This is a genomic window from Desulfobulbus elongatus DSM 2908, assembly GCF_000621145.1.
In the GTDB taxonomy this organism is placed as follows: domain Bacteria; phylum Desulfobacterota; class Desulfobulbia; order Desulfobulbales; family Desulfobulbaceae; genus Desulfobulbus; species Desulfobulbus elongatus.
Map to the genome: position 1 here is coordinate 57,672 of NZ_JHZB01000004.1, position 112,818 is coordinate 170,489.

Here is a 112,818-nt window from a genome sequence, read left to right on the forward strand (position 1 = left end):
AGGTGAGGGCGCCGCGGTACCGCTGTTGCCACATCACATACCCCGTGAACAGGACCAGCGGCATGGAAATCAGGACAAACACCAGGCTGAACAGGGCGGCGGTTTCGAAAAGCGGCAGAGCGAACCAGGTTGTGATCAGCATGAAGATCAGCGCCATCGGCACGATCCCGTTGGGGGTGTGGACCATGATCGGGTGGAGATGGTGTTTGACAATGAGCGCCGAGGCCAGCGTATAGATTTTAACGAGCAGGGATGGCGGGGATGCGGGTTGCGGTGGAATTGGTTCCTCCTGCTCCACAGCTGCCGTCTCGGTCGTCCCGGTGGCTGGAGTCTCCTCAATCACCTCGACGAATTGGCTCTTATCGGCCGCACACACCGGACATTCGTCGGGTGGCTCATCACCGATATGGATATAACCGCAGACCGTGCATTCCCATTTTTTCATGACTGGACCTCCATGGAAGTTTCCTGGGTTCGGCTCGCTCACCGCGCTGACAGCACCTCACCCGCTTTTGTTCACCGAACTCGCTGCCCCCTCCTGCACCATGCGGCCAACCGTCACCGGCACACCATATCGGCTTCCCGTTTCAGATCCCGCTGAAACAGTTCGACCACCGCATCCTGGCACCGTTTGTCGTGATAGAGGATCTGGTGCATCTGTTCGAGGATGGGCATTTCCACCCGCAGATCCGCGGCCAGCTTGTAACAGGATTTCGTGGTCTTGACCCCTTCGGCCACCATCTTCATCTCGCTCAGGGCCTGCTCCAGACTTTTCCCGGAGCCCAGTTTCAAGCCCACGGTCCGGTTCCGGCTGAGATTGCCGGTGCAGGTCAGCACCAGATCGCCCAGGCCACCCAAACCGGCAAAGGTCTGGGGCTCGCCTCCCATGGCCACCCCCAGGCGGGTGATTTCCGCCAGACCGCGGGTGATGAGCGCGGCGCGGGTGTTGAGGCCGTAGTTGAGACCGTCGCAGATGCCGGCCGCGATGGCGATCACGTTTTTCATGGCCGCGCTGATCTCCAGGCCGATGACGTCGCAGGAGGTGTAGGCCCGGAAATACTCCGTGGAGAACAACCGCTGCACCGTTGCCGCCGCCTGCGTGTCGGCAAAGGCCACGGTGATCGCCGTGGGCTGCCGCTCGGCGACCTCGGCAGCGAAGCTGGGGCCGCTCAATACCCCGAAATGCAGGTGTTTCGTCTCTCCGCTCTCGGCTTGCATGATCTGGGTCATGGTCATGCCGGAATCGATCTCGATACCCTTGACCGCGGACACCATCAGGGCGCCCTCGGGCAACAGAGGAAAGACCTCGCGGTACACCGCCCGGAAACCGTGGGAGGGTACCACCATCACCACGCATTCGGCATCCTCGACCGCCTCGGCCAGGGAAGCGGTGACTCGCAGGTTGTCGGGAAAGGGGTGACCGGGCTGGTAGCGCCTGTTTTCCCGGTCCGTGGCCAGGCGGGCGACATGATCCGCATCCCGGTCCCAGAGCGCAACCGGAATCCCCTTGCGGGTGAGCAGCAGCGCCAGGGCGGTGCCCCAGCTGCCGGCGCCGATCATCGCGATTTTATTCATCGTCTTCCTCCTCGACAAAGCCGTCGTCGTCGCCATCGACACCTTCTTCCCTGGCCAGCATGGACATGTCGACCACAAACTCACCCTCCTCCAGGTTGATCATGCGGACGCCCTGGGTATTACGGCCGATGATCCGGACCGTGTCCATGGGCGTGCGGATGATCTTGCCGGAATTGGCGACCAGCATCACCTGATCGTCGTCGTCCACGGCGAGAACGCCGACCACGTTGCCATTGCGCTCGCTGGTCTTGATGGTGAACACGCCCTTGCCGCCCCGGCTCTGGAGCGGATATTCAGCCACGGCCGTGCGCTTGCCGTAGCCGTTTTCCGTGATCGTGAGGATGGAATCGTCGTTCTGCAGAACAGCAACTCCCACCACCTCGTCGCCTTCACCCAGGCTGATCCCCTTGACCCCGGCCGCCAGCCGTCCCATGGTGCGCACCTGGTTTTCATGAAAATGAATCGACAAGCCCTTTTTGGTGACCAGAATGATCTCGTCGTTGCCGCTGGTGATGGCGGCGGAAAGAATTTCATCGTCGTCGCGGATGGTCAGGCCAAACTTGCCCTTGCGAATCGGCCGTTTGTACTCGGAAATGAAGGTCTTTTTCACCCGGCCCAGCTTAGTGACCGTGAGCACCGAGACGCTATCGTCCATGTTGACCAGATCGGCGACCGGCAGGATGGCCGCCACCTTTTCCCCTTCGCCCAACTCCAGCAGGTTGATGATGGCCTTGCCCCGGGCGGTGCGGCCGGCCAGCGGCAGCTCGTAGACCTTGCGCCAGAACACCCGGCCCCTGTTGGTGAAAAACAGGAAGGTGTCGAGGGAGGAGGCGGTGTAGAGGCTGGTGACGAAATCATCATCCAGGGTGACCATGCCCTTGATGCCCTTGCCGCCGCGCCGCTGGGCCCGGTACAGATTGATCGGATTGCGCTTGATGTAGCCCGAATGGGAGACGGTCACCACCATCTCCTCGGGCGCGATCAGGTCCTCAGGCAGGATTTCGTCCGGCGCGTCGATGATTTCCGTGCGGCGGCCGTCGCCGTATTCCTCGCGGATTTTCTCGAATTCCTCCCGGATGATCTGCACCACTAGGTTGTCGTCGCTGAGCACCTGCTTGAGCCAAGCGATCTTTTCGATGATCTCGTTGTAATCGCTGACGATCTTGTCGCGCTCCAGGCCGGTGAGCCGTTGCAGGCGCATGTCGAGGATGGTCTGGGCCTGGATCTCGGAGAGTTCGAAGCGCCGGATCAATCCTTCCTTGGCCACGCCGGGGTTGGCCGATCCCTTGATCAGCTCGACCACCTCGTCCAGGTGGGTGATGGCGATCTTCAGCCCGAGAAGGATGTGGGCGCGTTCCTCGGCCTTGCGCAACTCAAAGGCGGTGCGCCGGTACACCACGGTTTTGCGGTGGGCGAGAAAATGCTGGAGGATCTGCTTGAGATTGAGGATCTCCGGCCTGTTGTTGACGATGCACAGCAGAATGATGCCGAAACTTTTTTGCAGCGGCGTCATCTTGTACAACTGGTTGATGACCACCTCCGGGATCTCGTTGGTGCGCAGATCGAGCACCACCCGCACGCCGTGGCGGTCCGACTCGTCGCGGATGTCGGCAATCGCAGTGATCCGTTTCTCCTTGATCAAGAGAGCGATCTTTTCCACCAGGGCCGCCTTGTTCTGCTGGAAGGGGATCTCGGTGATGATGATCGACTCGCCGTGGGCGCCGCGCTGCTCGACATGAGTCTTGGAACGGATGACGATCACGCCGCGGCCGGTCTCGTAGGCCTCGCGGATTCCGGCCCGGCCGCAGATGAAACCGCCGGTGGGAAAATCCGGGCCGGTGACGATCTCCATCAGCTGATGCACCGTGATCTCGGGATTGTCCACCAGGGTGATCAGGCCGTCGATCACCTCGGTCAGGTTATGCGGCGGGATCTTGGTGGCCATGCCCACGGCGATGCCTTCCGAACCGTTGATCAGGATATTGGGGATCCTGGAGGGCAGAACCGAGGGTTCCTGCAGGGAATTGTCGTAGTTGGGGACGAAATCGACCGTTTCCTTGTCGAGATCGGCCACCAGCTCCTGGTCGAGCCGGGTCATGCGCGCTTCGGTATAGCGCATGGCCGCGGCCGAGTCGCCGTCCATGGAACCGAAGTTGCCCTGGCCGTCCACCAGGGGGTAGCGCATGGAGAAATCCTGGGCCATGCGCACCAGGGTGTCGTAGGCGGCGGTGTCGCCGTGGGGATGGTACTTACCGATGACATCGCCGACGATGCGGGCCGATTTGATGTAGGGCCGGTTGTAGGTGTTGCCCAGCTCGCGCATGGCGAAGAGGGTACGGCGATGGACCGGCTTCAGGCCATCGCGGACATCGGGCAGGGCCCGGCCGATGATGACCGACATGGCATAGTCCAGGTACGATTTCCGCAGTTCCCTGGAGATGGCGATGGCCGGTTGCTGGTCGCTTTCCGTTGAATGTTCCGTCATTGTTACTTCCTGAGCAATTCTTTCAGAGGGGGAGAGACGACGAACTACGGTCAGATATCGAGGTCGGCGACCTCAAGGGCGTGATTCTGGATAAAATCGCGCCGAGGTTCGACCTTGTCGCCCATGAGGGTGGTGAACAGATCGTCGGTCTGTTCCAGATCGTCGATCCTGACCTGGATCAGGGTCCGGTTGGCGGGATTCATGGTCGTATCCCACAGCTGTTCCGGATTCATCTCGCCCAATCCCTTGTATCGTTGCAGATGGCTACCCTTGAAGGTCTCCTCGCGCACCAGCTCGATCAGCCGCCGCCAGTCGTCCGCGGTCAGGGTGGTTTCCTGACCGGCGGCCGCGGTCCTTGTCACCGTGAAAACGGCGGTCAGGTACGGTCTGATGCTCTTGTACAACTCCAGGGCGTGCCGGTATTCGTTGATCAGGGGGATGTTCGGCCCGAGGGTCGTGGTCATGTGCCCCTGTCCCTGCATGACCACTTCGCATTCCATGCAGGCCGGACGCCACGGGCAGGAGCGAAGGGCTCCGACCTTGACACCGCGGCCGGACAACTGGGAGGCCAGGTGTTCGACAAAGGCCCGCTCCTCGAACTGCCGGGCGGAATGGACATCGTGTTCGAGCAGCAGCAGCACCAGTTGTTCGGGGATATTCAGCCGTTCCAGATAAAGCAGAACCTTGTCGAAGGCGGAAAGTCTGCGCAGCACCTGCACCATGTCGGCTTCGGCGATCATCATGCCCTGATCCGTCTGAATGCGCATCAATTGGCTCGCCTGGGAATAAAGGTAGGTGTTCAGGGCCTCGTCGTTGAGAAAATACTGCTCTTTTTTTCCCTTGCCCAGCCGGTAGAGTGGCGGCTGTCCGATGTAGACATGCCCGTTTTCGATGAGCGGCAGCATCTGCCGATAGAAAAAGGTGAGCAACAGTGTGCGGATATGGGCGCCGTCGACATCGGCATCGGTCATGATGATGATCTTGTGGTACCGGAGCTTCTCGAGGTCGAATTCCTCGTTGCCGATACCGGTTCCCAGTGAGGCCACCAACTGTTTGATTTCTTCGGAACTGAGAATTTTGTCGAACCGCGCCTTTTCCACGTTCATGATTTTGCCGCGCAGGGGCAAAATGGCCTGAATCGAGCGGTCGCGGCCCTGCTTGGCCGAGCCGCCTGCCGAATCGCCCTCGACGATGAACAGTTCGCGTTCGGCGGGAACCTTGCTTTGGCACTCGGCGAGCTTGCCCGCCATCAGCACCGACAGGCTACCTTTCTTGCGCGACAGATCGCGGGCCTTGCGGGCGGCTTCCCGGGCACGTGCCGCCTCCACCGCCTTGCTGAGAATGCCGCGGGCTACTGCCGGATTCTGCTCCAGGTAGGCCCCTAATCTTTCGTTGCAGATCGATTCGACGATGGACTTGACTTCCGAATTGCCCAGTTTGGTCTTGGTCTGGCCCTCGAACTGGGGATTGGGCACCCGGACCGAGATGACGCAGGTCAGGCCCTCGCGGACGTCGTCGCCCCCCATCTTCTCCTTGAGATGTTTGGGCACCACATCGTCGCTGGCATAGCGATTGATGCATTTGGTCAGGGCGGCTCTGAAACCGGCTACATGGGACCCGCCTTCTTTTGTGTTGATATTGTTGACAAAAGAAAAAAGACGTTCGGAATAACCGTCGAAATACTGAAAGCAGATGTCGACCTGCACACTGTCCCGTTCTCCGGAAATCAGAATGGGCGCGGGATGGATGCAGGTACGGTTGCGGTTCAAGTATTCGACATAGGAGACGATGCCGCCGTCAAAGTAAAAATCGTCCTCGGCGCCGTCCCGTTCATCCTTGAGGGTGATGCGGATGTTTTTGTTAAGAAAGGCCAGCTCCCGCATCCGGTTTTTGACGATTTCATACTGAAATTCTGTTGTTTCTGCAAATATTCCCGGATCGGGCTTGAAGAAGATGGTCGTACCGGTCTGGCTGCTTTCACCGATGACTTCCAAATCGCTGACCCGGATGCCGTATTCATAGCTTTGCCGGTAGATCTTGCCGTTGCGCTTCACTTCGGCCACGGTGCGGACGCTCAGGGCGTTGACCACCGAAACGCCGACGCCGTGCAGACCGCCGGAGACCTTGTAGGTGGAATGATCGAACTTGCCACCTGCGTGCAGCGTCGTCATCACCAATTCCAGGGCCGACATCTGTTCGGTGGGATGCATATCCACCGGAATACCCCGGCCGTTGTCCTCCACGGTCACGGAATTGTCTTCGTGGATGACGATACTGATTGTCGAACAGAAGCCGGCCAAGGCCTCGTCGATGGAATTGTCGACCACCTCGTAGATGAGATGGTGCAATCCTTCCGAGGCGGTATTGCCGATGTACATGGAGGGTCTTTTGCGGACGGCCTCCAGACCGTCCAGAACCTTTATCTGTTCCGCTCCGTAGGAGTTTTTTGCTTGGTCCTTCACTTTGTTCCTTCTTGCGATTGTAAAAACAAAAGAAATCAGATTTTCATCGGCATGATCACGCTGAGAAAACCGACATCCTCCTCAGAGGTGATCATGCATGGACTTTCCTGATTATTGATACTTGCGGTGATGGTTGTTCCTTCCATGGCTTGGAGACTTTCTATAAAATATCGACAGTTGAATCCCAGGGAAAGAGGACTTCCGGAATAGTCGACGTCAAATTCATCCTTGGCTGAACCAAAATCCGCGTTTTGCGAAGTAAGGATCATCTTGTTTTCCTGAATATCAATTTTTATGGCATGAAAGAGATCTTCGGTAAACAGATTGATGCGTTTCAATCCCTCAAGAAAACGCAGTCGATCGATATAGATGGAATTATCTTTTGACAACACGTTCAGTAATCCCTGAAAGTCAGGAAAATCTCCTTCCAGCAGACGAACAATGAGCAGGGAATCGTCGCTTTTCAAAACCGCCTGTTTTTCCTCGATGCCAAAGGAAAATGTTGTCTTATTGTCGCAAAACTTCCGTATTTCCTGCACGCCCCTTCGCGGAATGAGCGTAAGGGGATTCAGGTGCAGGCCATCGAGGTTATTGTCAATTTCCTTGGTCATGATGGTCAGGCGATGTCCGTCCGAGGTGATCATTTTCAGGAACAACTGATCGTCCTTCTTCACCTTCTGCAACAGGGCCGCGGTGAGGGTGAACATGTTTTCCTTATCCTGGGCGATGGAAAAAATTGTTTTATCGATAAGATCGGCCAGAATTTCGCTCTCGATGCGAATCATGTTCCCTTCATCGTAGGCTGGAAACTGTGGAAACTCATCAGCCACCATGCCGGCCAATCGGTACAGACTGGAACCGGCGCTTATTTCAACCCAATGATTGTCCAGCTCCTTGAAGCTGATTGACGTGGTTCCGGATTCGCGAGCCAGTTCGAATAGCTTTTTCGCCGGCAGGGTCAATATTCCGGTTTCGAAAACCTCGGCCGGTATGGTTTGCTTGAGTCCGATTTCCAGATCAGTGCCGGTCAGGACGACATGATCGGGCCTGACATCAAGGAGAACGTTGGCTAAAATAGCCAATGTCCCTTTTTTGCTTGTTATATTTTGTTGAGCGCTGATGGCTCGAAGAAGATCGTCTCTGCTCACATTGAATTGGAAGGCCATAAGACTATTCCTTTTATAGATATTTTGTTGTTGGTGTTATGGGTGTGGGATTGTTGAATAACAAAATAACTATTCGTTTTTTTATATATTTTATTGTTGGTACTCGTGTGGTTTCTCAACTCGTTCGTTGCTGAGAAGCGGTCGGGAAGGACGAATCGAATTTTTCAACTCGATCCTGAACATATTTTTAACAATTTTATTAACACGTTGAGCAGCCAATCTACTCGAAAACACCCCAAATATCAAACAAATAATAGCGAATCACGTCTGATGAAACGATGAAAAATCAATTAAATATTGCCCTCAAGGCAGCCTCTGAACGAGGATTGGCGGAGGGGGTCTGTTCCGGGATCTCGGCTGCGGTCAGCGTGGTGAAAAAGAAGGTAAGATATCGAGGTTTTTTCGGTGGCGGGATAACCAGATCCGATCATGCCATCAGGAAGGTAAACGAAACCACCTTGTTCGATCTGGCGTCGCTGACCAAGCCGCTTTGCACCACACTCAGCATTCTTGCACTCATTGATGCCGGGCGCCTGGCCTGGAGCGATCCCTGTCTTTCCCTGTTCGACCCCGCTCTTCCCGCTGAGAAGGCCGGGATAACCATCCGAGATATCCTTCGGCATGCGTCAGGGCTGCCGGCCTATCATCCTTATTTTCTAGAGTTTGCGCCGCACGCCACCCGGAACAATATTCCCGGTCTTCTGGACAAAATCCTTGCCGAACCGCTGGCGTATCCGCCAGGGTCCACCAGCCTGTACAGCGATCTCGGCTTCATTCTTTTGGGACGGCTCGTTGAACTGAAAACCGGGCACTCGCTCGACCGGTTTTTCTGTCGGAATATAACCGAACCATTGGCATTGGACCGGCGGCTCCTCTTTTTGCCGGTTGGCACGGTAGGAGAGCATGAACGGGAGGCGATGGCCGCCACAGAAGCGTGCCCGTGGCGGCACAAACTGCTGCAAGGCGAGGTGCACGACGAGCATTGCTGGCTCATGGGCGGCGTGGCCGGCCATGCCGGCCTGTTCGGCACGGCGGCAAGCGTGTTGCGCGTGTGCGAGAGTTTGCTGGATTGCTGGCTGGAGAAGGGACGCCATCCTGCCTTTTCCAACGATCTTCTGCGGTTTGCCTTCGAGTGGCGCAGCAACTCGGGCCAGTGGTCGCTTGGCTTTGATCGACCAACGCCTGGTCAATCAAGCAGCGGCCGGTATTTTTCACCCCGCAGCGTGGGTCATTTGGGCTTCACCGGCACCTCGTTTTGGATGGATCCGGAACGGGAATTGATCGTGGTGCTCCTGACCAACAGGGTTCATCCGTCGAGGGAGAATGTAAAGATTCGGCAATTCCGGCCCTTCTTTCACGACTATCTTCTGGAAAAAAGCGGAATTGCATAGCCACAACAAGCGGCGCAAAAAAACCCCTGCCATTCATGCAATGGCAGGGGTACGATCCTTAGCGGCGGTTTTTGATATCACCACCAGCAAACGGTTTTGTCGTTGGCAAAAATTTTCTGGACCAGAATGTCGTAGTTCGGCTCACCGATATACAACTTGAATTCGTCGGCATCACGATCGCGATTGAGAATCTCAACCAATTTTTTGACATCCTCGGTGGGTTCGGATTTGTAGACTTGCAATATTTTCATGGCGTCATCACTCCAGAGTGTTCGCTGTTATTCGCTACAAGCCGCCGGCGGCTCATGGGATTGCTTGGGAAGACCATACGGAATGATGAAATCGGCCTCTCGCATTTGCTCGCCCAATTCTTCCAGGGAGATGTTGGCGATTTCTGTTCCCTCGGGCAGATCGGTGGGCGCTTCGGCGCCGCAGCTGAACACTTGGCCCTCCATATCGGCAATCCAGGCGATGTTTTCCGACATGTAGTTGGAAAAACGAGGAAACTCGCCATTCATGATCACGGGATAGGCGTAGTGATTTTCCACGGCAAGACCCAGGCCCGAACGAATACCGTCATTGTAAACACGGTTGGCGATCAGGATGTACACTTTCAATGATTCCATTTCCGCATCTCCTTACATGACGATATATTTGGCACATTCGTCGAGAATGGCGCCATGGAAAGCCTGGGTCCGCATCTGCTTGTCGATCAGACCGCGGGGAACATCGTTGACGTTGTCAAATCCTTCACAGATGTAACTGTCGGCGCAAATGGCGATGTCTTCGACGGCGCACAGTTGGGTCAATTCGTAGAATTGAGGATTTTTCGTCAGATGGATGGACTTGAAGGTAAAGAAAACCATAACCTTCTTGCCGGCGCGCACCGCAGCCTTGGCGATGCCCAGGATGTGGCGCATGTGTTGCGGAGAGGTAACGAAAATCCCAAGTTTATTCGGATCGGCAGCCATTGGCTTTTTCCTCCTTCAAAAGGATTGTGGAGATGGAACCATCATCCTTTTTTGATAAAAAAGCTCATGTAGCCAGCCTCTTCCTTCTCGCCAAGATACTCGTGGCCGGCGCGATCGCACCAGCCGGGGATATCGTTGCGGGAGCCCGGATCGGTTCCCTGGATGTGCAGAATCTCACCGGACTTGATTTTACCGATCTCCTTCTTGGTCCGCAGCAGCGGCATGGGGCAGCTCAATCCCCGTGCGTCCAAAACCAAAGCGACAGCCAGACCTTCAGGTGCTACTTTTACGTCACTCATCGTGTTCTCCTTAAGAAAATACTTTTTGGCAAGACCGTTTTTACATGAAAAAAGACGATTTAGATTATAGATAAAAAATTAGGTTGTCAAGATAGAAACACCGGGCGGAAGGGCTGTTTCCGGACAAAAGGAAAAAGGGACGAACAGAGCGAAAGAGCAGGGAAAGGGAAGCTTGTCCATTCCAGGAGGCCTTGTGTTGACAAATGCAAAGGGCAACGGTATTTTTGCCGATTTGAAGCAAAGTTAGTCTGTTTGACCGTTATGTGCATGGGCGCTGTTATCATTTCAGGGAAAAGGAGGCTGTTGAGAAGAGATGGAAGATCTTAAGGTTTTATGGCAAAAAATTAAACACTTATACAAAGTGCTCTGTCAGGAGGAATGGAATGCGACACTGACCGGCATTATCGTCGCCCTGCTCAGCATTCTGATTATGGCGTGGTGGCGGCCCTGGGGCGCGGTCGGGGCGATCCGCAACTGGGGCGACTGGATGCTGTGGTCCGCCGGCATCTTCAACGGCGATCTGGCGGAGTTGGTCGGTTTTGTCAATGAGGACGGCGACGCGATCCTGACCAAGTCGATGCTGTTCAATACCGGCTCGGTCATCGGTTTGGGATTCATTGGCGGCGCTTTCATTTCCGCCTGTCTCGGCGGCCAGTTCGCCTTCCGTTTTCCCCCGATCCGGGAGTATGTCAAGGCCATTATCGCCGGTATCCTGATGGGAGTCGGCTCGGCCCTGGCCGGTGGCTGCAATGTCGGCGGCATGTACAACGCCATCGGCAATCTCGCCGCCAACGGGTTCGCCATGTGGGTTGGTCTGGTCCCGGGCGTTTTGTTCGGTTTGTGGCTGCTGTACAAGGAGATGGAGCATATCAGCTGGGGCAGCGGCGGTTCCTGGACCCTGGAAATCCCCTACCCCATTCAATTGATTTTTGGTTTCGCCGGCGTGGTCGCTGTTTTCTGGTGCGCCAATTATTATGCCAATTTCGATGGAGATAATTTCGTCGAATACATCACCTCGCTGTCCGGTATCCTGCTGATCGCCGTCGGCCTCGGCTACACCATGCAGCGGGGCCGCTGGTGCATGATCCAGGGCTTTCGCGAACCGCACATGACCGGTGACTGCAAGATGGCCAAATCGGTGGCGCTGTCGATCGTCATCGTCGCCGTCGGCGCTGCGGTGCTCAAATACGGAGTGGCGACCCGGTTGGGCGGCGACCCGGTTCTCGACCCTATGAACTATGTCCGCGGTACCTTCGGCTGGGGCGGCCTGGTCGGCGGTTTCATCTTCGGTCTTGGCGCCATGCTGGCCGGCGGTTGCGGTTCGGGTGCCCTTTGGCGCGTCGGCGAGGGCCAGATCAAGCTCTGGGTGACCGTGCCCTTTTTCTCCCTCAGCAACTCGCTGATGGTGGCCTGGTTTTCAGCCTACGACTTCGAAGGAAAAGGCTATCTGGGCAAATATGTCTATCTGCCCGATGTCATGGGCTACGGCTACACCATGGCCCTGATCGTCGGATTCTGCACCCTCTGGTACTTGGTGGTGACCTGGAACGAAGACACCAACAAGTTGTTGTTGCCGATGTGATCGCCGGTTCGGTCACATGCAAGGGCGGCATTCGCAAGATGCCGCCCTTTTTTATTCCCCTTGGGCGCCGGAGCCAGCCATGATCGACGGTTCTTTCCGTGAACGCAGCCGGCTGCGCCAAGCGATGGTGGCGCAGCGCGATCGCCTGTCCGCAGAGGAACGCTTGGCCAAAAGTGAACGGATTGCCGCTGTCCTGATGACCCACCCGCTGTTTTCGCAAAAAAAACTGGTGTTCATTTACTGCCATTTCCGGAGCGAGGTGCAGACCGCCCGTGTGATCGACGAGTGTCTCGAGCGGGGAAAAACAGTCTGCGTTCCCATGAGCTTGCCGGAACAGGCGCAGATGGCGGCCGTGGCCATCATCGATCCGCTCTGCGATCTCGCGCCGGGCTACATGGGCATTCCGGAGCCCCTGCCCCTCTTGACCCAGACCCGGCGGGTGGAGCCGGCGGCGATCGAGGTGGCGGTGATTCCCGGCACGGTCTTCGACCGCAGCGGTCATCGTCTCGGTTACGGCCTGGGGTTCTATGACCGGTTTCTTGTCCGTGCCCCCACGGCCATCCGGATCGGATTGTCCTTTGCCTGCCAGATGGTGGAGCGCCTGCCGGCGCAACCACACGATATTCCCATGGACATGATCGTCACCGAGGAGGAGGTGATGGTGTGGCCGGGAAGGCTGCGCGCACGGGTCCTCGGTTTATAGGTATCCGTTTTTTGGGGCCCATTGCACCGGCAAGGACCACCCTGAACCAGGATTCTGGTGGAGCTGGCAATTGGAGTTGTGCGTCGGACCGGTGTCAGCCGACATCCCCTTTGGCTGCCGCCACCGGCGGAGCGGCGATTCCGGGCGGTTTCGGCCCCAGCCGCCGATATCGACCCGGTGGTGTCATGGATGCGTATCGAATCGGGAAGGCGGGCGGAATAATGCTTTTTTTTACAGCCCGTTTGTGGGAAACTAGACGCCGGGAAAAGAACCAGCGTGTTAGAATCATCAACGGCCACAAGGTGGGGATATGGGTTCGAGAATTCTCATTGCGGACGATGACACCCTGGTTCGATCGGCGATCCAGAAGATCCTGCACATGTTTCATCACGATGTCGTGGCCGTGGAATCGGGCCGGCAGGTGCTGGAACAGGTATCGGATGAATTCGATGTCATTGTGCTCGATATCAACATGCCGGACATGGACGGGTTTGAAACCCTGGAGCGGTTGAATCAGCAGCGGATCGATATTCCGGTGCTCTTTCTCACTGGTGCGGGATCCATGGATTACGCGGTCAAGGCCATTCATCTCGGCGCCTACGATTTCCTCACCAAACCCATCGTCGACATCGAGCTGTTTCATATCAAGGTGAAGCAGGCCGCTGAAAAGCGCCACTTTCTCCTCCAGGAAAAGGCCTATAAACGGCAATTGGAAATCGAGGTCCAGGCAAAAACCCACGAACTGGCCGAAAAAAACCTGTTGCTTGAGCGGTACAGCAACCATCTGGAAAATGCGACCGTGCAGATCATGACCAGTCTGCAGATCGCCATGGAGGAAAAGGACGAATACACCGCCGGCCACACCCACCGGGTGACGGAACTGGCCCTGCTGCTCGGCCAGGCCGCCCGTCTGGGCACCGACGACATCACGATCCTCAGGCGGGCCTCTCAATTCCACGACATCGGCAAACTGGTGATCGACCTGTCCTGCATCCAGAAGGCCGGGGAATTGACTCCGGAGGAGTGGGAGCTGATCAAGAAACACCCAGGCATCGGCGCGAGCATCATCGAACCCCTGACCTTCATGGATCGGGAACGGGACATCATCCGCCATCACCACGAAAAGCTCGACGGCACCGGTTATCCGGACGGTATCGGCGGCAACGAGTTGGACATACTGACCCGTATCATCACCATTGCCGACAGCTACGACGCCATGACCTCGCGCCGCAATTACCGGAGCAATCTCAGCTCCGCCGAGGCGGTGGGCGAGCTGCGCCGATGCGCCGGCACCCAATTCGATCCCGAACTGGTTGAAATTTTTGCAGGGGTTGTTCTTTCCGCCCGTTCGCTGTATAAACAGTAGCTCTTTGTCTGCGGACCACCGCATCTGTTCAACGTTCTTTTTCGCGCATAATCCATGAAGATAACCAGAGACGAAGTGCGGCATGTCGCCAACCTGGCCCGCCTTGACTTAAGCGAGGCCGAAGTGGACCGGATGACCGGCCAACTCGACGCCATCCTCACCTACGTGGCCAAGCTCGACGAACTGGACACGGCCGGAGTGGCCGTCACCACCCACACCCAGCAGGTGGTCAACGCCTTCCGTGAAGATGAGGTGCGCCCCTCGCTGCCCCGGGAACAAGCCCTGGCCAACGGACCCGAACAGAACGGCGAGTCCTTCGTGGTTCCGCGAGTCATCGGCTGATTCCACTCTTCATCATCCCCAACCGACCCCATCCCATGGAATACTATTCGTTGACCCTCCAGGAAGCGCTGCGGCGGCTCGAGGCCGGCGAGGTCAGCTCGGTGGCCCTCACCGAATCGGTGCTCGCCCGGATCGACTCCGTCGAGCCCGCGGTGCAGGCCTATCTGGCCCTGGACCGCGAAGGGGCGCTGCGCCAGGCCGAGCAAGCCGACATCGCGCGAAAAAAGGGCCAGGCCGGTCCGCTCTGCGGCATTCCCCTGGCGATCAAGGATGTGCTCTGCACCACCTCGATGCCCACCACCTGCGGCTCCCGCATGCTCGAGCATTTCGTCGCCCCCTATGACGCCACCGTGGTAACCAGACTGGCGCAGGCCGGCTCGGTGCTCTTGGGCAAGCTGGCCATGGACGAGTTCGCCATGGGCTCCACCAGCGAGAACTGCGCCTTCAAGGTGCCGCGTAACCCCTGGAAGCCGGGCTATGTGGCCGGCGGTTCCAGCGGCGGTTCGGCCGCGGCCGTGGCCGCCGACGAATGCTTCGCCTCGCTGGGTTCCGATACCGGCGGCTCGATCCGCCAGCCCGCCTCGCTCTGCGGCACGGTCGGTATGAAGCCCACCTATGGCCGGGTGTCGCGCTACGGCCTGGTGGCCTTTGCCTCCTCGCTCGACCAGATCGGTCCCTTGACCAAGGATGTGCGCGACTGCGCCCTGATGATGAACGTCATCTGCGGCCACGATCCGCTGGATTCGACCTCGCTCGACCGGACGGTGCCCGATTACACCGAAGCACTCCAAGATGGCCTCAAGGGAATACGAATCGGCATTCCCCGGGAATACTTCGGCCAGGGACTCGATCCCGAGGTGGATGCGGCGGTTCGCCAGGGCATGGCCATGCTCAAGGATGCCGGCGCCGAACTCGTCGAGGTCACCCTGCCGCACACCGACTACTGCGTGGCCGTCTACTACCTGATCGCCCCGGCCGAGGCCAGCTCCAACCTGGCCCGCTTCGACGGGGTCCGCTACGGCTTTCGCGACCGCTCGGCCGATTCCCTGATCGAGATGTACAACAAGAGCCGTTCCCGCGGCTTCGGCGACGAGGTCAAGCGCCGCATTCTGATCGGCACCTACGCCCTTTCTTCCGGTTACTACGACGCTTTTTACAAGAAAGCCTCGCAGGTGCGCACCCTGATCAAGGAGGATTTCGCCCGGGCCTTCGCCGCCTGCGACCTGATGGTCTCGCCGGTGGCTCCGACGCCGGCCTGGAAGATCGGCGACAAGGCCGACGATCCCCTGGCGCTCTACCTCTCCGATATCCTCACCCTTTCGGCCAACCTCGCCGGCATACCCGGCATGTCGGTGCCCTGCGGGTTCAGCGGCGCAGGGCTGCCGATCGGCATGCAGCTGCAGGCCGCCCATTTCAACGAGGCCGTGCTGCTGCGTGCGGCCTACAATCTCGAACAACGTGCCGGCGTTGTCGGCAAAAAACCGGTGCTCGCCTGACCATGCAACTCCCCGTGCCCCAACATATCGCGGCCATCGTCCCCTACCCGCCCGGCAAACCCATGGATGAGCTGGAGCGGGAATACGGCATCACCAACGCCATCAAACTGGCCTCCAACGAAAATCCCTGGGGCCCGTCGCCCAAGGCGGTGGCGGCCATCGGCGCCATGCTGCACAACCTGCACCGGTATCCCGACGGTTCGAGCTACTATCTCACCGAGGCCGTGGCCCGCTGGATCGGTTCGGCCCCGGCGGAGATCGTGCTCGGCAACGGTTCCAACGAGGTGATCGAGTTTCTGGTCAAGGCCTTTGTCGGCACCGGCGACACGGTGATCACCAGTCATCCGTCCTTTTTGATGTACCAGAAATTCGTCCAGGTGCGCGGCGGCGACAACGTGGTCATCCCCTTGAAGGAGATGCACCACGACCTGGAGGCGATCACCGCGGCGGTGACCGATCGCACCCGATTGATCTTCCTCGACAATCCCAACAATCCCACCGGAACCCTGATCAGTCGGGAACGGTTCGACCGGTTTCTCGCCGGCCTGCCCGAGACGGTGATCGTGGTGGTCGACGAGGCCTATATCGATTTCGTCGATCCGGACAAGCGCATCGACATTCTGGGATACATCCGCCAGCCGGACCGGATTCCGGCGGTGGTCAGCCTGCGCACCTTTTCCAAGGCCTTTGGCCTGGCCGGTCTCCGGGTCGGGTTCGGGGTCATGCACCGGGAAATAGCCGGTCTGCTTCATCGGGTGCGCCAGCCCTTCAACATCAACCTGCCGGCCCAGGCCGGCGCGCTGGCCGCCCTGGGCGACGAGGAGCACTACCGCGCCACCCTGCGCGGCACGGCGGAAGGCCTGGCCTGGCTGAGCGGGGAGGTGGCCGGACTGGGCTGCCGCCCGTACCCGTCGTATACCAATTTTTTCCTGATCGATGTCGGCGGCGACGCCACCCGCCTGTACGAGGCCATGCTGTACAAGGGCGTGATCGTGCGGTCGATGAAGGCCTACGGCTATCCGGACTTCATCCGGATCACCGTGGGGACGGCTGCGGAAAACCAGCGGTTCGTGGCCGCCTTGGGCGAGTGTTTGCGGGATCTGGGGTATGGCCGAGGATAAACAGCGGATCGTCACCATCGACGGTCCGTCCGGCGGCGGCAAGTCCACCGTGTCGCGGGTCCTGGCCGCCAAGCTCCACTTCACCTACCTCGACACCGGGGCGATGTACCGGGCCGTGGCCTTTCAGTGCCGGGAAAAGGGGATCGATCCCGCCGACAGCCAAGGACTGGAGGCCTTGTTGGCCGCCATCCGCATTGAACTGCTGCCGCCGGCTGAAGGCGAGGACGATGTCCGGGTGCTGGTGGACGGCCGGGAGGTGGGCAGCCAGCTTCGCACCCCAGAGATGGGCATGCTGGCGTCCAAGGTCTCGGCCCTGCCGCAGGTGCGGCAGACGCTGACTCGCCTGCAACAGCAAATTGGTGCCGGCGGGCGCATTGTGGCGGAAGGCCGGGATACCGGCACCGTGGTCTTTCCCCGCGCTGCCTGGAAGTTTTTCCTCGACGCCAGCCCCGAGGTGCGGGCCCGGCGACGGGCCGCCCAACTACGGAGCAAAGGGGAGGAGGTGGATGAAGCGCACCTGCTTGCCCAGATTGTCAAGCGGGACAGGGATGACCGGGAACGGTCCCTCGCCCCGCTGACCGCCGCACCCGATGCCCTGATCATCGATTCCACCGGCCTGCTGGTGGAGGAGGTGGTGCGGCGGATGTACGAAAAAATTCTTACCACCCCCTGCTGCGGGAAAAAATAAACCCGGCCCGCCAAGAGGAATGCCGGGCAGGTATCACCCCGCATAGCAGTGCGCCGATTCGCACCTGATGGTCCGGCCGCGTCTTTCTCCCCCACAGTCTTTCCCGTTTCGAAAAAAAGTAAAATTTGCCGGCCGATACTGATCTTCCCGTCGGTCCGGTCTCCGTCTTCGCCCGGATGAGGTGCGCGGGGAGAAATCGATCTCCCCCACGGCAAGCGGATCAAAAGGTGAGGACGAGGTACCCCTGTTCGATGAAATCCGCCATGGCGGGATGACCGGACATCTCGCCGATCAGCGGGATACCCTCCTGCGCCATGGCCTCGGTCATGTGCAGTTTTGCGGAGCAGGCGCGGCAGGCGCCTAAGATCAGGCCGCGCGCTTTCGCCTTGCTGTAGAGGGGGTAGAGAAAATGACCGGGATCGGCCATGACCGGCACTAGGGTGACCGATTCACCCTCGAGCACAATTTTGCCTTCCATGCCTTTTTCGGCAAGGTCGAGGGCGTTGAGCAGGACGTGGATAAAGCAGAGGGGATGATCGCGGAAAGCGAAGAAAACGGTTTTCGTCATCAGGATACGCTCGTTTGTCAGGGGAAAGGTGTTGTCGTCGCGGCAACGGCGGGACTGATGAAACGCGGACGGGCGGCACAACCGGGTCCGGCGTACCGGGCCGGAGCGGGACCCCTCACCCCGAGAGGGTGAGGGGTCGAACGGTCATGCCTCTTCGAACTGGTCCTTGCCGGCGCCGCAGAGCGGGCAGGTCCAGTCATCGGGAATGTCCTCGAAGGCGGTACCGGGAGCAACGCCGTTCTCGGGGTCTCCCTTGGCCGGATCATACTCGTAACCACAGACGACGCAGGTGTATTTCTTCATTTCACTTCCTCTTTTGGTTGGGTTTGACTCAGGCCTTCCACAGGCCGTGGAGATTGCAGTACTCGCGGGCGGACACCTGGTCCGCCTTGATACAGAAGATGGCCTCGGGGGTCCCGCCCGGGGAGAGATTCTGGCGATAGACCTTGCCGTCGGCAATCAATTCGATGAACTCGATCCAGTGTTTTTCTTCCATGGGATGGGGAACGGCACCGACCGATACCTTGTACCCTTCGTCAACCTTGGTGATCACCGGCACGTGTTTTTCCTTGGCGGCATCGACGGTGTTTTCGGTCATCAGGGTCATGGCCTGACCGCAGCAGACCAGCTCACCGGCCCCGGCATGAAGAATTTCGACAATATTGCCGCAGAGGGCGCACTTGTACACTTCGTTTTTTTGGGTCATGGCTCTTCCTCCTTATGGATTGAGGGAATCGTGCGGGCAACGGGGGTGCTTGGATCCCCCACCCAGAGACCGGCATGAACACGCCAAACAATAAACGATCTTGTTCGACCGGGAAAGGGCCATTTGACCCTTTCCCGACTTTCTGCCTGAAAATTGGCGGCGGATCAGCCGTTGTGCTTGCTCAGATATTCGGAGACGCCGGCGGCGGTGGGTTTCATGGCCTCCTTGCCCTCCACCCAGTTCGCCGGGCACACATCGCCGTGTTCTTCGTGGAACTGGAGGGCGTCGACCATGCGCAGGGCCTCGTCGGTATTGCGGCCCAGGGGCAGATCGTTCACCACCGCATGGCGGACAATGCCGTCGCGGTCGATCAGGAAGGTGCCGCGCAGGGCGATGCCCTCGTCGAGCAGGACGCCGTACTGGCGGGAAATGTTCTTGTCGAGATCGGCAACCAGCGGAAACTGGATATTACCGATGCCGCCCTGGTTGACCGGCGTGTTTTTCCAGGCCCAATGGGAGAATTGCGAGTCGATGGAAACGCCGATAATTTCGCAGTTCTTGGCCTTGAAGGCGGACAGGGCCTTGTCAAAGGCCAGGATTTCCGAGGGGCAGACAAAGGTGAAATCCAGGGGATAGAAAAACAGGATCACGTATTTGCCCCGGTAATCGGACAGTTTGAAGTCCGGTTTCATGGAATTGTCGGGCAGGACGGCGGTGGCGGTGAAATCCGGCGCCTTGTGGGTCACTAAAAAGCTCATGAACAAACCTCCTTTTCTCGAATCGTGAATTGGGATGATGTGAAATGATGCGGGATGATGCCGGCTGGGTTAGCCGAGTACGTTCTTGCCCTGTTCGGTTATTTCGTACTTGCACCGGGCAGGGCTGGCGACGTAGCCCTTGTTTTTCAGGGCTGTGATCTGGCAGCTGATCTGCTTGGCCTCCAGGCCGGTGGCGGCGGCAAGTTCCTTGCTGCCGCAGGCCTCGGGGCTATTGGCGAGGGCCTCAAGCACTTGCCGTTGGGTATCGCTGACTTTGCTGGTGGTACAGGATGCACAAGCCATGGCACGTTCTCCTTTGGTTTTTTTCGTTTCTTGTTGACGTAAACATTTGGGGCACAGACCGGAAAACTCGATCCGGCGCCCGGTGATCCGGTATCCTTGCTGCCGCATCGGCTCGACCTCGGGCGCCGGTGCGGCAAGGGTGATATTGTCGACCCTCTGGCAATGGATGCAATAGACGTGGTCATGCTCGCCCGGATCCCAGTCGAACCGTTTCTGGCGGCCGCTGATCTCCAATTTTTTGATCAGACCGGCTTCGGAAAGAATCTCCAGGTTCCGGTAGACCGTCGCCAAACTCACCCTCGGCAGTTTTTTTTTGATCCGTTCATACAACTCGTCGGCCGTCGGATGGGTCTTGCTTCGCCGCAACTCATCGAGGATGACCTCGCGTTGATGCGTCATGCGCAGGTATCGATCCATGCTCACCCTTGTGGAAAATTTTCCTAAATGTATTTGATAATCATTCGCAAGTCAAGGGGAAAAGAAAAGTGGAATCAGGGAAGAGAAGGTTCGGTTAGGGCGGTAAAAAAAGGGAAAAAGAGGGGAAAACGGCTGGAAAACCGCCGGGCCGGGCCTGGAGCCGACCCGGCGGTTTGAAAGGTTGGGTTATTCGAGGATGAAGTCGTCGCGCCGGTTGTGGGCGTAATCGTCCTCGCTGGAACCGGTGAACAAGGGCCGTTCCTCGCCATAGCTGACGGTGCGGATGCGGCTTTCCTCGATGCCGAATTCAGTGAGGTATCGTTTGGCGGCTACGGCGCGCCGCTCACCCAGGGCGATGTTGTATTCGTTGGTGCCACGATTGTCAGTGTTGCCTTCGATCAGCACATGCGCGGAAGGATTGTTTCTCAGGTAGCTGCCGTTGTGTTCCATGGCCGGAATCTGGTCACCCTTGATGCTGGACTGATCGTAATCAAAATAAATCGGCTTGAATTCGGGCGAACAGCGGCCGTGTTCGCGTTTGTAGGCGTCGCTCTGCGAATCGGCGTCACCGGCTAAACTGCCGGCACCGCCACGGCCCATGGAATCGAGCCCTTCGGTTCCCGGTCCCATTTCCTCGGTGATGTTGCCCATCCGATTGCCGTTCATGCTGTCGGAGGCGGTGCCTGAACCCCCGGCATAGGGAGAAACCGGTTTAGGACCGCAGCCGCCCAGAAAAAGAAGGGTGCCGGTGAGGGTGGCGGCAAGGAAAAAACGGGAGAATGTGTTCATGGTCAGCCTCGAAAAAAGAGTGAAGGGCAAGGAAACGACGGTTGTCGATGTATACCTGCAACAAGACGATAACGTCAAGAAAAACCTGGCATTCCCAGGGTATCGGCACTCACGGCCCCGGTGGTGAAAGCGAGTGGAGCACCTTTTTCTTGCGGGTCATGGGGGAGAATGATAGAAACCACCTGTCTTCCTCATTCTTCCCCGGAGCATCCATGCCCACGACGCCCTCGATCCGTCCATCCGCTGAGGCCATAGACCGTGAACTTCTGGAGATGGGGGAACATGACGGCGAAGGATACCGGCCCTTGGTCGATTTCGGCGGGTGGCGGGTGGCGATGCTCAATTATAGCGCCGATCTCCTGCCGGAACACCTCACCCGGATGCAGCGCCACGACGAAACCGACGAGGTCTTCGTCCTGCTGGCCGGCCGCTGCATTCTTTTTGTCGGCGAGGGGCGGGATGCGGTCACCCGGATCCATGCCGAGGAGCTCCGGCCGGGACGGGTGTATAATGTCAAGAGGGCGGTCTGGCACACCCACACCCTGAGCCCGGACGCCAAGGTCCTGGTGGTGGAGAATCGAGAAACCACCTACGACAACTCGCCCTTCACTTCCCTGACTCCTGCCCAGCACCGGCGACTGATCGATCTGACCTGCTCCCTGTGGCACGGAGCGGCGCGGTGAGAATCCTGGGCGAGGATGCGTTTTGTTTTTGTTTTTACAAATAAAACAAGAGTGTTATCTTGATGGGTTTCGACGCGGCCCGACTTGTAAAGAGGAGGGGGATCGTGTATAGTTTTCTGCCAATCCATGTACGGCGGCCGGGCCGCCTCCCTCGCTGTTTCCCTGCGCCTGAAAGGTATACGGTATGCAAGCTTCCCTGAGTAAGAAAACCAAGTTCATTTTTATTACCGGTGGCGTTCTTTCCTCCCTCGGCAAGGGTTTGTCGGCGGCCTCCATCGGCGCGCTGCTCGAATCCCGAGGCCTCACGGTTACCTTTCAAAAGCTCGACCCTTACATCAACGTCGATCCCGGCACCATGAACCCCTTTCAGCACGGCGAGGTCTACGTCACCAACGACGGCGCCGAGACCGACCTCGACATGGGGCACTACGAGCGCTACACCAGCGCGGTCATGGGCAAGAAGAACAACTACACCTCGGGCCGGATCTACTATTCGGTGATCATGAAGGAACGGCGCGGCGAATACCTGGGCGGCACGGTCCAGGTCATTCCCCACATCACCGACGAGATCAAGGAAGCCATCGTCCAGTTGGACGGCTGCGCCGACGTGGCCATCATCGAGATCGGCGGCACAGTGGGCGATATCGAGGGCCTGCCCTTTATCGAGGCGATCCGCCAGCTGCGTACCGACCTGGGCCGTGAATTCACCCTGTTCATCCACCTAACGCTGGTGCCCTACATCAGGACCGCCGGCGAGGTGAAAACCAAGCCGACCCAGCACTCGGTCAAGGAACTGCTCGCCTCGGGCATTCAGCCCGACATCCTCATGTGCCGGACCGAGGCGCCGCTCACCGACGAGTTGAAGAAAAAGATCGCCCTGTTCTGCAACGTCGACGCCAACGCGGTCATCTCGGCGGTGGACGTCGACAGCATCTACGAGCTGCCGCTGCGGCTCAGGCAGGAAGGGGCCGACGACCGCATCCTCGAGAAACTGGGCATCTGGACAGGGGCTCCCAACATCGAGCCCTGGGAGCGGCTGGTGCGCCGGATCAAGAATCCCAAAACCACGGTGACCATCGGCATCACCGGCAAGTATGTCGATCTGAAGGAATCCTACAAGAGTCTGCACGAGGCCCTGATCCACGGCGGCATCGCCAACGACACCAAGGTGGCCCTGCAGTACATCAGCGCCGACGGCCTGGAAGAGGGCGCCGATCTGGACAAGCTCGAGGGCTGCGACGGCATCCTCGTGCCCGGTGGCTTCGGCAGCCGGGGCATGGAGGGCAAGATCAGGGCCGTAACCTACGCCCGCGAGCGCAAGATCCCGTTTTTCGGCATCTGCCTGGGCATGCAGTTGGCAGTGGTCGAGTTTTCGCGCAATATCGCAAAAATCGATGGGGCGCATTCGGTGGAGTTCAACCTGACCACCCCGCATCCGGTGATCTACCTGATGACCGAGTGGTTCGATTTCCGCACCGGCAAGATCGAGAAGCGCGACCAGAATTCCGATATGGGCGGTACCCTGCGTCTCGGCGCCTATCCCTGCATCCTCAAACCCGGCACCTTTGCCGCCGCCGCTTACGGCAAGGAAGAGATCAGCGAGCGCCACCGCCACCGCTACGAATTCAACAACGCCTACCGGGCGCAACTGGAGGAGGCCGGCCTGACCGTCAGCGGCACCTCGCCGGACGGCACCCTGGTGGAGATCGTCGAGCTGGCCGACCATCCCTGGTTCCTCGGCTGCCAGTTCCACCCAGAATTCCAGTCCAAACCGATGCAGCCGCATCCCCTGTTCCGCGACTTCATCAAGGCGGCGATCGCCTACGGCAAAGGCGGTCGTACCTGATATGGTCGCCACCGTTCAACTCACCTCCACGCCCGCCGGAACCATCACCATCGGCCCAGGCGCGCCTCTGCTTTTGATCGCGGGTCCCTGCGTGCTCGAAAGCGCCGATCTCGCCAGGGAGATCGCCCTGGAAATGCGGGCCATCGCCGCCCGGCTGGGAGTGTCCTACGTGTTCAAGGCCTCGTTCGACAAGGCCAACCGGACTTCGCTCTCCTCCTTCCGCGGACCCGGTCCGGAGAAAGGGCTGCGCATTCTCGGCCGGCTGCGCGAAGAGGTGGGAGTGCCGGTGGTCTCCGACATCCACGAGCCGGCCCAGGCGGAACTGGCCGCAGATGTTCTCGATATTCTTCAGATTCCCGCCTTTCTCTGCCGCCAGACCGATCTGCTGGTGGCCGCCGCCCGCACGGGCAAGGTGGTCAACATCAAAAAGGGCCAGTTCGTCTCACCCTGGGACATGGCCCACGCGGTCGACAAGGTGCGCGGCGCCGGCAGCGAGCGGATTCTGCTCACCGAGCGCGGCGCCAGCTTCGGTTACAACAACCTGGTGGTGGACATGCGATCACTGCCGGTGATGCGCTCCCTCGGCTTTCCGGTGGTGTACGACGCCACCCATTCGGTGCAGTTGCCCGGCGGCGCCGGGTCCAGTTCCGGCGGCCAGCGCGAGTTCATTCCCGCCCTGGCGCGGGCGGCGATGGCGGTGGGCATCGACGGCCTGTTTTTCGAGGTGCATCCCGATCCGGACAAAGCCCTGTGCGACGGACCCAACTCCCTGCCCCTGGCCGAGGTGGAGGGGCTGCTCAAACAGGTGCTGGCGGTGCGCCAGGCGGTGGCCGGGGTGATCGATGGCTGAGCAGGAATGCGGTGTAGCCGGTGGGACCTATCCCACCGACTGCGAACTGACCGAGGCCCTGCGCAACCGGGCCATGACGCGCAACCGGCCGCCGGAACGCAGTGCAGCCTGGCTGGCCGCCCTGCCAAGGGCCCGGCAGGTGCAATTGCTGCTGCTCGATGTCGACGGCGTGCTCACCGACGGGGCCATCGTCTACGTGTCCGGCGGCGGCGAGGCCAAGAGCTTCAACACCCAGGACGGTCTGGGGATCAGGCTCCTCCAGGACAGCGGCGTGGCGGTGGGCATCATCACCGCCCGCAGTTCCGAGGCGGTGGAGCGCCGCGCCCGCGACCTGAACCTGGCCCACGTGCTGCAAGGCCAACAGGACAAGCTGACCGCCTATGAGTCCATCCTCAAGGCCACCGGCCTGCGGCCGCCGCAGACCGCCTACATGGGCGACGACCTCATGGATCTGCCGCTGCTCAACCGGGTGGGGTTCGCCGCCGCGCCTGCTAATGCGGTGGCCGAGATCCGGCAGCGGGTCCATTACACCACCGAACGCGCCGGCGGCCGGGGCGCGGTGCGCGAGGTCTGCGACCTCATCCTCGAGGCCCAGGGCAACCTGGCCCGGATGCAGGCCAGGTTCGACCGATGATCAGAAATCCCCGCAATCTCCTCTGGCTGGTGCCGCTGCTGCTCTTCGTCACCAGCCCGCTGTGGCAGCCGCCGCTGGCCGCCTTTCTCACCCCACGGGGCGGATACAATCCCAAGTTGGCGCAGCCGCAGGAGGAGACGACTCCCATCCAGAATTTCATCCTCGATACGGTGGCCATCACCATGACCACCAACGGCAAGGAGGAGTGGCAGATCGATGCCGACCGCGCCTACACCCTGGGGAACGACCACGAAATCGAGATGGAGGAGGTCAGCGCCATGTACATCGGCACCGAAAAGGAGCCGATCAATATCGAGAGCCGCAAGGGGCTCTATCTCGTCAACAAGCGGCATCTGGTTCTCACCGACCACGTCAAGGTGGTCAAGCCGACCAAGAATCAGGTGATGCTTTCGGAACGGCTCGAATACGACGATGCCGACAAGATGCTGGTCAGTCCGGGGAAGGTGACCATCCTGTCGCCGGGCATGAAGCTGAACGCCGGCCGGATGGACTACGATTTCTCCACCGAAGGATTCGAGTTCAGCGACCGGGTCAAGGTCAACCTCTAACCGCCGCCATCCGGGCGGACTGCATAACGAAGGAATCGGTCATGTTGAGAATAAACGAGCACTATCTGAAACTGCAGGCCTCCTACCTCTTTTCCGACATCGCCAAGCGGGTGACCGCCTTCCAGGCCGCCCATCCCGAGCGCGAGGTGATCAAGCTGGGCATCGGCGACGTGACCCAGCCCCTGCCGCCCGCCTGCATCGCGGCCTTTCACCAGGCGGTCGACGAGATGGCCACGGCCGGCGGTTTTCGCGGCTACGGCCCGGAGCAGGGCTACGATTTTCTGCGCCAGGCGATCGCAGAACACGATTTTCAGGCGCGCGGCGCCGACATCCAGGCCGACGAGGTCTTCGTCTCCGACGGCGCCAAGTGCGACACCGGCAACATCCAGGAACTGTTCGCCACCGATGCCAAGATCGCCATACCCGACCCGGTCTATCCGGTTTACCTCGACACCAACGTCATGGCCGGCCGCACCGGTGCGTTCAGGGACGGTCGCTACGAGGGCATCGTTTATCTGGAGTCGACCAGGGCCAACAACTATGTGCCCGACCTGCCCAGGGAACCGGTGGACCTGATCTACCTCTGCTTCCCCAACAACCCCACCGGCTCGACCATCACCAAAGAGCAGTTGCAGGTCTGGGTGGATTTCGCCCGCGACGCCAAGGCGCTCATCCTCTTCGACGCCGCCTACGAGGCCTTTATCCGCAATCCCGAACTGCCGCATTCGATTTACGAGATCAAGGGCGCCCGCGAAGTGGCGATCGAGTTCCGCAGCTATTCCAAGAGCGCCGGCTTCACCGGCACCCGTTGCGCCTATACCGTGGTGCCCAAGGAATGCACGGCCTACGATGCGGCCGGCAGCAGGCAGGCCATCCACCCGCTCTGGAACCGGCGGCACTGCACCAAGTTCAACGGGGTTTCCTACCCGGTGCAGCGCGCGGCCGAGGCGGTCCATTCGCCCGAGGGCAAAGCCCAGTGCACGGCCCTGATCGACGGCTACCTGGCCAACGCCAAGATCATCCGCCAGGCCATGGCCGAACTGGGCTACCACACCATCGGCGGCGACAATGCCCCCTACGTGTGGATCGAGGCCAAGGGCGATTCCTGGGCGTTTTTCGATCTGCTGTTGAACAAGGCCGGGGTGGTGTGCACGCCGGGCGCCGGCTTCGGCAGGTGCGGCCAGGGATATATCCGCCTGTCGGCGTTCAACTCCGAGGCCAATGTGGTCAAGGCGATGGGACGGATCAGGGAGGCGTTGGGGTGAGGCCGGCAGCCCCTTGTGTAGCGGTTGCTGAACGAGGTCGGTTCATTTCGGGCGATGCGGGCAATCTCACCCGCGCGGTGAGTTCCCGTCGCTCTTTCGACGGTTTGCGCTTCCTGCCTCGACCAGGAAGCGCAAATTAGTCCGAATTCCTGTTTTTTTCTTCCGGGCGGCCCACCCGCACCCTCATTCCACCCAGATTTCCCGTTGCACGCAGGCCTGATCCTCGGGGCGCATCACCCGGCAGGCGAGCACGCCCTCCGGGAAGGAACCGTAGACGGCATGGCGCGGAACGCGGAGCGTGCCGTCGTCGTCCAGTTCGACCATGACGATCACATCGCCGCCGTTGCCGAGGGTCAGCTCACAGGGAATCTTTCGCATTGGGATCGGCCGTGGTCTGTTGCCCGGTTTGCACGTATTTGACGGCCCTGTCGATTCTGACCTGCTGATTGGCCGCCTGCCCGTTTCTGATTTCCAGAGGGATGGCCGACTCCAGCCGCGAAGGCGGTGCGTTGAGCGCGGCGAGAACGCCCTCATCGCGGCTGTAGAGGTCGGGCTTGAACATCACCTTGCCGTCGCGGACGTTGGTGGTCAGGTACATCAGATAGATCGGCAGCGGCTGTTTGAGGATCACCGTGGTGGTCTTGCCCGAGGCCAGAATCTGATCCATCTTTTCGACGGTGGTCGGATTGCCCGCATCGTGGGCGAGAATCAATCGCCCCAACTCCAGGGGATTCTGCACCCGGATGCAGCCGTGGCTGAAGGCGCGCTGCGTTCGACCGAACAGGAATTTGCTTGGTGTGTCATGCAGATAGACATGATAGGGATTGGGGAAGAGAAACTTGATCAAGCCCAGTGAGTTGTCCGTGCCCGGGTCCTGCCGCAGGGTGTAGGGAAGATATCTCCCCTGATACTGTTGCCAGCGGATGGTGCGGGGATCGATCTCGGTCCCGCTGCTGTCGAAGACGCGCATCCGCTGTTTGGCGAGGTAATCCGGATCTTTGACAATGCTGGGCACGGTCTCGTTTTTGACGATGTCCGGGGTGGGGGTCCAGGTCGGATTGAGCACGATATAGGTGATCGCCGAACGGAAGACGGGCGTCTGGTGATAGGGTTGGCCGACCATGACCTTGGAGTTCCAGACCTGCTGATTGTCGTGGTAATATTGAAGGGCGAAGCCGGCGATATCGACGATGAGGCTGGAGCTGGGCATGTCGTGGATCACCCATCGCGTCCGTTCGAGGTTCACCCGGATCTGGCCGATCCGTTCGGTCACGGTGACGTTCATGGCGTTCGCCGTGGCTTTGCCGACCACGCTATCCGGCTCGACATGATGCCGGGCCTGGAAGACCCTGACCGCCGCCGCCAGTTGATCGTCGAACAGATTCGTTTCGGCGCCTCCCCTGGGGCGATATTCGCCGGTCGCGGCCAGCCGGTTGCGGAGGGCCGTAACCCGCTGGTCGGCCATGCCCGGTTTGAGGCTCGGCCCTGCCGGCACGGAGTTCCAGCCGCCCTTGGCGGCGAACTTTTTGTATTGGCTCAGGGCCTCCTTGAGGTTGAGATAGGAGGGATGGTGCGGGGACAGCTTGTCCAGGGTGGCCCGGACGGTCCCGGTACGGATGGCGGTCAGATAGGTGTCGATGGGTGAGAGGCGGGGCGTGGTGGCGGCGAGATTCTGTTTTTCCTCGACCTTGGCCGGATCGACCTTGCCGTACCGCTTATGCTGCCCCAGCAGGACCATGGCATCGGAAAGCAGTACATCGTACTCCACTCGCTTGGCCAGGGTGCTCTCCTGCTCATTCAACTCGTTGGCGTAATGCGTCAAGGCGTTGAGGTGGTAATCGTCGGGGGTCAGGCCTTCTTCGGCGCTCGCCACGATGGCGCCCATCAACTGGGCGATGTTGTCCTGGTCGCCCCAGAGGGGGTTGAACTGATTTTTCCTGTATAAATCAAGAAGATATGCGGATGCGTAGACCGGCTCCCTGCCGATGCTGTCCGCCACCTCGAAATACAGTTGCTCCAGCAACTGCTGCAGCAACTGCTGTCGTTCCTGCTCGTGGTTGGCCGGATCCTGCTGCACATTCGCTCGGTGCGCCGGGGGCGGGGAGAGGACGGCGGAGCCGTTGTCGGCAACCGCTTGCGGCACGGGGAGCAGGGACAAGAGGGCCAGAACTCCGGACATCATGAAGCCGGAGGGGTGTATTCGACGATGATCGGGCATGAAAGAGTATCCTGAACGCGGGCTGACTTCTTCGGATGGAATCAGGTAGAGGTTGATCGGGGACACCACGGGACGTTCATCGCACAGACCACAAGAATAGTCTATTCTTAAGGAAAAATGTCGTTGTTGACAAGCTGTTCAGCCCGTTGGCCGGAAAAAAACGACAGAAAGGCATAACTCGCATGACTCGCCCACGACGTGGCTTCTCTTCCGCCTGTTCCGGTCGTCATTCCGCACCGCCTGGCCGATTGAGGCGCCATGGGCGCCGCTTCTTGTTTGACCGGTCCGGCGCGCCTGTGCTATCCTCCGGAAAAGAATACACCCATGGAGTCCGCTCATGTCCCTGTCCGCCCTCTCGCCGGTCCTGCTCTGGTTCCTTGCCGGCATCGTCTTCCTGGCTCTCGAATTGGTGCTGCCCGGCCTGGTGGTCTTCTTTTTCGGCCTCGGCGCCTGGTGCGCCGCCCTTGCCCTCTATCTGGTCCCCATGCCGCTTGCCGCTCAATTCCTGGTGTTTCTGGCGGCCAGCCTCCTGTCGCTCCTGTTGCTGCGTTCCGCCCTCAAAAAGGTCTTTCTCGGCCGGACCTTGGATACGGATGCCATGGACAAGGGAGTGCCGGCGGGCGCCACCGGCGAGGTGATCGCCGATATCCTGCCGCCGGCGGCAGGGACCGTCAAATACGGCGGTTCGTTCTGGCAGGCCACGGCCGATGTACCGCTGACCAAGGGCACGGTGGTGCGGATTGTGGCGAAATCAAACCTGACCGTCACGGTCAGCCCGGTTGCACCGGAAGGAGAATCCTGATGGACAATGTACTTATCGGCGTTGTGGTCCTCGTTGCCTTCGCCATTGTCATTCTGATCAAAACCGCGGTGGTGGTCGACCAGCAGTATGAATACGTGATCGAACGGCTGGGCAAGTACCGCACCACGCTGGAGGCCGGGTTTCACATCCTCATCCCCTTTTTCGACAAGGTGGCCTATAAGCGGAGCCTCAAGGAGGAATCCATCGACATCCCTGCCCAGACCTGCATCACCGCCGACAACGTCACCATGGAAATCGACGGCTGCCTCTATCTTCAGGTGATCAATTCCCGGCTTTCCGCCTACGGCATCGACAACTACCATTTCGCCGTGGCCCAGTTGGCCCAGACCAGCCTGCGTTCGGCCATCGGCAAGATCACCCTCGACAACACCTTCGAGGCCCGCGAGATTCTCAACCGGCAGGTGGTGGAGGCCCTGGACGAGGCCTCGCAGAACTGGGGGGTCAAGGTGCTACGCTACGAGATCAAGGACATCCAGCCGCCGCGTAGCGTCCTGGAAGCCATGGAAAAACAGATGAAGGCCGAGCGGGAAAAGCGGGCCGAAATCGCCAAGTCGGAAGGCGAGCGACAGTCGACGATCAACCGGGCCGAAGGCGAACGGGCCGAGGCCATCGCCCGCTCCGAGGGCGAGAAAATGCGACGGATCAACGAGGCCGAGGGCCAGGCCCAGGAGATTCTCAAGGTGGCGGAGGCGACCGCCGAGGGCATCCGGCAGGTGGCCGCAGCCCTGAGCGCGCCGGGCGGCCAGGATGCGGCCAACCTTGAGGTGGCGAAAAAGTACCTCGATCAGTTCGGCAAGCTGGCCAAGGAAAGCAACACCATGATCCTGCCCGCCAATCTGACCGACGTGTCCTCGATGGTGGCCACGGTGATGACCACCTTGGAGCACACCAGAAAAATCGAGAAAACGGCTGGTTGAACCGGTGCGGCCATCCGGGAACGAGGGCGGTGGCAGGAAGACGGGGCGGTCGGTCGGGCAAGGGCGGCTCGGGGAGGAAATCGACCGCCTAAAGAATGTTCGCCCGGTTTCAGGCGAAGAGCACCAGGGACCAGACGACCACGGCGTGGACAATGGCCATGAACACGGCCGCCGAGCCGAGATCCTTGGCCAGGCCCGACAGCTCGTGCCGTTCGGCGCTGATCCGGTTGACCACCACCTCGACGGCGGTGTTGAGCAATTCGGCGATCAGCAGCACGATGAGGCTGCCGGCCAGCAGGGCGCGTTCGACGTTGCTGTGGCCGAGCCAGCAGGCCACCGGCAGGAGCACCAGGCAGAGGAGCAGTTCCTGGCGAAAGGCCTCTTCGGTGCGATAGGCGACGGTCAGCCCCACGTACGAGCAGCGGATCGCCCGTTTGAGCCGGGCCATGCCGGTACCGTTCACTTTCTCCTGTTCGGTCATTCTCGTCGTCTTCTCTCCGGTGGTTGACGGCCGCGATCCGGGCCGAGGCCTGAGCCCCCACCCGATTCTTCCCCCCTTGCCTGTCCGGCGAAACTACACTATTTACCCGTGCTTTTCCAGAATCAATTCCGTCGCCGCCGGTCCGTTCCCTCCACGGTTGCGGGGCCACCGGTGAAATCGATTGCCGGTTTTCCCGCTATGTGGTATTTTTTTCGAAAAAATTGTCACTTGAGCAGCGAGGGCTAGAGTATGAGCCGTGAAATATTTGTAAAATTACGAGCGAAGCTGGGAAAAACCCAAAAAGCGCTTGCCGAGCTGCTGGGGGTTTCGCTCAAGGCCGTCCAAAGTTACGAACAGGGCTGGCGCTCCATTCCCCTTCATGTCGAGCGGCACCTCTATTTTCTGGCCGTGAACCAGCGGAGCAATAACCAATCCAAGCGCAAGGATTGCTGGGCGATGAAAAAATGCGATCACAAGAAGGAGTGTCCGGCCTGGGAATTTCAGGCCGGGCATCTGTGCTGGTTCCTCGGCGGTACCCGGTGCGAATGCGCCACCGCCAAGGGGTGGAAGGAAAAAATGGCGGTGTGCCGCAACTGCGAGGTCCTGACCTCGTTGCTCTGATTCCGTTGCGGATGCGGTTATGTTGTGTCAGTCCCCCGGTTGTTTCCTTGCCGTCCATCCTTGCCCGCCGATTCCCAGCCGTCGTCCATGGTCCCGCTGAAGATCGGCGTCGCCATGAGCGGCGGCGTCGATTCGACCATGGCTGCCTCGCTCCTGTGCGAACAGGGGCATGAGGTCCACGGTTTTTTCATGCTGCTGCCGCTTCCTGACCTGGAGAGCCAACTGCGGCGCGTCCGCCAGGTGGCCGACCGATTGGCCGTCCCTTTGACCCTGGTCGATCTGCGCGACCGCTTCGCCGCCGAGGTCATCGGCTATTTCACCGCCACCTATCGCACCGGCTTGACCCCCAATCCCTGCATCCGCTGCAATCACGCCATCAAATTCGGCCTGCTGGCCGAGGCCATGCGCAGCCACGGCATGGAACGGATCGCCACCGGCCACTATGTCCGCCTCGAACAGCAGGATGGCCGGCCGTTCGTGGCCCGCGGCGGCGACCGCGCCAAGGACCAGTCCTATTTTCTTGCCCGCCTGACCGCAGGGCAGTTGCAGCAGGCCCTCTTTCCCCTGGGCGGCTGCACCAAGGAGCAGATGTATGCGCGGGCCGCCGGCATGGGACTCAGCTTCGACGGCCAGGAGAGCCAGGATGTCTGCTTTCTGGCCGACGGCTTACCCGCCTTTCTGGCCGAACAGGGCATCGGCGACCAGGCAGGTCCGGTGGTCACCCGCGATGGTCGGCGGCTCGGCGCGCACCGCGGTGTCTGGCACTACACCATCGGCCAGCGGCGCGGATTGGGGCTGCCCGACGCCACGCCCTGGTATGTGGTGGCGCTGGACGGCGCCGCCAACCGGGTGATCGTCGGCAAGCACGACGAGCTGTTCGCCAACCGCTGCCTCGTGCATGACCTGCGTTGGACCCACGAGCCGCCGCCTCTGCCCTGGCGCGGCCTGGTGCAGCTGCGTTCCCGCCATGTGCCGGCTGCGGCCGAGTTGACGCCCGTCGATGCCGGTACCTGGCAGCTGACCTTCGCCGCTCCCCAGCGCGCCATCACCCCCGGCCAGTTCGCCGTGTTCTACCAGGACGACCGGGTGCTGGGCAGCGCCGTGATCGTCCCTGAAATCGCTGCGGAGCACGAGCCGTGAAGCGGATCGCCATCGCCACCCTGGGCTGCAAGGTCAACCAGTTCGAGTCCGCTGCCTTTGCCAGCGGCTTCGAGGCCCGCGGCTGCGTGCTGGTGCCGTTTCAGGCCGAGGCCGACGTCTATGTGATCAACACCTGCACGGTTACCGCCAGGGCCGGCCAGCAGTCGCGGCAACTGATCCGGCGGGTCCTCCATGCCCATCCCTCGGCCCGGATCGTCGTCACCGGCTGCTATGCCCAGATGGACCCGGAAACCGTGCTCGACCTGGCCGAGCAGCCGGTGGCCATCGTCGGCAACGGCAACAAGCACCGCCTGGTGGACGCGGCCCTGGAGGAGCGCCCGCCCGACCTGGTCCTGCTCATGGGCAGGATCCGCGGCAAAAAAGAAATCTGCCCCCTGCCGGTCAGCCGCTTTCCCGACCGCACCCGCGCCTATCTCCGCATCCAGGACGGCTGCGACAACTTCTGCTCCTACTGCATCGTCCCCTACACCCGCGGCCCCAGCCGCAGCCTGGATGTGGCCGGCGTGCTCGACCAGGCCGGGGTCTTCGTGGATCAGGGCTACCGCGAGGTGGTGATCACCGGCATCAATGTCGGCAAGTACGGCCTCGACCTGGCCGAGGGCGAGACCATCTACAGCCTGCTGGACCGGTTGTGCCGCGGCTTTCCCGCCTGCCGCTTCCGCCTCAGTTCCATCGAGCCCACCGAGGTGAACGAGGCGCTGCTGGAGCTGCTGGCCGGGCATACCAACCTGATGCCCCATCTGCACATCCCCCTGCAAAGCGGCGACGACGCGGTCCTGACCCGGATGAACCGGCGGTATTCCCGCGCCGAATTCGCCGCCGTCATCCGCCGGGTGCACGAGGCATTTCCTGCCGTCACCATCGGCTGCGACGTGCTGGGCGGCTTTCCCGGCGAAACCGAGGCAGAGGCCGCCAATACCTACAGCCTGCTCGACGAGCTGCCGATAGGCTATCTCCACGTTTTTCCGTATTCCCTCCGGCCCGGAACCCTGGCCGCCTCGTTCGGCGGGCAGTTGCCCGGACCGGTGAAGGAGGAGCGGGTGCGGCTGCTGCGCGCCCTGGATGCGGCCAAGCGCCAAGCCCTCTACCGGGCCAATATCGGCCGGGTCCTCCAGGTGCTGGTGGAGCGGCGGCAGGCGAAAAGCGGCCTGCTCCAGGGGTTTTCCGAGAACTATCTGCCGGTGCTGGCTGCCGGTGGCTCCCGCCTGGTCCGGCAGGTGGTGCCGGTGCGGCTCGCCGCGGTCGATGACGGCCAACCGATGGGGATCATTGCCGAAGACCTGCTTGAGGAAAGTCGACAAACCAGGTAAGCTGCGACACTCCTCTTTCCGGGGAGAGCGGCGGATCGGCTGCCGCACCGCAACCCAACAACCGAAAAGTCACGCAGCGCAGGAAAACAGGATGGCCCGGAGCGCGGACCCCCGTTCTCGCGGCTTGTGACGAGAACGCAATGATCGGAGAAATTATCGCCATCGGCGACGAGCTGACCTCGGGCCGGATCGTCAACACCACCAGCGCGCTGGCGGCCCGTGAACTGTTTCTGCTGGGCCACGAGATCCGGGCCATGCACACCGTTGGCGACGCGCCCGAGCTGATCGGGGCCACCCTCACCGCGGCCATCGGCCGCTGCGACTTCGTCCTCGTCACCGGCGGCCTGGGCGCCACTACCGACGATCTGACCAACGAGGCCGTGATCGAAGCGCTGGGCGTGGACGGCATGGTCCATCCCGGCGTGCAGGCCAATATCGCCTCGCGCCTGGCCAAGGGCGACGGGACCGCTGCCGCGCTGGCCAAGCTGGCCCGGCTTCCCGAGGGGGCGGAGGTGCTGGACCCGGAATGCCGCATGGCCGGCTACCTGCTCCGCCACCAGGGCAAGCCCCTCTGGTTTCTCCCCGGCGTGCCGCCGCAGATGGAGATCCTGCTGCGCGACAAGGTGCTGCCCGCCCTGCAGGCCTTCGATACAGCCCGCGCCCGGCCAGTCACTCAGGCGGTCTACCGCACCTGCGGCCTGTACGAAATCGAGATCAACCGGCGTCTGCGCCCGCTCGAGGAACAAGGTTTGGAGATTGGCTACTACCCCATGGGCAGCGAGGTCCATGTCAGCCTGACCGTCCGCCGCGCAGAAGGCGGCCCGGACGATTCCCGCTTCCGGGCGGCCGACGCCTTCATCCGCGAGGCCCTGGGGGACAACCTCTACGGCCTGGGCACGGAAACCCTGGCCGCTGCCACCGGCCACCTCCTTCAGGAGCGGGGCCTGCTGCTCGGTGCGGCCGAATCGTGCACCGGCGGGCTGATCGGCGCCACCCTCACCGAAACGGCGGGCAGTTCCCGCTGGTTCAGGGGCGGGGTGATCGCCTACGCCAACGAAGTCAAGGAACGGCTGTTGGGCGTCGATCCGGACCTGTTGGCCCGCTTTGGTGCGGTGAGCGGCGAGACGGCCCAAGCCATGGCCGCCGGCGCCCGCCGGCATCTTGGCTGCGACATCGCCGTGGCCGCCACCGGCATCGCCGGACCCGACGGCGGCAGCCCGGACAAACCGGTGGGCACGGTCTACCTCGGCCTGGCCACCGGAGACACCGTCATCGACCGGCTCTGCCGCTTCACCGGCTCCCGCCGCCAGATTCAGGAGAAGACCGCCCAGACCGCCGTGGATATGGTGCGCCGGGCTCTTCTTGCCCGTTAACTGCTAGTTGCAAAGGAGACTTTCATGACAAGCGCCACCGAGAACAGCGAAGGCCGCCTGAAAAGCGTGGACAACGCCATCACCCAGATCCACCGGCAGTTCGGCAAGGGCGCGATCATGCGCCTGGGCTCGACCGAGCGGGAGAACATCCCGGTCATCCCCACCGGCATCCTCTCGGTGGACCTGGCCCTGGGGGTCGGCGGCCTGCCGCGCGGCCGGGTCACGGAGATCTACGGGCCGGAGGCCTCGGGCAAGACCACCCTGGCCCTGCACGTGATCGCCGAGGCCCAGCGCCGGGGCGGCAACGCCGCCTTCATCGACGCCGAGCACGCCCTCGACACGGCCTACGCCGAGCGGTTGGGCGTGGATGTCGACAACCTGCTCATCTCCCAGCCCGACTTCGGCGAGCAGGCGCTGGAAATCGCCGAGATCCTGATCCGCAGCGGCGGCATCGACGTGGTGGTCATCGACTCGGTGGCGGCGCTGGTGCCGCGGGCGGAGATCGACGGCAACGTCGGCGACCAGCATGTCGGCCTCCAGGCCCGGCTGATGAGCCACGCCATGCGCAAGTTCACCGGCGTGCTGTCGCGCACCAACACCGTGCTCATCTTCATCAACCAGATCCGGATGAAGATCGGGGTCATGTTCGGCAACCCCGAGACCACCACCGGCGGCAACGCGCTCAAGTTCTACAGCTCGATCCGCATCGACATTCGCAAGACCACCCAGATCAAGGACGGCCAGGACGCCATCGGCAACCAGGTCAAGGTCAAGGTGGTCAAGAACAAGGTGGCGCCGCCGTTCAAGGCAGCCGAGTTCGACATCGTTTACGGCGAGGGCATCTCCAGGACCGGCGACCTGCTCGATCTCGGCGTGGCCCAGGGGATGGTCGACAAGAGCGGCGCTTGGTACAGCTATCAGGACGAGCGCATCGGTCAGGGCCGGGAGAACGCCAAGAAGTTCCTCAAGGAGCACCCGGAAACCATGGCCGACCTGGAACGCAAGCTGCGGCTGGCCTTCGGCATGCCGGTGGACGGCGAGCCCGCCGCCGGCTGATCGGCCCCGGTGGCACCTCGGCCCGCAATTGACGACTGGCGCGGATAAGGAGTAAATATGCGCATTCATGCCCTGCAGCATGTGGAGTTCGAGGGACTGGGCCATATCGGCCAGTGGATCGCCGACCGGGGCCACGGCCTGGCCCTGACCCGGCTGTACGCAGGCGATCCTCTGCCTCGCCCGGAGGCGTTCGACCGGCTGGTGATCATGGGCGGACCGATGAACATCTACGAGGATGACAAATTCCCCTGGCTGCCGGCCGAGCGGGCCCTGATTGGCGAGGCGGTCGCTGCGGGCAAGTCGGCGGTCGGCGTCTGCCTGGGGGCGCAGTTGCTGGCCGATGCCCTGGGTTCACCGGTGTTCGCCGGCGCCAACAAGGAGATCGGCTGGTGGCCGATCCAACTGACCGAGGCCGGCAAACAGAGCAGCCTGCTGGCCGGCGTGGCCGAAGCGCCCACGGTCTTCCACTGGCACGGCGACACCTTCGACATCCCGGCCGGCGCCGTCCATCTGGCCACAAGCGAAGGCTGCCCGAGCCAGGCCTTTCTCTACGACGACCGCATCCTCGGCCTCCAGTTCCATCTCGAATCGACCCCGGAGACGGTGGCGGCCATCCTCGCCCATTGCGGCGACGAGTTGGTGCCGGGCCGCTACATCCAGAGCGAGGCCCAGATCAGCGCCGCCGGGCCGGCCCATTTCCCGGCCATCAACCGGCTGCTGGCAACGCTGCTGGATCGGTTGGGGTAAACGGGGCAGGGCGGGCTCAGGTGGTCTGCCGTACCTGCTGCTCCTTGAAGCGGACCAGGGCGGCCAGGATTTCGCAGCAGGGAGTGGGGACGCCGTATTTGCGGCCCTGGGCCGCGACATAGCCGACCATGGCTTCGACCTCGGTGGGCTTGTTGTTGTCCAGGTCCTGGAGCATGGAGGGCCGGTGATGATAGGTCGCGGGCAGCAGTTGACCGTAGAAGACCTTGCGGTAGGCCGCGGCATCGCGCCAGGGCGTGGTGCCGCCCATGGTGGTGATGACGGCGAAGGTTTCGTCGATCACCTGGTCCATGAGCGCCCGGCTCTCGATGTTGTCGCCGAGCGCGCCGTAATGGACGCCGAGGATCGCGCCCAGCGGGTTGAGGGCGCAGTTGTAGAGGAGCTTGGCAAAGAGCGGCTCAGAGATGTCGGGCACGGCGATGCTGGGCAGGCCGGCGTGGCTCAGCGCCTCGGCCAGCCGCCTGGCCGCCGCCGGAATGACCCCGCGCACGCAGCCGCCCACGTGGACGGCGTCCGCCGACACCGTGATCCGCACCAGGCCGGGCCGCTCGATCTCGAAGCCGGTGATCACCCTGGCGGCCAGGCTGCGCTCGCGGCCGAGCCGCTCCTCCAGCTTTTCCAGGTTGCCGCAGCCGTTCTGCATCGACACCACCGGGCAGTAGCAGCGGCTCAGCCCGGCGATATCGCTGAGGGCGGCATCGGTGTCGTAGGTCTTGGTGGTGAGGAGGATGATGTCGTAGTCCTCGCCGCTACGGGCCTTGAGATGGGGGAGCAGGTTGAGCCGCTCGGGGGCGAGGTGGTGATCGCCGTAGATGCCGGTCACCGCCAGTCCCGTACGCCGCAGCGCCTCGATGAACCGCGGCCGCAGCACCAGATCCACCCTGTGGCCGTCCGCGGCCAGCAGGCAGCCGAGCGCCTGGCCCAGCGCTCCCGCCCCATAGATGAGAATATGCATTGTCGCCTCCTTTCTGCCCACAGCTCGACACGGACGGCACTCCGCCGCCGGCGGCCGGTATGGAACTGATCGTCATCGCCGCCATGGCCGCCAATCGGGTCATCGGCTGCCATAATACCATTCCCTGGCGGATACCGGAAGAGATGGCCCATTTTAAAGCGGTCACCATGGGCCATCCGGTGATCATGGGCCGGAAAACCTATCAGTCCATCGGCGGACCGCTCCCCGGTCGCCGTGTGATCGTACTCAGCCGGAATCCGGCGTTCCGGCCCGATCCCGGCTGCACGGTGGCGGGTTCCCTGGCCGAGGCCCTTGCCGGTTGTGCCGGTGCGGCCAAGGTGTTCATCGCCGGCGGCGAACAGCTCTACCGCGAGGCCCTGCCCCTGGCCGATACCCTGATCCTCACCGTGATCGGACGGGACTATGCGGGCGACGCCTTTTTTCCCGATTTCTCTGCCCTGTCCTATGTCTGTACCGACCGCGCCATCCTGCCGGCCTCGGTGCCCCTGACCGTCACAACCTACCGGCGGCGAGACGCGGGAGCCCGCTGATCGCCGTGTCCCGGCCCGGATGATTGTTTCCCTCTCGTTCCGGGCAAGTGGATGCATTTGCCCCGGATTTGTGCTACAGAGAGCCATGCGACGCTTTTTCCTGCCTCCCCAGGCCCTGAGCGGCGGCCGGGTGGTCCTCACCGGACCCGAGGCGCATCACATGGCCGCCGTGCTCCGGCTCAAACCCGGCCAGACCGTGGAACTGTTCGACGGCCAGGGCGCGGTCCATACCGCTGTCCTTCAGTCCGTGGATCGCAACCGGATCGTTGCCGAGATCACCGTCACCCGGCGCGAGGCGACCGCGGCCGCCTCGCCGCTGACGCTCGCCCAGTGCGTGCTCAAAGGCAAGAAGATGGACCTGGTGGTGCAGAAGGCCACCGAGCTGGGGGTACACGCCCTGGTGCCGGTACTGTCCCGCTACTGCGAAAACCACGGTGAGCAGGGCCGGCAGCAGGAGCGCTGGCAGCGGATCATGCTTGAGGCCTGCAAGCAGTGCCACCGGGCCACGCCGATGACCATCCTGCCCATCAGGCCCCTGGACCAACTCGATCTGGCGCCGTATGTTCACCGCCTCGCCGCCTGGGAGGAGGAGCGCCATACGCCCCTGCCCACGGATTTCGTCGACCGGCCGGGGCCGATCTGCCTGCTGCTGGGGCCGGAGGGCGGCCTGCATGCCGACGATCTCCAGGTGCTGCGCCAGGGGCAGTTCACCGCCTTTTCCCTGGGCCCCCTGATTTTGCGCGGCGAGACCGCCGCCCTGGCGGCAACGGCGATCGTGCAGTTTCTCGCCGGCTCCTTGCAGCCAGCCAAGGCGGAGGGCGGTTCATGAGGGCCGTTGTCCAGCGGGTCAGCCAGGCGCGGGTCGAGGTCGACGGGCAGATCGCCGGCGCCATCGGCCCCGGTCTGGCGGTGCTTGTCGGCCTCCATCGCAGCGACACCGAGAATGACCTGGCTTGGATGGTCGACAAGATCCTCCATTTGCGCATCTTCGACGACGAGCAGGGGGTGATGAACCGCTCGCTCGCCGACGTCGGTGGCGAGTTGCTGGTGGTTTCCCAGTTCACCCTCCACGGCGATTGCCGCAAGGGCCGCCGTCCTTCCTGGAACGGGGCCGCACCGCCCGAACTGGCCCGGCCCCTCTACGACCGATTCCTCGCCCTGTGCCGCGCCCGGACCGTTGCCGTCCAGGAGGGCGTGTTTCAGGCGGACATGGCCCTCACCTTGACAAATTCCGGCCCGGTCACCATCTTGTTGGACTCTCACAAAACTTTCTGAAAACGGAGCGTTATGACCACTGCATTTGCCATCGGCTCGACCTATCACGGTTTTCTGCTGGAGCAGAAGGAATACATCGCCGAGATCCATTCCACCGTCTTCCTGTTCACCCACACGGTGCTGGGCTGCCAGGCCCTGGCGATCAAGAACCAGGATGCCAACAAGACCTTCTGCGCCTCTTTCATGACCGTGCCCGAGGATTCCACCGGCGTGGCCCACATCCTCGAACACTCGGTGCTCATGGGGTCGCGGAAGTACCCGGTCAGGGACGTGTTCGGCGAGATCCACAAGGGTGGGCTGATGACCTTCCTCAACGCCATGACCGGCTCGGATACCACCTGGTATCCCTTCGCCACCCGCAATCTCAAGGAATATTTCAACATCATGGACGTGTACTGCGATGTGGTCTTTAACCCGCTCCTGCTTCGCTCGACCTTCGAGCAGGAGGGGTGGCACTACCACCTAGAAAACGCGGACGATCCCCTGCAGTTCATGGGCGTGGTGCTCAACGAGATGAAGGGCGCCTATTCCGACCCGATCCGGGCCCTGTTCCACCACACCTACCAGGGCCTGATGCCGGCATCCACCTATGCCCACGAGTCGGGCGGCGACCCGCGCCGCATCCCCGACCTCAGCTACGAGCAGTTCGTCGAGTTCCACCGCCTGCATTACCATCCCTCGAACTGCACTCTGTTCTTTTACGGCGACGCCTCGCTCGACGAGGAGCTGGCCTTTGTCCAGGACCGTTTCTTCAGCCGGTTCGACCAGCCGGTGGCCAAGGCCGCGATCAAGGAAGGCCCCGGCATCACCGCGCCGCTGGTGATTGAGGACACCTACCCGGTGCAGCCGGGCAGTGCCACCGGCCAGAAGACCTTCCTCGCCATCAGTTCGGCGGTGGGCACGGTCCGGGACCGCAAGCTGAACGCCGCCTTTCAGATCATCGCCAATATCCTGTTCAACTCCGACGGCTCGCCGCTGAAAAAGGCGATTTTCAACGCATCATTATGTAAGGATTTCGGTGGGTTGTTTCTGACGAACGCCAGTTTCAAAACCCTGATGATCACCTACCTGGTCGGCACCGACCCGGAAAAGCGTGACCATTTCCTCGCCCTGTACAAGGCCACCCTGACCCGGATGGTCGAGCAGGGCCTGGACCGGGACCTGATGCTCTCGGAACTGAACAAATACGAATTCACGGTGCGCGAGGAGATGAACAAGGCCCAGCGCGGCCTCGACCTGGTCAACAAGGCCATGCCGGCGCTCAAGCATGGCGGCATGGAGCCGTTCGACGCGCTGCAGATCGACGCTCTCCTGGCCGAGATTCGTAGAGAGGCCACCGAAAACGGCTATTTCGAGGCGCTGATCCGTACCTATCTGCTTGATAATCCGGCCACGGTCACCGTCACCCTGGCGCCCGATCCCGAGCAGATGGCCCGGAATCTGCGCGACGAGCAGGAGCGGCTGACCGCCTTTTCCCAATCGCTCGACCAGGACGGCCGCATCCGGCTGGTGGAGCGCACCCGCGAACTGATGGCCCTGCAGGCGACCCCCAATTCGGTCGAGGAACTGCGGCGCCTGCCCCGGCTTTCCCTGGAGGATCTCGATCCCCGGCCGCCATTTCACGCGGTGCAGCCTGCCCAACTCGCCGGCGCCGAACTGCTGGTCAGCGATCTGGACACCAACGGCATCTGTTATCTCGACTTCGGCCTCGACTGCTCCGCCGTGCCGGCGGACCTGCTGCCCTATCTCGACCTGTTCGGTACCATCGTCACCGAGATCGGCACCGCCAAAAAGGATTACATGCAGTTCGCCAAGGCGATCAATCTGTGCACCGGCGACTTTGCCCATTCCTTCCAGGTCTATGTCCGCGCCGACGACCGCGACCGGGTCAGGCCGGTCCTTTGGCTGCACGTCAAGGCCCTGTCCGCCTATCTGGAGCAGGCCCTGTCCCTGCTGACCGAGGTGCTGACCGAGGTCGATTTTTCCGACGAACACCATATCGAGGAGATCGTCCACCGCGAATTCGCCTGGGCCGAACACTCGGCTCAGAGCGATGGCTATTCCCTGGCCTCGTCCAGGGCCTTTTCCCATCTGAGCCGCGCCGGCCAGTACAACGACTCCGTGCACGGCGTCCGCGCCTACCTGCATCTGCGCCACCTGGCCGGCCAGTATCTGGACAACGAGGCCAAGCTGCACGAGGCCCTGCGCCGGCTCCGCGACCTGCTGTTCCGCCGCCAGGGGCTGATAGTGGCCATCACCGCCCAGGACGAGGATATCCGCCGGTTTAAGCAGCTCGGCCAGGGCGTGGTCAACGCCTTGGCGGATACGCCGCTTGCGCCGGTTCAGCCGCACTTTGACCCGACTCCGGCCACCCAGGCCTTCACCACCTCGGCCGAGGTGGTCTACAATGTCCAGGCCTGCACGCTGTTTGCCGATCCCGGCCAGTACAACGGCTCCTTCGAGGTGCTGCGCACCTGGCTGTCGCGGGATTATCTCTGGAACACGGTGCGGCAGATGGGCGGGGCCTACGGCTGCTTCATCCAGTTCAATCACCTCACCGGCAATTTCGGCATGGTGAGCTACCGCGACCCGCAGGTGCGGAAGACCTTCGAGGCCTACGAGGCCCTGCCGGCGGCGATCAACGGCCTGGATGGCCTGTCGGCCGAATCGTTGCAGCAGTTGGTGATCGGCGCCTACGGTTCGGCCAATCCCCATCAGGGGCCGGCCAGTAGGGGAGCCGCCGCCCGCAACGATTATCTGGCCGGAATCACGCCGGCCTTTCGCCAGCAGCGGATCGAGGAGATCGTGCGCACCACGGCCCAGGACCTGCGGGCGTTCGCACCGCTGTTCCAGCAGTTGCAGGCAACCCGCTACCGGGTCACCATCGGCAGCCGCGAGAAGATCGAGCAGGACAGGGACTTGTTCAGCGAAACGACCGAGCTGTGATCGCCGGCCGGCGGTCAGCCCTTTTTGGGAGCGGCCAGCCGGTCGACCACCCGGTCGTAGTAGGGAGTGTCTTCGCCCAGTTCCATGGGGCGGCCCAGGCGGTTTTCCAGCTTGGTCCTGAGGCAGCTGATTCTTCGCAGCTGCCTTATTTTTTCCCGCTCATCCGCGCAGTTGACCAGCAGCTGCTCCAGCCGGTTGATCTCCTTCTGCATCGCCACCTCCTCCGGCACATAGCCGCCGTTTTTCAGCAGCCGGTAGGCCATGCGCAGGTCCTCGGGGACATGGGCCATGTCGTCGGGCGGCAGCGGTTTGTTTTTCCAATGGGAGAGATCGGGAATGGTCCCGTCGGCCATGGCCTGCTGGATTTTGCGCTCGGCGATGGTCTGGATGATCGACAGCATGCAACCTCGTTGTTTTGCTTGTGCCCTCCGACAGAGCAACCTACAATAAATGGATGATCCGGAACCCCTTGCAGCCGCACTGCGGCCCACCACGAATGAAGGAGAGATGCGTATGAACAAAAAAAGCCTGTTGTGGCTGACCCCGATGATCCTGCTGTTGTTTGTTACCGGTCGCGCCTGGAGCGAGGAACTGCCCTGGGACATGAAGCTCCCTTTCCAGGAGGCCACCATTCACTACGAGTTGTCCGGCTCTGAAAAGGGTAAGGAAACCCTGTACGTGAAAGAGTACGGCAAGCGCCAGGCCAGGCATCGTTCGTCCGTCATGACGATCATGGGGATGACCAAAAAGACGGAAACTCTTGAGATCGTCGATCCGGATTGGATCTACTCGTATGATCTCGTTGAAAAGAAGGGAAGCAAGACCACCAACCCCAACAAACTGTACCGGGAAGAATATAACAAATTGTCCGCTGGAGAGAAAAAAAATTTCGAGAAAAACGCCAAGGAGATGGGCAGCGGCATGATGGGGCAATTCGGCGGCTCGGTCACGCAGAAGGGCGGCAAGGTTCTGGGCCATGATTGCGACGTCGTTACGGTGGGCGGCATGTCCACGGTGCACGTCCTTCATGGCAGCAATATTTCCTTGCGGAGCGAAACCTCGGCCATGGGGATGAACAATGTGCAGGCCGCGACCAAGATTGACACCAGCACCGCCATTCCCGACAATGCCTTCGTTCCGCCCGCCGGTATAACCGCCGTGCGCGACGAGGAGGCTGAATTGATGATGGCTGGCATGATCAAAAACACTGTCGACACCCTGAAGAAGCCGGATGGGGCCAAGTTGATGCAGCAGGCCGGTCCCATGGGAATGATGGGTGCAGGCGATATGCAACAGGAAGAGATGGAGGACGCGGGCATGAACCAGGAGGAACAGCAGGAAGCGATGCAGCAGATGCGCGAAGCCCTGGAGCGAATGCAGAAAAAATGAGGCAACCGGCACATTGAGCCCCAAAAAAGCCCTGAAAGCGCGCTTTCAGGGCTTTTTTTGTCTCTTCTTTTATCGTTGCAGAATGGTGTCCCGAAGAAATTCGCGGTCGTTTTTTTCCGGATAGTCGAGGATGTAATGGAGGCCGCGCGATTCCTTGCGCCGGCTGGCGCTCTGGACGATCAGATCGGCGATCACCGCTAGGTTGCGCAGCTCGACCAAGTCGGGAGTGAGCAGGTAGTCGTAGAAGTGCTCCTTGATCTCCGCCAGCATGAAACTCAGCCGAGTCTGGATCAGATTCAGCCGTTTTTGCCGCCGGACGATGCCCACGTAATCCCACATCAATTGCCGGACCTGATCCCAGTTGTGCTTGATCAGGATCGATTCGTCAAGGACCGCCGCGCCGCCGGTTCGCCATGGTTCTACCTCGATGCGGTCCAGCTTGGCGATGGCCTCGATGGCCCCTTCCAGCCAGTGGGCCGCCCGATGAGCAAAGACCACCGCTTCGAGCAGGGAATTGGAGGCCAGGCGATTGGCCCCGTGCAGCCCGGTGCAGGCGGTTTCCCCCAGGGCGAGCAGGTTGGTGATCGAGCTGCGGCCCCATTCGTCCACCAGCACGCCGCCGCACATGTAATGGGCCGCCGGGACCACCGGGATCGGCTTTTTGGTCAGGTCCACGCCGTATTGCTTGCAGGTGGCGTAGATGTTGGGAAACCGCTGCATGAGAAAGGGGGCCGGTTTGTGGGTGATGTCGAGGAAGACGCAGTCCGCGCCGGTGGCCTTCATCTCGGCGTCGATGCCGCGCGCCACGGCATCGCGGGTGGCCAGGTCGCCGCGTTCGTCATATTTCTTCATGAACGGTTCACCCTGCTGGTTGATCAGGATGCCGCCTTCGCCCCGCACCGCCTCGGAGATGAGAAAATTTTTGGCCTCGCGATTGAAGAAGCAGGTGGGGTGGAACTGGATGAACTCCATGTTGGCCACCTTGGCCCCGGCCCGGTAGGCCATGGCCACGCCGTCGCCGGTGGCGATGTCTGGGTTGGTGGTGTAGAGATACACCTTGCCGCACCCACCGGTACAGAGCACGGTCGCACCAGCCGGATAGGCCTCGACCTCGCCGGTGGTCCGGTCGAGAACATAGGCGCCGAGGCAGCGGTCGCCGTTGCACCGTTCCCGGCCGCGCGCCTTCGATTCGATCAGCAGGTCGATGGCGAGATGGTTTTCCAGGACCCTGATATTGGCATTGGCCGCGATCTGCTCCAGGAGCGCTCGCTCGATTTCCTTGCCGGTAAGGTCGGAGGCATGGGCGACCCGCCGGGCCGAATGCCCCCCCTCCATGCCCAGGTCAAACCCCTTGCCGTTCTTGCCCTTCTGGAAACGGACACCCAGATCGACCAGCTCGCGCACCCGGTCCGGTCCTTCGGTGGCGACGATGCGGACTATGGCCTCGTTGCACAGGCCGTCGCCCGACACCAGGGTGTCGTCGATGTGCGCCTCGATGGAATCTTCCACCGAAAGCACCGCGGCCACGCCACCCTGGGCCAGATTGGTCGCCGTGTCGGCCTTGTTTTTCTTGGTGATCAGCGTCACCCTGGCAAAGTGTGCCACCTTGAGCGCAAAGGAGAGTCCCGACACGCCGCTGCCGATGATCAAAACATCACTGTATTCCGCCATAGCACGTGATCCTGATTCCATGTTTCACGTGAAACATGGGTAAATGTGATGGGATGAAAAGAGAACTGTTCTCTAGGGAGCGAGAGTATAGTATACTCCTCGAATGTTTCATCAACAAAGCATCATCGGAGTGCATTTCTAGTGGATACGCGAATCATTGCTCTGGCGAATCAGAAGGGTGGGGTCGGCAAAACCACCACTACCTTGAATCTGGCTGCCGTCCTCGCCGCAAGAGGCAAAAAGGTGCTGCTGGTCGATTCCGATCCCCAGGGCAATGCCTCCAGTGGTGTGGGTGTGCGCGCGACCAGTGGGGATCAGAATATCTACAATTGCTACATCGGCGCCAAAGAAACCGCTGATTGCATTCTGCCCACCCGCCAGAAGAATCTTTCTGTCCTGGCCGCTTCCATCGACCTGGTGGGGGTCGAGGTTGAGCTGGTCAATCAGGAAGGCCGTGAGAAGCGGCTGAAGACCGTCCTGCGGCCGATCAAGGATCGATTTCACTACATCCTCGTCGATTGCCCGCCGTCACTGGGACTGCTCACCATCAACAGCCTGACCGCCGCCGACTCGGTGCTGATTCCGCTGCAATGCGAATATTTCGCCCTGGAAGGTCTGGCGCTGCTGGTCCAGACCATCCGCAAGGTGAAAAAGAATCTGAACCGGGAACTGTATATCGAAGGTTTGCTTCTGACCATGTACGACCGCCGCAACCGGCTGACCCATTCCGTGGCCAGCGAGGTGCAGAAACATTTCGGCGATCAGGTCTACCGGACAGTGATTCCCCGCAATGTGCGGTTGAGCGAAAGCCCGAGTCATGGCCAGACCATTCTCGAATACGATGGCGCCAGCAGCGGTGCCAAGGCCTACCAGCAACTGGGCACGGAATTTCTCAAGCGAGCCAATAAGGCAAGGGGATGAGCATGGCGAAAAATGTCCTGGGGCGCGGAGTGGGTGCCCTGCTGCCGGAAGACAACCTGGAAGGGGATGATCGTTTTTTTATGTGTGATATCGAGAAGATATCAGCAAATCCCCAGCAGCCGCGCAGCCATTTCGATGCCGAAAAATTGCAGCAATTGGCCGATTCCATCCGCGAAAAAGGGGTGATTCAGCCGCTGCTGGTGAGCCGCAGCAACGACCGCTACATGCTGATCGCCGGCGAGCGGCGGTTGCGGGCCGCCAAGCTGGCGGGCCGCGACGAGGTGCCGGTGGTGGTGATGGATCAGGGCGGCGACAGGGAAAACCTGGAGTTGGCCCTGATCGAAAACATCCAGCGCCACGATCTCAACCCCATCGAGGAGGCCGTGGCCTACAGCCGTCTGATGGAGGAATTTCACCTCACCCAGGAAGAGGTGGCGAAAAAGGTGGGCCGGCAGCGGTCGACCATCACCAACGTCCTGCGACTCCTCCAGTTGCCGGAGCCGGTGCAGCAGGATGTCGTTTTGGGGGCGATCAGCGAGGGGCATGCCCGGGTGCTGCTGCGGCTTAAGGATCAGCCGGAGCGGTTGCGAGAGGTGCGCGACCGGATCGTCAGCCAGGGGCTGTCGGTGCGGGCCGCGGAGCGGTTGTGCGCGGCGCCGCCCGCGACACCGGTGGCGAAGAACGCCGACTCCGGGCAAGCGGAAGGGGAACTGCCCCCATCGTATTGCACCGCCCTGATCAACCAGTTGACCAACCAGTTGCACACCAAGGTGCGAATCGTCCAGCAGGGGAGTCGAGGCAAACTGGAGATTGAATACTTCTCCAGCGACGATCTCGACCGGCTGATCAGCCTGCTGGCCCGGTAAGCGCAATGACGTCTGCACCGACGACCATGCGCACCAAAAAACGAACGTTCGTCCCCCGCCGGACACCGCTCGTCCTTCTGCTGGTCTTTCTCCTGCTGCTGCTGGCCGGGATCGCCGTGAACGAACCGGCGCGGGTGCTGGAGCAGGCCCGCTCCGTCTGCCTGCCCTGCATCGGCATCGGCTGAGCATGGAACGGCTGCGCCTCTGGATTCAGGCCCTCTGGTTCTTTCTCAGCAACGGTTATTGGGCCTTTCCGGTGAGCGGCACCCTCTACCAGGGTCCGCTGAAAGTGCTCTGCTCGCCCGGCCTCAACTGTTATTCCTGCCCGGCCGCCACCACCTTCTGCCCGGTGGGCAGCCTGCAGCAACTGCTGTTGGGGGTGCGGCTTTCGCTCCAGAACGGGCAGGCGTATGTGGGCAGCTATGTCGTCGGCTGCATGGGGCTGCTCGGCACGGTCTTCGGCCGCCTGATCTGCGGCTGGGCCTGCCCCTTCGGTCTGGTCCAGGAGCTGCTCCACAGGATTCCCTCGCCAAAGGTGCCCATACCCAAAGGACTTGCCTGGGGCAAGCACCTAGTGCTGCTTTTTCTTGTCGTGCTGCTGCCGCTGACCGTGCTCGACGATTTCGGCCTGGGGCTACCCTGGTTCTGCAAATTCCTCTGCCCGGCCGGCACCTTGGAGGCCGGCCTGCCCATGCTGCTGCTGATGCCGGACCTGCGCCCGGCCGCGGGCATTCTCTATCTGTACAAGCTCAGTGTGCTGGCGCTGGTGCTCCTGTGGTCCGTCGCCTCTTTCCGTCCATTTTGCCGCACTCTCTGTCCCCTGGGCGCTTTTTACGGGCTGTTCAACCGGGTCAGCCTGATTCGGTTGAAATTTGATGCGGATAACTGTACAAAGTGTGGTGCCTGTCGCCGGATCTGTCCCGTGGACATCCGGGTTGACCGGTCGCCGAACAGCGGAGAATGCATCCGTTGTCTGCGCTGCTGCACCGAGGCCTGTCAATTCGATGCGCTTGCCGTGGAGATCGCGGGGCATGTCTGGCAGGCTAGGCCTGTCCCGCCCGAACAACCCGTGCGCTGAACGGCTCTCATGAACACGCGACCCATCCTGTGGGCACCCCTCGTCGCCCTGCTGCTGGTCCGGACCACCATGGCCGCAGAAATGGTGGCCATTGCCGGCGATGACATCAACATGCGCTCCGGTCCGGGCACCGGTCACGAGATTGTGTGGAAGCTCGACGCCGGCTTTCCTCTGGAGGTGGTCGGCACCAAGGGGGAATGGCTCCAGGTCAGGGATTTCGAGGGCAGCAGCGGCTGGATACACAAAAAAACGACGCAGAAGAACGCGTTTGCGATCGTCAAGGTCAACAAGGGACGGGACGAGCAGATCAATGTCCGCAAGGAACCGAACCTGACCGCCGCCGATATTGTCGCCAAGGCCGGTTATGGAGTGGTGTTCAAGGTGCTGGAGAAAAAAGACGGCTGGGTCAGGGTCGAGCATGGCCGGGACGTGACCGGGTGGGTGGATGGCCGCCTGCTCTGGGGATTGTAACGAGAACAGGGGGCACAGGAGCCTCATTTTTCCGCACACGACGGACGAACGCCTTTTCATTGACCGCGTTCGTCCTTTTTCGCTCCGCGCCGTTGCCGCTCTGTCGGGTTGCGAGGCTTTGCACATATGTACGACGTAACCCGATCATTGCCCATGATTCCCGATAAACGGCTCATCCGGCTCAGATTCGAGCAGGCCGCGGCCACGTATGAGCAGGAAGCCACGGTGCAGGCACGGGTGGCGACCCGGCTGCTCAATCTGCTCCGGGAGGCCGTCCCCGATCTTCGGCCGGCCGATGTCCTGGAAATCGGCTGCTGCACCGGGCTGCTGACCGAGAAGACGCTCTCCCGCTTTCCGGGGATCGATCATTTCACCCTCTGCGATCTGGTCGCCTCCTTCGAGCAACGGGTCTGCCGCCGCATCGGGATTCACGCCGACAAAATCACCTTCCTGGCCGGCGACATCGAAACCCTGCCGCTTCCCGACCGGTACGACCTGGTGATCTCTTCTTCGACCCTGCATTGGGTTCATGACCTGCCCGCCCTGTGCGGCAAGTTCCATCGGCATCTCTACCCCGAAGGCGTGCTCGCCTTCTCGCTGTACGGCAAGGAAAACCTGCACGAGATCCGGGAGGTCACCGGCATGGGACTGGCCTACCGCACCCTGGCGCAGTTGCGGACCGTGCTCGGGGAACGGTTCCATATCCTGGCCGCCGAGGAGGCGCGGGAAACCCTGTGGTATCCGACGCCGCTCGCGGTGCTCCAGCATCTCCGGGCTACCGGTGTCAACTCGATCGGCCAGCAGGCCTGGACCCGGCGCCAGGTTATGGACTTTGCCGCCAGCTATCAGGAGCGGTTTGCCGGCGACCAGGGCGTCCGCCTCACCTACCATCCCATGTTCATCGTGGCGCGGCCCCGGTGAATCCTCCGGGCCCCGTGCCGTCTGAATTGCTGGAGGACATGACCATGACACCGCATCGCGCTATCGCCGTGGCCGGCATCGACACCGATGTCGGCAAGTCCTATGCCACCGGGCTGCTGGCCCGCTATCTCGCCCAGCAGGGTCACGCGGTCACCACCCTGAAACTGGTCCAGACGGGTTGTCAGGAGATCTCGGACGACATCAAGCTGCATCGCCGCCTGATGGGGCAGCCGCTCTCCGAATTCGACCGCAACGGCACCACCTGTCCCTATCTCTTTCCGTTTCCGGCCTCGCCACGGCTGGCGGCGCGCATGGCTGGCACCACCATCGAAACATCGGTGCTGGACCAGGCCATGGCCACCCTGCTGCTCCATTTCGACTGGCTTCTGGTGGAAGGGGCGGGCGGGCTGCTGGTGCCGCTCAACGCGCAATGGCGGCTGCTCGATTACTATGCCGCCCGCCGGCTGCCTCTGGTGCTGGTCACCTCGCCGCGCCTGGGCTCGATCAACCACACCCGCCTCAGCCTGGAGGCAATCAAGGCCCGGGGCATCCCGCTGCTCGGCATGGTCTACAACCTCTTCGGCGAGCATCCTTGGGAAATCGTCCAGGATACTCTCCAGGAATGTCGGCAGGCCCTGGCCGATTACGGTTATGCCGAGACGATCGTGCTCGTTTCCGACACCAGGGAAAGCATGACCGCCGCCTGGGCACCGTTGCTGGCGGCCATGGCGCAATTCCCCGCACCGCTCGTCTGAGCTGCCGCCCGCCGGGCGCTTTTTGCGCCCAACTTCCTGCAACCGCAGCCATAGTCCTTGTGTACCGGCGCAATACGCCCGTGCCGGACTTCCCGTCTTTTTCTTCCTGTTGCTGATGGCATCGCACCTCGCCCGGACGGCCTTGCTGGCCCCCTTGCCCGCCTGATCTCTCGCTACGCCAACCGGAAAGAAGTCGGCATGGGGCGTTGATCGGGCTGGGGCCGTTTATGTATTGTGCAAACTGTTCAATTGACAAGGACGTTTTGCGCGGTTCGACAGAGGCTCCTGACTCGGACCAGCGCTGCCATTGCCGAGGCGTTTCCATGTTTTTGGCAAGGTTGCCCAAGGGATAGGGAACGAAACGGCCGGTAGTCTCCTGTTCTTGCACCAGAAACGGTCCAGGTGCGGCTCGTTCTGTCAAATTGTGCAATTTGTGCAAAATAAGAAAAAAGTTGCGCAGGTTGTGTTTCTCCTCTACAGAAAGCCATGCTATCCGGTTGCGAGCAAGTTGGTCAGTAAAAGAGAGAGATAGGATCTAAACAAGGAACCCCGCCCGGCGTGGCCGCGGGAGGACAGCGCTTGGCCGGCTTGTGCAACCTTCGGGAGATTCAACACTCTGAACAAGGAGGACTGTATGGCGAAGGTCGGTGTGTATGTCTGTCACTGCGGTTCAAACATTGCCGGCGTCATCGACGTGGCTGCGGTCCGCGACTTCGCGGAGACGCTGCCGGATGTGGTGGTCGCCCGCAAGGATCTGTTCATGTGCTCGGATTCGGGCCAGGAGATGGTCAAGCAGGACATCCGCGATGGCCTGGTCGACCGGGTGGTGGTGGCGGCCTGCACGCCGCGCACCCACGAGCCCATTTTCCGGGCCGCCATCGAGAAGGCGGGGCTGAACAAGTACCTGTTCGAGATGGCCAACATCCGCGACCAGGACAGTTGGGTCCATGCCCATGACCACGAGGGCGCCACCGAAAAAGCGAAGAAGATCGTGGCCTCGGCGGTGGCCAAGGCCCGCAACCTCGAACCCCTGGAAGACAAGTTCGTGCCGGTCACCGATGCGGCCCTGGTCATCGGCGGCGGTATCGGCGGCATCAGCGCCGCCCTGGAACTGGCCAACATGGGCCACAAGACCTATCTGGTGGAGAAGCGTCCTTCCATCGGTGGGGTCATGGCCCAACTGGACAAGACCTTCCCCACCAACGACTGCTCGGCCTGCATCCTCACCCCGATGATGGTCGAGGCCTACAACCATCCCAATATCGAGACCCTGACCTACTCGGAAGTGGACGACGTCAGCGGCTACATCGGCAATTTCACGGTCAAGATCAGGCAGAAACAGACCTATGTCGACTGGTCCCGCTGCACCGGCTGCGGCGATTGCGCCAGCAAGTGCCCCTCCAAGACCCCCGACGAGTTCAACATGGGCCTGTCCGACCGGCGCGCCGCCTACATCATGTTTCCCCAGGCCGTGCCCAAGAAGGCGGTGGTCGACATCGAGCACTGCCTGCACTGCGCCGGCCGGGAAATCGGCACCCTGCCCAAGATCAACGAAAAGACGGGCCGTCCCATCCTCGCCCCCTGCGAGCGGGCCTGTCCGGCCGAGGCCATCAACCGATCCGTGGCCTACGACCCGGCCGGCGCGATCAAGGAAGTGGAAGTCGGCTCGATCATCGTGGCCACCGGCTACCAGGTCATGGACAAGGGCTGGTTCAAGGAGATGGCCCCGGATTCGCCCAACGTGATCACCGCCCTGCAACTGGAGCGGATCATCTCGGCCACCGGCCCCACCGAAGGCAAGCTGCTGCGGCCCTCGGACAAGGAAAAGCCCCACACCATCACCTTCGTCTCCTGCATGGGCTCGCGGGACGAACATTTCCACACCTACTGTTCGCGTTTCTGCTGCATGTACATGATCAAGCAGGCCCGGCTGATCAAGGAGAAGTATCCGGACATCACTATCAACATGCACTTCATCGACGTCCGTTCGGCCGGCAAGGGCTACGACGAGTACTACACCGGCGCCCGTAAGATGGGGATCAACATCTTCAAGGGCAAGGTGGGCGGTCTGGAAATGCTGCCGGACGACCGGCTGCGAGTGCTGGCCTACGACATGGAAGCTGCCACCGGCATCGAATACGAGTCGGACTTGGTGGTCCTGGCCACCGCGGTCGAACTGCCGCAGGACGCCACCGCGCTCGCTCAGAAGTTGGGTTTGCAATTCTGCGGCTCCAACTTCTTCCGCGAACTGCATCCGAAACTGGGACCGGTGGAGACAGCCACCGAGGGCCTGTTCCTGGCCGGCTGCTGTCAGGGACCCAAGGACATCCCGGACACCGTGGCCCAGGCCAAGGGCGCCGCGGCCGCGGCCGCCGTGCCGCTGGCCCAGGGCAAGGTCAGGATCGAGCCGATCATCTCCGAGGTCCACGCCGAGACGTGCAGCGGCTGCGGCATCTGCATCCCGCTCTGTCCGTACCACGCCATCAGCATAACCACCTATGCCGACCGGCCCAGGGCGCAGATCGAGATGTCGGCCTGCAAGGGCTGCGGTGTCTGCACCTCGGCCTGTCCGTCGGGGGCCATTGTCCTCCACGGTTACGATGAATCGCAGATCTTCGCCCAGATCGAGGCGCTGACAGCCTAAGGAGAAGCCACCATGCGCATCATTCAAGACAAAATCAATGAAGCCGTCTCCACCATCATGGCCTACGGTGGCCACGGCATCCGCAATTGTGTCCAGTGCGGCGCCTGTTCGGCGGTCTGTCCCGGCGTCCGTGCCGGTTTTCCGCTGCTCTGCCGCAACCTGATCCGCCACCTGCTCAACGGGGAACTGGAGGAAATCATCGAAGATGCGTCGAGTTGGGGCTGCCAGGCCTGCAACCGCTGCACCGAGGTCTGTCCGCAGGGCGTGCGGCCGCAGGAGGTGGTGTTCGCCTTCCGCCGCTACCAGGCCAACCAGCTGGCCTTCTCCACCTCGTCGGTCACCAGCCAGATGAACCTGTTCGAGACCGGCCATGCCGTCTACACCGACCCCACGGAGGCGAGGAAAAAGGTCGGGCTGCCGGAGAAAACGCCGACCTCGGCCTTCGACGACCAGGCCAAGCAGGAAATCCAGACCCTGATCAACAACAGCCCCATGGGCGAGTTGGGACTTTTTTAAGGTGAGGTGCCATTCATGGAAAAAATAGGTTTATATCTCGGATGCAACATTCCGCTCAAGGCTCCGGACATCGAACAGTCGTTCCGCAAGGTCTTTCCGGCCCTGGGCATCGAACCGGTGGACCTGCAGGGTGCGTCCTGCTGTCCGGCCTGGGGCACGGCCCCGTCGTTCGACCTCAACACCTGGTGCGCCCTGTCCAGCCGCAACCTCACCATCGCCGAGGCGCAGGGCGTGGACATCATGACCGGCTGCAACTCCTGCTTCGGCGTCCTGTCCGAGGCCAAACACTTCATGGAGGACAAGGACCGGCGCAAGGCGGTCAACCAGAGCCTCGCGGCAATCAACCGTGAATACAGGGGAACGGCGGACGTCTACCATGTCGCCCATGTCCTCCATCGCAAGGTGGGTGCCGAAAAGATCCGGGAAAAACTGAAATATTCCCTCGACGCCCTCAAGATCGCGGTGCAGACCGGCTGCCACGCCCTCTGGCCCACCGACGTCTACAAGGTCACCGAGAACAACCCGTACTATCCCACCATGCTCCGCGAGCTGTGCGAGGCCACCGGGGCGACGGTGCCCCATTACTCCCGCCTGGAAGGCTGTTGCGGCATGGGCGGCATGCGCTCCACCGACGCGGAGAAATCGCTCAAGCTGTTCCGGGAGAAACTGCTCTCGATCAAGGAGGAGACCGATGCCGACATGATCGTCACCACCTGCTCCTCCTGCTTCCTCCAGTTCGACATGTCCCAGCCGATCCTCAAGGAGCGCGGCCTGATCGATTTCGACCCGATCCCGGCCTTCTACTATACCCAGCTGCTCGCCCTGGCCATGGGCTTCAATCCTGGCCAGGTGGCCGCAATCTCGCAGATCGACCGCGGGCCGATCATCGGCGAAATCCAAAGCGAAAAACGTCTGATCAAGGAGGTGGCCTGATGTCCTTCACACCCAATATCGTCGGCTTTGCCTGTCAGTGGTGCACCTATGCCGGCGCCGATCTCGCCGGCAACCTGCGCGCCAAATACCCGCCCTCGATCAAGCTGATCAAGGTGCCCTGCTCCGGCCGGGTCGAGCCGGAATACATCATGGAGGCCTTTGCCAACGGCGCCGACGGCGTCCTGGTCGGCGGCTGCCATTTCGGCGATTGCCACTACAAGAGCGGCAACTACAAGACCGCCAACCGGATGAAAATCCTGTCGCAACTGCTGGAGGATTCCGGCTTCGACCGCAACCGCTTCCGCCTGGAATGGATCTCCGGCGCCGAGGGCTACCGGTTCGCCGAGGTGGTCGATGCCTTCACCAAAGAGTTGCAGGAACTGGGTCCCAACCCGCTCAAAGGAGGAAACGGTCATGGCAGATAAACTGAAAACCGCCTTCCTGCTCGCCGGCGGCTGCGCCGGTTGCGAGATGAGCGTCGTCGACCTCTCCGAGGCCCTGGTCGACGCCCTGGGTTCGCTGGAAATCGTCTTTTGGGCTCCGACCGTGGCCGACGTCAAGTACAAGGACCTGGAGGACATGCCCGACAAGTTCATCGACCTGGCCTTTGTCGACGGCATGATCCGCAACAGCGAGAACCTGCACACGGTCAAGGTGCTGCGCCAGAAGTCGAAGGTGCTGGTGGCCTTCGGCGCCTGCGCCTCCCTGGGCGGCATCGCCGCCATGGGCGACCTGCACACCAAGGAGGAACTGTTCCGGCAGGCCTACAAGACCTCGTTTTCCACCGACAATCCCGACGGTGTCTATCCCACCCCGGAATACCTGCTCGACGGCAAGTACAACCTGACCATCCCCACCTTCCTCGACAACTGCTCGACCATCGACCAGGTGGTGGGCGTGGATTACTACGTCGGCGGCTGTCCGCCCCATCCCTCCTTTGTCGGCCATCTGGTCGGCGCCATCCTCTCCGGCAAGCTGCCGCCGGCGGGGTCCTGGCTGACCGGCGGCAAGGCGGTGTGCGACGCCTGCAAGCGCAATCCGGCGATAACCGGCCAGGAACGGCTGCCGGTGGGCGAGATCAAGCGGACCGTCGACGACCGGCCCGATCCGGACAAGTGCCTGCTCCAGCAGGGCTACATGTGCTTCGGCCCGGTGACCCAGGGCGACTGCGGCGGCTCCTGCCTCAACGTCAACATCCCCTGCCGCGGCTGCGGCGGCCCGATCCCCGGCATCAAGGATTTCGGCGCCCGCTGCGTCTCCATGCTCGCCTCGAGCATGGCGGACGAGGAGGTGGCGGCCCAGTTCATCGAGAAATACAACAACATGGCCAAGCTGGTCTACCGCTACAGCCACACGGTCTCGAAGCTCAACCACCGCATCGCCGAACACAAGGAGGCTGGAGCACGTCAGGATGTCTGAACGAACAACCGGGGAGGTCTGTTCATGGGTATCTTTGAAGCGCTGAAGAACACATTCGGCTTTGGCCCCGCGCCAAGCGCGCCGGTTACGACTGCAAGGAGCAGCTCTATGAAAAAAATCGAAATCAATCCGATCACCCGTCTCGAGGGGCATGGCAAAATCGCCATCTTCCTCGACGACAACGGCAATGTCGACGACGCCTTTTTCCAGACCGTCGAATTCCGGGGCTTTGAAAAATTTCTCCAGGGCATGCCCATGGAGGAGGTGCCCCGCACCGTGTCCACGGTCTGCGGCGTCTGCCGCGGCGTCCATTTCACCGCCTCGATGAAGGCCTCGGACGGCGTCTTCGGTGTGACGCCGCCGCCGGCCGGGCGCAAGCTGCGCGAACTCTTTTTCAACGCCCATTACGTCGAGGACCATTCGGTCATCCTCTATGCCCTGGGCTTTCCCGATTTCGTGGTCGGGCCCGAGGCCAATCCGGCCGAGCGCAACGTGGTCGGCCTGATCAACGCGGTGGGCGCCGCGACCGGCAAAGAGGTCCTGCGCCGCCGCAGCCTGGCGGTCAAGATCTTCGAGATGCTGGGCGGCAAGCCCAACCATCCGGTGGCGGCCATCCCCGGCGGCTGGTCCAAGCAGCTGACCGAGGAAGAGCGCAAACAGATCGAGGCCTGGTCCGAGGAACTGGTGGGCCTGGGCGAACTGACCCTCAAGGTCTTCGACGACGTGGTGCTGCAAAACGACACGTACATGCAGCTGGTCACCGGCGATATGTACAAGGTCGAGGTCGGTTACATGGGCACGGTGGATGACCAGGACCGGATCACCTACTACGACGGCACCCAGAAGGTGATCGACAGCCAGGGCGCGGTGGTCGGCACCTTCAAGGGCAAGGAGTATCTCGATTTCATTTCCGAGCGGGTCCAGCCCTGGACGTACCTCAAGTTCCCCTACCAGAAGAAGCTCGGCGCCTGGAAGGGCATCGTCGAGGGACCGGGCACCAACATCTACTCCGTCGGTCCGCTGGCCAGGATGAACGTGGTCAAGTCCATGGACACGCCCAAGGCCCAGGAGCATTTCGAGAAGTTCCACGCCACCTTCGGCGCCCGGCCGGTGCACCATATCCTCGCCTATCACTGGGCCCGGGCCATCGAATTGCTCAACGCCGCCGAAAAGTGCCTGGAACTCTCCCGCGACCCGGAGATCACCAGCAAGGAAACCTGGAACAAACCGACCTCCTGTCCGGGCGAGGGCGTGGGCATCATCGAGGCGCCGCGCGGCACCCTGATCCACCACTATCTCACCGATGGCAAGGGTATCGTCACCGACGCCAACCTGATCGTGGCCACCACCCACAACAACGCCCCGATCAACCTGGCGGTGAAAAAGGCGGCCAAGCATTTCATCAAGAACGGCAACGTGTCCCAGGGCATGCTCAACTACGTGGAAATGGCCTTTCGACCCTACGATCTCTGCCTGGCCTGCGCCACCCACACGGTGACCGGCGGCCAGTCGCCGCTGGAGGTCGAGATCTTCGACAGCAATGGCGGCCTGTACAAGACCCTGAAAAATTTTTAAGGTAGTGAACGGAGAGTTTGGCGGTCGGTGGTCCGTGGTCGATCCCGGCGGGCTTTCGGTCGCCCGACCTCATCCCCCTCTGTTTCACTTCCCCGGGCCGGGAGGGGCGTTGGCCTCTTCCGGCCTTTTCCTTCGATGATGGGACTGACATGAAAAAATGCGTGGTGATCGGCATTGGCAACCCTTATCTCCAGGACGACCGCGCCGGCGTGGTGGTGGTCGAGCAACTCGAGCAGGGCGGCCTGGCCTGCCAGACCGAGGTGGTCTACACGGTGGGGTTCGAGGTGATGGACAAGGTCCGGGGCTACGAGCGGGCGATCATCGTCGATGCCTGCAAGCTGGGCAACGAGCCGGGTTCCATTCTCGACGTGAGCGTGGACGATATCTTCACCACCCACGCCCTGGTCAACTCGCATGCCATCACCTTGGGCACGACCCTGAAAACGGGCTATGTCTGCTTTCCCGAGGAGATGCCCGCCGAGATCCGCATCTTGCTGATCGAGGTCAAGGAAATCAAGGAGTTCACCCAGCAGATGTCGTCCGAGGTCGAGCGGGCCGTGGCCGAGGTGGTGGCGCGGATCAGGGGCATGGTGGCGGCCATGACCTGAATGGATTCATGCCATCAGGGTGTTAGTTGTGTGAATAGGGGTTGACGCAACAAAAAAAAATTCCTCGTCATTTCTTGGCCCATTGGTAGCGTTTTGGGTCCAAAGAGAGCAGATGTCCGCGCATCGCGTCTTGCTTGTCTGAATCAAGCCGTCGGAAAATGCTTTTTAACTCATTGTCAACCTGTGATTCCTCGAAACCCCGCTCTACGGCCCTGCCATACCACGTTTTGCCCTGCTCGCAGTTGCCTTGCTCGTAATACACGGCCCCCAGAAGCGTACACGGACGAAAGTCGCGAGGCGTCAATTCGTGCGCCCGATGGCCAAGTTCAAGTGCTGTATCGAATGCACGTAAATCGCGTTTTGCGCCACCGCGCGTTGTATAAAGTGCCGATTGCAATTTTGTACCCTTGAGCCTCGAAATCTCAATTTTGCCAAGAAGTTGTTCTGCCTGTTGGGGTTTGTCACATTTGCGGAAATGTGAACTCGCATTGACTGCTTGCCATGGATCACCTGTTCGCTTGAACTCTGCGGCCAAATATTTTGCTTCGATAAGATGATAGCGTTTTGCTAACTCTTCTGTCAGATAACAATCATAGGTATCGTCGTCTTGAGTTGACAGCCAGAGGAACTCCTCTGCTGAAATCCGAGATCCCTTGTCGAGGTTGCGCAACAAGCCCATAAGCTTGGGGTAGTTTTTAGGATCGATAAATGCATCCAGCCCGTATTGCCGCCGTAATTCGCGCTCACGGATTTTAGCCTGATAACGTGGGCCTTCCATCCGCGCCCGCTGCTCTTCCATCCGCGCGCGTTGCTCCGCCTCGTATCGCTCATGTCGCGCACGATCTTGACGTTCCCGTTCCGCTTCCTCAGCCTCGGCGAGGAATTTGATCCGGCATGCCTCTTTCTCCGCCGCTGCCCGCCTTTCGTCCTGTTCTTCGCGAGCCAGCGGAAGATAGTCCACAAAAGCGAGCTCTCCAGCCGCCAAGCGATGGAGCGCATGAAAACCTCTGTGATGCAAAAACTTCAGAAGCACGGTGGAAAGTTTTCCATTGGTTTCGAGTTTCTCGAGAATAATTGCGAACCGTCCGCCAGGATGAACAGCGTTTTCAATATCATCCATGAGATATTTGTTCGCCGTATTCAGTAAAATATCTCTGCTCATTTTCGATCTTAGAAGAAGTCTCCAGATTAGGTGTTCCGCTTATTCCTCAAAATAAACATCTCTTCTCCCCCGCTGAGAGCAGAGTGGCAGACAATATTTTTAATTATGGCAGGTTTCAGGCTTTCAGCCCAGCAGAATTGGGGTCGAGAAAAATCATGCTCCAGAACGATTACGACTTTGCCCGCTGACGCATCGCCGGTGATGACAAACGGACGCGGTTGCGCTACGCTGGCCCGGTTTGCTTCACACAGGAGGAATGCCGTGGCCAACGCACCAGCACCGTACCGGATTGCCGATTTGCAGGATCTCGCTCTGGAATTGCGCCGTTTTGCCGGCGAGCGCGACTGGGATGCCGCCCATACCCCGAAAAATCTGGCCTCGGCCCTGATCGTCGAGGCGGCTGAGCTGCTGGAGCACTTCCAGTGGCTGAGCCAGGAGGAGAGCCGCAACCTGCCGTCGGCCACCAGGGCCGAAGTGGCCCACGAAATCGCCGACGTCCTCATTTATCTGACCCGCCTGGCCGATCAGCTGGGCATCGACATGCTGGCCGCGGCGGCGGAGAAGATGGCGCTCAATGCGCAGAAATATCCCGCCATTTCGCCGCGCTGAGTCCACCCGCCCATGGATGCCCGCGCCGCGCTGGCGTTTTTCCTGCCGGACCAGCCCGTCGTTTCTATTGAGCCGCTGGGCCAGGGCAACGTCAACGACACCTGGCGGGTGACGCTGGCCGGCGGCGGGCGCCTGGTCCTGCAACGGCTCCATCCCCATGTGTTCCCAGATGTGGCGGCGGTGATGGCCAATGTCCGGCTGGTGACCGCCCATCTTGCCCGCGCCGCCGCGTCCGGCCTCGCCTTTTTCCGGCTGGTGGCCGCCCCCGACGGCCGGGATCACTGCATCGATGCCGCCGGCTGCTGCTGGCGGCTGCTGACCCACATCGATGGCACCCGCACCCTGGCCAGCCTAGTGACTCCGGCCCAGGCCGAGGCGGTCGGCGATCTGCTGGGTGCCTTTCATCTCCTGACCGCCGATCTCGATCCCGATCTCCTGGCCGACCCGCTGCCCGACTTCCACGTCACGCCCCGCTATCTGGCGCACTACGATGCGATTTGCCGGAAACACTCCCGGACCAACGACAAACGGGAAACCTTTTGCCGCGAGATCGTCGCAACCCTGCGACCGACGGCGACGTTCCTCGAAAATGCACGGGGCCAACTCAGCCGGCGGGTGATCCACGGCGATCCCAAGGCAGCTAATTTCCTTTTTGCCGCCGAGACAGACCGGGCGGTGAGCCTGATCGACTTCGACACCGTCAAGCCGGGCCTGGTGCTCCACGACCTGGGCGACTGCCTCCGCTCCTGCTGCAACCGTGTGGGCGAGCATGGGGCCGACCCGGAGGCTATCGTCTTCGACCCGGACATGTTCCAGGCCCTGATGAGCGGCTATCTGCGCCGGGCCGCCCATCTGCTGGTACCGGCGGACCGGGAGCTGCTGGTGGTGGCAGCCGCTCTGATCAGCTTCGAACTCGGCCTGCGCTTTTTCACCGACCACCTGGAGGGCGACCGCTATTTCAAGGTCAGCCGGCACGGGGACAACCTGCACCGGGCCCTGGTCCAGTTCCATCTCAATCGTTCGATCTGCTGGCAGCGGGGCGATCTCGAGCGGCGGCTGGCCGGTCTGCTGCCCTGATCGGTACCGATTCCGTCGGTGAATGGACCGGAACCGCGGTCCAGACCGGTCTTGCAATTGTCCACCGGGCAGGCTATAGCTGTGCGCACGCTGTCACCGCCTTGCAGGCGGACCACGGCCGCCGGTCCGGAACGTCCCGGCCGGTTACTTTTTCGCGAGGACACCATGATCATCAGTCAAGGCAGCACCGTGGCCATTACCTACACCCTGACCCTGGACGGCGGCGAAACCGTGGAATCCAACGTGGGCACTGAACCGCTCACCTTCGTTCAGGGCGAGGAGCAGCTCATTTTCGGCCTGGAGCAGGCCCTGGAAGGGAAAAAGGCCGGGGACTCGTTCAAGGTGAGCGTCGCGCCCGAGGACGGCTACGGCGCGGTCATCGAGGAGGCGCTGATCGAGGTGCCGCTGACGCAACTGCCCGAGGAAGCGCGGCAACCGGGCGCGGCGCTCACCGCCGTCGGCCCGCAGGGACAGGAGTTGCAGGGTGTGGTGACCGAGGTCGGCGCGACCACCGCCACCATCGACTTCAACCATCCCCTGGCCGGCGAGGTCCTCCATTTCGAGATCACCATCCTCAGTGTCGAGTAAGTTCAACGCGTCGCTTCTGCCATGACCGCTGCCTCTCCCTTTACCCTGCTGGGCCGCTCCAGCGAGTGCAAGGCCCGGTACGGCGAGCTGGCCACCCTTCATGGCACCGTGGCCACGCCGGTGTTCATGCCGGTGGGCACCCAGGCCACGGTCAAGGCAATGACCCCGCAGAGCCTGGTCGATATCGGCGCCCAGATCATCCTCGGCAACACCTACCACCTCTACATCCGGCCCGGCCACGAGCTGATCCGCACCTTCGGCGGCCTGCACCGGTTCATGCACTGGGACCGGCCCATTCTCACCGATTCCGGCGGGTTCCAGATCTTCAGCCTCCAGGAACTGGCCAAGATCACCGAGGAGGGGGCGGCCTTCCGCTCCCATCTCGACGGTTCCCGGCTGTTCCTCAGCCCCGAGGATGCGGTCCGCGTCCAGGAGGCGCTCGGCGCGGACATCATGATGGCGCTGGACACCTGTATCCCCTATCCGGCGAGCCGCGACGAGGCGGCCAGGGCCACCGACCTGACCGCCCGCTGGGCCAGGCGATGCCGGGCCGTGCAGAGCGAAACCGGCCAGCACCTGTTCGGCATCGTCCAGGGCGGCATGTACCCGGATCTGCGCCTGGAGGCGATCGAGCAACTGGTGGAGATCGGTTTCGATGGCTATGCCCTGGGCGGGCTGTCGGTGGGCGAGCCCAAGGAACTGATGCACGAACTGCTGGCCGTCACCGCCGATCGACTGCCGGCTGGCCATGCCCGCTATCTCATGGGCGTGGGCACGCCGGAGGACCTGGTCGAAGGGGTGTACCACGGCATCGACATGTTTGACTGCGTCATGCCCACGCGCAACGCCCGCAATGGAATGCTCTTTACTTCGCAGGGCAGACTTGTTATAAAAAACGCCTGTTTTCAGCAGGACCAGCGACCGGTGGACGAAACCTGCGGCTGCTACACCTGCCGCCACTTCTCGCGCGCCTATCTGCGCCACCTGTTCCAGAGCCGCGAGATCCTGGCCTATCAACTGAACAGCATCCACAACCTGCACTACTACTGCACGTTGATGGCCGAGATGCGGGAGGCGATCCGGGCGGACCGGTTTCTTGCCTTCCGCCATGCCTTTTATCAGCAACGGGCCGAACCGTCGGCCGAACATCAAGTTGAACCGGAGGAACGTACATGAGTGGAGTTGCCTGGGCCGCCGACGCGGCGGCACCTGCGGGAATGGCGAGCATTGCCCAATTCGTGCCGCTGATTCTCATTTTTATCGTTTTTTATTTTCTGCTCATCCGGCCGCAGCAGAAAAAGGCCAAGGAGCACCAGAACTACCTGGCCAACCTGAAAAAGGGCGACCGGGTAATCACGGGCGGCGGCATCCACGGGGTGATCGCCGGCCTGACCGACACGGTCGTCACCCTGGAAGTCGCCGAGAACGTGCGGATCAAGGTGAGCCGCAGCGCCATCGCCGGTTCGGCCGCCGAGGCCGAAAAGCAGGCCCCGGCCAAGAGCGGTGGCTGAAGGCTCGGTGGTTGCAACTGATTTTCATCGTGCATGAAAACGACCTGACATTGTGCGCTGCCTCCGGCTGGTGATCGCGTCCCGGCGGATCGCTCCGGGCAGGTGGAATCCAATAGGGCTGTTTGATGGCCGCAGAACCGAACTTTCGGTTGTGCGGCCTTTTTTGTCGGGGGATATCCGATGCGTCAGCTGGTGTACAGCGGTTCGACCGGCGATCACCCGGTGCTGATCACCGACGAGGACGGTGTCCGCAGCCTGCGTTTCGGCACCGAGGAGCGCCAGACCAGCATCGACCTGCGTCGGCCCTGGGAACTGCAGCTTGCCTATACCCAGTGGATGGCGGCCGCGCTGCTGCTCCATCCCCGGCCGGAATCCTTTCTCGTCGTCGGTCTGGGAGGCGGCGCCCTGCCGCATTTCCTGCTTCACCATCACCCCGGGGCCCGGATTGATGTCGTGGAAAAAGAGCGGCTGGTGATCGAACTGGCCCACCGCGCCTTCCGGCTGCCGCAGGAGGCAGCAGGGCTTCGGGTCGTCCATCGGGATGCGCTGTCGTTCCTCCGGGCCGATGCCCCCGCCAGCTATCATATCGCCTTTCTCGACATCTTCGGACCGGGGTGCATGGCGCCGGTTTTGTTCGATCCTGCCCTGTATCGACAGCTCCTGGCCCGTTTGCATCCCGGAGGCGTGCTGGCGGTGAATCTGTGGAGCGGCGAGCGGCCGCTGTACGAGCAGGCCGTGCGCGCGGCCTGGGAAGGATGCGCCGGCCGGCTGCTGCGGATGCAGGTCAGCAAGCGGAGCAACGCCGTCCTGCTGGGCTTTGCCGGCGATATTCCCTGGGCGGCGATCAAGAAGGCGCGGAAACGCGGCGCCGAGTTCCGCCAGCGCTACGGCATCGATTTCGTGCCCTTCCTCAAGCGGTTGCGCCGGACCAACCGCTCGTCATCCCTGCTGGCGCGTCTCTTCGGTTGACCCGGCCCGGCCGTCCACCGCCTGTCCCTGCCGAATTCCCCGCTCCTCCATCATCTGCGCAAGTTGCCGGCTGAGTTCTGCGGCCAGGCAGTGCCATTGCGGCGCCACCAGCAGGTCGGGATGGGCCGTGGCCCAGAGTCGATGCAGGGTGATGCGGGACGGAATGCGGGGGAGCAGGCCGAGGAGCAGTTCGAGGTAGTCGTCCCGGTCGAACACCGAAACCTGTCCCTGCCGGTAGAGATCGTGGAGCGGCGTGCCGGCGATGACCTGGAGATGGTGCAGTTTCAGGGCCTGGATGGGCAGGGCGCCGACGGTCCGGATGGTGGCCAGCATGTCCGCTTCGGTCTCCCCCGGAATGCCCAGCATGAGGTGGGCGCCGATCTCCAGGTTGGCCACGGCGCGCAGTTTGGCCACGGCGGCGAGGAAATCGGCGAAACTGTGGTTGCGGTTGAGCAGGGCAAGGCTCTGGGCATGGATGGATTGCAGGCCCAGTTCGACCAGGCAGGTCTTGCCGCAGTCCCGCACCAGGCGCGCCAGGGCGGCGGGCAGATCGGCGGCGATGGCGTCGGGGCGGGTGGACAGGATCAGTCCCAGACAGTCCGGGTCGGCGAGGACCTGGGCCAGTTTGGGACTGAGTTGGCTGGTGGCCAGGGTCGTGGGGGTTTCCTGCTGGAAATAGGCGAGGTAGTGGCGAAACCGGCCCTTGAGCAGAAGCCGTTTGCCTCGGCGGATCTGCTGGTCGAGGCTGTCGGAGGGGCGCAGGGAAAGGGGCGTGAAGCTGGCCGGCCGGCAGAAGAGGCAGCCGCCCCGGCTCCGGTTGGGGCAGGGACGGCCCAGGTCGAGCGGGATCTTGCCGATGGCCTGGCCGTACCGTTCGCGGCAGTCGATGCTGAAGGTGCGGATGCGCGGCCGGTCCGCGATCAAGGGGGTGGAACGGTCCTTGACCTCCACGGCGGCGGCCGGCATCGCTCAGGAGGAGGGAGCCACCAGCGGGTCCGGCCGGTCGATCACCCGATAATAGCGCTCGCCGGCGCAGGCCCGGCAGAGCGTGCGACCGTTGTGTTCCTGCTCGCGGCAATCCTGGACCCAGTCGCCGCACCGGTCGCACTGGACCCGGCGCAGCGGGCGGCCCGGCAGGGCGCATGCCGGAATCTCCACCTCGACCTCCTGAAAGGTGAACAGCTCGTCCAGGGGCATGACCTTGTAGGCCTGCAATTGGCGTTGGTATTTGTCCGCCACGTCCGGACAATAGCTTTCGGCCAAGGCTCTGGCCTCCTCGCGGGCCACGGCCCGGACGGCGCGGCGGCTGTCCAGGTTGACGAAGGTGGCCGCCATGACGCCGAAATCGAGCCAGCGCAGCGAGCGTTTACCCAGGCTGCACCCGGTGACCGACTGGATAGCGTCGGTGGCGCAACGGTCGATTTCGACCAGGACGTAGAGTTTTTTCCGGTCCGCGCCCTTGGGATCGGCAATGCCGATCCGCTCCAGGGCGGCCATGGTCATGCGCACGCCGATCACCTGGCCGGCGCAGATATGGCCGTGAATGCGCGCCGATTCAGCCAACAACTGTTCAAATGATTCCATTTCTCGCCGTCACAAAAGGTCAGGGGGGCCGATGCCGTGAGCCCTTCGCCCGCCGGTCCGCATGAAGCTGGAAGGGCCGGGCGGACGAGACCGCACCTTACCCGTGGCGGTTCCCCCTGTCAATCGGCAGTCGCGCGCAGGTCCTTGATCAGCAGGGGCAGGGGATGGGCAATGGCATCGAACAATTCCCGGCAAAAACCGCAGCGGTCGCACCGGCTGTCGCATTGGGAGAGCATGTTGGCAAAGTCGAACGACAGCAGGCTGTTGTCGACATGGAGACGATCGGCCAGCCAGGCCATGGCATCCAGCAGGTCGAGCAGGTTGCCGTCGTACCGCCGGCGGCGGTAGGCGGTGATGGCGTTGATCAGGAAATCGGGTCCCAGGGTGCGGCCGCAGAGTTTGATGGTGTCCACGTGGTAGAGGTAGAGATCGATGTCCTCCGGCCGGATGAAGGGCGATTGCAGCAACCGGTACGGTTGTTCGTCCAGAAGCCGCATGCAGCCGATGTCGCAGTTGAGGTGGCGGGTCTGGTCCCGGCCCTCCATGTTGGCCAGGGCGATGTAGGCATCGTGGGAGAGCTTGAAGGGGCAATAGGGCAGGCAGCCCTCGTTGGCCAGCACCTCGAGCTTGAGGCCGGGGACACTCCGGCGGATGGTCAGGCAGATCCGGGCCAGCTCGTCCAGGTCGCGGTTGAGGGAGCGGTCGAGGATGACCTTGCCGGGGAGCCTGAAGCCGGTTTCGCCGATATAGGCCAGTTGCGCCTCGATCTTGCGCACGGAGTCCAGCATGGTGTTGACGCTGGGCACCGCTTCCAGTTGGGTGGCGATTTCCGGGGCATGGTCGGCGATGACCTGGAGCAGGTAATGATCGCAGTAGACGATGCCGTCGATCACTCCACGGTCCAGACAGTGGTCCAGACTGCGAAGGAGCGGTTCGATGACGCCGTGGTCGGTCAGTAGATCGGGGGCATAGAAGCGGCTGTTGAGCAGGGCGTATTTCCTCGGTCCGCGCAGCCGCTCGAGCCCGGCAATGATGGCCGCCTGGACGATGACCGGTTCGATCCGGATACGGCTGTCGAGGGCCCGGCTGTGCAGCAGGCTGAAGTGGACGCTGTCCAGGTCGGCGACGCAGTGACCGAGGAAATCGATGTATCTGCCCTCCGGGAGAAAGGGGACATTGAGAAAAGGTTTCATGCGGACTCTATCTGTTTGCGTAGCAGGGCGTGCGGCTCAATGGTTGCCAGGGGCGGTTCGGTCTGCAGGAGCACCCGCCTGCCCGGATTCGCCCGCTGCGCCGGCGTGCCGTCTTCCAGGCGGATGGCGCTGACTGTCGCCGTTTCCGGCTCAATGGTCCGGCCCAGATATTCCACCCGGTCGCCAACGGCAATCGCATGCCGCGTCTCGATCAGGAAGGGTGTGGCGGCGCGGATGATGCCGACCGGCACAAACCTCTGTTCGAATCTCATTCTATCATACAACATGTCGCCGGATGAAGGGCTGGCGGCGAAAAAGTTTTCTGTTCGGCCCCGGGTGCCGATCTTGCTCAATTCCTTGTGAAAAGCTTCGGGGAGCACGAGGCTAACTGGCGATTGGCCGGAAAAAAGTTGTTCCCGGATCCAGTCGAGGGCCAACCGGTACAGCCGCACCACCGCCCCCACGTAGCCCGCCGATTTCATCCGTCCTTCGATCTTGACCGCGTCGACGCCGGCATCGATCAGGAGCGGGAGCCGGTCCAGCAGGCACAGGTCGCGGGAATTGAAAATATAGGTGCCGTGCTGGTCTTCCTCAACCGGAAAATATTGGCCCGGCCGTTTTTCCTCGACCACAGCGTAGGCATAGCGGCAGGGATGGGCGCAATCGCCCTGGTTGGCGTTGCGGCCGGTGAGGTACTGGCTGAGCAGGCAGCGTCCCGAATAGGAAATGCACAGCGCGCCGTGGACGAACACTTCCAGCTCGATGGGGGTCGCGGCCCGTATGGCCCGGATCTCGGCCAGACCGAGCTCGCGGGCGAGATTGAGGCGTCGCACCCCCTGTTCGGCCCAGAAACGGGCGCTGGCGGTGTTGGTCACGTTGGCCTGGGTGGACAGGTGCAGCGACAGCTCGGGGACAAGCCGCCGCGCGGTGGCGAGGATGCCGGGGTCGCCGACGATGCAGCCGTCGATGCCGATGTGCCGCAGCAGCAGCAAATAGGGCTCCAGGTGTTCCAGGTCGCGGTTGTGGGCAAAGATGTTCACCGTGACATAGACCTTGACGCCGCGCTCATGGGCGTAGGCCACCGCCCACCGCAGGCCGTCCTCGTCGAAATTGGCGGCGCGGGCGCGGAGGCTGAACGCCTTGCCGCCCAGATACACGGCGTCGGCGCCGTAATGGACGGCGGTGATCAGTTTTTCGGCATTGCCGGCCGGGGCCAGCAGTTCGGGCAGGCGTGGGCCGGACTGGCCGGCGGGGAAAGTGGTCATGGCCATGGGTGCGCAACAAGATGGGAAAGAAGAGAGGGGGGGCGGGGCAATGGGCCGCCCGCCGGGAAAGCGGGAAGAACACGCACAAGGGGAACGGTGTCCCCGGCGGCGGGGCGGCGTGAAGGCCGCGTATTTGCCGCGCCGGGAGTTTTCTGCGGATGTTCGAGGATTGCCGCAGGTGGAGATAGTGCTTGCCCCGGGTTGTTCACTGATATATTATTGACGGAATACCGCCGCGTTGCTCCACGATTCGAGTCAAGCGCCCTTGACGGGCAAGGAGATCCCATGCTGAAAAAAAGTTATTCCAGAACCGGAGCTGTCTGCCGTGTCACCTTCAAGTACGAAAACGAAGAACTGGCGGAAACCGCCGTGGTGGCGGGCGAGTTCAACGGCTGGTCGTTGCGGGAGACGCCCATGAAGAAGCTCAAGGACGGCAGCTTTTCCGCCACGCTCTCCCTGCCGACCGGCCGGTCCTACTGCTTTCGCTATGTGCTCGACGGTGGTGTCTGGGTCAACGACAGCGAGGCGGACGGGTACTCCCCCAACGAATACGGCGAAGCCAACTCGGTGCTGGTCCTCTAAGGCCGTTCGGCGGCGGCATGCCGGTAGGCCGCCTTAAAAACAGTCGCCCAGCCCGGTCTTGTGGTATTCGTTTTTCAGCGCCACATAGCGCCGCCACGAGGCCTGCATCTCCAGAAGCTGGGCGTCGCTGACCTCCCTGACCACCTTTGCCGGCGTCCCCATGATCAGGGAACGGGGAGGAAAGCGCTTGCCCGGCGTCACCACCGAACCGGCTCCGACGATCGACTCGTTGCCGATGACCGCGCCGTCGAGGATGATCGCGCCCATGCCGATCAGGCAGAGGTCGCCCACCGTGCAGCCGTGGAGAATGGCCCGGTGGCCGACGGTGACATCGCAGCCGATGATGGTCGGATGGCCGTCGCGGTCGTCCCGGTCCGCCCCTTCGTGCTGGGTGATATGGAGCAGGGAGAGGTCCTGGATGTTGGTCCGGGCGCCGATGCGGATGCGGTGGACATCGCCCCGGCAGATGACCCCGAACCAGAGCGATACATCCTCGCCCAGAATCACGTCGCCGATCAGGGTGGCGTTGGGGGCGACCCAGCCGCCCTTGCCGACCTGGGGCTGATACTCTCGGTATGGCACTATCATGGTTTCTCCTCTCTGAAGGGCGCATGCCGCCGGGCAGCCGGCCGGGCACTCCACCCGATCACATCTGTTGTTTCGTCCTCATTTCCTCGCCGGACCGAATACCGGGTCCGGCCTTCCGTCCCGCCCGGCCCGGAGGAAGGGCGACGCCAGCGTCCTTAATACAACTCCACGGCGTGGCGGTGTCAAGAGGGAATTCATTTCCACGCGTGTGCCGTCAGCCGGGACTTTGGCGGGAAAATCCCGTTCAAGCGAACCGGACATGCCGCCGGAAGAACTCCCGGTACTCGTCGGGACGGTGACTGACGTAGACGATGGTGGTCAGTCGCCTGTCGGCAATGCCGGCAAGGAAATCGAGCAGGGCCTTGCGGTTGGGCTCGTCGAGCCCCTGGGTCGGCTCGTCGAGGAGGAGCAGTTGCGGCGACTTGATCAGGGCCCGGGCAAGCAGCAGCAGCCGTTGTTCGCCATACTTCATCCGACGGAAGGGCTGCTGCGCCTTGTGGGCCAGGCCGAGCCGCTGCAGCCAGCGCCGGCCGAGCTGGAGCTGCGCCTCGCTGGGACGGGTGTAGAGTCCGATCGAGTCGAACAGCCCGGAGACCACGGTGGCCAGCCCGCTGCCGGCGACGTGGTGGTTGCGGTGGAGGTCCGGGCTGAGGATGCCCATCCGCCGTTTCAGCTCCCAGATCGATTCGCCGCTGCCGCGCCGCCGGCCGAACAGGGTCAGGTCGTTGGCGTAACAGAGCGGATGGTCGCCGCTGATGAGCTGGAGCAGGGTCGATTTGCCGCAGCCGTTGGGACCGGTGATCAGGGTGTGATCGTCCCGGTCGATGGTGAGATCGAGGCCGGCGAACACCTCGACCTCGCCGTAGCGGGCAAAACCGTGGCGCAGGGTGACCAGGTTGGCGCCGGTGGTTTCTTCCGGCTGCCGGTCCTGGCCGAAGTCCTCCACCGTCACCTGGAAGAGCGGCGGCTGGTGCGCCAGCCAGCCGGTCACCTCCGCCAGCACCTCGGCCCGCGGCCCCTGGACCGCGATGGTGCCGTCCCGGAAGGCGGCGAGGTGGGTGCACCAGTCGGGAATATCGGCGCTGTTGTTGACCAGGGCGAGCAGGCCCAGGTCCTGGTCCCGCAGCCCGGCCAGCACCCGGTCCAGTTCGGCGCAACTGGCCCGGTCGAGCCCCTCATACGGATTTTCCAGGACCAGCTGGCCGATGCCCCTGGTGATCAACTGCAGGAGACAGAGCTTGCGCGCCTGGCCGGAACTCAACTGGCGGTAGCCCCGGTCGAGCAGGCCGGCGAAGGCGAACAGCTCGATCAGGTGGCGGTGGCGGTCGATGTCGGTGAGAAAGGCGCGGGCCGGGGTGCCGGGATCGAGCCGGTCCAGGAAATCGGTATCGTCCTTGCGCAGTTCGGCCTCGAAGATCGACTGCTGCCGCTTGAACGACAGCACGCCGAGATCCGGCGGCAGGCTCAGCCGCTTGGCGCGGCAGCCGACCGCCTCCCCGGCGACGACTTCGCAGAACTGCTCGATGCCCGAGCCGTTGCCGCCGACCAGGCACCAGGCTTCGCCCGGTCCGGCGGCGAAGCGCCCGATCCGCAGTCCATCGGCGGTAAGCTGTTCGATCACCAGCATGGCAAATGGGCCTGCATCACTCGTCCCAGATGGTGGCCAGGGTGTAAGGCGATCCCGGTCCGGTGAAGAAGGAGCCGTCGACAAAGCGGAAACCCCGGTCGAGCGCGGCGATCGTCGCCCTATCCCGGTCGTCGAGCTGCACGCCGGTGGCGGCGAGGTTCTGCCGCATCCGGTCCGGATGGACCGATTTGGGAATGACCACGGTCCGGCGGCCGAGTCCCCAGGCAAGCAGCACCTGCGCCGGCGTGGCCCCATGTTTGGCCGCCAGTTGCACAATCACCGGATTGTCGAGCAGGGTCGGCTCGTCGCTCTTTTTCATGGCGGCCGGCCGGTCGCCGGAGCCGAGCGGCGAGAAGGCGGTGACCAGGATATCGTTTTCCTTGCAAAAATCGAGCATGGTCCGCTGCTGCAGGTAGGGGTGGAGTTCGATCTGGTTCATCTCCGGCCGAATGGTGGCGGCCTGGCGGCACAGGGCGTCCAGCTTGGCGAGGCTGAAATTGCAGACGCCGATATGGCGGACCAGTCCCGCAGCCACGCAGGCCTCCATCGCTTTCCAGGTCTCGATGATCGGCTGGTCGGGCAGGGGAACGAACTCCTCGCTCTTGCGGGCAAAAAGCACGCCCGGTTTGAAGGCCACCGGCCAGTGGATGAGGTAGAGGTCGAGAGAATCGGTGCGCAGGTCGGCGAGCGTTTTTTCCAGGGCCGGCCGGACCTGTTCCGGGGCGTGGGCGTTGTTCCACAGTTTCGAGGTCAGCCAGAGGTCGCCACGGGCCACCATGCCGGCCTCGATGGCCTCGGCGATGGCCCGGCCGACCTCCGGTTCGTTCTGGTAGATGGGGGCGCAATCGATGTGGCGATAGCCCATGGCCAGGGCCTCCTTGACCGCCGCGTACACCGCGCCGGGCGCTGATTTCCAGGTGCCGAGCCCAAGGGCGGGGAGACGGTCGCCGTTGCGGAAGGAAAACGAGAGCATGGTGATTCTCCTTGTGGTGCCGGCCAGGCGCGGAACGGCCCGGCAGGGGCGCGGGTTGCGCCGGGTTGACGAAAAGATGGTGCGGCGCACGGGAACGAAGGCGGGTGCGCTGTAAAGATAAAAAGCCGTCGCCCATCCGTCAAATGGAGATTGCGGCCTGGGACGTATCCGTTTCCGGCGTTCCGGCACCAATTCCGGCCGGGATGGCACGACTTTTCCTTTTGTAGAACGATTCTTTTTGCATAAAATATCCGAATAACCGTGCAGACGAATCGAGCGCACATCGCAGCGGGGCGGATAGGATGCGACCATGAAGGGACAACCGGGGCCGGGACGAGGAAAGCAGCAGAAGGACACGACAGGACCGCAAACCGTGGTCGTGGTGGACGACAGTTCCACCATGCGGACCGTGATTCAGAAGGAGCTGGAAGCGGCGGGATTTGACGTCGTCGCCTTCAACGACGGCCTGGAAGCCCTGTCGTCGCTCCGCTGGATGCAGCGGTTGCCCGATCTGATCCTCCTGGACATCGACATGCCCAGGATGGACGGGTTCGCCTGCTGCGAGCAGCTACGAGCAATGGAGGCGCAGGGGTTGTTCGAGGAAGCGGAGGAAGCCCGGATCCCGGTGCTCTTCGTCTCCGCCAACGACACCTTCGACAACCGCAGCCGTGGTTTTCACCTCGGCAGCCTGGAGTTCATCTCCAAGCCCTTTGCTCGCGGTGACATTGCGGCGGCAGTCAGCAAAGTACTGCGGCCGCAAACCACTTTTGCCGGCATGGTTGCCCTCGTCATCGACGACGAGCGCTCCCTTCGGCGGATGGTCCGTACCTGCCTGGAGCAGATCGGCCTCCGGGTGCTCGAGGCGGAAGATGGCCGCCAGGCCTTTGAGCTCATCAAGGAGGGGCGTGCCGAGGTGGATTTGGCCATCGTCGATTTCGACATGCCGGTCATGCGCGGCGACGAATTCATCCACCTGACCCGGCAATGCCCCGAAACCGGACATCTGCCCATGATTTCCCTCAGCGCTGCCGGTGCACCCCAGACGATTTTGCGGATGTTCCGGGCAGGCGCCACCGATTATCTGGTCAAGCCGTTCATCGCCGAGGAATTGCTGGCACGGGTCCAGGTGCATCTCAACCTGCGCCGCTACATGTGCCATCTGGAGGAGATGAACCGGAACCTGTACGACAAGGCGGTCAACGATGCCTTGACCGGCCTGCGCAACAAGCGTTATTTTCAGGAAGCCTTCGAGGAACTGTTTGCCCGGGCGCAGCGCTCCCAGGGCGATCTCAGTTGCCTTTTCTTTGATCTCGATCATTTCAAGAGGGTCAACGATACCTGCGGCCACGGTTTTGGCGACTATGTGCTGAAAACCATCGGCGCGCTGGTGAAGGCGAATGTTCGCCGGGGCGATCTGGCCGCCCGGTTTGGCGGCGAGGAATTTGTCATCGCCCTTCCCAACACGGGATTGGCGCCGGCCCGGTTCGTCGCCGAAAAAATACGGACCCTGGTCGAAACGCACCGGTTCCGCGACCAGGGGCGGCAATGGGCGGTCACCGTGAGCGTTGGGGTGGCCTCCCTGCACGGTCACCGGCCCGCTTCGGCAACGACCTTGTTGCAGTTGGCCGATCAGGCGCTCTATCTTGCCAAGGGCGCCGGCCGCAACCGGGTGGTCTGCTGCCCGGATTGAACGGACAACGCCCCGGCCCAAGGGTTGTGGCCGCCGGCCGCCTTGTTCTGCGACCGACCCGGCATCGAATCAGCGTCTCTTTCCTGCGGCGGGCTGTCGTCCCGCCGCCCCGCTCTTGAACACGGAGGTGTCCAATGACAGAACAGAAAAAACGATCATGGGGATTTGCCACCCGGCAGCTCCACTCCGGCCAACCCGTCGATCCGGTGACCGGCAGCAGGGCGCTGCCCTTGTACCAGACCACCTCCTACTGCTTTCACAACGCCGCCCACGCCGCCAACCTGTTCGCGCTCAAGGAGACGGGCAATATCTATACCCGGATCATGAATCCGACCACCGATGTGCTGGAGCAGCGGGTGGCGGACCTGGAGGGCGGCATCGGCGGGCTGGCCGCCGGCAGCGGCCATGGCGCCCAGGCCCTGGCCTTTTTCACCCTCTGTCAGGCCGGCGATCACATCGTCTCCAGCAGCAGCCTCTACGGCGGCACCTACAACCAGTTGCGCTACACCCTGCCCAAGCTGGGCATCGAGGTCACCTTCGCCGATCCCGCCGAACCGGATTCCTTTCTCCGCGCCATCCGCCCCACCACCCGGCTGATCTACGGCGAGACCCTGGGCAATCCGGGCCTGATCGTCTTTCCCTTCGAGGAGGTCGGCGCCATCGCCCGGGCGCACGGGCTGCCGCTGATGATCGACAACACCCTGGCCACGCCCTACCTGTGCCGGCCGATCGAATGGGGCGCCACCATCGTCAGCCACAGCACCACCAAATTCCTCAACGGCCACGGTACCTGCATCGGCGGCCTCCTGGTGGATGCGGGCACCTTTGCCTGGGATTCCGGCCGGTTCGCCGGCTTCACCGAACCGGACCCCTCCTACCACGGCCTGATCTACAGCAGTCTCGGGCCGCCCGCCTTTCTCGTCAAGGCCCGGGTGCAGATGCTGCGCGACCTGGGCATCTCCGCCTCGCCCTTCAACAGTTGGCTGACCGTGCAGGGAATCGAGACCCTGAGCCTGCGCATGCAGCGGCATGTAGCCAACGCCCAGGCCGTGGCCCAATTTCTTAGGGAGCATCGCCAGGTGGCCTGGGTTTCCTATCCCGGCCTGGCCGATCATCCCAGCCACCAGCGGGCGCTGCGGTATCTGCCCGAGGGCGCGGGCGCGATCCTCACCTTCGGCATCAAGGGAGGCCGGGAGGCCGGGCAGCGGTTCATCGACAGCCTCAGGTTGTTCAGCCATGTGGCCAATGTCGGCGACGCCAAGAGTCTGGCCATCCATCCGGCCAGCACCACCCACAGCCAGTTGAGCGAGGACGAACTGCAGCGGGCCGGGGTGACGCCGGATATGGTGCGGTTGAGCGTGGGGCTGGAGGATGCCGAGGATCTGTTCTGGGATCTGGATCAGGCCCTCGGCACGGCGGGATGAATCGTCAGTGGGCCGGCGGTTGGCCGGGTGTGGTGCAGTCGGGTGAGGAAACCTGGCAGCCGTCGCTGTTGTCCAGGCCCGGAATCGCGAGGGGAGCGGCGGAGGCGGGAGGCATTGCCGGTATGGCGGCTGCTGCCGACTGCCCACCGGTTTCGGTTGGCGGGGGCAGGTCGAGGGCCGCGAGCACGGCGGTTTCCCCTCGGCGGACGATCCAGCCGTCCGGCGTTCTGGTCATGAGCACCGGAATCTCGCTGATGCCCAGGGCGGCCAACAGGGCCTTGTTGGAGGCCGGAGCGTAAGCGGCGTTAATGGTGGCGTTGGCCAGGTCGAGGGTGCGGACCTGGTCGATGGGATTGAAATGCACGGTGACCCGGCCGTTGGTCTTCAGGAAGGCGATCACCTTTTCGCAGTGGGCGCAGGTCGAGGCGTAGAACAGATAGTGCTCGGGGTACTTGCTCACGCCCGTCCGGCTGGCGAAGACCCCGGCGGTGAAGGCCTGCTGGCCGGCGGCGGGCTGGTGCAGATCGAGACTGGCAAAGGCCAGGGTCGCAGTGGCCACGACCAGCGTGCCGGCCAGGATCTGCCGGAATCCGAGCAGACAGTTGAGCAGGACGATGACCCCGAGGATGGTCAGACAATAGGCGCAGAAGGTGTGGGCGACCAGGTACTGGAAACTGGTCAGGATCGCCTCGACCCCGAGGGCGGCCAGCAGCAGGACCGGGACAAAGGCCGGCAGCCGGCGCCGTTCGCCCCGTGCCGCCCGCAGACTCCAGTAGATCACCTGAAAAAAGAACAGGCCCACCGCATTGAAGACCAGGGGGGAGACCCTGGTCAGCTTTTCCACGATCTTGCAGCCGTCATTCAGACAAAACGGCGTCCCCTGGTACAGGGTGAAACCGATCTGACCCGCAACCAGCAGGCTGGCGACCAGCGCGAGGAACTGGCCGAACTGGAGCGCTCTGTTTTTTCTTTTCAGCATGGTGTTCCGGAAGTTGAAGCATCAGCGACTGTGCCGGTGCGCACGGAGTACGCCAACCGTGGCTGTCGCACGGGAAGGCCTATAATGATGCATTCTCCCTGAAGTGTCAACCTTCCTCATGTGGGCGTCCGGGTGTCGATATCCCACGGGGAAGGAGCGGGCGCGGCCGGATTTTTTCCGCAGGGCGTCCTAGCCGGTGCGTCTCACTTGCCGGTAGAGGGCTTCCGCCTGGTAGGAACTGCGGACAAAGGGGGCGGCGGCCACGGCCGAAAAGCCCTGGGCCAGTGCCTGGCGTTCCAGGGCGGCGAATTCGTCCGGCGGCAGGAAGCGGGCCACCGGCAGATGGCGCCGCGAGGGTTGGAGATACTGGCCGATGGTGAGGATGTCGCAGCCGGTGGCGCGCAGGTCGGCAAAGAGCCGGGTCAGTTCTTCGGCCGTTTCCCCCAATCCCACCATGATGCCGCACTTGCTGACCATGGCCGGGGCGATGGCCCTGACCCGCCGCAGCAGGTCCAGGCTGCGGTGGTAATCAGCCTCCGGTCGGACGGCCGGGTAGAGCCGCGCCACGGTCTCGAGGTTGTGGTTGAGCACGTCCGGCCGGGCGGCGAGCACCGTTTCCAGGGCGTCGGCATCGCCCTGGAAATCGGGGATCAGCACCTCGATGAGGGTGCGGGGATTGCGGGCGCGGATCGCCCCGATGGTAGCGGCGAAATGGGCGGCGCCGCCGTCGGCCAGATCGTCGCGGGTCACCGAGGTGATGACGCAGAAGCTCAGGCCCATGGTCTGTACCGCCTCGGCCACCCGGTCCGGTTCCGCTGGGTCGGGCATTCCCTGCGGCCCGTGGCCGATGGCGCAGAAGCAGCAGGTGCGGCTGCAGCGGTCGCCCAGGATCATGAAGGTGGCCGTGCCCTTGGCAAAGCATTCGAACTGGTTGGGGCACATGGCCTCCTGGCAGACCGTGTGCAGGCACTGGTCCCTGATCAGGGCGCGGATGCGCTCGTACTGCGGGCCGGTGGGCAATGTGCGCCGCAGCCAGCGGGGCTTGGCCTGGGTCGGCTTGGTGGTCATGGTTGGTTCGGGACGGAAAGATGCCCGGCCAGCAGACGGTCGCGGCCGAGGAAATGCAGGTCGACGGCGAAGAGATCGGCCAGGTGGCGCGGCAGGAGCGCCTTGAGCCGTGCCATGGTGCAGTCGTGGCCGCCTTCGCGCGCCAGCGAGGTCATGCCGATGCCGGTGAGGCCGCAGGGGTTGATCCAGGAAAAAGGTTCCAGATCGGGATCGACGTTGAGCGCCAGGCCGTGGAAGGCGACGCCGTGGCGGATGGCGATGCCGATGCTGCCCAGCTTGCTGTCGCCCACCCAGACGCCGTGGTTGCGCGGGTCGCGACGGGCGGCGATGCCGCAGTCCGCGGCCAGGCGCAGCATCAGTTCCTCCAGCAGGTAAACATAGTCGCGCAGGCCCAGCCGGCGGCGGCGCAGATCGAGGATCGGATAGACGACCAACTGGCCCGGACCGTGATAGGTGATCTCGCCGCCCCGCTCCACCACCATCACGGCGATGCCCCTTTCCCGGAGAAAGTCCTCGCCCTCGCCCAGATGCGCCCGGCTGCCGTGCCGGCCCAGGGTGTAGACCGGCGGATGCTCGACGCAGAGGAAGAGGTCATGGCCGAGTGCACCCTGCCGCCGTCGCGCCGCCAGTTCGACCTGGAGGGCATGCGCGGCCGGGTAGGCCATCAGGCCGAGGTCGCAGCAGGCCGCGGGGCTGGGGCTGGCAATCATCATTCATACAGGGCAGAGACGGTCAGCCCGCCGACGGCCCGATCAGGCAAGGGCAGCGGGCGGCCTGCACCTCGTCGAGCCGCCGCACCTTGGTCCGGTGCGGGGCCTGGCGCAGCAGGTCCGGCTGTTCCTCCGCTTCCCGGACAATGGTCCTGAGGGTGGCGATGAACTGGTCGAGGTCGTCCTTGCATTCGGTTTCGGTGGGCTCGATCATCAGGGCCCCGTGCACCACCAGCGGGAAATAGATGGTCGGCGGGTGGTAGCCGTAGTCGATCAACCGCTTGGCCATGTCCAGGGTGGTGATCTTCTGCGCCTGCTGGTTGAGGTCTGAGAAAACGCACTCGTGCATGCAGGGCCGGTCGTAGGGCAGGTGGAGGACATCCTTCAGCTGTTCCTTGATGTAGTTGGCGTTGAGCACCGCCAGCCGGCTGGCCTGTTTGAGGCCGGCCTCGCCCATGGTGAGGATGTAGCTGTACGCCCGCACCAGGATGCCGAAGTTGCCGTGGAAGGCGTGGATGCGGCCCACCGACAATGGCCGGTCGCTGTCCAGGCGAAAGCTGCCGCCCTCCTTGACCACGCGGGGCACGGGCAGGAAGGGCTCCAGTTCACTGGTGACGCAGACCGGGCCGGCGCCGGGGCCGCCGCCGCCGTGCGGGGTGGAGAAGGTCTTGTGCAGGTTGAGATGGAGCACGTCGATGCCGCAGCGCTTGGCGTCGATGACCCCGAGCACCGCGTTCATGTTGGCGCCGTCGCCGTAGACCAGGCCGCCCTTGGCATGGACGATGGCGGCGATCTCGCGGATGCGTTCCTCGAACAGCCCCAGGGTGTTGGGGTTGGTCAGCATGATCCCGGCGGTGTCCTCGTCCATCAGTTCGGCCACCAGGGCCGGATCGAGCATGCCCCGGTCGTCGGACTTGATGGCCACCGCCTGGTAGCCGCACAGGGCCGCCGAGGCCGGGTTGGTGCCGTGGGCCGTGTCCGGGATGAGGATCTTGCGGCGCTGGGCGCCCTGGTGGCGGTGCCAGGCATGGAAGATGAGCATGCCGGTCAGTTCGCCGTGGGCCCCGGCCGCCGGCTGCAGGGAGACCGCGTCCAGACCGGTGATCGCGGCCAGGGAGCGCTGCAACTCGAAGAGCAGCCGCAGGGTGCCCTGGCAGAGTTCGTCGGCCAGCATCGGGTGGGCGGCGGCGATGGCCGGGGTGGCGGCCTGGCGCTCGTTGGTCTTGGGGTTGTACTTCATGGTGCAGGAGCCGAGCGGGTACATGCCGCTGTCCACCCCGAAATTCCACTGCGACAGCCGGGTGTAGTGGCGGACCACGTCGATTTCGCTCAAATCGGGAAAATCGACGGGCTCGCCCAAGAGCGCATCGTCGATGGCGGCGGCGGGAACGTCGCCGGCCGGGATCGACATGCCCGTCCGTCCCTTCCTGCCCTTGTGCCAGAGCAGGGGTTCGTTGAAGATCAGGCCGCCGGTACCCAGGGGTTCACTGGTCGCGCTCATGCGCCCACCTCCGCTGCGATGGTGTCCATGGTTTGTCTGTCGATGGTCTCGGTGACGCAGAACAAATAACGCCCCGCCATGTCCGGATAGAGCGTGCCCAACTCCAGGCCGGCGACGATGTTTTTGGCCAGCAGCCGCTCGCGGACCGGGCGGAAGTCGGCGGCGAACTCGACCACGAATTCGTTGAAGGTCGGGCCGGCAAACACGATCCTGGCCCCGGCCTTGATCAGGAGATTCTTGAGATACTCGCTGCGATCGTAATTGAGCCGGGCCAGTTGCCGGATGCCGGTGCCGCCCAGGGAGGCCATGTACATGGCCGCGGTCAGGGCGCAGATGCCCTGGTTGGAGCAGATGTTGGACGTGGCCTTTTCCCGGCGGATGTGCTGCTCGCGGGTGGCCAGGGTAAGGACGTAGCCGCGCCGGCCCTCGACATCCCTGGTCTCGCCGACCAGCCGCCCCGGCATGTTGCGGGTGAAGGGCTCCTTGCAGCCGAACATGCCCAGGTTGGGGCCGCCGAAGGAGCGGGGCAGGCCGAAGCTCTGGCCCTCGCCGCAGACGATGTCCGCGCCGCACGAGCCCGGATTCCTGTAGAGGCCGTAGGCCAGCGGCTCGGTGAAACAGGCGACGAACAGCGCGCCGGCCTGATGGATGGCTGCGGCCGCGCTGTCCAGGTCCTCGATCACCCCGAAGAAATTGGGCGATTGCAGGGCCACGGCGGCGAGGTCGTCGAGCGCATCGAGTCCACCCAGGTCGGTGCGGCCGCTGTCCAGGGTGTCCAGTTCGACGATCTCGAAGCCCGCGGGCTCAAGATAGGCCCGGACCACGGCGCGGTAATGGGGATGGATCGCCCTGGCCACGGCCACCCGCCTTTTCTTTTTCGCGATGCGCAAGCCCATGAGCAGGGCCTCGGCCAGGGCCGAGGCGCCGTCGTACATCGAGGCGTTGACCACGTCCACCCCCAGCAGGCGGGCGGTCAGGGTCTGGTACTCGAAAATCCCCTGGAGCGTGCCCTGGGCCATTTCCGGCTGGTAGGGCGTGTAAGCGGTGAGAAATTCGGAGCGGCCGGCGAGGACGCGGATGGTTTCCGGGATATGGTGGTGGTAGCTGCCGGCGCCCACCAGCACCGCCGTCTGTTCGTTCACCCCCATGGACGCGGCCAGGGCGCGCAGGTGGTCGTTCAACTCCCATTCGGTCTTGGGCGCGGGCAGGTCCCAGGCGCGGGTCATGCGGCAGTCGGCCGGGACCGAAGCGAACAGCTCGTCGAGACTGGCCGCGCCGACGGCGGCCAGCATGGCATCGATTTCCTCGGGGGTGTGCGGCAGGTAGCGCATGGCTTATCCCTTGAGCAGTTGAAGATAGCTGGCGGCGTCGTGCAGTTGCCCGTATTCACTGGGATCGGAGGGCTTGATCTCGACGATCCAGGTGGCGTAGGGCTGCTGATTGATCAGTTCCGGGGAGTCGGCGAGTGCGGTGTTGACCGCGATGACCTCGCCGGACATGGGCATGTACAGCTCGGACACCGCCTTGACCGACTCCAGGGTGCCGAACTCGTCCCCCTTGGCAAAGGTGTCGCCGATGGCCGGCAGCTCGACGAAGACGACGTCGCCCATCTGGTCCTGGGCATAGTCGCTGACCCCGACCAGGACGGTGTCGCCGGTGATCTTGGCCCATTCGTGGTCGTCGGTGTAGCGGATGTCGTCCGGCAGCTTCAATTCCTCGATCTCTTTCATAAACGTTCTCCTTTAGGACAGCATGGTGGCCATGGGGGTGCGGGCAGTGCGATCCGGCCGGATCTGGTCGCGGATCTCCACCTTGAGGGTGCGTTTGCCATCGGTGAGCAGGACTTCGGTGCCGGGCGGCAGGGGGACATCGAGCCGGACAAAGCCGCAGCAGAGGCCGCGCGGCGCAAACGATTCGGGACGGCCGCCGGCCACCGGCGTGGCGATGCTGACAATGACGCCGTCCACCCGGTCGATGGCCATGTCGGTGGTGCAGGTGAGCACGCCTCCCAGCACCGTGCCGTCGGGCGCGGTCACTTTGCTGGCGGCGCCGAGGGGAATCTTGCGTGGGTCGAAGCCGGCAAAGGGCAGGGTGCAGGGCGCTGACCCGGCCGCCAGCACGGCCCGGCCGCCGCCGAAGTCCTTGGTGAAGCCGCTGCCATCCTCATCCCAGGGCAGGACGAACAGCCAGGGATTGTCGGCAAAAAGCCAGGGGCCGATATCCTGATGGGACAGGGGCAAGCCGGCGCCGGCACGCAGGGAGTCGCGGGCCGCCAGGCCGCAGGGCAGCAGCCCTTCCGGTGCGCCGGCCTCCAGCAAAAGCTGCCAGAGGCGGGTGGTGTGCTCGGGCGCCACGAACAGTTCGAAGCCGAATTCGCCGGTATAGCCTGTGCGCGACACCAGCACCGGGGTACCGTCGAGGAGGGTCACCGGCGCGCCGGGCAGGAGATGCGGAGCAAAGGTGCCCTTGAAGGAGAAATAGACCATCCGGTCGAAGACCTGGTCCGGATTGCGCAGAATGCGGGCCAGAATCTTGGCCGCGGCCGGCCCCTGGAGGTCCATCTTGCCGAGGGCGTCGCTGTGGTCGTGGACCAGCGCCCGGGTTTCGTCCGGGTTGTGGCGCCGCAGGTGGGCTGCCACCGGTGCGCCCATGGCGGCGTTGACCACGAGCATGTAGTCGGTCTCGCCGCACTGATAGACGATGGCGTCGTCGAGCACGCAGCCGGCCTCGTCGAGAAAGACCCCGTAGACGCAGCGGCCGGGCACCAGCGGCGTTTTGCGCGGGCCGAGGCACCGATCCAGGTCCTTGGAAAAACAGTGTTGCAGCAACGGCCGCACCAGGGGGCCGCGCAGGGTGAGCACCGCCATGTGGCTGGTGTCGAACAGGCCGGCGGCGGTGATGGGGGCCAGGTGCTCGGCCTTGGCCCCGGCCGGATACCAGAGCGGCATCTCGTAGCCGCCGAAGGCGGCCATGTTGGCGCTGCGGCCGACATGCCAGGGGTGCAGCGGCGTGGTTTTCAGGGACGTTGCCATGGACGGCCTCCTCGGATTTATTTGCTGTCCTCAACCGGTTCCAGGACCGGCTGGCCGGTCAGGGGCACCTTGAGGTTGAAACTCTTGTAGACCACGAAGGTCTCGACCGACCGCACGTTGTCGATGGTGGCCACCTCCTGGGTGAAGAATTCGAGCAGGCCGAAGTCCTTGCTGAGCATGGCGGTGACGATCAGGTCGAACTGGCCGGTGACCACGCAGACCGAGATCACGCCGCGCAATCTGCTGAATTCCTCGCCTTTCTTGACCAGATCCATGCCCTTGACCCGCACGCCGACCATGACGATCTGCCGGTCGGGCAGGGCTTCGGGATTGACCAGGCCGCTGATGGAGAGCACCCCTTCGTCGATCAGCCGCTTGACCCGGGAGCGGACCGTGCCTTCGGCCAGCGACAGCTCGCCGGCGATGGTCTTGAACGAGGTCCGGCCGTCCTTGAGATGGTTGATGATGGCGAGATTGGTGGCGTCGAGGTGCATGGCTGTCCAGGGGAGAAATTATCGAAACAGCCATTCGAGGCTAAAGAAAAATGATGATTCTGTCAATATCGATGTGAGGTTTTGCCGGATCCGGCAAGAGCGTGGTGAAATTATGGGAGCAAGTCCGCCGGGTTGAGCGGGCAGGGGCGGCGGCTTGAGCGGGAGGCGGATGGAGCAAAAAAAAGCTCCGGCCAGGGGACTGACCGGAGCTTGTCTGCGCTACGGAAAAAGCGGTTATTTCAATGCGGCCAGGGCGGCGTCGTAGTCGGGTTCCTGCCCGATTTCGGGAACCTGTTCGGTGTAGACGACTGTGCCGTTGGTGTCGATGATGACAATCGCCCGCGACAGGAGGCCGGCGATGGGGCCGGTGGTGATGGTCACGCCGTACTCCTTGCCGAAAGCCGGGGAACGGAACACGGAGAGCGATTCCACGTTCTTGAGGCCGTCGGTCTCGCAGAAGCGGGTGTGGGCAAAGGGCAGGTCGGCGGAGACGCAAAGCACCACGGTATCGGCCAATTCGCCGGCGGTCTTGTTGAAGCAGCGCACCGAGGCGGCGCAGACCGGCGTGTCGATGCTGGGAAAGATGTTGAGCACGATCTTCTTGCCCTTGTAATTGGCAAGGGTCACTTCGGAAAGATCGGTTTTGACCAGAGTGAAATCAGGGGCCTGGGTTCCCTTGGCCGGCAGGGTGCCGCAGGTTTCGATGGAATTGCCTTTCAGGGTAATGGTGGCCATGATGCGTCTCCTTTCTGAATGATATCATTGGAACTTCCTGAAAATGGAAGCGGCGCACCCTGCGAACGGGGTTCTGGTCCGCTCCCTTCTCCAACGGGCATGGTGTTGCAGAGAATAATCATTCTCCTATTGCTGTAAAGCCCAAAACAAGAGCTGGAAATCGCCCGTTCAGCAGGAAACGATTCGTGGCGGAAGGGATGGGACCGCGGCGGGGCGGGGCTAACGCGGCACAGGGGATTCGGCGGTCGCGGCCCGGTTTGTGTCGCTGCGCTCCGCCTTCCGGGCGCAAGCCGCGCAGGTGCCGTGCACCACCACGGTGGTGCGATCGATGGAGCCCACCTCGGCCAGGGCGGAGGGCAGCAACATATCGTCAAAGTCCTGCCAGAAGAAATCGACCAACTGGCCGCAGGTGTCGCAGAGGAAATGGTGGTGATGGCTGGTCAGGGCCTCGAATCGGGCCTGGCTTTCCACCGTCTCCACCCGGTGGACCAGTTGCAGTTTCTCGAAGGTGGACAGCGTCCGGTACACCGTGTCGAGCGACAGGGAGGGCAGGCGTTTCTCCAGCCGTTTGTAGAGCACTTCGGCGGAAGGGTGATCGTGGGCCCCCAGCAGTTCGCGGTAGATCTCCAGACGCTGGTGGGTCACCTTGAGCCCGGCGCCCTTGCAGATCTGTTCAAAGTGCTGAAGTTGCGGTTGGAAGTTTTTTGCAGACATGAAGGATCAAAGGCAGAGGTCATAACAAATAATTTTTTCTTAATATATGGTATTTTTTTTCGAGTCAACGAGAAATATTCTCGGACGCGTTCAGTCTCACTGTGTGGTTGTTCGTTGAACGCGGGTCCGCACCCTTGCCAAAGGCCCGAAACGCTCAGGTACCGGCGCGGTCGAGGGCGGCGAGCAGCGCCATGATGTCGTTGCCCCGGACCATGCTCCGCACCCATGCCTCGGGAACGGCGGCCTCCCCCAGGGCGGCGCCCAGGATCATGCCGGCCGCCAGGCCGCGGGCCGCCGAGTCGCCGCCGGCCATGACATTTTCGATCAGCGCGCCCGCCAGGTCGTCCGGGTAGGTCAGGACCAGGTGGATGACGCCGGGTAGGGCCGCGGCGATGCCGCACATCTGCCCGAACTGTCTGATCGCCGTGCGCGTGTCCTTGCCGCCGGAATCGAGCCCGCCGCGGATGCGGAGGTCCAGATCGAAGTCCGCCACCCCTTCGTCCAGGGCGCTTTCCATGGCTTCGACCGGAACGGCGCCGTGCAGCACGGCCCAGGCGGTCTTGGCGAGGAAATCCGCCCCGGCCAGGGTGGCCGGATTGTTGTGGGTCAGGGCGGTCTGCTGACGGACCGCTTCGAGCAGCCGGTCCCGGTCGTGCCGATACCGGTAGACGAGCGGGGCGATCCGGGCGCCGCCGCCCAGGTCCGAGGAGTGCGAGCCGCATTGCGCAGGCGGCAGGCGCCGGGCCATGTTGTCCAGGGTGGTGGCGGTGGCCTTGTCGACGTAGCCCCGGTAGCCGCCGGCAAAGAGCTGCTGCCAGGCGGCGGCGAAATCGGGCAGGGAAAAATCGCCGCTGCGGGCCAGGGATTCGAGCAGCACCATGGCCTGATCGCCGTAATGGGTGAACTCGCCGCTGGCCTTGCCGTCGTGGTAGGAACCGGCCAGCGGTGCGAGCAGCCGGTCCACCCGGCCGATCCGCCGGTCGATTTCGTCGGTGTCGTAGATCCAGTGGGCGCCGAGGGCGAGGCTGTCGGCGGCGAAGGAAGCGAGCACCATGGCCTTTGCCTGGGTTGTCATGGTCGTTCTCCCGGTGGTGTTGCCACGTTTTTCCTGATTGATTGGATGTTCTGCCTACAACCTAGGCCCGGCGGCCGGATTTGTCAAATGGCGGTGCCGGCGGCCTCCGGTCGGGGATGAATCGGGTTAACTCCCGGCGGTTGATGGTCGATAGGAACGAAAGAGTCCGATCAGATCATCTCACACCAACAAGGAGGCGGAATGAAGATTGCTGCGGCCACGGTCAGCATGGATGCAGCGCACACCTACAAGGAAGTGGAACAACGATTCACCGGGGTACGCATGGGCGCGGCAACGGCCGTTTCCCCGGAACAGGCCGATTCGTTCGGCATCCGGCTGGCAACCATGCTCGCCAGTTCAACCCGGACAACCCTTTCCTGCCGTTCCGAGGTCGACCGGACCGACGGCGGCGGCACCCTCTGCTTCGCTGCGGACGGCTGGAGCTCCGGCACCGAGGCAACCCTGGCCCGACTGACCGGACAGGTCGTCGGGCAACCGGTCAGGATCGGCGCCAGCGGGCCGGATGCCGTTCTCGGCCCACCGGCCCGATCAGCCGGCCCGTTCTATACACTCCAGAGCGCCACCCTGATCAGCGGCATGATGTACAGTCAGGAGGAATCCCTCCTCTTTTCCGCCCAGGGCACGGTGCGGACCACGGACGGCCGGGAGATCGCCTTCGACCTCGGCCTGGCCATGGAACGCAGCACCATGGTTGCCACCGCCGCCGCCATGGAGGTGTCGACCCTGTTTATCGATCCCCTCATCCTGCAATTCGATGTCGACGCGCCCCTGCTGGGCGACAGCACCTTTCTTTTCGATCTGGACAGCGACGGCACCCGGGAACAACTGGCCTGCCCCGGCGGTGGCTGCGGGTTCCTCGCCTTTGACCGCAACCAGGACGGCCGCATCAACAACGGCCTGGAGCTGTTCGGCCCGGCCAGCGGGTCCGGCTTCGGCGAACTGGCCGACCTGGACAGCGACGCCAACCTGTGGATCGACGAAAACGATCCCGTTTTCGATCAACTGCTGATCTGGAGTCCGGACGGCCAGGGGGGCGGATCGCTGCTGTCCCTGCGGGAGGCCGGCGTGGGCGCCATCGCCGTCACCCATGCCGGTACCGGCTTCCAGTTGGAACGGGCCGACGGGTCGGTCATGGGCACGGTCACGGCCAGCGGCATCTTCCTCACCGAGTCCGGCGAGGTGCGGCCGCTTCAGGAGGTGGATCTGGCCCTGCCGGGGACGCAGGCGCAGTCGGCCCCAAACCCGGCCGGAGCGGAAGAGTCCGGTGGTGAAGAACTCGAAAGCGCCCTGCATGACCTGCGCGAGATCATCACCCTGCAGCGGCTGCGCTTGCGGATGATGCTCACCGGTGAACGGCTGCGGAGCATGGCGGCCAACCGGGAGGAACAACGGCAAACCCTGCTCGACTGGCTCCAAAACCGTAGCGAGTGGTATGCCCGGGTGGAAGACGGGTTGCGTCGAGACGGAGCGTCCGGAGCCGTTTTCCCCGACCGCGCCGGCCGGGTGAGGTCCTGTCGATCATTCCCCGGTGGCGGCTTTGTCCGGGGCTGATTCCCTGTCCGTATGGCGCAGTTTCGTGCCGAGGCCCGAATACCGGCGCACCCGGCGCCGCACGATCTGGTGCAGCAGCGTCCGACGGCAGAAGAGGGTGAGATGGTGCCTGGCCCTGGTGATGCCAGTGTAGAGCAGCTCCCGGCTGAGGACCGGTGCATCCTCCTGGGGCAGGATGCACAAAACCCGGTCGAATTCCGACCCCTGCGCCTTGTGCACGGTGAGGCCGTAGGCGGTCTGCCAGGCGGGCAGACGGGTGAGCGCTACTGGCCGGAGTTCGTTGTCCGCCGGGGAGAACCAGGCCTGCAAAGTGCCGCGGTCGTCGGGCCAGAGGATGCCGGTGTCGCCGTTGAACAGGCCCAGGTCGTAGTCGTTGCGCAGGATGAGGATCGGCATGCCCCGGTAGAGCCGTTCGTGGTCGGCGATGAGGCCGGCGCGCCGGAACAGGGTCTCGGCCAATCGGTTGATCCCCTCGACCCCGGCCGGTCCCTCGCGCAGGGCGCAGAGTACGCGGCAGCGGCCGAGTTCGTCCAGGGCCTGTTGGGGATTATCGGCGGTGAACAGGGGCCGGAAATGGCCTTCGAGCCATTGCCGCAGCCAGGCGCTCGCCTCCGGGCCGTCGGCCGCCTCGATGTGCACGTCCGGATCTTCGCGTTGCCAGACCGCCTCCAGCAGGGCCGGGTCGCCGCTGTTGACCGCCCGCGCCAGGCCGCCGATGCCCGATGTCTCGTGGAAACGATGGCTGGCGTGGAGAATCACCAGCGAGTCGGCCAGCGGTCCGTCGCCGTCGCCGGGCATATCCGGCAGGCGGGCCGGGGCGAGGAGCGGTTGCATCCGCGCGGTCAGTTCCGGCGACCAGCGGACCCCGCCGTCGCCGCAGAGGTCGCCGAACAGGTTGCCCGCCTCCACCGAGGCCAGCTGATCCCGATCGCCGAGGAGGATGATCCGGCAGGCGGCGGGCAGGGCGGCCAGGGTGGCGGCCATCAGCGGCACGTCGATCATCGAGGCCTCGTCCAGGATGAGCAGGTCGAGGCGGAGGGGATGGCCGGCGTGGTGGCGGAAACCGGGCCGGTCGGTACGAAAGCCGAGCAGTCGGTGCAGGGTCTGGGCCTCTTCGGGGATGGCCTCGGCCAGGGCGGGCGGCAGCGCGTTTTTGGCCGCGCGGATGGATTCCTGCAGGCGCAGCGCCGCCTTGCCGGTGGGTGCGGCCAGGGCGATACGGAGTTCGGCCGGGGACAGCGCCGCGAGCAGGGCGAGGATGCGGGCGGCGGTGTGGGTCTTGCCGGTGCCCGGTCCGCCGGAGATGACCACGAATGGCCGGCACAGGGCCAGGGCCGCGGCGGCCCGCTGCCAGTCGACGGTTGCTGCGCCGGCGGGCACGGGAAAGAGACGGTCGAGCAGAGCGGCTGCCCCGGCCGGCGGCTCCGGCACCGGGAGTTCGGTCCGCAGCCGCAGGGCCTGGGCGATCGTCTCCTCGTCGCGGTGGAGGCGGAAGAGGAACAGATTGTCGGCCTGGTCGAGCACCAGGGGGCGGACCTCGCCGGCGCGGCCGACCATGGGCGAGGCCAGAAGGGCTTGGCGGAGGACGGCCGCATCGCGGAACGGGGCGCCGTCCAGGCTGGCGTCGGTCAGCAGGCGGGACACCTCGGACAGGGGCAGACAGGTGTGCCCCTGTCCGGCGGCCCAACTGACCAGGGCCGCAAGCACGGGCAGTTCCGGGCACTGCCTGCCGTCGAACCGGGCCAGGAGACGGGCTGTCTGGACATCGAGCGGCCGGAACATGCGACCGGCCTGCACGGGATCGGGCCAGGTGGTCATGGGCGCCCTCCCCCCCGGCAGCAGTCGTCCAGGGCCTCGATGAACGTTTGGTCCGGCCGGAAGGCATGAATGCCGGTGCCGGCCGGATGGCTGGGATGCATGGCCCGCAGGAAGAGGTAGTAGGCGCCACCGAAATGCTCGTCGTATCGGTATGCCGCCAGCCGGGAGCCGAGAAACCGGTGCAGGGCCAGGGTGTAGATCAGGGCCTGGAGCCGGTACTGGTGGCTGTCCATGCAGGCGTTCAGGGCCTGGGGGGTGTAGTGCGCCGCGCTCGGACCGAGAAAATTCGATTTGTAATCCACCAGGTAATAGCGGCCCCGGTGGCGGAAGACCAGATCGATGAAGCCCTTCATCAGGCCGTGCAGCGAGGCCGCGCCGCCGGCGAGGGGCCGCAGCCCGGCCGCGGTGAGCAGGTTGTTGAGCCGCGCAGGATCGACCTGCTCCAGGGGAAAGAGGAAGCTCAACTCGTTGATCCGGTCCGATCCGGCCACCTGGCAGAGGGCGCAACTGCCGGGCAGGGAGACCGCGAGCAGATCGTCCAGCCAGCCGGCCAGGGCGGTCTGCCAGCGCGCATCGATGCCGGCCTGCTCCAGGCCCTGGGCGATCAGCGGCTGTTGCTCCCCGGCGGGCCGGCCGAAATCGATCCGTTCGAGCAGGGCGTGCAGACAGGTGCCGGCCTTGGGTCCGCGGGGAAAGGTGAAGATGGAGCTGAAATCCTCGGGCATGGCCGCCGCCGGACTGTCCCATTCGTCCCGGTCCGCTGCCTCGGGCAGGTCGGCGCCCGCGCTGAGGCGGGAATAGCTGGTCAGCGACCAGCCGGGGCTGATCCGGCCGTGGAAGGATGCCGGCTGCAGGCGCGGCGCAGCAACGGCGGTGGCCAGGCGATGGCTGCCGAAGGCGGCGGGCTGGGGTCGCAGGTCGAGCAGCGCTTCCCCGTCGTTGAGCGATTCCAGGTCGCGGCGCAAGGCATCGTCGTCTTCCGGGCAGCGGCCCTGGTGGAGGAGATGGGCCAGGGCGGTGCGTTCCAGGCCGCTCACCCGACCCCAGCAAAACAGGCAGCCGGATCGGGCTCGGGTCAGGGCCACGTAGAGCAGGCGCACCTCCTCGGCCAGCGACTCCTCCGCCGCCCAGCGCCGGTGTTCCTCTTGGCCGGTGCCCAGGTCGAGGACAAGGCGCAGGCTGTCGCGGGCGTGGAAGGCGAGGGGACCGCCGGTGTCCGGCGTCCGGCCGGACCACAAAAACGGCAGGACCACCACCGGAAACTCCAGGCCCTTGGCCCGGTGGATGGTGACGATCCGCAGCAGGTCCTCGTCGTCCTCCAGGCGCAGCAGTTGATTGTCCTGATTGGGGTCGGGATGGTCGATCTGGTGATGCAGCCAGCGCAGCAGGGCCGCGGCGCCGTGGCGGCCGGCCGGACTGGCCTGGAGCAATTCGGCCAGATGGAGATAGTTGGTCAGGCTACGGCGGCCGCCGTCCCTGGCGGTCAGCCGCCGGGTGACCTGCTCGGTGGCGAGGAGATGCTGGAACATGGGCAGAAAGCCCTGCTCGAGCCAGAGCTGCCGGTAGCGGAGCAGGCCGGCCAGCCGGGCCTCCCAACGCTCTTCGTCGGCGGCGAGGCGATACAGTTCCTCGCCGCTGCACCCGAACAGGTCGGTCACCAGCGCGGTGCGGATGCCCGCCATGTCGGCGGGCGCGGTCAGGGCGGCCAGCACCTGGGCCAGGGCCTTGGCCTCCGGGGCGGCGAACACCGAATCCTGGCTCGTGGCGGCGCAGTTCAGGCCCCGGCGATGCAGGCCCTGGCGCATGGCCTCGGCCTCGCGGTTGGTGCGGGTGAGGATGGCGATGTCAGCGGGCGCAAGCGGCCGGCCGGCGATGGCGGCACGCCCCTGCCTGCCCGCTTCCAGAAGCGAGACGATGGCGTCGACGCAGAAATCGACCGCCGCCCGGCTCGCCCGCTCCTTGCTGATGGTGTTCGCCTTGCCGCGCCGCAGCCGTTCGCCGTCGAGGAGCAGGCCGGTCAGCGGCGGCATGGCCCGGCCGGCGAGCACAAGCGGCTCGGCCCTGGCCGGCTCGGCGGCCCGGACGGGCTGGAAAACGATGTCGTCCTGGAAGACAAAGGCGTTTTCGCGGCGGCCGAACAGGGTGTTGATCGCCCGCACCATGGCCGGGGTGGCCCGGTGGTTGACGCCCAGGGTGGCCCGGTGGTCCGGGGCGGTGGCGCGGCGCGCCCGGATGTAGGTGAAGATGTCGGCGCCGCGAAACGAGTAGATGGCCTGCTTGGGGTCGCCGATGAGCAGGAGGGTGCCGCTGCCGCGATAGATGCGGGAGAAGATTCGGTATTGGATGGGGTCGGTGTCCTGGAACTCGTCGATCAGGGCGGCGGGATGGCGCGAGGCGAGGCGGGCCGCCAGGTGCGGGCCGCTGCCCGGCTGCGCCAGCGCTCCGTCCAGGCGGGTCAGCAGGTCGTCGTAGGTCAGCCAGCCCTGGGCCCTTTTGCGGCGGTCGAGTTCGGTGTCGAGGAACTGCCGGGCCTGCCGCAGGACCTGCATGACCAGCAGGCGCCGCAGGCGGTCGTGGACCTGGAGCCATTGATCGAACAGGGCAAAAAACGGGTGGGCGGGCGGTTCGTGCTTTGCTTTGACATGGGTAGCCATGACGGAGGCGGCCAGCCGGTCGATGCCGTCAGGAAGAAGGAAAGGCGGCTCGATTTGTCCGGCCAGCCGGTCCATGTCGTCGAGCAGTTGGGGCACCCGGTCGCTTAAGCGATAGGCGTTGTCGTTGCGCTTGAGACCGGGGTCGTCCGCCAGGATGGCGCCCACCTGCGGCCGCTCGCGGTGCCAGCTCTCGCCCAGCCCGGCAAAGAGTCGGCGGCCCTCCTCCTGCAAAGACGCCACTTCGGCCTCGTCGATCTCCGGAATCAGGTCGCAGTCCCCTGCGGCGGCAACCTTGCCCAGGGCCCTGAGCAGCCCGGCCGGATCGGTCCAGGTGGTGGCGGCCCAGGCCGCTTCCCCGTCGCCGGCCGGATAGAAGCGGTTACGCCAGAAATCCTCGATCACCTGGAGGCGCAGGTCGGCCTCGTTGGTCATCAGTTCGGCTTCGAAGGGCATGGCCGCCTCGAAGGCGTGTTCCTGAAGGATGCGCTGGCAGAAGGAGTGGATGGTGTGGATGGCGGCCTCGTCCAGCCGCACCAGGGCGTCGGCGAGCCGCTGCCGGGCCGCTGCCGGCGGGACGGCGGCCAGCAGGGCCGCCAGGAGCGGATCGGCCTCGTCCTTGTTGTCCAGATGGTCGACGGCTTGGCGCAGGCGCTGGCGGATGCGGTCGCGCAGCTCGCCGGTGGCCGCCCTGGTGAAGGTGACCACCAGGATCTGGTCGATGGCCAGTTCCCGTTCGAGCAGCAGGCGGAGGAAGAGCAGGGTCAGGGTGTAGGTTTTGCCGGTGCCGGCGCTGGCCTCCAGCAGCCGCCGGCCGTGCAGGGGCAGGGTGAGCGGGTCAAGCGGCTGCACGGTCGTCCTCCAGATGGGTCAGGATCGGGTCGTAGAGGGTGGCCAGTTCGATGAAGTCCGGGCTGGTTGCAAAGCGCTCCTGAGGGAAGCACAACCGGTAGGCCGGATCGCTGCCCTCGCCGGCGCGGCCAAAGCCGTCTTCCCAGATCTGGCGGGCGGCTTCGTCAGGGTCCTTCCTGTCGCGGCGGCACGCCTCGGCCCAGGCCAGGCTGGTTTCGGGGAAAAAGGGCAGGGGCGCGGCCAGGCCCCGCCAATAGAAATCGAGCAGCGCTTGCAGGTGGCGCTCGGCCTCGGCCACCGGCCGGAGAACGATGCGTCGCACCGGATCGTTCGTTTTGGCCGGGTCGCGGGACAGATGCACGGACACCGGCGGCAGACCCTCCGGGGCCTGGAGATTGAGGAGCAGGTGCCGGACCCACAGGGCGATCAGGTCGGCGCCCTTGAGGGTGCCTGTCCGCCAGGTGATTCGGCCCGAGGAGAAGCAGTCGGCCAGCCAGCCGGTGAGGCGGAAGGGACCGATGGCGCAGTCGATGGCCACCGGCTCCCGCGGCTCGGCGAGCAGAGGGCGGAGCTGTTCGGCCAGTTGGGCGCCGACAGCGGCGATGCCGGCGAATTCGGCCCGGCCGAAACCGCTGCATGGGAGCGCGCCGCCGGTTTCCAGGCCGCGATGGATCTGTTCCGCCGACATCCCCGCCAGCAGGCCGGCCACCGTTTCCCGGCGCAGGAGGTAGCGGTCCAGGTGGTCGAGGGCAAAGGGCTCGCTCTCGGCTATGGCGGTGCTCCTCTCCCGCAGGCGCAGGCCGAGCGTCCGCTCCAGGAAGAAGCGGACCGGATGGCGCCAGAAACCGGCCAGTTCGTCGACATCGACGGTCCGCCGTTCCTCCGGCGGCGGCGCCAGGACGCCGTGGAGAAAGGGTGGCGGATCGGTTTCCTCTGCCGCCGGCAGCCAGGCCGGATTGAAGCTGGCCGTTGCCGTGGTGCCGTCGAAACAGCGGCGGCTGAAGGGCTGCATCGGGTGGAAGGTGGTGAGATGGGCAGCAACGGCTGTCTCTTTTAGCAGACAGCCCTGGGCGAGATAGTCGCGCAGTTCGGCGACCACCGCCGAGGGCGGGGCAACGGCGTCGTCGCGCTGATTGCGGCCGGTCCAGGACAGGTAGAAGACATCGCGGGCCGAGAGCAGGGCCTCCAGAAAGAGATAGCGGTCGTCCTGGCTGCGGTTGCGGTCGCCCAGGCGCGGTTGCGCCGCCATGAGGTCGAAGGCGAAGGGATGCTGGCGGCGGGGAAAGGCCTGGTCGTTCATCCCCAGGAGACAGACGATGCGGAAGGGCACGGAGCGCATCGGCACCATGTTGCAGAAGGTGACCCGGCCGCTGAGAAAGGGCTGGCCGCCGGCCGGCTGGGTGAGGGCGGCGTGCAGATGCCGTTTGAGCACGGCGAAGCTCAGCGGGGAGGTGTAAGCGGCCAGGCGGCAATCCGCGCGCAGGCTGGCGATCGCCTCCCGCAAAACCCGCAGCCCCTGTTCTTCCTCTTCGGCGGCGAACAGATCGTCGATGAGGGCGAACAGGTCGTCGCACCAGGCCGCCACCGGCCGGTCCCGTCGCAGGCGAAGACGCCAGCCGGACAGGGTGTCGACCAGGGCGAGAAAGCCGCCCAGGGCCTCGGTTTCGCCACCGGCCAGGTGGCCATAAGGGAGACGGTCGGCCTGGGGTTCCCGGCAGTCGCCCATCAGGTAACCGAGCAGCAGACGGTCCATGCCGAACCGCCAACTGTGCAGATCGCCGGCCCGGACCTCCAACTCCTCCCGGTGCGCCGCGTCCAGGCCCCAGCGGATGCCCGTCTCCCGGACCCAGTCGTGCAGCCGCGGCAGGATGGCCGGATCGAGGCCGAAGCGGCGGAGCAGGGCGGGCGTCTCGCACAGGGCCAGGACCTCGGGCGCGGCGAACCGGCCGGGGAGCAGGTCGAGCACATCGAGCAGGCAGCGGACCAGGGCGTACTCGCCGGCCAGCGGCCGGTCGGCGATCGACCAGGGGATGCGCCGCTCGCCGGTGGCCTCGCCGAACACGCCGGTGACCGCCTCGACATATCCCTGGATATCGGGGGCGCTGACCAGGATATCGCCGGGAGTCAGGTCCGGGTGCTGCCGGAACAGATCGAGCAGCCGGTCGTGCAGGATCTGGACCTCGCGCAGCGGCGAAGAGCAGCAGTGGAACTGGATCGAGCGGTCGCCGGGGGCGAGCGGATGGCGGGTGGCCCCGGCGGCGGCACGGTCGTGCAGGTCGAGGATATCGTTCTGCAGAACGGCCAGCACATGGGCCGGTTCGTGTTCCTGGTACAGGTCTATTTCTTGCAATTCACCGTCAATGTCGAGCAGCTGGCGGAAAAAGTCCTGGCCGAGCGCGCCCAGCGAGGCGAGAAGCGGATGGCCCTGATCGACATAGGCGTCGAGGGCTGCCGCCTGCCGGTGGCGATCCCGTTTGCCGGCCCGCCGCCGGGCCGAGACCAGGTCGCCCCAGTAGTGGCGGCAGGGGCTCAAGTGAAACAGATGCACTTCGGTGTGGTGGCTGATCCGCTCGACGATCTCCACATAGACCGGCGCCAGCGAGTTGAGGCCGAACAGGTGGCAGCGCTGCGGCAGGAGGCCGCCAGCCGGCTCCCCATCGGCCAGCTGCCGGAAGTGTTCGGCCAGACGGGCCCGATGGGGCATGGCATCGGCGGTCAGCGCCCGCCAGAGCACGGCCTGCCAGTGGTCGTCGCCGCCCTGCTGCCAGCGGTTGAGCAGGTCGGGGCGATAGACCAGGTACTGGTCGAAGATATCGGCGATCCGGCCCGAGAGCTGGTCGAGCTTGCTGCCGTCACCATCGTCCTTGAGGTAGGCGGCCGGTTCGCGGAAACCGGGGCGGGCGAGCAGGGCCGGCAGCAGGGAGGCGATCCGCCAGCGCAGCACCGGTTTGCGGAAGACGTCCTCCTCCGGCAGGCTGCCCGCAAGCCGCCGCACCAGATCCCAGACGAAGCGGGCCGGCAGGGGGAAGTGAAGATGGGCGGCGATGCCGTCGGCAAAGGCCAGACGCTGCGCCACCCATTGGGCCATGCCCGGATTGTGGACCACGATGATCTCGGGGGCCAGCGGATCGGGCAGGGGGTCGCGGAGCACGGCCCGGAGTTGCTGCAACAGGATCTCCAGCCGGTTGGATTGATGCAGATACACGCACTACTCCAGGTGTTGGGATCGGGAACGGTTTGGACCGGACCGGAGGCGGGAGGCGGGCGAGTGCATGGCTGAATTCGGGAAGCAGCGGTTTTTATTTGTATGGAACCAGGCAAGTTTTGCTATACTTCATTCATTCGGGAAGTTCTGTCGAATGTTTTTTCGCATCCAAGGCCATGAAGCACCGGTTTGATTACCAGCATGTCGCCCTCGCCCTCCTGGCCACCCTGATCCTGGCCGGCCTGTTCTATCTCCCGTATCTGGCGGTCCGCAACAAGACCATCGAGACATTCCGCGTGCAGCAATCGCTCCTGGCGCAGCAGGCCGGCGCCGGCTTGCAGGAGTATGCGGCCACCTACGAAAAAGCGCTGACCTATCTGGTGCAGCAAGCCGCCATCCAAAACCTCGACGACAGCGGCAGGGCGCTGCTCCGCGATTTTCTGGCCATCCATCCGCAGGACATTGCCGCCATTCACCGGCTCGACGCCACCGGTGCCTCCCTGTTTGCCTCCCCGGAAGAATGGGCGGACGATCAGGGCGTCGGGATGCATTGCCGCCAGATCCGGGAGCGGTCCAATCCGGCGATCAGTGACCTCCTCAGTCTGCCGGATGGCGGCCAGCGGGTTTATTTTTCCGTGCCGGTGCGCCGGGACGGACAGTTTGACGGCTGTCTCTCCTTTTCCCTTCCCTTTCCCAAGGTCGCCAACCGGTATCTGGCCCAGATTCCCCTGCATCACGGCGCCTCGGTGCTGCTGTTCAGCCAGAGGGGCACGGTTCTCGCCGCCCCGCAGGAAGAATCTCTTGTCGGCAAAAACAGTCACCATGTGCGGGGCGAGGAGGATGAACGGGCCCTGCTGCAAGCGGCCATCACCGATGGCGAACAGGAAATTATCGAGCTTTCCCAGGATGTTGGCGATGGCGACTCTTCCGGCGGCGGCAAGGTCTACGCGGTGGTTCAGCCGGTGGAACTTCTTGGCGACACCCGCTGGGCGATGGTCCTGCTGACCCCGGCCAAGGAAGTGCTGGGGGCCATGGCCGAATTCCGGTCCCAGTGGCTGATGGTGACGGGCATCGCCGTGGCCGCGGTCGGGCTGCTCAGCCTGTTGTTGAGCGGCATCGTGGCCAGGAGGCGGGAGGAGCAGCGGCAGCGGGCCGAGGAAGAACATCTGGCCGGGCTGCTCGATCTGGCGCCGATGGGGGTTTTCCTGGTGGACAGCGGCCATACGATCTTCTACGCCAACCGCGAGGCGCGCCGGATGATCGGCGGTGACGGCAAACAGGTGCTCGGCCGTCCGCTCACCAATTTTCTCCATCGGGACAGCCGGGAGCAGGTGATCGCCAACATGGTGCCGCCCTGCGCCGGCCAGGCGGTCCATCTGGAGGCCGTGCGGCTGGTCGGTCTCGACGGCGCCGTGCACGATGTCGTCATCACGGCGACGTCCTACCGGACGGGCGTGCAGCCGCAATGTCTCCTGCTGGTCCGCGACGTCACCGAGGAGCGGCGGTCGGCGGCCCGGCAGCGCCGCCTGATCGAGGCCGTCGATCAGGTCAGGGAGGCGGTGCTCATCGCCGATTGCGAGGGGACGATCGATTATGTCAACGCCGCCCTGGGCGACATGACCGGGTACAGCCGGGAGGAATGTCACGGCCGGCCGGTCCGGATGCTGTGGGCCAAGGAGCAGGATGCCCATTTCGAGCAGAAGATCGAGGATGTGGTCGAACTGGGGGAGGTCTGGCAGGGACGGATCGTCAACCAGCGCAAGGACGGCAGCCTGTTCGTGGCCGCGGCCACGGTCTCGCCCATGCGAGACATCAGGGGGGATGTGGCCCATTTCGTCCTGGTGCAGCGCGATATCACCCATGACGTGGAAATCGAGTCGCGCATGCGCCAGGCCCAGAAGATGGAGGCCATCGGCACTCTGGCCGGAGGTATTGCCCACGATTTCAACAATATCCTGGGCGGAATCATCGGCTTCACCGATATGGCCCTGCTGCAGAGCACGCCCGGCACCGACGTCCACAACAACCTGCTCCATATCCGCCAGGGCGGCAGGCGGGCCGCCGATCTGGTGCAGCAGATCCTCACCTTCAGCCGGCAGTCGGCGATGGAGAAGGTCCCGGTTCCGGTGGCGCCGCTGATCAAGGAAAGTCTCAAGCTGATGCGCGCCACCCTGCCGTCGACCATCGACATCCGCCAGGATGTGCTGACCACCGACGCGACGGTCATGGCGGCGCCGGTTCAGATCCAGCAGATTATCATGAATCTGTGTGCCAACGCCTTTTACGCGATGCGCGAGAAGGGCGGCAGCCTGACCATCCGGCTGGAGCATGCGACCCGGGCGGAACTGGGACGGCCGGAGAAGGACGGCGGCGACGACTGGGTGGTGCTGACGGTCGAGGATACGGGCCAGGGGATCGAGAGCGATATTCTGCCCAACATCTTCACGCCCTTTTTCACCACCAAGCAGCCGGGCGAAGGCACGGGCATGGGGTTGAGCGTGGTCCACGGCATCGTGCGCGAACTCGGCGGCGAGATTTCGGTGCAATCGCAACCGGAGCAGGGCAGCGTGTTCACCGTGCTTCTGCCGGAAGCAGACCGGAAGAAAAACGGCCACCTCTCCAGCAGCGAGGAGCCGCTGCCGGTGGGATCGGAACACATCCTGGTGGTGGACGACGAAAAAGAGATCCGGGAAACCTGCCGGATGATGCTCGCCCACCTGGGCTACACCGTGACCACCGCGGGCAATCCCCTGGAGGTCCCCGCCCTGATCGAACAGGCGCAGCCGCCGGTCGATCTGGTGCTCACCGACCAGACCATGCCGAAAATGACCGGCATTGATCTCACCAGGAAAATACGGCGGTTGCGGCCCGAGATTCCTGTCATCCTCTGCACCGGGTATTCGGATCGGCTCAACTACGACATCGCCTGCGAAGCCGGGGCCTCCGATCTCCTGATGAAACCCATGGATCTGCGCGGGCTGGGCATGGCGGTGCGCTCCGCCCTCGACGTCAGCCGCGCCTCCGTTTAGCCAGCCTCCTCCCCCCTTTCCCCTGAAGGGGGCTGCCGGTTTGTCGGCCAGCGAATCTCCAGCATCAACGCGTAGACCGCCTGATAGATCCTCGATTCATTGCTGGCCCTGGGACCGGCGACATTCACCACGGCAAGTCCCTGGGTCCGTACCCATTCCTCCACCCGTGCCCGTGCCTGCTCCTTTCCGGTCAGGTCGAAATCGATATGGAGCAGCGGGCGATCATGCCGGATGGCCAGGGCCTCGGTCAGGGCCGAACCGCCGGTCAGCGGACCAAAGGAAAAGATCAGGGTGCCGTCGGCGGCACACACGTTTTTTTCCGTCCGGTCGCGATAGCGCTCCGAGGCCAGCTCCTGGAGGCGGTACCGTGCCGGCAGGGGACCCGCTTCGGTTTTCCTGCCCCTAGGCAACCAGCCGCCATGGGGAAGAGAAAGGGCGATGGCCGCATCGAGCGCGGCCTGATCGGCACCGGTCTGTCCACCGGAAATGATCATCATGCTGAACGCCTCCTGATTCTGGTTCCGTGTAATTTCATTATGTTATGGATGGGGCACCCTCGTCGATCGAGAGGGAAACGGGGCATGTTAGTCCACGCTAATTTTTTAGGTTTCTAACATGCTAGAAATACGCAATTAATTGTGAACATGCTGTTTTTTCGTTGTGCAAAGGGTTGACAAGCTATCTGTGATTCAGTTTAATACCCAAAATTTTGCCTGCAACCGTACAGTGGGCTGTTCGCCCGCAGTATATAATCTTGCGTAAAGAGGATGATGGTTACAGAAAAAAATTCCCAACCCACGTTGTCCCGCCGTTCCTTTCTTCTCGCTTCAACCCAGATCGTTCTTGGCTTGGGCGCTGTTTCCGCTCCGTCTTTGGCATGCGCCAAGGCTCTGGACAGACGGGCATTGTCGTTTTTCCATACCCGTACCCAGCAGGAGTTGCGCATCACCTATGCCGCGGGGAAGACGTATGATCGCAAGGCCTTGGCCCAGATCAACCGCTTCCTCCGCGATTATCAGACCGGACAGGTGCATGTCATCGATCCGAAGCTGCTGGATATCCTCTGGGCTGTGCAGGGGGAGATGGGACGCAGGGGAGTCTATGAGGTGATTTCCGGCTACCGCTCACCCAAGACCAACCGGAGCCTGAGAAAGGGGCATCCCGGCGTGGCGAGCCACAGTCTGCACATGAAGGGAAAGGCGGTGGACATCCGGTTCTCCGGGGGCAATCTGTCCCAGATTTACCAGTGCGCCCTCGCCATGCAGAGCGGCGGTATCGGATATTATCCCAACGACGGCTTCGTCCATCTGGATTCCGGGCAGTTCCGCACCTGGTAGCGAACAGCACACCATCTGGTATCGGCGGGAACGGTCACGTTCCCCGGCAGGGGAGCCTTTTCCCCGCCGGTGCCGACGTGATGCCGCAGTTTCACATCTTTCTTCTCTCTTGTCCTCCTCTCAGGGAAGGATTCCCGGGGCAAGGCTTCTTGCCACAGTCAAGACCTCGATTCGTTCGGCTCCCGCCCTGCGCAAGACCCGGCTGCATTCGTTGACCGTACTGCCGGTGGTGTAGACATCGTCGATCAGGAGAATCTTCGTTCCTGCAACGCGGTCGCCCGATTGCCCCAGGGAAAAGGCCTTACTCAGGTTCCTGCGCCGCTCCTTGCCGCTGAGGAGCGATTGCGGGAGAGCCGGGCGGTGGCGCAGGAGTACGTCGATTGCTATCTTCCGGCGCCACTGGGGCAGGCATTCCCTGGCAAGGACCAGTGCCTGATTGAATCCCCTTGCCCGCAGCCTGTCGCGATGCAGGGGGACGGGCAAGACCAGGTCCGGCTCGCGAAATGCCGCCAGCAATCCTTCGCGTTCGATCAAAGCCCGCAGGGTGGCGAGGCCGTTCAGGTTGCCAGTGAACTTGAGCGCCAGGATCAGGTTCGAGACCGGGGGGCGGTAGTGGAGAAGGGAACGGGCGAGGTCGAAGGCGTGGTGGCCGGCAAGGCAGTCGCCGCAGAGGTGATCGGCACCGGCGGCAAAGGGGCGGCCGCAGCAGGAGCAGAGCGGCGAGCGGAGAAAGGTCAGACTGGCATTGCAACAGGGGCACAGCAGTGGGGGACGGGAGGCAGCCAGGCGGTGGCCGCATCCCAGGCAATGGGGCGGAAACAGCAGGTCCTTGAGCGCCCCGCCAAGCGTTGGCATCCGCACCGTCCGGCGCGGGCTATCCCATATTGGCGATGATGGCGCCGCCGAACGCAGAACAGGAGAGTTCCGTGGCCCCCTCCATCAGGCGGGCCAGGTCATAGGTGACCGTCTTGTTGGAAATGGTGGTTTCCAGGGCGGTCTTGATCAGGGTGGCGGCCTCCTGCCAACCGATGTACTCCAGCAGCATTACCCCGGAAAGCAGGAGCGAACCCGGATTGACCTTGTCGAGGCCGGCATATTTGGGTGCCGTGCCGTGGGTGGCCTCGAACAGGGCGACGCCGTCGCCGATGTTGGCGCCGGGGGCGATGCCCAGTCCCCCCACCTGGGCGGCCAGGGCGTCGGACATGTAATCGCCGTTGAGATTGGGCATGGCCAGCACCGAGTATTCGCTGGGGCGCAGCAGGATCTGCTGGAACATGGCATCGGCGATGCGATCCTTGATTACGATTTTTCCTGCCGGCACCTGGCCGTTGTACTGCTCCCAGAGGGCCGCCTCGGTAACGACGGCATCGCCGAATTCCTCGGCCGCCAACTCGTAACCCCAGTTGCGGAAGGCCCCTTCGGTGAACTTCATGATGTTGCCCTTGTGGACAAGGGTGACCGAATCGCGGCCCTGATCCAGGGCGTACTGGATGGCCTTGCGCACCAGCCGCTTGGTGCCGAACTCCGAAATCGGCTTGATGCCGATGCCCGAGTTGTCGTGGATGATGGCCCCCATCTCGTTGCGGAGGAATTCGATCACCCGGTTGGCCTTCTCCGTGCCCGCCTGCCACTCGATCCCGGCGTAGACATCCTCGGTGTTTTCCCGGAAGATCACCATGTCGACCTCCTGGGGCCGCTTGACCGGCGCCACCACGCCCTGATAGTACCGAACCGGGCGGACGCAGGCATAGAGGTCGAGCACCTGCCGCAGGGTGACGTTCAGGCTGCGCATGCCTTCGCCGACCGGCGTGGTGAGCGGCCCCTTGATGCTGACCACATGCTTTTTCATGGCGGCGATGGTTTCCTGGGGCAGCCATTCGCCGGTTTGCCGAAAGGCCTTTTCGCCGGCGAGGATTTCCAGCCAGGCGATGGCGCGCTCCCCCCGGTAGCTTGTGGCGACCGCGGCATCCAGTACCCTGCGGGCGGCTGCCCAGATGTCGGGACCGGTGCCATCCCCCTCGATGAAAGGAATGATCGGGTTGGCAGGAACATTGAGCGAACCATCGGCGTTGATGGCAATCGTGTCAGCAGTCACGGTAGACTCCTTGTTGAGTGGCAACTCTCCGGATGTGCGCTTGAAGCCGCCCGGCGGACAAACAAAAAAAGGGATTCCAATATATTCGATCCCGTGTCTTCCGTCAATCCTGGCGCACCCGTACGGCGTTCCTTCAGTGCGGGAATTGCTTGATCTTCTGTGAAGGGACTGCTAAGTACCGGGCAGGTTTTCGCTGCGCCGAACGGCGTCCGGCCCGCTGTCTGCGCGGATATTCCGCCCGCTGACAGGTCACGGCCCCGGCCGAGACCCTTCCCCCGGAGACAGAGTCGGCGCGCTCCTCAGGACAGGTTCATTCGATGGCACCAGACATGTCGCCGCTCCAGTTTATTCGCGCCAGTTGCACCCTTGTTCTCGCCCCCTTTCTGACCCTCGCGGTCTCGGCGGTTTCCCTCATCGATTTGTTGTGGGGCCGCAAATCGGAACTCAAGGCGCAGGTTTTTCCCCGTTATTGGGGAAAGATATTGTGCCGGCTCGCCGGAGTCCGGGTGCGGGTGGAGGGGATGACCAACATCGATCCCGGCCAGACCTATATCTTTGCCGGCAATCATTGCAGCCAGTACGACATCTTTTCGTTCCAGGGTTATTTTCCCCATGATTTTCGCTGGATCGCCAAAAAGGAACTGTTCAGGATCCCGATCTTCGGCCAGGCCATGCACCGGGTCGGCTACATTCCCATCGACCGTTCCCACGGCCGCCAGGCAATGAAGAGTCTTGACGAGGCCGCCAGGAGAATCGCCTCGGGCAGTTCGGTACTCATCTTTCCCGAGGGAACCCGTAGCGCCGACGGCACCCTGCAGGAATTCAAGACCGGGGCCGTGCTGCTGGCGATCAAGGCCGGGGTGCCGATCGTTCCTCTGGGATTCGACGGTTCCCATGAGGTGCTGCCCAAGGGACGTTTGCTGCCCCGTAGCGGGGAGATCGTCATCCGCATCGGCACGCCGATCTCCACGGCCCATTACCGGGCCGCCGACAAGCAGCTCCTGGCCTCGGAACTGCATGCCGCCGTGGCAGGGTTGCTGGAGCGACGCCCCGCGTAAAGGGGGCGTCGCTCCCGGAAGAATGTATTGAAAACAAGACGATGCCAAACAAATCCCACGCAAAAATGAATGACAGAACTTCTTGCAAAATCAAGGAAACATGTCATAATGTGCCCCAATTTGCGAGGAGATCAACCGGCTTTGTTAACATAGTGAATTCCCCACCTTTGTGGCTCATGATTGAGTGGCGTGCGATCCAGCCCTGAGGAAAACAGACACACAATAGGAAGCTTCCCATGATGTCGACATCACGAATCCTTCGTCCCCATTCGACCCTTGCGCTCCTTTTCTGTGCATTGCTGCTGGGCGTGCTCGCCGGACCGGCCGATTCACTGGCCCGGGGACAACACGCCATCTTTCTGCCGTTCAAGATCAACGCGCCGGATACGGCGACTGTCACGGGTCCGGCGGACAAGGCTCTGGAGCGGGAGGCCACGGCCAAGGGGATGAGGATGATGCCGCGCAGCCAGGCGGAGAAGCTTGTCGACTACAAAGGCGCCTGGCCGCCGCCGGCGGCGGCGTTGACAAGGGTCGCCGAATCCGCGGGCGCCGACTACGTGGTCATCGGCAGTCTCAACAAACTGGGCAACCGGATCAGCGTCGATTGCGCCATCGTTGACGTTCTTGCCCCCAAAGCGCCCTATTCCGCCTTCAGGGAGGCCGACTCCCTCGATGGCCTGGGCACGGTGACCGGCGAAATCGTCGGTACCATGCTCGCCTATGCCGACCGGGGCGCCACAGTGGCCTCCGTCGCTCCCGAGGGCAACGAGCGGATCGATGCCGGTGCCATTCTCCAGAAAATATCGACCAAACCCGGCGATCTGTATGATCCGGCCACCCTTCGCCAGGATCTCAAGGCCGTGTTCGCCATGGGCTATTTCGACAATGTTGAGATCGACGCCAAGGATTCCGAAGGCGGTAAGGTGGTCATCTTCCGGGTGCGGGAGAAGCCGCTGATCGGCAAGGTGGTCATCACCGGCGCCAGCGAGATCAGCGAAGAGGATGTCCGCGACGCCGCCAACATCGCCGCCAATTCCATCCTCAATCCCACCAAGGTCAACGAGGCGGTGCAGAAGATCCAGGAACTGTATAAATCGAAAGGCTACTACAATACCGAGGTCGGCGCCACGATCAACGCCCCGGAACATGCGAACGCGGAGGTCGTGTTTGACATCAAGGAAGGGGAAAAGATCACCATCGAGCATATCGGGTTCACCGGCAACAAGACCTTTTCCGAGGGCGAATTGACCGATGTGATCCAGACCAGCACGCATAAGTGGTGGCTGTCCTGGCTGACCGATGCCGGTGTCCTGAAGATGGATATCCTCAGGCAGGATGCCGAGCGGGTGGCCGCCTTCTACCAGAACAACGGGTTTCTGGAAGCCAAGGTGGGCGAGCCGGTTGTGGAGCAGAAGGAAGAGGCCCTTTTCATCACCTTTCCCGTGGACGAAGGCCCCCGATACCGCGTCGGGACCATTGACATCGACGGCGATCTGGTCAAGGAAAAGGACGCGCTGCTGACCGAACTGAAGATCCGCGACGAGGAATACCTCAACCGTCAGGTGTTGCGTGACGACATCACCCGGCTGACCGACCTCTATTCCGAACAGGGCTATGCCTTTGCCGAGATCAATCCCAAGATGAACAAGTCCGGCAGCGACGTGATCGATGTCGTCCTGCATGTCGACAAGGGCGCGGTGGCGTACGTCAACCGGGTCGAGATTCAGGGAAATACCCGGACCCGCGACAACGTCATCCGCCGCGATCTCAAGGTGGAAGAGGGCGGCCGCTTCGATTCCAAGGCGATCCGGACTTCGACCCAAAAACTCAAGCGATTGGACTTCTTCGAGGATGTCACGGTGACGCCCAAGCCGACCATGGTGGAAGATCAGATGGATGTCGTGGTCGATGTCAAAGAGAAATCGACCGGGTCGTTCCAGATCGGTGCGGGCTATTCCTCGTCGGAAAATGTGCTGTTCATGGGCGAGATCGCCGAGAACAACCTGTTCGGCACCGGCAACCGGCTGTCCCTGGCCGCCGCCACCAGCAGCGAGAGCACTCGCTATAATTTGAAATTCACCAACCCGCGCCTGTACGACTCCCAGGTCTCCGGCAGTATCGAACTGTTCAACTGGGAACGGGAATACGACGATTTCACCAAGGATTCCACCGGCGCCACCTTCCGGCTGGGGCATCCGCTGTGGGAGGAATGGCGCATCTACTACGCCTACACCATTTCCGACACCGATCTGTCGGACATCGATACGGCCAATATCAACTCGGCCATCTACGAGTCGAAGGACATCAACATCCTCAGCATGCCCGAAATCACCTTGGTTCGCGATACGCGTGACAAGCTGTTCTCCCCGACCAAGGGCTCGCGCAACACCATCGGCGTCAGCTACGCGGGCGGACCGTTCGGCGGCGACGCCGAGTTCACCAAGGTGGAAGGCTCCTCGGCCTGGTATTTCCCCATGTTCTGGAGCACGGTCTTCCATGTCAAGGCTGCGGCCGGCCAGGCCTTTGAAAACGAGGACGGCAAGCTGCCGGTGTACGAAAGATTCTTCCTCGGCGGCATGAACTCCATCCGCGGGTTTGAATCGGCTTCCGTCAGTCCGCGTGACCAATACGGTGACAAAATCGGTGGCGATAAAATGTGGTACGGCACGGTGTCCATCATTTTTCCGCTGGTCAAGGATATGGGGATCGACGGCGAGATTTTTCATGATTTCGGCAATGTCTACGATATTGACGAAGACTGGGATTTTGACGACTACAAGAAGACGGCCGGTGTCGGCATCATGTGGGCCTCGCCGCTGGGGCCGATCAGGCTGGCCTGGGGCTTCAACCTCGACAAACAGGACGACGAAGACAGCTCCAACTGGGATTTCAGCATGGGTGGCACCTTCTAGCAGCTCCCCAGCCTTCTTTCTTTGATTTGGCCGCGTCTGCATGCAGTCGATTCTCGCGCGGCTGCGTGACAGCAGTTCGCCTTTCGATATTTTCGGGCTCCATGGTGCTTCCGCCGCCCTGCTCCTCGGCAGGGCGGCGGTTTTTCTTCAACGCACCCTGTGCTGCCTGCTTCCCTCCGACGACCTGCTCGAGCCGTTCGCCCAGGATATTTCTTTTTTTTCCGACCTTCGGGTGATCATTCACCCGAGTTATGAAATTCCCCCCTACGCCCCGCTGTCGCCGGACCCGGCGACGGTCTGCACGCGTCTGGCAACCCTGTATCAGCTACAGGAGGGTAACGAACCCTGCATCGTCCTGACCTCGGCAGAGGCCATCCTCCGGCGGGTGCTGCCCGCCAGGGCGCTCAGCGATCACTGCGAACTGGTGATCGCCGGCGAGGAAACCGACCGGGACGGCCTCCTTGCGACCCTCGTTGGCGCGGGTTATCAGCTTTGCGATCTGGTGCGGCAGGAGGGCGATCTGTCGTCGCGCGGCGGGATCGTCGATGTCTATCCCCCCGGTCTGGACGCAGCCACGACCGGTCCGCTCCGTCTCGATTTTTTCGGCGACACCCTGGAATCGATCCGTCTCTTCGATCCCCTGACCCAACGGTCCCGGCAGGAGATCCGGGAAGCCGTTCTCGTGCCCGCCTCGGACCTGCTCTTCCCGAAATCCGGCGACCGGGGTCCATTGCTGCATGCGCTCGAGACCGCGGCGGAGCGGCATGACTGGCCCACCCGTGAGCTGCTGGCCGTCCGCGAGCGGTTCGTCACGGGGCAGCGGTACCCGGGCATGGAATTCATGCTGCCGCTGCTGTACGGGGGACGAACGGGTCTGCACACCCTGCTCGACTATCTCCCTGCCTCGGCTTCCCTGGTCATTCACGATCCCCTGGCCGTGCGGCAGCGGATGCGGCTGGTCCGTGACCGCATCCAGGCCAATTACCAGGAAGCGGTCGAACGGCAGTTGGCCGTGCTGCCGCCGGACGATTTGTTTCTGACCGAGCAGGAGTGGGAGCACGTCTGCCGGGATCGGCTGGCGGCCCGGTTTTCCTTTTTGCCCGATCCGGATCATGCCGGCCCGGATGTGCAGCTCGCCACCGGCGACCACAGCCTGCTGGCCCAGGAAATCGAGCTGCACCGCAAAAAACGCGGGCTCCTGGCCCCCCTGGTCGATCGCCTTCATCTATGGCAACAGGAACGGGACCGTATCGTGCTGGCGTGCAGGTCGGCTCGGCAGACCAGGCACCTGCAGGAGATTCTCGCCAATCACCAGGTGCGGACCCACCTCCTGCCCGGCCCGTTCGATGCTGCCGCGCTCCTTGAACCAGACCTGATCGCCTGCTACGAACAACCTCTGTCCAAGGGATTCGACCTGCCGGAGGAACATATCCACTTCCTCTCCGCCACCGAATTGTTCGGTGACAAGCGGTTGCAGCCCGGCCGGCACAGGAAGGGAAAGGAGGAGGGCGAGCCCGTTCAGGTTGACCAGCTCAATCAGGGGGACATCGTCGTGCACCGCGATCATGGCATCGGCGTATTCCAGGGGCTGGTCAACATGGAGTTTTCAGGCCAGCGGGGTGACTTCATGCAGATCGCCTTCCGTGGCGACGACAAACTGTACGTCCCCGTGGATCGACTGCACTGGGTGAGCCGGTATCAGGGATTGACCGATCAGGAACCCAGGCTCGACAGCCTCGGCTCCCAGCGCTGGCAGAGCGCCAAAAAGAAAGTGACCGAGGCGGTGTGGAAGATCGCCCAGGAACTCCTGGACATCTATGCCCGCCGGGCCATGCGCCAGGGCCATCGCTTTTCCCCGCCCGGCGATCTGTACCGGCAGCTCGAAGATTCCTTTCCCTACGACGAAACCAGCGGCCAGCTCAGGGCCATCGACGACGTCATCGGCGATCTCACCCGCGATCAGCCCATGGATCGCCTGATCTGCGGCGACGTCGGCTACGGCAAGACGGAGGTGGCGGCCCGGGCCGCCTTCAAGGTGATCGAGGATGGCTATCAGGTCGCGATCCTGGTGCCGACCACGGTGCTGGCCGAACAGCACGCAGCCACCTTCCGGGAGCGGTTCGCCTCCTTTCCGGTGGAGATCGCCTGTCTCAACCGGTTCCGGACGGCCAGGCAGCAGAAGGAGATCGCGGCCAAACTGGCGGCGGGCGCCATCGATCTGGTGGTGGGGACCCACCGGCTCCTCTCCAAGGACATTCAGTTCAAGCAATTGGGCCTGCTGGTGATCGACGAGGAACACCGTTTCGGCGTGGCTCACAAGGAGAAGATCAAGAAGATCAAGGCCACGGTGGATGTGCTCACCCTCACCGCCACGCCGATTCCGCGGACGCTGCAAATGTCGCTTCTGGGCATCCGCGACCTTTCCGTCATCTCCACGCCGCCGCGGCAGCGGCGTTCGGTCAAGACCTTCCTCGCCAAGCACGATCAACTGGTGATCCGGGAGGCGGTGACCAGGGAGATGGAACGGGGGGGACAGCTCTTTTTTGTCCATAACCGGGTGCAGTCCATTCATAGGGTGGCCGACACCATAGCCGCCCTGGTCCCGCAGGCACGGATCGGCGTCGCCCATGGCCAGATGCCGGGACAGCAGCTGGAAGATATCATGGTCCGCTTCATCAACCACGAACTCGATGCCCTGGTCTGCACCACCATCATCGAGTCGGGCCTGGACATTCCCAACGCCAACACCATCATCATCAATCGCGCCGACCATCTCGGCCTGGCCGACATTTATCAACTGCGCGGCCGGGTCGGCCGTGCCGCGCGCCAGGCGTACGCCTACCTGCTGGTGGCGTCCCTGGATCATCTCACCCCGGATGCGCAGCAACGGCTGCGCGCCCTGATGGACTGCTCGGAATTGGGGGGCGGATTCAAGCTGGCCATGAACGACCTGCAGATCCGGGGCGGCGGCAACCTGCTCGGTGTGTCGCAGTCCGGGCATATCGCCGCCGTCGGCTATGACCTGTACCTGGAGCTGCTGCAGGCCACCGTGGCCGATCTGAAACGCAAGGCCATGGCGGACGGGGAGAGCACCCTGCCCGCGGACGAGTTCGACCCCGAGATCAAGCTCAAGGTCGCGGCCTTCCTGCCGGACAACTACATCCAGGACGCGAGCCAGCGATACCATGCCTACCGCCGTCTGGCGGTGGCTGGGTGCGGTTCGGCGGCGGAACTGATCGACCTGCAGGACGAACTGGTCGACCGGTATGGCCCACTGCCACCCGAGGCCGAAAATCTGGTTACGGTCATCGGACTCAAACAGCAATTGCGGGCATTCGGCATCACCAGGCTGGAGCAGGGACCCAATGCCCTGATCTATGCCTTCGTTCCCAACCCATCCTTCGATCCGGCGCGCCTCATCGGCCTGCTGCAGCGGCAGCCGGACAGGCGCAAGCCGTCCGCATCGGTCCGCCTGACCCCTGACCAGCGGCTGGTGGTGCCGTTCAATCCTCTCCAGGACAAGGTGTTTGCCAGCATTCAGTCGACCCTGGAAGCCTTGCAGGGATGACCGCCGTGCGCACCGAGATTGCCCCGTGCGGGAAGATTTTGCCGCGGATTCCCTGGGACGGGATCGAGACCGTGCTCCTGGACATGGACGGGACCCTGCTGGACAAGCATTTCGACGACTATTTCTGGGAACAGTATGTGCCCGAGCATTACAGCCTCCTGCACGACATTCCGGTGGAGGCGGCCAAGGAGCGCCTGCTGGCCAGGTACCATCGGGTACGGAACACTCTTGACTGGTCCGATCTGACGTATTGGTCCCGTGAATTGGGAATCGATCTGCCGGTGCTGAAACGGCGGATCAATCATCTGATCGGCGTGCACCCGTATGTCGTCGAGTTCCTGGAATATTGCCAGCAATGCCGGAAAAAACTCCATCTGATCACCAATGCCCATCCGAACACGCTGGCGATCAAATTGGAGAAAACGGCCATCGGCCCCTGGTTCGACCGGATCGTCTGCGCCGAGGAAGTCGGCTTGGCCAAGGAGGAGACGGAGTTCTGGCCGCGGCTGGAACGCCTGCTCCATTTCGACAGAACCCGGACCTTGCTCGTGGATGACACGGAACAGGTATTGTGCGCGGCCCGGGCGCACGGGCTGGCCTATCCGCTCTTTGTCGCCCGGCCGAGCAGCCGCCAGGGCGTCCGGTATTCCTGCCGTTTCCCCTCGATCGAATCCTTCAGGGAACTGCTGCCCCGCCAGCAAGGCGGCTGACGGCGTGCAATAAAAAAGCCATCCCGTCGCGGACGGGATGGCTGGAGACGCTCGGGTTTGGTGAGCGGTCAGGAGCGGGATCGACGCACCTGGGGCAGGATCACGCTTTCTTTTTTGTCCTGGTGCCGCCGGGGCTTTTGCGCTTCTTCAGTTCCTCCACTTCCATCTGCAAGCTCTCGATGGATGCCGTCAGCGGCGCGGGGTCAAAGGACGGCTGCTCGTCCTTAGGCTGCTCAAGTTTCTGCAACCGATCCGGAATGTCGCCCAGCATCTTCTCGGGTGTGATGCCCTGCAGTTGCTGAACCGTCTCGTTAATCTTGCCTTCGAGGGTGGCGACCTGCGCCTGCACGACCCCGAGCGTTTTTCCCGAGGCGGCCAGCTCAGCGGCAATGGTGTCCAACTGGCCTGCCGCGGCGAAGTCGGCGCTCTTCGCCTCCAGCGCCTGAATCTTGCCGGTGAGGTCGGAGAATTGATCGCTCAGCGCCTGCTGGCTGTCGGCCACCCTGCGGACCTCGCCGGCGACGATGGCCTGCAATTCCTCCTTGAAGTGCGGAGGCGGCACAGCAGCGGGTTCCTGTACCGGTTGGGGGGCGCACCGGGCCGTCTCCCTGCACTGGACGAAAGCGCCGATGCGGGCGCACGCCGGCTGGCAGGCAGCGAAGACCGCGTCCTTGACCGCCTGGTACATGGAAGCGGCCGTTTCCTTGTTGACCAGGGAAACGGCAAAGAGAAAGATGCCGATAAGCACGGCGATACAGACCGCGAGGCCGATGGCCATGGCAATGGCCCACTGCACCAGCCGGAAGGCGCCGATGATGATCTGGCCGACGGAATTGAGCACGCTCCCCTCGGGGGAGGCGCTGGTCAGGTAGGCCAGCAGAACGAAAACCAGCAGAACAATCCCCGCCTTGAACAGCGGAGCACGCATCACATTTTCTTTCATACACTATTCCTCCGTTGGGATGCCGCCATCCACTCGCGGATAGGCAAAAGGCCCGCATCGGAAGAACGGTTTTCCTCCAGATGCGCTGATTGACTATTTTTGTTTGGTTTTAGTGTATATACCGGCGAACGGCAAGGGAAATATTGCGGGATCGCTCACCGGGGGCAGCGGGAAAATCCGGGCGAGAAACAGCGGCCTGGGCGTTTTGAAGGGTAGCGGTCTGCTCAAACCGGCTCGGCGAGTTCGCGTCGGATCCGGTCGAATGCCGTGCTCAGGGTCACGAAGGCATCGACAATGATCGGATCGAACCGATGGCCCGAATCCCTGACGATCGTCTCCATGGCCTGTTCATGGGACCGCCGCTTTGCGGGATCAAGGGCTGCGGTCCACTCCTCGTAGGCATCGGCCAGGGCCATGATGCGGGCCTCCAGGGGGATCTCGGTTCTCTGCAGGCCGTACGGGAACCCCAGGCCGTCCCAGCGTTCGTGGTGGAAATAGGCGATATTTTTCGCCAGGGCGAGAAAACCGCTGCCCTTGGCTTCCTGTTCCATGGCCTTGATCACGTCGCCACCGCTCAAGGTGTGGTTGCGCAGCGCTTCTTCCTCCAGTGGCGAAAGGGCACCCGTCTTGGCGAGAATGTCGTCCGGCACGGCCACCTTGCCGA

At 63.1% G+C, this 112,818-nt stretch carries 105 protein-coding genes (2 of these 105 running past the window's edge); 57 read left to right on the forward strand and 48 right to left on the reverse strand.

Annotated features, from left to right (window positions below):
• The 5 genes from Q362_RS0103150 to dnaN form a co-directional block, all read right to left on the reverse strand.
• Window positions 1-445: the 5' portion of a rubredoxin-like domain-containing protein gene (locus Q362_RS0103150; RefSeq protein ID WP_028317501.1), read on the reverse strand. Its footprint begins 209 nt before the window's first position; only the first 445 of its 654 coding nucleotides appear in the window; the start codon lies at window positions 443-445; the stop codon falls past the left edge of the window.
• Window positions 446-558: 113 nt separating this feature from the next.
• Complete coding sequence (locus Q362_RS0103155; protein WP_035215401.1) at window positions 559-1,575, reverse strand: NAD(P)H-dependent glycerol-3-phosphate dehydrogenase; 1,017 nt, start codon at window positions 1,573-1,575, stop codon at window positions 559-561.
• Entirely contained in the window at window positions 1,568-4,060 is a 2,493-nt protein-coding gene (gyrA, locus tag Q362_RS0103160; RefSeq protein ID WP_028317503.1) for a DNA gyrase subunit A, read from the reverse strand. The genes Q362_RS0103155 and gyrA overlap by 8 nt, the downstream gene beginning before the upstream one ends.
• 50 nt (window positions 4,061-4,110) lie before the next feature.
• Entirely contained in the window at window positions 4,111-6,522 is a 2,412-nt protein-coding gene (gene gyrB, locus Q362_RS0103165; RefSeq protein WP_028317504.1) for a DNA topoisomerase (ATP-hydrolyzing) subunit B, read from the reverse strand.
• A gap of 35 nt (window positions 6,523-6,557) precedes the next feature.
• A complete protein-coding gene (gene dnaN, locus Q362_RS0103170; RefSeq protein ID WP_028317505.1) occupies window positions 6,558-7,688 on the reverse strand; it encodes a DNA polymerase III subunit beta in 1,131 nt (376 codons plus the stop codon).
• Between the two features lie 278 nt (window positions 7,689-7,966).
• Here dnaN and Q362_RS0103175 point away from each other — a divergent pair, with 278 nt between their 5' ends.
• A complete protein-coding gene (locus Q362_RS0103175; protein WP_028317506.1) occupies window positions 7,967-9,079 on the forward strand; it encodes a serine hydrolase domain-containing protein in 1,113 nt (370 codons plus the stop codon).
• 77 nt (window positions 9,080-9,156) lie between these two features.
• Here Q362_RS0103175 and Q362_RS23980 read toward each other — a convergent pair whose 3' ends face one another.
• Genes Q362_RS23980 through Q362_RS0103195 form a run of 4 tightly spaced genes read right to left on the reverse strand, consistent with a single transcriptional unit; the run spans window position 9,157 to window position 10,349 of the window.
• Window positions 9,157-9,330 carry a hypothetical protein gene (locus tag Q362_RS23980; RefSeq protein ID WP_169737354.1) on the reverse strand — a complete coding sequence of 58 codons (174 nt, stop codon included), beginning with the start codon at window positions 9,328-9,330 and terminating at the stop codon, window positions 9,157-9,159.
• 27 nt (window positions 9,331-9,357) lie between these two features.
• Window positions 9,358-9,705, reverse strand: a complete 348-nt coding sequence (locus Q362_RS0103185) for a hypothetical protein (RefSeq protein WP_028317507.1) — start codon at window positions 9,703-9,705, stop codon at window positions 9,358-9,360.
• A gap of 12 nt (window positions 9,706-9,717) precedes the next feature.
• Window positions 9,718-10,050: a hypothetical protein gene (locus tag Q362_RS0103190; protein WP_028317508.1), complete on the reverse strand. Its 333-nt coding sequence runs from the start codon at window positions 10,048-10,050 to the stop codon at window positions 9,718-9,720.
• Between the two features lie 41 nt (window positions 10,051-10,091).
• On the reverse strand, window positions 10,092-10,349 hold the full coding sequence (locus Q362_RS0103195) for a sulfurtransferase TusA family protein (RefSeq protein ID WP_028317509.1): 258 nt from the start codon (window positions 10,347-10,349) through the stop codon (window positions 10,092-10,094).
• A 313-nt stretch (window positions 10,350-10,662) separates the two neighbouring features.
• Between Q362_RS0103195 and Q362_RS0103200 the strand changes: the two genes are divergently transcribed.
• The 7 genes from Q362_RS0103200 (at window position 10,663) to cmk (ending at window position 17,647) form a co-directional block, all read left to right on the forward strand.
• Window positions 10,663-11,931: a YeeE/YedE thiosulfate transporter family protein gene (locus tag Q362_RS0103200; RefSeq protein WP_028317510.1), complete on the forward strand. Its 1,269-nt coding sequence runs from the start codon at window positions 10,663-10,665 to the stop codon at window positions 11,929-11,931.
• A 79-nt stretch (window positions 11,932-12,010) separates the two neighbouring features.
• A complete protein-coding gene (locus Q362_RS18875) occupies window positions 12,011-12,634 on the forward strand; it encodes a 5-formyltetrahydrofolate cyclo-ligase (RefSeq protein ID WP_051553564.1) in 624 nt (207 codons plus the stop codon).
• Window positions 12,635-12,944: 310 nt separating this feature from the next.
• Complete coding sequence (locus tag Q362_RS0103210; RefSeq protein ID WP_028317511.1) at window positions 12,945-14,000, forward strand: HD domain-containing phosphohydrolase; 1,056 nt, start codon at window positions 12,945-12,947, stop codon at window positions 13,998-14,000.
• Between the two features lie 54 nt (window positions 14,001-14,054).
• On the forward strand, window positions 14,055-14,342 hold the full coding sequence (gene gatC / locus Q362_RS0103215) for an Asp-tRNA(Asn)/Glu-tRNA(Gln) amidotransferase subunit GatC (RefSeq protein WP_028317512.1): 288 nt from the start codon (window positions 14,055-14,057) through the stop codon (window positions 14,340-14,342).
• 35 nt (window positions 14,343-14,377) lie between these two features.
• Window positions 14,378-15,838 carry an Asp-tRNA(Asn)/Glu-tRNA(Gln) amidotransferase subunit GatA gene (gatA, locus tag Q362_RS0103220; RefSeq protein WP_028317513.1) on the forward strand — a complete coding sequence of 487 codons (1,461 nt, stop codon included), beginning with the start codon at window positions 14,378-14,380 and terminating at the stop codon, window positions 15,836-15,838.
• A gap of 2 nt (window positions 15,839-15,840) precedes the next feature.
• A complete protein-coding gene (hisC, locus tag Q362_RS0103225; RefSeq protein ID WP_028317514.1) occupies window positions 15,841-16,959 on the forward strand; it encodes a histidinol-phosphate transaminase in 1,119 nt (372 codons plus the stop codon).
• The gene (cmk, locus tag Q362_RS0103230; RefSeq protein ID WP_028317515.1) at window positions 16,946-17,647 is read left to right on the forward strand and encodes a (d)CMP kinase; all 702 of its coding nucleotides are present in this window, start codon (window positions 16,946-16,948) and stop codon (window positions 17,645-17,647) included. Before hisC ends, cmk begins: the two co-directional genes overlap by 14 nt.
• Window positions 17,648-17,867: 220 nt before the next feature.
• On the opposite strand, the gene Q362_RS0103235 is transcribed toward cmk, so the two are convergent.
• The 6 genes from Q362_RS0103235 to pal form a co-directional block, all read right to left on the reverse strand.
• On the reverse strand, window positions 17,868-18,215 hold the full coding sequence (locus Q362_RS0103235) for a DsrE family protein (RefSeq protein WP_028317516.1): 348 nt from the start codon (window positions 18,213-18,215) through the stop codon (window positions 17,868-17,870).
• Window positions 18,216-18,359: 144 nt separating this feature from the next.
• Window positions 18,360-18,518 carry a rubredoxin gene (rd, locus tag Q362_RS0103240; RefSeq protein WP_028317517.1) on the reverse strand — a complete coding sequence of 53 codons (159 nt, stop codon included), beginning with the start codon at window positions 18,516-18,518 and terminating at the stop codon, window positions 18,360-18,362.
• Between the two features lie 28 nt (window positions 18,519-18,546).
• On the reverse strand, window positions 18,547-18,921 hold the full coding sequence (locus Q362_RS0103245; protein ID WP_028317518.1) for a desulfoferrodoxin: 375 nt from the start codon (window positions 18,919-18,921) through the stop codon (window positions 18,547-18,549).
• A gap of 164 nt (window positions 18,922-19,085) precedes the next feature.
• Complete coding sequence (locus Q362_RS0103250; RefSeq protein ID WP_211248438.1) at window positions 19,086-19,679, reverse strand: peroxiredoxin; 594 nt, start codon at window positions 19,677-19,679, stop codon at window positions 19,086-19,088.
• 69 nt (window positions 19,680-19,748) lie between these two features.
• Entirely contained in the window at window positions 19,749-20,381 is a 633-nt protein-coding gene (locus Q362_RS0103255; RefSeq protein WP_245590144.1) for a Fur family transcriptional regulator, read from the reverse strand.
• A gap of 204 nt (window positions 20,382-20,585) precedes the next feature.
• Complete coding sequence (gene pal, locus Q362_RS18880) at window positions 20,586-21,188, reverse strand: peptidoglycan-associated lipoprotein Pal (RefSeq protein ID WP_051553565.1); 603 nt, start codon at window positions 21,186-21,188, stop codon at window positions 20,586-20,588.
• A 212-nt stretch (window positions 21,189-21,400) separates the two neighbouring features.
• Here pal and Q362_RS0103270 point away from each other — a divergent pair, with 212 nt between their 5' ends.
• From Q362_RS0103270 to Q362_RS0103295, 6 genes are all read left to right on the forward strand, one after another.
• A complete protein-coding gene (locus Q362_RS0103270; protein ID WP_051553567.1) occupies window positions 21,401-21,871 on the forward strand; it encodes a hypothetical protein in 471 nt (156 codons plus the stop codon).
• A 184-nt stretch (window positions 21,872-22,055) separates the two neighbouring features.
• The gene (locus Q362_RS0103275) at window positions 22,056-23,717 is read left to right on the forward strand and encodes a CTP synthase (RefSeq protein ID WP_028317522.1); all 1,662 of its coding nucleotides are present in this window, start codon (window positions 22,056-22,058) and stop codon (window positions 23,715-23,717) included.
• Window position 23,718: 1 nt separating this feature from the next.
• Complete coding sequence (gene kdsA, locus Q362_RS0103280) at window positions 23,719-24,567, forward strand: 3-deoxy-8-phosphooctulonate synthase (protein ID WP_051553570.1); 849 nt, start codon at window positions 23,719-23,721, stop codon at window positions 24,565-24,567.
• Window positions 24,560-25,201: a KdsC family phosphatase gene (locus Q362_RS0103285; protein WP_084312230.1), complete on the forward strand. Its 642-nt coding sequence runs from the start codon at window positions 24,560-24,562 to the stop codon at window positions 25,199-25,201. Before kdsA ends, Q362_RS0103285 begins: the two co-directional genes overlap by 8 nt.
• The gene (lptC, locus tag Q362_RS0103290) at window positions 25,198-25,770 is read left to right on the forward strand and encodes an LPS export ABC transporter periplasmic protein LptC (protein ID WP_028317525.1); all 573 of its coding nucleotides are present in this window, start codon (window positions 25,198-25,200) and stop codon (window positions 25,768-25,770) included. Before Q362_RS0103285 ends, lptC begins: the two co-directional genes overlap by 4 nt.
• Before the next feature lie 41 nt (window positions 25,771-25,811).
• Window positions 25,812-27,035 (forward strand): LL-diaminopimelate aminotransferase, encoded by a 1,224-nt coding sequence (locus tag Q362_RS0103295; RefSeq protein ID WP_028317526.1) that lies wholly within the window; start codon window positions 25,812-25,814, stop codon window positions 27,033-27,035.
• Window positions 27,036-27,218: 183 nt separating this feature from the next.
• On the opposite strand, the gene Q362_RS0103300 is transcribed toward Q362_RS0103295, so the two are convergent.
• Window positions 27,219-27,413 carry a hypothetical protein gene (locus Q362_RS0103300; protein ID WP_028317527.1) on the reverse strand — a complete coding sequence of 65 codons (195 nt, stop codon included), beginning with the start codon at window positions 27,411-27,413 and terminating at the stop codon, window positions 27,219-27,221.
• The gene (locus Q362_RS18885) at window positions 27,394-29,253 is read right to left on the reverse strand and encodes a L,D-transpeptidase family protein (protein ID WP_084312232.1); all 1,860 of its coding nucleotides are present in this window, start codon (window positions 29,251-29,253) and stop codon (window positions 27,394-27,396) included. Before Q362_RS18885 ends, Q362_RS0103300 begins: the two co-directional genes overlap by 20 nt.
• A 337-nt stretch (window positions 29,254-29,590) precedes the next feature.
• Between Q362_RS18885 and Q362_RS0103310 the strand changes: the two genes are divergently transcribed.
• Complete coding sequence (locus tag Q362_RS0103310; RefSeq protein WP_028317528.1) at window positions 29,591-30,055, forward strand: NfeD family protein; 465 nt, start codon at window positions 29,591-29,593, stop codon at window positions 30,053-30,055.
• Window positions 30,055-30,993 carry an SPFH domain-containing protein gene (locus Q362_RS0103315; protein ID WP_028317529.1) on the forward strand — a complete coding sequence of 313 codons (939 nt, stop codon included), beginning with the start codon at window positions 30,055-30,057 and terminating at the stop codon, window positions 30,991-30,993. Before Q362_RS0103310 ends, Q362_RS0103315 begins: the two co-directional genes overlap by 1 nt.
• 109 nt (window positions 30,994-31,102) lie before the next feature.
• Here the strand turns inward: Q362_RS0103315 and Q362_RS0103320 are convergent, their stop codons facing one another.
• A complete protein-coding gene (locus tag Q362_RS0103320) occupies window positions 31,103-31,474 on the reverse strand; it encodes a diacylglycerol kinase (RefSeq protein ID WP_028317530.1) in 372 nt (123 codons plus the stop codon).
• 249 nt (window positions 31,475-31,723) lie between these two features.
• On the opposite strand from Q362_RS0103320, the gene Q362_RS0103325 reads away from it, so the two are divergent.
• The 6 genes from Q362_RS0103325 to Q362_RS0103350 all read left to right on the forward strand — a co-directional run bounded on the left by Q362_RS0103325 (window position 31,724) and on the right by Q362_RS0103350 (window position 37,742).
• Complete coding sequence (locus Q362_RS0103325) at window positions 31,724-32,095, forward strand: helix-turn-helix domain-containing protein (RefSeq protein ID WP_028317531.1); 372 nt, start codon at window positions 31,724-31,726, stop codon at window positions 32,093-32,095.
• Between the two features lie 87 nt (window positions 32,096-32,182).
• Window positions 32,183-33,235: a tRNA 2-thiouridine(34) synthase MnmA gene (mnmA, locus tag Q362_RS0103330; RefSeq protein WP_028317532.1), complete on the forward strand. Its 1,053-nt coding sequence runs from the start codon at window positions 32,183-32,185 to the stop codon at window positions 33,233-33,235.
• Window positions 33,232-34,566: a tRNA (N(6)-L-threonylcarbamoyladenosine(37)-C(2))-methylthiotransferase MtaB gene (gene mtaB / locus Q362_RS0103335; RefSeq protein WP_028317533.1), complete on the forward strand. Its 1,335-nt coding sequence runs from the start codon at window positions 33,232-33,234 to the stop codon at window positions 34,564-34,566. The genes mnmA and mtaB overlap by 4 nt, the downstream gene beginning before the upstream one ends.
• Window positions 34,567-34,706: 140 nt before the next feature.
• Complete coding sequence (locus tag Q362_RS0103340; protein ID WP_028317534.1) at window positions 34,707-35,939, forward strand: CinA family nicotinamide mononucleotide deamidase-related protein; 1,233 nt, start codon at window positions 34,707-34,709, stop codon at window positions 35,937-35,939.
• Window positions 35,940-35,963: 24 nt separating this feature from the next.
• Window positions 35,964-36,995, forward strand: a complete 1,032-nt coding sequence (recA, locus tag Q362_RS18890) for a recombinase RecA (RefSeq protein WP_035215408.1) — start codon at window positions 35,964-35,966, stop codon at window positions 36,993-36,995.
• Window positions 36,996-37,052: 57 nt separating this feature from the next.
• Complete coding sequence (locus tag Q362_RS0103350; RefSeq protein ID WP_028317535.1) at window positions 37,053-37,742, forward strand: type 1 glutamine amidotransferase; 690 nt, start codon at window positions 37,053-37,055, stop codon at window positions 37,740-37,742.
• Window positions 37,743-37,758: 16 nt separating this feature from the next.
• On the opposite strand, the gene Q362_RS0103355 is transcribed toward Q362_RS0103350, so the two are convergent.
• Window positions 37,759-38,715 (reverse strand): ketopantoate reductase family protein, encoded by a 957-nt coding sequence (locus Q362_RS0103355; protein WP_028317536.1) that lies wholly within the window; start codon window positions 38,713-38,715, stop codon window positions 37,759-37,761.
• 59 nt (window positions 38,716-38,774) lie between these two features.
• Between Q362_RS0103355 and Q362_RS0103360 the strand changes: the two genes are divergently transcribed.
• From Q362_RS0103360 to Q362_RS0103375, 4 genes are all read left to right on the forward strand, one after another.
• Window positions 38,775-39,266 carry a dihydrofolate reductase gene (locus Q362_RS0103360; protein ID WP_028317537.1) on the forward strand — a complete coding sequence of 164 codons (492 nt, stop codon included), beginning with the start codon at window positions 38,775-38,777 and terminating at the stop codon, window positions 39,264-39,266.
• A gap of 85 nt (window positions 39,267-39,351) precedes the next feature.
• Entirely contained in the window at window positions 39,352-40,095 is a 744-nt protein-coding gene (locus tag Q362_RS18895) for an RsmE family RNA methyltransferase (RefSeq protein WP_051553574.1), read from the forward strand.
• On the forward strand, window positions 40,092-40,541 hold the full coding sequence (gene dtd, locus Q362_RS0103370) for a D-aminoacyl-tRNA deacylase (RefSeq protein ID WP_028317538.1): 450 nt from the start codon (window positions 40,092-40,094) through the stop codon (window positions 40,539-40,541). Before Q362_RS18895 ends, dtd begins: the two co-directional genes overlap by 4 nt.
• Window positions 40,542-40,553: 12 nt before the next feature.
• Window positions 40,554-43,487: an insulinase family protein gene (locus Q362_RS0103375; protein ID WP_035215410.1), complete on the forward strand. Its 2,934-nt coding sequence runs from the start codon at window positions 40,554-40,556 to the stop codon at window positions 43,485-43,487.
• Window positions 43,488-43,501: 14 nt separating this feature from the next.
• Here Q362_RS0103375 and Q362_RS23985 read toward each other — a convergent pair whose 3' ends face one another.
• Entirely contained in the window at window positions 43,502-43,888 is a 387-nt protein-coding gene (locus Q362_RS23985) for a DnaJ family domain-containing protein (protein WP_028317540.1), read from the reverse strand.
• Window positions 43,889-44,000: 112 nt separating this feature from the next.
• Here Q362_RS23985 and Q362_RS0103385 point away from each other — a divergent pair, with 112 nt between their 5' ends.
• Window positions 44,001-44,876: a hypothetical protein gene (locus Q362_RS0103385; protein ID WP_028317541.1), complete on the forward strand. Its 876-nt coding sequence runs from the start codon at window positions 44,001-44,003 to the stop codon at window positions 44,874-44,876.
• A 69-nt stretch (window positions 44,877-44,945) separates the two neighbouring features.
• Here Q362_RS0103385 and nadB read toward each other — a convergent pair whose 3' ends face one another.
• Entirely contained in the window at window positions 44,946-46,547 is a 1,602-nt protein-coding gene (gene nadB / locus Q362_RS0103390) for an L-aspartate oxidase (protein WP_028317542.1), read from the reverse strand.
• 141 nt (window positions 46,548-46,688) lie between these two features.
• Between nadB and Q362_RS0103395 the strand changes: the two genes are divergently transcribed.
• The 14 genes from Q362_RS0103395 to Q362_RS18910 all read left to right on the forward strand — a co-directional run bounded on the left by Q362_RS0103395 (window position 46,689) and on the right by Q362_RS18910 (window position 59,254).
• Complete coding sequence (locus Q362_RS0103395) at window positions 46,689-47,468, forward strand: ParA family protein (protein WP_028317543.1); 780 nt, start codon at window positions 46,689-46,691, stop codon at window positions 47,466-47,468.
• A gap of 2 nt (window positions 47,469-47,470) precedes the next feature.
• Window positions 47,471-48,334, forward strand: coding sequence for a ParB/RepB/Spo0J family partition protein (locus tag Q362_RS0103400; RefSeq protein ID WP_035215463.1), 864 nt, complete (start codon window positions 47,471-47,473; stop codon window positions 48,332-48,334).
• A gap of 5 nt (window positions 48,335-48,339) precedes the next feature.
• Window positions 48,340-48,519 (forward strand): hypothetical protein, encoded by a 180-nt coding sequence (locus Q362_RS18900; protein ID WP_035215414.1) that lies wholly within the window; start codon window positions 48,340-48,342, stop codon window positions 48,517-48,519.
• Window positions 48,520-48,521: 2 nt separating this feature from the next.
• Entirely contained in the window at window positions 48,522-49,412 is an 891-nt protein-coding gene (locus Q362_RS18905) for a 4Fe-4S binding protein (protein ID WP_051553576.1), read from the forward strand.
• A 9-nt stretch (window positions 49,413-49,421) separates the two neighbouring features.
• The gene (locus tag Q362_RS0103415; protein ID WP_028317545.1) at window positions 49,422-49,883 is read left to right on the forward strand and encodes an SH3 domain-containing protein; all 462 of its coding nucleotides are present in this window, start codon (window positions 49,422-49,424) and stop codon (window positions 49,881-49,883) included.
• A gap of 153 nt (window positions 49,884-50,036) precedes the next feature.
• The gene (gene bioC, locus Q362_RS0103420; RefSeq protein ID WP_028317546.1) at window positions 50,037-50,804 is read left to right on the forward strand and encodes a malonyl-ACP O-methyltransferase BioC; all 768 of its coding nucleotides are present in this window, start codon (window positions 50,037-50,039) and stop codon (window positions 50,802-50,804) included.
• A gap of 44 nt (window positions 50,805-50,848) precedes the next feature.
• Window positions 50,849-51,559, forward strand: a complete 711-nt coding sequence (gene bioD / locus Q362_RS0103425) for a dethiobiotin synthase (protein ID WP_157469856.1) — start codon at window positions 50,849-50,851, stop codon at window positions 51,557-51,559.
• A 634-nt stretch (window positions 51,560-52,193) separates the two neighbouring features.
• Window positions 52,194-54,203 (forward strand): CoB--CoM heterodisulfide reductase iron-sulfur subunit A family protein, encoded by a 2,010-nt coding sequence (locus tag Q362_RS0103430; RefSeq protein WP_028317548.1) that lies wholly within the window; start codon window positions 52,194-52,196, stop codon window positions 54,201-54,203.
• A gap of 12 nt (window positions 54,204-54,215) precedes the next feature.
• Window positions 54,216-54,719 (forward strand): 4Fe-4S dicluster domain-containing protein, encoded by a 504-nt coding sequence (locus Q362_RS0103435; protein ID WP_028317549.1) that lies wholly within the window; start codon window positions 54,216-54,218, stop codon window positions 54,717-54,719.
• A 15-nt stretch (window positions 54,720-54,734) separates the two neighbouring features.
• The gene (locus tag Q362_RS0103440; protein ID WP_028317550.1) at window positions 54,735-55,652 is read left to right on the forward strand and encodes a CoB--CoM heterodisulfide reductase iron-sulfur subunit B family protein; all 918 of its coding nucleotides are present in this window, start codon (window positions 54,735-54,737) and stop codon (window positions 55,650-55,652) included.
• Window positions 55,652-56,077, forward strand: a complete 426-nt coding sequence (locus Q362_RS0103445; protein ID WP_028317551.1) for a hydrogenase iron-sulfur subunit — start codon at window positions 55,652-55,654, stop codon at window positions 56,075-56,077. Before Q362_RS0103440 ends, Q362_RS0103445 begins: the two co-directional genes overlap by 1 nt.
• A complete protein-coding gene (locus Q362_RS0103450) occupies window positions 56,067-57,071 on the forward strand; it encodes an NADH-quinone oxidoreductase subunit B family protein (RefSeq protein ID WP_028317552.1) in 1,005 nt (334 codons plus the stop codon). The genes Q362_RS0103445 and Q362_RS0103450 overlap by 11 nt, the downstream gene beginning before the upstream one ends.
• A 108-nt stretch (window positions 57,072-57,179) precedes the next feature.
• Entirely contained in the window at window positions 57,180-58,646 is a 1,467-nt protein-coding gene (locus Q362_RS0103455; protein WP_028317553.1) for a Ni/Fe hydrogenase subunit alpha, read from the forward strand.
• A gap of 149 nt (window positions 58,647-58,795) precedes the next feature.
• Window positions 58,796-59,254: a hydrogenase maturation protease gene (locus Q362_RS18910; protein WP_051553577.1), complete on the forward strand. Its 459-nt coding sequence runs from the start codon at window positions 58,796-58,798 to the stop codon at window positions 59,252-59,254.
• Between the two features lie 67 nt (window positions 59,255-59,321).
• On the opposite strand, the gene Q362_RS0103465 is transcribed toward Q362_RS18910, so the two are convergent.
• Window positions 59,322-60,416: a hypothetical protein gene (locus tag Q362_RS0103465; RefSeq protein WP_028317554.1), complete on the reverse strand. Its 1,095-nt coding sequence runs from the start codon at window positions 60,414-60,416 to the stop codon at window positions 59,322-59,324.
• A gap of 261 nt (window positions 60,417-60,677) precedes the next feature.
• Here Q362_RS0103465 and Q362_RS0103470 point away from each other — a divergent pair, with 261 nt between their 5' ends.
• The 6 genes from Q362_RS0103470 (at window position 60,678) to Q362_RS21955 (ending at window position 65,170) form a co-directional block, all read left to right on the forward strand.
• Complete coding sequence (locus Q362_RS0103470; protein ID WP_245590145.1) at window positions 60,678-61,025, forward strand: nucleotide pyrophosphohydrolase; 348 nt, start codon at window positions 60,678-60,680, stop codon at window positions 61,023-61,025.
• A 12-nt stretch (window positions 61,026-61,037) separates the two neighbouring features.
• On the forward strand, window positions 61,038-62,102 hold the full coding sequence (locus Q362_RS18915) for a phosphotransferase enzyme family protein (protein ID WP_035215416.1): 1,065 nt from the start codon (window positions 61,038-61,040) through the stop codon (window positions 62,100-62,102).
• 165 nt (window positions 62,103-62,267) lie between these two features.
• On the forward strand, window positions 62,268-62,690 hold the full coding sequence (locus Q362_RS18920) for an FKBP-type peptidyl-prolyl cis-trans isomerase (RefSeq protein WP_035215470.1): 423 nt from the start codon (window positions 62,268-62,270) through the stop codon (window positions 62,688-62,690).
• A 21-nt stretch (window positions 62,691-62,711) separates the two neighbouring features.
• Window positions 62,712-63,866 carry a tRNA guanosine(34) transglycosylase Tgt gene (gene tgt, locus Q362_RS0103485; RefSeq protein ID WP_028317556.1) on the forward strand — a complete coding sequence of 385 codons (1,155 nt, stop codon included), beginning with the start codon at window positions 62,712-62,714 and terminating at the stop codon, window positions 63,864-63,866.
• Entirely contained in the window at window positions 63,863-64,201 is a 339-nt protein-coding gene (yajC, locus tag Q362_RS0103490) for a preprotein translocase subunit YajC (protein ID WP_028317557.1), read from the forward strand. The genes tgt and yajC overlap by 4 nt, the downstream gene beginning before the upstream one ends.
• A gap of 180 nt (window positions 64,202-64,381) precedes the next feature.
• Window positions 64,382-65,170 carry a spermine/spermidine synthase domain-containing protein gene (locus Q362_RS21955; RefSeq protein ID WP_051553579.1) on the forward strand — a complete coding sequence of 263 codons (789 nt, stop codon included), beginning with the start codon at window positions 64,382-64,384 and terminating at the stop codon, window positions 65,168-65,170.
• On the opposite strand, the gene mnmL is transcribed toward Q362_RS21955, so the two are convergent.
• The 4 genes from mnmL to Q362_RS0103515 all read right to left on the reverse strand — a co-directional run bounded on the left by mnmL (window position 65,141) and on the right by Q362_RS0103515 (window position 69,212).
• A complete protein-coding gene (gene mnmL, locus Q362_RS0103500; RefSeq protein ID WP_028317558.1) occupies window positions 65,141-66,136 on the reverse strand; it encodes a tRNA modification radical SAM protein MnmL/YtqA in 996 nt (331 codons plus the stop codon). The genes Q362_RS21955 and mnmL overlap by 30 nt on opposite strands.
• Before the next feature lie 3 nt (window positions 66,137-66,139).
• Window positions 66,140-66,754 carry an FmdE family protein gene (locus Q362_RS0103505; RefSeq protein WP_028317559.1) on the reverse strand — a complete coding sequence of 205 codons (615 nt, stop codon included), beginning with the start codon at window positions 66,752-66,754 and terminating at the stop codon, window positions 66,140-66,142.
• Between the two features lie 119 nt (window positions 66,755-66,873).
• Window positions 66,874-67,947 (reverse strand): hypothetical protein, encoded by a 1,074-nt coding sequence (locus Q362_RS18930; protein WP_051553582.1) that lies wholly within the window; start codon window positions 67,945-67,947, stop codon window positions 66,874-66,876.
• Window positions 67,944-69,212 carry a peptidase U32 family protein gene (locus Q362_RS0103515; protein ID WP_028317560.1) on the reverse strand — a complete coding sequence of 423 codons (1,269 nt, stop codon included), beginning with the start codon at window positions 69,210-69,212 and terminating at the stop codon, window positions 67,944-67,946. Before Q362_RS0103515 ends, Q362_RS18930 begins: the two co-directional genes overlap by 4 nt.
• 285 nt (window positions 69,213-69,497) lie before the next feature.
• Between Q362_RS0103515 and Q362_RS0103520 the strand changes: the two genes are divergently transcribed.
• Entirely contained in the window at window positions 69,498-69,794 is a 297-nt protein-coding gene (locus Q362_RS0103520) for an isoamylase early set domain-containing protein (RefSeq protein WP_028317561.1), read from the forward strand.
• Window positions 69,795-69,827: 33 nt separating this feature from the next.
• On the opposite strand, the gene Q362_RS0103525 is transcribed toward Q362_RS0103520, so the two are convergent.
• The 3 genes from Q362_RS0103525 to Q362_RS0103535 all read right to left on the reverse strand — a co-directional run bounded on the left by Q362_RS0103525 (window position 69,828) and on the right by Q362_RS0103535 (window position 72,982).
• Window positions 69,828-70,382 (reverse strand): gamma carbonic anhydrase family protein, encoded by a 555-nt coding sequence (locus Q362_RS0103525; RefSeq protein ID WP_028317562.1) that lies wholly within the window; start codon window positions 70,380-70,382, stop codon window positions 69,828-69,830.
• 244 nt (window positions 70,383-70,626) lie between these two features.
• A complete protein-coding gene (locus tag Q362_RS0103530) occupies window positions 70,627-72,009 on the reverse strand; it encodes an ATP-binding cassette domain-containing protein (RefSeq protein ID WP_028317563.1) in 1,383 nt (460 codons plus the stop codon).
• 16 nt (window positions 72,010-72,025) lie between these two features.
• Complete coding sequence (locus Q362_RS0103535) at window positions 72,026-72,982, reverse strand: aldo/keto reductase (RefSeq protein WP_028317564.1); 957 nt, start codon at window positions 72,980-72,982, stop codon at window positions 72,026-72,028.
• A 310-nt stretch (window positions 72,983-73,292) separates the two neighbouring features.
• On the opposite strand from Q362_RS0103535, the gene Q362_RS0103545 reads away from it, so the two are divergent.
• Window positions 73,293-74,672 carry a diguanylate cyclase gene (locus tag Q362_RS0103545; RefSeq protein ID WP_084312244.1) on the forward strand — a complete coding sequence of 460 codons (1,380 nt, stop codon included), beginning with the start codon at window positions 73,293-73,295 and terminating at the stop codon, window positions 74,670-74,672.
• Window positions 74,673-74,806: 134 nt separating this feature from the next.
• On the forward strand, window positions 74,807-76,096 hold the full coding sequence (locus tag Q362_RS0103550) for an O-acetylhomoserine aminocarboxypropyltransferase/cysteine synthase family protein (RefSeq protein ID WP_028317566.1): 1,290 nt from the start codon (window positions 74,807-74,809) through the stop codon (window positions 76,094-76,096).
• Between the two features lie 4 nt (window positions 76,097-76,100).
• On the opposite strand, the gene Q362_RS0103555 is transcribed toward Q362_RS0103550, so the two are convergent.
• The 11 genes from Q362_RS0103555 to Q362_RS0103605 all read right to left on the reverse strand — a co-directional run bounded on the left by Q362_RS0103555 (window position 76,101) and on the right by Q362_RS0103605 (window position 86,404).
• On the reverse strand, window positions 76,101-77,075 hold the full coding sequence (locus Q362_RS0103555) for a vitamin K epoxide reductase family protein (protein ID WP_028317567.1): 975 nt from the start codon (window positions 77,073-77,075) through the stop codon (window positions 76,101-76,103).
• A gap of 189 nt (window positions 77,076-77,264) precedes the next feature.
• A complete protein-coding gene (gene lipA / locus Q362_RS0103560) occupies window positions 77,265-78,143 on the reverse strand; it encodes a lipoyl synthase (protein ID WP_028317568.1) in 879 nt (292 codons plus the stop codon).
• Window positions 78,140-78,856, reverse strand: coding sequence for a lipoyl(octanoyl) transferase LipB (lipB, locus tag Q362_RS0103565; protein ID WP_245590146.1), 717 nt, complete (start codon window positions 78,854-78,856; stop codon window positions 78,140-78,142). The genes lipA and lipB overlap by 4 nt, the downstream gene beginning before the upstream one ends.
• Window positions 78,857-78,875: 19 nt before the next feature.
• Entirely contained in the window at window positions 78,876-80,354 is a 1,479-nt protein-coding gene (gcvPB, locus tag Q362_RS0103570) for an aminomethyl-transferring glycine dehydrogenase subunit GcvPB (RefSeq protein ID WP_028317570.1), read from the reverse strand.
• Window positions 80,351-81,685 carry an aminomethyl-transferring glycine dehydrogenase subunit GcvPA gene (gene gcvPA / locus Q362_RS0103575; RefSeq protein ID WP_028317571.1) on the reverse strand — a complete coding sequence of 445 codons (1,335 nt, stop codon included), beginning with the start codon at window positions 81,683-81,685 and terminating at the stop codon, window positions 80,351-80,353. The genes gcvPB and gcvPA overlap by 4 nt, the downstream gene beginning before the upstream one ends.
• 3 nt (window positions 81,686-81,688) lie before the next feature.
• Window positions 81,689-82,084: a glycine cleavage system protein GcvH gene (gene gcvH, locus Q362_RS0103580; RefSeq protein WP_028317572.1), complete on the reverse strand. Its 396-nt coding sequence runs from the start codon at window positions 82,082-82,084 to the stop codon at window positions 81,689-81,691.
• 12 nt (window positions 82,085-82,096) lie between these two features.
• Complete coding sequence (locus Q362_RS0103585; protein ID WP_028317573.1) at window positions 82,097-83,386, reverse strand: aminomethyl transferase family protein; 1,290 nt, start codon at window positions 83,384-83,386, stop codon at window positions 82,097-82,099.
• Between the two features lie 17 nt (window positions 83,387-83,403).
• Complete coding sequence (locus tag Q362_RS0103590) at window positions 83,404-83,880, reverse strand: Lrp/AsnC family transcriptional regulator (protein WP_028317574.1); 477 nt, start codon at window positions 83,878-83,880, stop codon at window positions 83,404-83,406.
• A gap of 234 nt (window positions 83,881-84,114) precedes the next feature.
• Window positions 84,115-84,615, reverse strand: coding sequence for a thiol peroxidase (tpx, locus tag Q362_RS0103595; RefSeq protein ID WP_028317575.1), 501 nt, complete (start codon window positions 84,613-84,615; stop codon window positions 84,115-84,117).
• A gap of 219 nt (window positions 84,616-84,834) precedes the next feature.
• On the reverse strand, window positions 84,835-85,329 hold the full coding sequence (locus tag Q362_RS0103600) for a Fur family transcriptional regulator (protein WP_028317576.1): 495 nt from the start codon (window positions 85,327-85,329) through the stop codon (window positions 84,835-84,837).
• A gap of 154 nt (window positions 85,330-85,483) precedes the next feature.
• Window positions 85,484-86,404, reverse strand: a complete 921-nt coding sequence (locus tag Q362_RS0103605) for an ADP-ribosylglycohydrolase family protein (RefSeq protein WP_028317577.1) — start codon at window positions 86,402-86,404, stop codon at window positions 85,484-85,486.
• 201 nt (window positions 86,405-86,605) lie between these two features.
• Here Q362_RS0103605 and Q362_RS21960 point away from each other — a divergent pair, with 201 nt between their 5' ends.
• On the forward strand, window positions 86,606-87,976 hold the full coding sequence (locus tag Q362_RS21960; protein WP_051553585.1) for a hypothetical protein: 1,371 nt from the start codon (window positions 86,606-86,608) through the stop codon (window positions 87,974-87,976).
• On the opposite strand, the gene recD is transcribed toward Q362_RS21960, so the two are convergent.
• The 3 genes from recD to recC are packed head-to-tail and all read right to left on the reverse strand — an operon-like array spanning window position 87,944 to window position 96,502.
• The gene (gene recD / locus Q362_RS18940) at window positions 87,944-89,794 is read right to left on the reverse strand and encodes an exodeoxyribonuclease V subunit alpha (RefSeq protein ID WP_051553586.1); all 1,851 of its coding nucleotides are present in this window, start codon (window positions 89,792-89,794) and stop codon (window positions 87,944-87,946) included. The genes Q362_RS21960 and recD overlap by 33 nt on opposite strands.
• On the reverse strand, window positions 89,791-93,297 hold the full coding sequence (gene recB, locus Q362_RS0103620; RefSeq protein ID WP_028317578.1) for an exodeoxyribonuclease V subunit beta: 3,507 nt from the start codon (window positions 93,295-93,297) through the stop codon (window positions 89,791-89,793). Before recB ends, recD begins: the two co-directional genes overlap by 4 nt.
• Window positions 93,284-96,502 carry an exodeoxyribonuclease V subunit gamma gene (recC, locus tag Q362_RS18945; RefSeq protein ID WP_051553589.1) on the reverse strand — a complete coding sequence of 1,073 codons (3,219 nt, stop codon included), beginning with the start codon at window positions 96,500-96,502 and terminating at the stop codon, window positions 93,284-93,286. The genes recB and recC overlap by 14 nt, the downstream gene beginning before the upstream one ends.
• A 176-nt stretch (window positions 96,503-96,678) precedes the next feature.
• Here recC and Q362_RS21965 point away from each other — a divergent pair, with 176 nt between their 5' ends.
• Window positions 96,679-99,531 carry a PAS domain S-box protein gene (locus tag Q362_RS21965; protein ID WP_051553591.1) on the forward strand — a complete coding sequence of 951 codons (2,853 nt, stop codon included), beginning with the start codon at window positions 96,679-96,681 and terminating at the stop codon, window positions 99,529-99,531.
• On the opposite strand, the gene Q362_RS0103635 is transcribed toward Q362_RS21965, so the two are convergent.
• A complete protein-coding gene (locus Q362_RS0103635) occupies window positions 99,528-100,028 on the reverse strand; it encodes a putative molybdenum carrier protein (protein ID WP_028317579.1) in 501 nt (166 codons plus the stop codon). The two genes, Q362_RS21965 and Q362_RS0103635, sit on opposite strands and share 4 nt — an antisense overlap.
• Before the next feature lie 273 nt (window positions 100,029-100,301).
• Here Q362_RS0103635 and Q362_RS0103640 point away from each other — a divergent pair, with 273 nt between their 5' ends.
• The gene (locus tag Q362_RS0103640) at window positions 100,302-100,868 is read left to right on the forward strand and encodes a YcbK family protein (protein WP_028317580.1); all 567 of its coding nucleotides are present in this window, start codon (window positions 100,302-100,304) and stop codon (window positions 100,866-100,868) included.
• Between the two features lie 120 nt (window positions 100,869-100,988).
• Here the strand turns inward: Q362_RS0103640 and Q362_RS0103645 are convergent, their stop codons facing one another.
• Both Q362_RS0103645 and icd read right to left on the reverse strand, forming a co-directional pair.
• Window positions 100,989-101,723, reverse strand: coding sequence for a ComF family protein (locus Q362_RS0103645; RefSeq protein WP_035215424.1), 735 nt, complete (start codon window positions 101,721-101,723; stop codon window positions 100,989-100,991).
• A gap of 19 nt (window positions 101,724-101,742) precedes the next feature.
• Complete coding sequence (gene icd, locus Q362_RS0103650) at window positions 101,743-102,963, reverse strand: isocitrate dehydrogenase (NADP(+)) (RefSeq protein ID WP_028317582.1); 1,221 nt, start codon at window positions 102,961-102,963, stop codon at window positions 101,743-101,745.
• 317 nt (window positions 102,964-103,280) lie between these two features.
• Between icd and Q362_RS0103655 the strand changes: the two genes are divergently transcribed.
• The 4 genes from Q362_RS0103655 (at window position 103,281) to Q362_RS0103670 (ending at window position 111,211) form a co-directional block, all read left to right on the forward strand.
• The gene (locus tag Q362_RS0103655; protein WP_245590148.1) at window positions 103,281-104,021 is read left to right on the forward strand and encodes a lysophospholipid acyltransferase family protein; all 741 of its coding nucleotides are present in this window, start codon (window positions 103,281-103,283) and stop codon (window positions 104,019-104,021) included.
• A gap of 236 nt (window positions 104,022-104,257) precedes the next feature.
• Complete coding sequence (bamA, locus tag Q362_RS0103660) at window positions 104,258-106,933, forward strand: outer membrane protein assembly factor BamA (RefSeq protein WP_028317584.1); 2,676 nt, start codon at window positions 104,258-104,260, stop codon at window positions 106,931-106,933.
• A gap of 40 nt (window positions 106,934-106,973) precedes the next feature.
• A complete protein-coding gene (gene mfd / locus Q362_RS0103665; RefSeq protein ID WP_028317585.1) occupies window positions 106,974-110,501 on the forward strand; it encodes a transcription-repair coupling factor in 3,528 nt (1,175 codons plus the stop codon).
• Window positions 110,498-111,211: an HAD family hydrolase gene (locus Q362_RS0103670; protein ID WP_051553593.1), complete on the forward strand. Its 714-nt coding sequence runs from the start codon at window positions 110,498-110,500 to the stop codon at window positions 111,209-111,211. The genes mfd and Q362_RS0103670 overlap by 4 nt, the downstream gene beginning before the upstream one ends.
• Window positions 111,212-111,311: 100 nt before the next feature.
• Here the strand turns inward: Q362_RS0103670 and Q362_RS0103675 are convergent, their stop codons facing one another.
• Entirely contained in the window at window positions 111,312-112,154 is an 843-nt protein-coding gene (locus Q362_RS0103675) for a hypothetical protein (protein WP_028317587.1), read from the reverse strand.
• 224 nt (window positions 112,155-112,378) lie between these two features.
• Window positions 112,379-112,818 carry the 3' end of an HD domain-containing phosphohydrolase gene (locus tag Q362_RS21970; protein ID WP_051553595.1) on the reverse strand. 1,240 nt of this gene lie beyond the right edge of the window, so only the last 440 of its 1,680 coding nucleotides appear in the window; the start codon falls outside the window, past its right edge — the gene reads right to left on this strand; it ends in the stop codon at window positions 112,379-112,381.

Bases quoted from the DNA above. Each gene is read 5' to 3' on its own strand.
- Q362_RS0103155 (WP_035215401.1), bottom strand. From the start codon at position 1,575: ATGAATAAAATCGCGATGATCGGCGCCGGCAGCTGGGGCACCGCCCTG.
- gyrA (WP_028317503.1), bottom strand. From the start codon at position 4,060: ATGACGGAACATTCAACGGAAAGCGACCAGCAACCGGCCATCGCCATC.
- dnaN (WP_028317505.1), bottom strand. From the start codon at position 7,688: ATGGCCTTCCAATTCAATGTGAGCAGAGACGATCTTCTTCGAGCCATC.
- Q362_RS0103175 (WP_028317506.1), top strand. From the start codon at position 7,967: ATGAAAAATCAATTAAATATTGCCCTCAAGGCAGCCTCTGAACGAGGA.
- Q362_RS23980 (WP_169737354.1), bottom strand. From the start codon at position 9,330: ATGAAAATATTGCAAGTCTACAAATCCGAACCCACCGAGGATGTCAAA.
- Q362_RS0103185 (WP_028317507.1), bottom strand. From the start codon at position 9,705: ATGGAATCATTGAAAGTGTACATCCTGATCGCCAACCGTGTTTACAAT.
- Q362_RS0103190 (WP_028317508.1), bottom strand. From the start codon at position 10,050: ATGGCTGCCGATCCGAATAAACTTGGGATTTTCGTTACCTCTCCGCAA.
- Q362_RS0103195 (WP_028317509.1), bottom strand. From the start codon at position 10,349: ATGAGTGACGTAAAAGTAGCACCTGAAGGTCTGGCTGTCGCTTTGGTT.
- Q362_RS0103200 (WP_028317510.1), top strand. From the start codon at position 10,663: ATGGAAGATCTTAAGGTTTTATGGCAAAAAATTAAACACTTATACAAA.
- Q362_RS18875 (WP_051553564.1), top strand. From the start codon at position 12,011: ATGATCGACGGTTCTTTCCGTGAACGCAGCCGGCTGCGCCAAGCGATG.
- Q362_RS0103210 (WP_028317511.1), top strand. From the start codon at position 12,945: ATGGGTTCGAGAATTCTCATTGCGGACGATGACACCCTGGTTCGATCG.
- gatC (WP_028317512.1), top strand. From the start codon at position 14,055: ATGAAGATAACCAGAGACGAAGTGCGGCATGTCGCCAACCTGGCCCGC.
- gatA (WP_028317513.1), top strand. From the start codon at position 14,378: ATGGAATACTATTCGTTGACCCTCCAGGAAGCGCTGCGGCGGCTCGAG.
- hisC (WP_028317514.1), top strand. From the start codon at position 15,841: ATGCAACTCCCCGTGCCCCAACATATCGCGGCCATCGTCCCCTACCCG.
- cmk (WP_028317515.1), top strand. From the start codon at position 16,946: ATGGCCGAGGATAAACAGCGGATCGTCACCATCGACGGTCCGTCCGGC.
- Q362_RS0103235 (WP_028317516.1), bottom strand. From the start codon at position 18,215: ATGACGAAAACCGTTTTCTTCGCTTTCCGCGATCATCCCCTCTGCTTT.
- rd (WP_028317517.1), bottom strand. From the start codon at position 18,518: ATGAAGAAATACACCTGCGTCGTCTGTGGTTACGAGTATGATCCGGCC.
- Q362_RS0103245 (WP_028317518.1), bottom strand. From the start codon at position 18,921: ATGACCCAAAAAAACGAAGTGTACAAGTGCGCCCTCTGCGGCAATATT.
- Q362_RS0103250 (WP_211248438.1), bottom strand. From the start codon at position 19,679: ATGAGCTTTTTAGTGACCCACAAGGCGCCGGATTTCACCGCCACCGCC.
- Q362_RS0103255 (WP_245590144.1), bottom strand. From the start codon at position 20,381: ATGACGCATCAACGCGAGGTCATCCTCGATGAGTTGCGGCGAAGCAAG.
- pal (WP_051553565.1), bottom strand. From the start codon at position 21,188: ATGAACACATTCTCCCGTTTTTTCCTTGCCGCCACCCTCACCGGCACC.
- Q362_RS0103270 (WP_051553567.1), top strand. From the start codon at position 21,401: ATGCCCACGACGCCCTCGATCCGTCCATCCGCTGAGGCCATAGACCGT.
- Q362_RS0103275 (WP_028317522.1), top strand. From the start codon at position 22,056: ATGCAAGCTTCCCTGAGTAAGAAAACCAAGTTCATTTTTATTACCGGT.
- kdsA (WP_051553570.1), top strand. From the start codon at position 23,719: ATGGTCGCCACCGTTCAACTCACCTCCACGCCCGCCGGAACCATCACC.
- Q362_RS0103285 (WP_084312230.1), top strand. From the start codon at position 24,560: ATGGCTGAGCAGGAATGCGGTGTAGCCGGTGGGACCTATCCCACCGAC.
- lptC (WP_028317525.1), top strand. From the start codon at position 25,198: ATGATCAGAAATCCCCGCAATCTCCTCTGGCTGGTGCCGCTGCTGCTC.
- Q362_RS0103295 (WP_028317526.1), top strand. From the start codon at position 25,812: ATGTTGAGAATAAACGAGCACTATCTGAAACTGCAGGCCTCCTACCTC.
- Q362_RS0103300 (WP_028317527.1), bottom strand. From the start codon at position 27,413: ATGCGAAAGATTCCCTGTGAGCTGACCCTCGGCAACGGCGGCGATGTG.
- Q362_RS18885 (WP_084312232.1), bottom strand. From the start codon at position 29,253: ATGCCCGATCATCGTCGAATACACCCCTCCGGCTTCATGATGTCCGGA.
- Q362_RS0103310 (WP_028317528.1), top strand. From the start codon at position 29,591: ATGTCCCTGTCCGCCCTCTCGCCGGTCCTGCTCTGGTTCCTTGCCGGC.
- Q362_RS0103315 (WP_028317529.1), top strand. From the start codon at position 30,055: ATGGACAATGTACTTATCGGCGTTGTGGTCCTCGTTGCCTTCGCCATT.
- Q362_RS0103320 (WP_028317530.1), bottom strand. From the start codon at position 31,474: ATGACCGAACAGGAGAAAGTGAACGGTACCGGCATGGCCCGGCTCAAA.
- Q362_RS0103325 (WP_028317531.1), top strand. From the start codon at position 31,724: ATGAGCCGTGAAATATTTGTAAAATTACGAGCGAAGCTGGGAAAAACC.
- mnmA (WP_028317532.1), top strand. From the start codon at position 32,183: ATGGTCCCGCTGAAGATCGGCGTCGCCATGAGCGGCGGCGTCGATTCG.
- Q362_RS0103340 (WP_028317534.1), top strand. From the start codon at position 34,707: ATGATCGGAGAAATTATCGCCATCGGCGACGAGCTGACCTCGGGCCGG.
- recA (WP_035215408.1), top strand. From the start codon at position 35,964: ATGACAAGCGCCACCGAGAACAGCGAAGGCCGCCTGAAAAGCGTGGAC.
- Q362_RS0103350 (WP_028317535.1), top strand. From the start codon at position 37,053: ATGCGCATTCATGCCCTGCAGCATGTGGAGTTCGAGGGACTGGGCCAT.
- Q362_RS0103355 (WP_028317536.1), bottom strand. From the start codon at position 38,715: ATGCATATTCTCATCTATGGGGCGGGAGCGCTGGGCCAGGCGCTCGGC.
- Q362_RS0103360 (WP_028317537.1), top strand. From the start codon at position 38,775: ATGGAACTGATCGTCATCGCCGCCATGGCCGCCAATCGGGTCATCGGC.
- Q362_RS18895 (WP_051553574.1), top strand. From the start codon at position 39,352: ATGCGACGCTTTTTCCTGCCTCCCCAGGCCCTGAGCGGCGGCCGGGTG.
- dtd (WP_028317538.1), top strand. From the start codon at position 40,092: ATGAGGGCCGTTGTCCAGCGGGTCAGCCAGGCGCGGGTCGAGGTCGAC.
- Q362_RS0103375 (WP_035215410.1), top strand. From the start codon at position 40,554: ATGACCACTGCATTTGCCATCGGCTCGACCTATCACGGTTTTCTGCTG.
- Q362_RS23985 (WP_028317540.1), bottom strand. From the start codon at position 43,888: ATGCTGTCGATCATCCAGACCATCGCCGAGCGCAAAATCCAGCAGGCC.
- Q362_RS0103385 (WP_028317541.1), top strand. From the start codon at position 44,001: ATGAACAAAAAAAGCCTGTTGTGGCTGACCCCGATGATCCTGCTGTTG.
- nadB (WP_028317542.1), bottom strand. From the start codon at position 46,547: ATGGCGGAATACAGTGATGTTTTGATCATCGGCAGCGGCGTGTCGGGA.
- Q362_RS0103400 (WP_035215463.1), top strand. From the start codon at position 47,471: ATGGCGAAAAATGTCCTGGGGCGCGGAGTGGGTGCCCTGCTGCCGGAA.
- Q362_RS18900 (WP_035215414.1), top strand. From the start codon at position 48,340: ATGACGTCTGCACCGACGACCATGCGCACCAAAAAACGAACGTTCGTC.
- Q362_RS18905 (WP_051553576.1), top strand. From the start codon at position 48,522: ATGGAACGGCTGCGCCTCTGGATTCAGGCCCTCTGGTTCTTTCTCAGC.
- Q362_RS0103415 (WP_028317545.1), top strand. From the start codon at position 49,422: ATGAACACGCGACCCATCCTGTGGGCACCCCTCGTCGCCCTGCTGCTG.
- bioC (WP_028317546.1), top strand. From the start codon at position 50,037: ATGATTCCCGATAAACGGCTCATCCGGCTCAGATTCGAGCAGGCCGCG.
- bioD (WP_157469856.1), top strand. From the start codon at position 50,849: ATGACACCGCATCGCGCTATCGCCGTGGCCGGCATCGACACCGATGTC.
- Q362_RS0103430 (WP_028317548.1), top strand. From the start codon at position 52,194: ATGGCGAAGGTCGGTGTGTATGTCTGTCACTGCGGTTCAAACATTGCC.
- Q362_RS0103435 (WP_028317549.1), top strand. From the start codon at position 54,216: ATGCGCATCATTCAAGACAAAATCAATGAAGCCGTCTCCACCATCATG.
- Q362_RS0103440 (WP_028317550.1), top strand. From the start codon at position 54,735: ATGGAAAAAATAGGTTTATATCTCGGATGCAACATTCCGCTCAAGGCT.
- Q362_RS0103445 (WP_028317551.1), top strand. From the start codon at position 55,652: ATGTCCTTCACACCCAATATCGTCGGCTTTGCCTGTCAGTGGTGCACC.
- Q362_RS0103450 (WP_028317552.1), top strand. From the start codon at position 56,067: ATGGCAGATAAACTGAAAACCGCCTTCCTGCTCGCCGGCGGCTGCGCC.
- Q362_RS0103455 (WP_028317553.1), top strand. From the start codon at position 57,180: ATGAAAAAAATCGAAATCAATCCGATCACCCGTCTCGAGGGGCATGGC.
- Q362_RS18910 (WP_051553577.1), top strand. From the start codon at position 58,796: ATGAAAAAATGCGTGGTGATCGGCATTGGCAACCCTTATCTCCAGGAC.
- Q362_RS0103465 (WP_028317554.1), bottom strand. From the start codon at position 60,416: ATGAGCAGAGATATTTTACTGAATACGGCGAACAAATATCTCATGGAT.
- Q362_RS18915 (WP_035215416.1), top strand. From the start codon at position 61,038: ATGGATGCCCGCGCCGCGCTGGCGTTTTTCCTGCCGGACCAGCCCGTC.
- Q362_RS18920 (WP_035215470.1), top strand. From the start codon at position 62,268: ATGATCATCAGTCAAGGCAGCACCGTGGCCATTACCTACACCCTGACC.
- tgt (WP_028317556.1), top strand. From the start codon at position 62,712: ATGACCGCTGCCTCTCCCTTTACCCTGCTGGGCCGCTCCAGCGAGTGC.
- yajC (WP_028317557.1), top strand. From the start codon at position 63,863: ATGAGTGGAGTTGCCTGGGCCGCCGACGCGGCGGCACCTGCGGGAATG.
- Q362_RS21955 (WP_051553579.1), top strand. From the start codon at position 64,382: ATGCGTCAGCTGGTGTACAGCGGTTCGACCGGCGATCACCCGGTGCTG.
- mnmL (WP_028317558.1), bottom strand. From the start codon at position 66,136: ATGCCGGCCGCCGCCGTGGAGGTCAAGGACCGTTCCACCCCCTTGATC.
- Q362_RS0103505 (WP_028317559.1), bottom strand. From the start codon at position 66,754: ATGGAATCATTTGAACAGTTGTTGGCTGAATCGGCGCGCATTCACGGC.
- Q362_RS18930 (WP_051553582.1), bottom strand. From the start codon at position 67,947: ATGAAACCTTTTCTCAATGTCCCCTTTCTCCCGGAGGGCAGATACATC.
- Q362_RS0103515 (WP_028317560.1), bottom strand. From the start codon at position 69,212: ATGACCACTTTCCCCGCCGGCCAGTCCGGCCCACGCCTGCCCGAACTG.
- Q362_RS0103520 (WP_028317561.1), top strand. From the start codon at position 69,498: ATGCTGAAAAAAAGTTATTCCAGAACCGGAGCTGTCTGCCGTGTCACC.
- Q362_RS0103525 (WP_028317562.1), bottom strand. From the start codon at position 70,382: ATGATAGTGCCATACCGAGAGTATCAGCCCCAGGTCGGCAAGGGCGGC.
- Q362_RS0103530 (WP_028317563.1), bottom strand. From the start codon at position 72,009: ATGCTGGTGATCGAACAGCTTACCGCCGATGGACTGCGGATCGGGCGC.
- Q362_RS0103535 (WP_028317564.1), bottom strand. From the start codon at position 72,982: ATGCTCTCGTTTTCCTTCCGCAACGGCGACCGTCTCCCCGCCCTTGGG.
- Q362_RS0103545 (WP_084312244.1), top strand. From the start codon at position 73,293: ATGAAGGGACAACCGGGGCCGGGACGAGGAAAGCAGCAGAAGGACACG.
- Q362_RS0103550 (WP_028317566.1), top strand. From the start codon at position 74,807: ATGACAGAACAGAAAAAACGATCATGGGGATTTGCCACCCGGCAGCTC.
- Q362_RS0103555 (WP_028317567.1), bottom strand. From the start codon at position 77,075: ATGCTGAAAAGAAAAAACAGAGCGCTCCAGTTCGGCCAGTTCCTCGCG.
- lipA (WP_028317568.1), bottom strand. From the start codon at position 78,143: ATGACCACCAAGCCGACCCAGGCCAAGCCCCGCTGGCTGCGGCGCACA.
- lipB (WP_245590146.1), bottom strand. From the start codon at position 78,856: ATGATGATTGCCAGCCCCAGCCCCGCGGCCTGCTGCGACCTCGGCCTG.
- gcvPB (WP_028317570.1), bottom strand. From the start codon at position 80,354: ATGAGCGCGACCAGTGAACCCCTGGGTACCGGCGGCCTGATCTTCAAC.
- gcvPA (WP_028317571.1), bottom strand. From the start codon at position 81,685: ATGCGCTACCTGCCGCACACCCCCGAGGAAATCGATGCCATGCTGGCC.
- gcvH (WP_028317572.1), bottom strand. From the start codon at position 82,084: ATGAAAGAGATCGAGGAATTGAAGCTGCCGGACGACATCCGCTACACC.
- Q362_RS0103585 (WP_028317573.1), bottom strand. From the start codon at position 83,386: ATGGCAACGTCCCTGAAAACCACGCCGCTGCACCCCTGGCATGTCGGC.
- Q362_RS0103590 (WP_028317574.1), bottom strand. From the start codon at position 83,880: ATGCACCTCGACGCCACCAATCTCGCCATCATCAACCATCTCAAGGAC.
- tpx (WP_028317575.1), bottom strand. From the start codon at position 84,615: ATGGCCACCATTACCCTGAAAGGCAATTCCATCGAAACCTGCGGCACC.
- Q362_RS0103600 (WP_028317576.1), bottom strand. From the start codon at position 85,329: ATGTCTGCAAAAAACTTCCAACCGCAACTTCAGCACTTTGAACAGATC.
- Q362_RS0103605 (WP_028317577.1), bottom strand. From the start codon at position 86,404: ATGACAACCCAGGCAAAGGCCATGGTGCTCGCTTCCTTCGCCGCCGAC.
- Q362_RS21960 (WP_051553585.1), top strand. From the start codon at position 86,606: ATGAAGATTGCTGCGGCCACGGTCAGCATGGATGCAGCGCACACCTAC.
- recD (WP_051553586.1), bottom strand. From the start codon at position 89,794: ATGACCACCTGGCCCGATCCCGTGCAGGCCGGTCGCATGTTCCGGCCG.
- Q362_RS21965 (WP_051553591.1), top strand. From the start codon at position 96,679: ATGAAGCACCGGTTTGATTACCAGCATGTCGCCCTCGCCCTCCTGGCC.
- Q362_RS0103635 (WP_028317579.1), bottom strand. From the start codon at position 100,028: ATGATGATCATTTCCGGTGGACAGACCGGTGCCGATCAGGCCGCGCTC.
- Q362_RS0103640 (WP_028317580.1), top strand. From the start codon at position 100,302: ATGGTTACAGAAAAAAATTCCCAACCCACGTTGTCCCGCCGTTCCTTT.
- Q362_RS0103645 (WP_035215424.1), bottom strand. From the start codon at position 101,723: ATGCCAACGCTTGGCGGGGCGCTCAAGGACCTGCTGTTTCCGCCCCAT.
- Q362_RS0103655 (WP_245590148.1), top strand. From the start codon at position 103,281: ATGGCACCAGACATGTCGCCGCTCCAGTTTATTCGCGCCAGTTGCACC.
- bamA (WP_028317584.1), top strand. From the start codon at position 104,258: ATGATGTCGACATCACGAATCCTTCGTCCCCATTCGACCCTTGCGCTC.
- mfd (WP_028317585.1), top strand. From the start codon at position 106,974: ATGCAGTCGATTCTCGCGCGGCTGCGTGACAGCAGTTCGCCTTTCGAT.
- Q362_RS0103670 (WP_051553593.1), top strand. From the start codon at position 110,498: ATGACCGCCGTGCGCACCGAGATTGCCCCGTGCGGGAAGATTTTGCCG.
- Q362_RS0103675 (WP_028317587.1), bottom strand. From the start codon at position 112,154: ATGAAAGAAAATGTGATGCGTGCTCCGCTGTTCAAGGCGGGGATTGTT.